This window comes from Streptomyces sp. NPDC127097 (assembly GCF_042724075.1).
GTDB lineage: Bacteria > Actinomycetota > Actinomycetes > Streptomycetales > Streptomycetaceae > Streptomyces.
Window position 1 is genome coordinate 1 of the sequence record NZ_JBHXFI010000031.1, and the last position, 98404, is coordinate 98404.

General features: G+C 72.4%; 83 protein-coding genes, 1 tRNA gene and 1 pseudogene. 47 read left to right on the plus strand and 38 right to left on the minus strand.

The features are described from left to right. Positions 1 to 200: 200 nt before the first annotated feature. Both ACFWJW_RS22820 and hmgA read right to left on the minus strand, forming a co-directional pair. Positions 201 to 947: a GntR family transcriptional regulator gene (locus ACFWJW_RS22820; protein WP_387244291.1), complete on the minus strand. Its 747-nt coding sequence runs from the start codon at positions 945 to 947 to the stop codon at positions 201 to 203. Between the two features lie 16 nt (positions 948 to 963). Further along, entirely contained in the window at positions 964 to 2289 is a 1326-nt protein-coding gene (gene hmgA, locus ACFWJW_RS22825; protein WP_387244294.1) for a homogentisate 1,2-dioxygenase, read from the minus strand. Positions 2290 to 2466: 177 nt separating this feature from the next. Between hmgA and ACFWJW_RS22830 the strand changes: the two genes are divergently transcribed. From ACFWJW_RS22830 to ACFWJW_RS22840, 3 genes are all read left to right on the plus strand, one after another. Then, positions 2467 to 3123 carry a TetR family transcriptional regulator gene (locus tag ACFWJW_RS22830; protein ID WP_387244297.1) on the plus strand — a complete coding sequence of 219 codons (657 nt, stop codon included), beginning with the start codon at positions 2467 to 2469 and terminating at the stop codon, positions 3121 to 3123. 193 nt (positions 3124 to 3316) lie between these two features. Then, a complete protein-coding gene (locus tag ACFWJW_RS22835) occupies positions 3317 to 4765 on the plus strand; it encodes a CitMHS family transporter (RefSeq protein WP_387244300.1) in 1449 nt (482 codons plus the stop codon). After that, a complete protein-coding gene (locus tag ACFWJW_RS22840; protein WP_387244303.1) occupies positions 4766 to 6103 on the plus strand; it encodes an MFS transporter in 1338 nt (445 codons plus the stop codon). A 43-nt stretch (positions 6104 to 6146) separates the two neighbouring features. Here the strand turns inward: ACFWJW_RS22840 and ACFWJW_RS22845 are convergent, their stop codons facing one another. Continuing rightward, positions 6147 to 6536, minus strand: coding sequence for a hypothetical protein (locus ACFWJW_RS22845; RefSeq protein ID WP_387244306.1), 390 nt, complete (start codon positions 6534 to 6536; stop codon positions 6147 to 6149). Positions 6537 to 6553: 17 nt separating this feature from the next. On the opposite strand from ACFWJW_RS22845, the gene ACFWJW_RS22850 reads away from it, so the two are divergent. From ACFWJW_RS22850 to ACFWJW_RS22865, 4 genes are all read left to right on the plus strand, one after another. Further along, on the plus strand, positions 6554 to 6937 hold the full coding sequence (locus ACFWJW_RS22850; RefSeq protein WP_387244309.1) for a hypothetical protein: 384 nt from the start codon (positions 6554 to 6556) through the stop codon (positions 6935 to 6937). 129 nt (positions 6938 to 7066) lie between these two features. Beyond that, a complete protein-coding gene (locus ACFWJW_RS22855; protein ID WP_387244312.1) occupies positions 7067 to 8464 on the plus strand; it encodes an aldehyde dehydrogenase family protein in 1398 nt (465 codons plus the stop codon). 88 nt (positions 8465 to 8552) lie between these two features. Then, positions 8553 to 9638: a Zn-dependent alcohol dehydrogenase gene (locus tag ACFWJW_RS22860; protein WP_387244315.1), complete on the plus strand. Its 1086-nt coding sequence runs from the start codon at positions 8553 to 8555 to the stop codon at positions 9636 to 9638. Positions 9639 to 9977: 339 nt separating this feature from the next. Then, positions 9978 to 11327 carry an MFS transporter gene (locus ACFWJW_RS22865; RefSeq protein WP_387244318.1) on the plus strand — a complete coding sequence of 450 codons (1350 nt, stop codon included), beginning with the start codon at positions 9978 to 9980 and terminating at the stop codon, positions 11325 to 11327. Between the two features lie 35 nt (positions 11328 to 11362). Here the strand turns inward: ACFWJW_RS22865 and ACFWJW_RS22870 are convergent, their stop codons facing one another. Continuing rightward, positions 11363 to 12010, minus strand: coding sequence for a TetR/AcrR family transcriptional regulator (locus ACFWJW_RS22870; RefSeq protein ID WP_387244321.1), 648 nt, complete (start codon positions 12008 to 12010; stop codon positions 11363 to 11365). Between the two features lie 74 nt (positions 12011 to 12084). On the opposite strand from ACFWJW_RS22870, the gene ACFWJW_RS22875 reads away from it, so the two are divergent. Both ACFWJW_RS22875 and ACFWJW_RS22880 read left to right on the plus strand, forming a co-directional pair. Next, positions 12085 to 13236: an acyl-CoA dehydrogenase family protein gene (locus tag ACFWJW_RS22875; RefSeq protein ID WP_387244324.1), complete on the plus strand. Its 1152-nt coding sequence runs from the start codon at positions 12085 to 12087 to the stop codon at positions 13234 to 13236. 129 nt (positions 13237 to 13365) lie between these two features. Continuing rightward, on the plus strand, positions 13366 to 13995 hold the full coding sequence (locus ACFWJW_RS22880; RefSeq protein WP_387244327.1) for a TetR/AcrR family transcriptional regulator: 630 nt from the start codon (positions 13366 to 13368) through the stop codon (positions 13993 to 13995). A gap of 58 nt (positions 13996 to 14053) precedes the next feature. On the opposite strand, the gene ACFWJW_RS22885 is transcribed toward ACFWJW_RS22880, so the two are convergent. After that, complete coding sequence (locus tag ACFWJW_RS22885) at positions 14054 to 14515, minus strand: MaoC family dehydratase (protein WP_387244330.1); 462 nt, start codon at positions 14513 to 14515, stop codon at positions 14054 to 14056. Between the two features lie 155 nt (positions 14516 to 14670). On the opposite strand from ACFWJW_RS22885, the gene soxR reads away from it, so the two are divergent. Beyond that, entirely contained in the window at positions 14671 to 15258 is a 588-nt protein-coding gene (soxR, locus tag ACFWJW_RS22890) for a redox-sensitive transcriptional activator SoxR (RefSeq protein WP_387244333.1), read from the plus strand. On the opposite strand, the gene ACFWJW_RS22895 is transcribed toward soxR, so the two are convergent. Both ACFWJW_RS22895 and ACFWJW_RS22900 read right to left on the minus strand, forming a co-directional pair. Further along, a complete protein-coding gene (locus tag ACFWJW_RS22895) occupies positions 15171 to 16610 on the minus strand; it encodes an amidase (RefSeq protein WP_387244336.1) in 1440 nt (479 codons plus the stop codon). The genes soxR and ACFWJW_RS22895 overlap by 88 nt on opposite strands. 303 nt (positions 16611 to 16913) lie before the next feature. After that, positions 16914 to 17528, minus strand: coding sequence for a hypothetical protein (locus ACFWJW_RS22900; RefSeq protein ID WP_387244339.1), 615 nt, complete (start codon positions 17526 to 17528; stop codon positions 16914 to 16916). A 239-nt stretch (positions 17529 to 17767) separates the two neighbouring features. Here ACFWJW_RS22900 and ACFWJW_RS22905 point away from each other — a divergent pair, with 239 nt between their 5' ends. Both ACFWJW_RS22905 and ACFWJW_RS22910 read left to right on the plus strand, forming a co-directional pair. Continuing rightward, a complete protein-coding gene (locus ACFWJW_RS22905) occupies positions 17768 to 20587 on the plus strand; it encodes a penicillin acylase family protein (RefSeq protein ID WP_387244342.1) in 2820 nt (939 codons plus the stop codon). 177 nt (positions 20588 to 20764) lie between these two features. Then, positions 20765 to 21787 carry a LysR family transcriptional regulator gene (locus ACFWJW_RS22910; RefSeq protein ID WP_387244345.1) on the plus strand — a complete coding sequence of 341 codons (1023 nt, stop codon included), beginning with the start codon at positions 20765 to 20767 and terminating at the stop codon, positions 21785 to 21787. A 7-nt stretch (positions 21788 to 21794) separates the two neighbouring features. Here ACFWJW_RS22910 and ACFWJW_RS22915 read toward each other — a convergent pair. Both ACFWJW_RS22915 and ACFWJW_RS22920 read right to left on the minus strand, forming a co-directional pair. Beyond that, positions 21795 to 22521, minus strand: a pseudogene (locus tag ACFWJW_RS22915) (MFS transporter). Between the two features lie 103 nt (positions 22522 to 22624). Then, a complete protein-coding gene (locus tag ACFWJW_RS22920; RefSeq protein ID WP_387244348.1) occupies positions 22625 to 23902 on the minus strand; it encodes an exo-beta-N-acetylmuramidase NamZ domain-containing protein in 1278 nt (425 codons plus the stop codon). Between the two features lie 183 nt (positions 23903 to 24085). Here ACFWJW_RS22920 and ACFWJW_RS22925 point away from each other — a divergent pair, with 183 nt between their 5' ends. The 4 genes from ACFWJW_RS22925 to ACFWJW_RS22940 all read left to right on the plus strand — a co-directional run bounded on the left by ACFWJW_RS22925 (position 24086) and on the right by ACFWJW_RS22940 (position 28143). Next, positions 24086 to 24856 (plus strand): SDR family oxidoreductase, encoded by a 771-nt coding sequence (locus ACFWJW_RS22925; protein WP_387244351.1) that lies wholly within the window; start codon positions 24086 to 24088, stop codon positions 24854 to 24856. Between the two features lie 144 nt (positions 24857 to 25000). After that, a complete protein-coding gene (locus ACFWJW_RS22930) occupies positions 25001 to 26662 on the plus strand; it encodes an AMP-binding protein (RefSeq protein ID WP_387244354.1) in 1662 nt (553 codons plus the stop codon). A gap of 26 nt (positions 26663 to 26688) precedes the next feature. Next, a complete protein-coding gene (locus ACFWJW_RS22935) occupies positions 26689 to 27294 on the plus strand; it encodes a TetR/AcrR family transcriptional regulator (RefSeq protein WP_387244522.1) in 606 nt (201 codons plus the stop codon). 228 nt (positions 27295 to 27522) lie between these two features. Further along, the gene (locus ACFWJW_RS22940; RefSeq protein WP_387244358.1) at positions 27523 to 28143 is read left to right on the plus strand and encodes a class I SAM-dependent methyltransferase; all 621 of its coding nucleotides are present in this window, start codon (positions 27523 to 27525) and stop codon (positions 28141 to 28143) included. Positions 28144 to 28301: 158 nt separating this feature from the next. Here the strand turns inward: ACFWJW_RS22940 and ACFWJW_RS22945 are convergent, their stop codons facing one another. The 7 genes from ACFWJW_RS22945 to ACFWJW_RS22975 all read right to left on the minus strand — a co-directional run bounded on the left by ACFWJW_RS22945 (position 28302) and on the right by ACFWJW_RS22975 (position 34426). After that, the gene (locus tag ACFWJW_RS22945; protein WP_387244361.1) at positions 28302 to 29516 is read right to left on the minus strand and encodes an acyl-CoA dehydrogenase family protein; all 1215 of its coding nucleotides are present in this window, start codon (positions 29514 to 29516) and stop codon (positions 28302 to 28304) included. Positions 29517 to 29523: 7 nt separating this feature from the next. Beyond that, positions 29524 to 30630 carry a phosphotransferase family protein gene (locus tag ACFWJW_RS22950; RefSeq protein WP_387244364.1) on the minus strand — a complete coding sequence of 369 codons (1107 nt, stop codon included), beginning with the start codon at positions 30628 to 30630 and terminating at the stop codon, positions 29524 to 29526. A gap of 181 nt (positions 30631 to 30811) precedes the next feature. Continuing rightward, the gene (locus ACFWJW_RS22955; protein ID WP_387244367.1) at positions 30812 to 31870 is read right to left on the minus strand and encodes an MBL fold metallo-hydrolase; all 1059 of its coding nucleotides are present in this window, start codon (positions 31868 to 31870) and stop codon (positions 30812 to 30814) included. A 122-nt stretch (positions 31871 to 31992) separates the two neighbouring features. Then, positions 31993 to 32355: a DUF202 domain-containing protein gene (locus tag ACFWJW_RS22960; protein WP_387244370.1), complete on the minus strand. Its 363-nt coding sequence runs from the start codon at positions 32353 to 32355 to the stop codon at positions 31993 to 31995. Between the two features lie 3 nt (positions 32356 to 32358). Next, a complete protein-coding gene (locus ACFWJW_RS22965) occupies positions 32359 to 32769 on the minus strand; it encodes a YidH family protein (RefSeq protein WP_387244373.1) in 411 nt (136 codons plus the stop codon). 43 nt (positions 32770 to 32812) lie between these two features. Further along, positions 32813 to 33346: an NUDIX hydrolase gene (locus ACFWJW_RS22970; protein WP_387244376.1), complete on the minus strand. Its 534-nt coding sequence runs from the start codon at positions 33344 to 33346 to the stop codon at positions 32813 to 32815. A 186-nt stretch (positions 33347 to 33532) separates the two neighbouring features. Beyond that, positions 33533 to 34426 (minus strand): DMT family transporter, encoded by an 894-nt coding sequence (locus ACFWJW_RS22975; protein ID WP_387244379.1) that lies wholly within the window; start codon positions 34424 to 34426, stop codon positions 33533 to 33535. Positions 34427 to 34635: 209 nt separating this feature from the next. Between ACFWJW_RS22975 and ACFWJW_RS22980 the strand changes: the two genes are divergently transcribed. From ACFWJW_RS22980 to ACFWJW_RS23005, 6 genes are all read left to right on the plus strand, one after another. After that, a complete protein-coding gene (locus tag ACFWJW_RS22980) occupies positions 34636 to 36291 on the plus strand; it encodes an FAD-binding dehydrogenase (protein ID WP_387244382.1) in 1656 nt (551 codons plus the stop codon). A 373-nt stretch (positions 36292 to 36664) separates the two neighbouring features. After that, a complete protein-coding gene (locus ACFWJW_RS22985) occupies positions 36665 to 37648 on the plus strand; it encodes a hypothetical protein (RefSeq protein WP_387244526.1) in 984 nt (327 codons plus the stop codon). A 63-nt stretch (positions 37649 to 37711) separates the two neighbouring features. Then, positions 37712 to 38464 (plus strand): molybdopterin-dependent oxidoreductase, encoded by a 753-nt coding sequence (locus tag ACFWJW_RS22990; RefSeq protein ID WP_387244385.1) that lies wholly within the window; start codon positions 37712 to 37714, stop codon positions 38462 to 38464. Then, the gene (locus ACFWJW_RS22995) at positions 38448 to 39089 is read left to right on the plus strand and encodes a cytochrome b/b6 domain-containing protein (protein ID WP_387244388.1); all 642 of its coding nucleotides are present in this window, start codon (positions 38448 to 38450) and stop codon (positions 39087 to 39089) included. The genes ACFWJW_RS22990 and ACFWJW_RS22995 overlap by 17 nt, the downstream gene beginning before the upstream one ends. Before the next feature lie 176 nt (positions 39090 to 39265). Beyond that, on the plus strand, positions 39266 to 39832 hold the full coding sequence (locus ACFWJW_RS23000; protein WP_387244529.1) for a helix-turn-helix domain-containing protein: 567 nt from the start codon (positions 39266 to 39268) through the stop codon (positions 39830 to 39832). Further along, positions 39829 to 41130: an MFS transporter gene (locus ACFWJW_RS23005; protein ID WP_387244391.1), complete on the plus strand. Its 1302-nt coding sequence runs from the start codon at positions 39829 to 39831 to the stop codon at positions 41128 to 41130. The genes ACFWJW_RS23000 and ACFWJW_RS23005 overlap by 4 nt, the downstream gene beginning before the upstream one ends. A gap of 22 nt (positions 41131 to 41152) precedes the next feature. On the opposite strand, the gene ACFWJW_RS23010 is transcribed toward ACFWJW_RS23005, so the two are convergent. The 4 genes from ACFWJW_RS23010 to ACFWJW_RS23025 all read right to left on the minus strand — a co-directional run bounded on the left by ACFWJW_RS23010 (position 41153) and on the right by ACFWJW_RS23025 (position 44188). Beyond that, entirely contained in the window at positions 41153 to 42298 is a 1146-nt protein-coding gene (locus ACFWJW_RS23010) for a sensor histidine kinase (RefSeq protein WP_387244394.1), read from the minus strand. Further along, positions 42295 to 43125, minus strand: coding sequence for a response regulator transcription factor (locus ACFWJW_RS23015; RefSeq protein ID WP_387244397.1), 831 nt, complete (start codon positions 43123 to 43125; stop codon positions 42295 to 42297). The genes ACFWJW_RS23010 and ACFWJW_RS23015 overlap by 4 nt, the downstream gene beginning before the upstream one ends. Beyond that, positions 43109 to 43636, minus strand: a complete 528-nt coding sequence (locus tag ACFWJW_RS23020; RefSeq protein ID WP_387244401.1) for a DM13 domain-containing protein — start codon at positions 43634 to 43636, stop codon at positions 43109 to 43111. Before ACFWJW_RS23020 ends, ACFWJW_RS23015 begins: the two co-directional genes overlap by 17 nt. 150 nt (positions 43637 to 43786) lie before the next feature. Continuing rightward, positions 43787 to 44188 (minus strand): (2Fe-2S) ferredoxin domain-containing protein, encoded by a 402-nt coding sequence (locus tag ACFWJW_RS23025; RefSeq protein WP_387244403.1) that lies wholly within the window; start codon positions 44186 to 44188, stop codon positions 43787 to 43789. Between the two features lie 143 nt (positions 44189 to 44331). Here ACFWJW_RS23025 and ACFWJW_RS23030 point away from each other — a divergent pair, with 143 nt between their 5' ends. From ACFWJW_RS23030 to ACFWJW_RS23040, 3 genes are all read left to right on the plus strand, one after another. Further along, positions 44332 to 45756: a cytochrome P450 gene (locus tag ACFWJW_RS23030; protein WP_387244406.1), complete on the plus strand. Its 1425-nt coding sequence runs from the start codon at positions 44332 to 44334 to the stop codon at positions 45754 to 45756. A gap of 321 nt (positions 45757 to 46077) precedes the next feature. Continuing rightward, on the plus strand, positions 46078 to 47703 hold the full coding sequence (locus ACFWJW_RS23035) for an ABC-F family ATP-binding cassette domain-containing protein (protein ID WP_387244532.1): 1626 nt from the start codon (positions 46078 to 46080) through the stop codon (positions 47701 to 47703). A 189-nt stretch (positions 47704 to 47892) separates the two neighbouring features. Then, positions 47893 to 49728 carry a hypothetical protein gene (locus ACFWJW_RS23040; protein ID WP_387244409.1) on the plus strand — a complete coding sequence of 612 codons (1836 nt, stop codon included), beginning with the start codon at positions 47893 to 47895 and terminating at the stop codon, positions 49726 to 49728. A 16-nt stretch (positions 49729 to 49744) separates the two neighbouring features. Here ACFWJW_RS23040 and ACFWJW_RS23045 read toward each other — a convergent pair whose 3' ends face one another. The 8 genes from ACFWJW_RS23045 to ACFWJW_RS23080 form a co-directional block, all read right to left on the minus strand. Continuing rightward, a complete protein-coding gene (locus ACFWJW_RS23045; protein WP_387244412.1) occupies positions 49745 to 50182 on the minus strand; it encodes an NUDIX hydrolase in 438 nt (145 codons plus the stop codon). 37 nt (positions 50183 to 50219) lie between these two features. Beyond that, positions 50220 to 50894, minus strand: coding sequence for an HAD family hydrolase (locus ACFWJW_RS23050; RefSeq protein WP_387244415.1), 675 nt, complete (start codon positions 50892 to 50894; stop codon positions 50220 to 50222). Positions 50895 to 51004: 110 nt separating this feature from the next. After that, positions 51005 to 51766, minus strand: coding sequence for a Bax inhibitor-1/YccA family protein (locus tag ACFWJW_RS23055; protein ID WP_387244419.1), 762 nt, complete (start codon positions 51764 to 51766; stop codon positions 51005 to 51007). 73 nt (positions 51767 to 51839) lie between these two features. Continuing rightward, positions 51840 to 53210, minus strand: coding sequence for a hypothetical protein (locus ACFWJW_RS23060; protein WP_387244422.1), 1371 nt, complete (start codon positions 53208 to 53210; stop codon positions 51840 to 51842). A 3-nt stretch (positions 53211 to 53213) separates the two neighbouring features. Further along, positions 53214 to 55748, minus strand: coding sequence for a hypothetical protein (locus ACFWJW_RS23065; protein WP_387244425.1), 2535 nt, complete (start codon positions 55746 to 55748; stop codon positions 53214 to 53216). 16 nt (positions 55749 to 55764) lie between these two features. After that, entirely contained in the window at positions 55765 to 57252 is a 1488-nt protein-coding gene (locus tag ACFWJW_RS23070) for an SUMF1/EgtB/PvdO family nonheme iron enzyme (protein WP_387244428.1), read from the minus strand. A gap of 184 nt (positions 57253 to 57436) precedes the next feature. Beyond that, positions 57437 to 58378 carry a pseudouridine synthase gene (locus ACFWJW_RS23075; protein ID WP_387244431.1) on the minus strand — a complete coding sequence of 314 codons (942 nt, stop codon included), beginning with the start codon at positions 58376 to 58378 and terminating at the stop codon, positions 57437 to 57439. Between the two features lie 158 nt (positions 58379 to 58536). Continuing rightward, a tRNA-Leu gene (locus ACFWJW_RS23080) sits at positions 58537 to 58621 on the minus strand. 318 nt (positions 58622 to 58939) lie between these two features. Between ACFWJW_RS23080 and ACFWJW_RS23085 the strand changes: the two genes are divergently transcribed. The 3 genes from ACFWJW_RS23085 (at position 58940) to ACFWJW_RS23095 (ending at position 61611) form a co-directional block, all read left to right on the plus strand. Next, entirely contained in the window at positions 58940 to 60265 is a 1326-nt protein-coding gene (locus ACFWJW_RS23085; RefSeq protein ID WP_387244434.1) for a M20/M25/M40 family metallo-hydrolase, read from the plus strand. A 142-nt stretch (positions 60266 to 60407) separates the two neighbouring features. Beyond that, the gene (locus ACFWJW_RS23090) at positions 60408 to 60641 is read left to right on the plus strand and encodes a chaplin (protein ID WP_387244437.1); all 234 of its coding nucleotides are present in this window, start codon (positions 60408 to 60410) and stop codon (positions 60639 to 60641) included. Positions 60642 to 60810: 169 nt separating this feature from the next. Continuing rightward, positions 60811 to 61611, plus strand: a complete 801-nt coding sequence (locus ACFWJW_RS23095; RefSeq protein WP_387244440.1) for a chaplin — start codon at positions 60811 to 60813, stop codon at positions 61609 to 61611. A gap of 86 nt (positions 61612 to 61697) precedes the next feature. Here ACFWJW_RS23095 and ACFWJW_RS23100 read toward each other — a convergent pair whose 3' ends face one another. Continuing rightward, entirely contained in the window at positions 61698 to 61886 is a 189-nt protein-coding gene (locus ACFWJW_RS23100; RefSeq protein ID WP_030416245.1) for a DUF5703 family protein, read from the minus strand. 47 nt (positions 61887 to 61933) lie between these two features. On the opposite strand from ACFWJW_RS23100, the gene ACFWJW_RS23105 reads away from it, so the two are divergent. Further along, positions 61934 to 62608: a hypothetical protein gene (locus ACFWJW_RS23105; protein ID WP_387244443.1), complete on the plus strand. Its 675-nt coding sequence runs from the start codon at positions 61934 to 61936 to the stop codon at positions 62606 to 62608. 160 nt (positions 62609 to 62768) lie between these two features. Here the strand turns inward: ACFWJW_RS23105 and ACFWJW_RS23110 are convergent, their stop codons facing one another. After that, the gene (locus ACFWJW_RS23110; RefSeq protein WP_387244446.1) at positions 62769 to 65462 is read right to left on the minus strand and encodes a helix-hairpin-helix domain-containing protein; all 2694 of its coding nucleotides are present in this window, start codon (positions 65460 to 65462) and stop codon (positions 62769 to 62771) included. Continuing rightward, positions 65459 to 66442, minus strand: a complete 984-nt coding sequence (locus tag ACFWJW_RS23115; protein ID WP_387244449.1) for an aldo/keto reductase — start codon at positions 66440 to 66442, stop codon at positions 65459 to 65461. The genes ACFWJW_RS23110 and ACFWJW_RS23115 overlap by 4 nt, the downstream gene beginning before the upstream one ends. 127 nt (positions 66443 to 66569) lie before the next feature. On the opposite strand from ACFWJW_RS23115, the gene ACFWJW_RS23120 reads away from it, so the two are divergent. Together ACFWJW_RS23120 and ACFWJW_RS23125 are read left to right on the plus strand one after the other, a co-directional pair. Beyond that, positions 66570 to 67625 (plus strand): LLM class F420-dependent oxidoreductase, encoded by a 1056-nt coding sequence (locus tag ACFWJW_RS23120; RefSeq protein ID WP_327227344.1) that lies wholly within the window; start codon positions 66570 to 66572, stop codon positions 67623 to 67625. Positions 67626 to 68161: 536 nt separating this feature from the next. Beyond that, on the plus strand, positions 68162 to 68950 hold the full coding sequence (locus tag ACFWJW_RS23125) for a ferritin-like domain-containing protein (protein WP_387244453.1): 789 nt from the start codon (positions 68162 to 68164) through the stop codon (positions 68948 to 68950). A gap of 27 nt (positions 68951 to 68977) precedes the next feature. Here ACFWJW_RS23125 and corA read toward each other — a convergent pair whose 3' ends face one another. Beyond that, complete coding sequence (corA, locus tag ACFWJW_RS23130) at positions 68978 to 69964, minus strand: magnesium/cobalt transporter CorA (RefSeq protein ID WP_387244457.1); 987 nt, start codon at positions 69962 to 69964, stop codon at positions 68978 to 68980. Positions 69965 to 70053: 89 nt separating this feature from the next. Between corA and ACFWJW_RS23135 the strand changes: the two genes are divergently transcribed. From ACFWJW_RS23135 to mshC, 4 genes are all read left to right on the plus strand, one after another. After that, the gene (locus tag ACFWJW_RS23135; RefSeq protein ID WP_387244460.1) at positions 70054 to 70752 is read left to right on the plus strand and encodes a histidine phosphatase family protein; all 699 of its coding nucleotides are present in this window, start codon (positions 70054 to 70056) and stop codon (positions 70750 to 70752) included. Positions 70753 to 70872: 120 nt separating this feature from the next. After that, complete coding sequence (locus tag ACFWJW_RS23140; RefSeq protein WP_129247423.1) at positions 70873 to 71463, plus strand: DUF3090 domain-containing protein; 591 nt, start codon at positions 70873 to 70875, stop codon at positions 71461 to 71463. 5 nt (positions 71464 to 71468) lie between these two features. Next, positions 71469 to 72353, plus strand: a complete 885-nt coding sequence (locus tag ACFWJW_RS23145; RefSeq protein ID WP_387244464.1) for an SCO1664 family protein — start codon at positions 71469 to 71471, stop codon at positions 72351 to 72353. A 126-nt stretch (positions 72354 to 72479) separates the two neighbouring features. Then, positions 72480 to 73709 carry a cysteine--1-D-myo-inosityl 2-amino-2-deoxy-alpha-D-glucopyranoside ligase gene (gene mshC, locus ACFWJW_RS23150; protein ID WP_387244467.1) on the plus strand — a complete coding sequence of 410 codons (1230 nt, stop codon included), beginning with the start codon at positions 72480 to 72482 and terminating at the stop codon, positions 73707 to 73709. A gap of 206 nt (positions 73710 to 73915) precedes the next feature. On the opposite strand, the gene ACFWJW_RS23155 is transcribed toward mshC, so the two are convergent. Further along, positions 73916 to 75034: a PAC2 family protein gene (locus ACFWJW_RS23155; RefSeq protein WP_387244471.1), complete on the minus strand. Its 1119-nt coding sequence runs from the start codon at positions 75032 to 75034 to the stop codon at positions 73916 to 73918. 261 nt (positions 75035 to 75295) lie between these two features. Here ACFWJW_RS23155 and ACFWJW_RS23160 point away from each other — a divergent pair, with 261 nt between their 5' ends. The 8 genes from ACFWJW_RS23160 (at position 75296) to ACFWJW_RS23195 (ending at position 84012) form a co-directional block, all read left to right on the plus strand. Continuing rightward, positions 75296 to 76636 carry an enolase C-terminal domain-like protein gene (locus ACFWJW_RS23160; RefSeq protein WP_387244535.1) on the plus strand — a complete coding sequence of 447 codons (1341 nt, stop codon included), beginning with the start codon at positions 75296 to 75298 and terminating at the stop codon, positions 76634 to 76636. After that, on the plus strand, positions 76633 to 77430 hold the full coding sequence (locus ACFWJW_RS23165; protein WP_387244474.1) for an SDR family NAD(P)-dependent oxidoreductase: 798 nt from the start codon (positions 76633 to 76635) through the stop codon (positions 77428 to 77430). Before ACFWJW_RS23160 ends, ACFWJW_RS23165 begins: the two co-directional genes overlap by 4 nt. A gap of 46 nt (positions 77431 to 77476) precedes the next feature. Then, positions 77477 to 78508 carry a sugar ABC transporter substrate-binding protein gene (locus tag ACFWJW_RS23170; protein WP_387244477.1) on the plus strand — a complete coding sequence of 344 codons (1032 nt, stop codon included), beginning with the start codon at positions 77477 to 77479 and terminating at the stop codon, positions 78506 to 78508. A gap of 4 nt (positions 78509 to 78512) precedes the next feature. After that, the gene (locus ACFWJW_RS23175) at positions 78513 to 80135 is read left to right on the plus strand and encodes a sugar ABC transporter ATP-binding protein (RefSeq protein ID WP_387244480.1); all 1623 of its coding nucleotides are present in this window, start codon (positions 78513 to 78515) and stop codon (positions 80133 to 80135) included. Next, positions 80132 to 81166, plus strand: a complete 1035-nt coding sequence (locus ACFWJW_RS23180) for an ABC transporter permease (protein WP_387244483.1) — start codon at positions 80132 to 80134, stop codon at positions 81164 to 81166. The genes ACFWJW_RS23175 and ACFWJW_RS23180 overlap by 4 nt, the downstream gene beginning before the upstream one ends. A gap of 9 nt (positions 81167 to 81175) precedes the next feature. Then, positions 81176 to 82177: an aldo/keto reductase gene (locus ACFWJW_RS23185; protein WP_387244486.1), complete on the plus strand. Its 1002-nt coding sequence runs from the start codon at positions 81176 to 81178 to the stop codon at positions 82175 to 82177. Between the two features lie 22 nt (positions 82178 to 82199). Continuing rightward, positions 82200 to 83069: an amidohydrolase family protein gene (locus ACFWJW_RS23190; RefSeq protein ID WP_387244489.1), complete on the plus strand. Its 870-nt coding sequence runs from the start codon at positions 82200 to 82202 to the stop codon at positions 83067 to 83069. 157 nt (positions 83070 to 83226) lie between these two features. Beyond that, positions 83227 to 84012 carry an SDR family NAD(P)-dependent oxidoreductase gene (locus ACFWJW_RS23195; RefSeq protein WP_387244492.1) on the plus strand — a complete coding sequence of 262 codons (786 nt, stop codon included), beginning with the start codon at positions 83227 to 83229 and terminating at the stop codon, positions 84010 to 84012. Positions 84013 to 84082: 70 nt separating this feature from the next. On the opposite strand, the gene ACFWJW_RS23200 is transcribed toward ACFWJW_RS23195, so the two are convergent. The 5 genes from ACFWJW_RS23200 to ACFWJW_RS23220 all read right to left on the minus strand — a co-directional run bounded on the left by ACFWJW_RS23200 (position 84083) and on the right by ACFWJW_RS23220 (position 89945). Next, positions 84083 to 84754, minus strand: coding sequence for a FadR/GntR family transcriptional regulator (locus ACFWJW_RS23200; protein WP_387244495.1), 672 nt, complete (start codon positions 84752 to 84754; stop codon positions 84083 to 84085). 210 nt (positions 84755 to 84964) lie between these two features. Next, a complete protein-coding gene (locus ACFWJW_RS23205) occupies positions 84965 to 86569 on the minus strand; it encodes an FAD-dependent oxidoreductase (protein ID WP_387244498.1) in 1605 nt (534 codons plus the stop codon). 2 nt (positions 86570 to 86571) lie between these two features. Then, positions 86572 to 88113: a glycerol kinase GlpK gene (gene glpK / locus ACFWJW_RS23210; protein ID WP_387244501.1), complete on the minus strand. Its 1542-nt coding sequence runs from the start codon at positions 88111 to 88113 to the stop codon at positions 86572 to 86574. Positions 88114 to 88162: 49 nt separating this feature from the next. Beyond that, positions 88163 to 88951 (minus strand): MIP/aquaporin family protein, encoded by a 789-nt coding sequence (locus ACFWJW_RS23215; protein ID WP_387244504.1) that lies wholly within the window; start codon positions 88949 to 88951, stop codon positions 88163 to 88165. A 229-nt stretch (positions 88952 to 89180) separates the two neighbouring features. Further along, positions 89181 to 89945: an IclR family transcriptional regulator gene (locus tag ACFWJW_RS23220; RefSeq protein ID WP_387244507.1), complete on the minus strand. Its 765-nt coding sequence runs from the start codon at positions 89943 to 89945 to the stop codon at positions 89181 to 89183. 260 nt (positions 89946 to 90205) lie between these two features. Between ACFWJW_RS23220 and metH the strand changes: the two genes are divergently transcribed. The 4 genes from metH (at position 90206) to ACFWJW_RS23240 (ending at position 98333) form a co-directional block, all read left to right on the plus strand. After that, positions 90206 to 93715, plus strand: a complete 3510-nt coding sequence (gene metH, locus ACFWJW_RS23225) for a methionine synthase (protein ID WP_387244510.1) — start codon at positions 90206 to 90208, stop codon at positions 93713 to 93715. Positions 93716 to 93961: 246 nt separating this feature from the next. Continuing rightward, complete coding sequence (locus ACFWJW_RS23230) at positions 93962 to 94675, plus strand: HAD family hydrolase (RefSeq protein WP_387244513.1); 714 nt, start codon at positions 93962 to 93964, stop codon at positions 94673 to 94675. 362 nt (positions 94676 to 95037) lie between these two features. Further along, complete coding sequence (locus ACFWJW_RS23235; protein ID WP_387244516.1) at positions 95038 to 96645, plus strand: ABC transporter substrate-binding protein; 1608 nt, start codon at positions 95038 to 95040, stop codon at positions 96643 to 96645. 89 nt (positions 96646 to 96734) lie between these two features. After that, positions 96735 to 98333, plus strand: coding sequence for an ABC transporter substrate-binding protein (locus tag ACFWJW_RS23240; RefSeq protein WP_387244519.1), 1599 nt, complete (start codon positions 96735 to 96737; stop codon positions 98331 to 98333). Positions 98334 to 98404 lie beyond the last annotated feature (71 nt).

Consider the following 98404-nt stretch of genomic DNA (forward strand, 5'->3'; position numbering starts at 1 on the left):
GGTGTGTGGGACGTAAAGCGAAGCAGTCCCACACACCGGCCCCGGAGGTCCGTCACCGCACCCGACAACCACCCGGCCCGCCGCAGGCGCAACGGCGAACAACCACCACGGCGGGACAGCCGAAAACGTGGGCCCGAAGGCAAAGCGCAGCGGACCGGCAACGGCGAGCAACCAAAACGGCCGGAAAGACGAAAACGTGGTCAAGAATCCATGGTCACCGTGAAGGAGAAGCGATCGCCCCGATAGTGGATCCGGGCCACATCGACCGCACGCCCGTCCTCGTCATAGCTCACGCCCGTGTAATGCAGGATCGGGCTGAGCAGCGGGACTTCGAGGAGCCGGGCGGTTTCCGGGTCGGCCAGCCGCGCCTCGACCGTGTCGGTGATCCGGCTGATGCGGACGCCCACCGCGTCCCTCAGCACCTTCGTCATCGGCCAGCGCAGCAGATCCGCCGGATCGATCGCCGCGGCGACGTCGGGGCGGACGTAGTTGCAGGCGTGGTTCGTCGGCTCGCCCGTCTCCTCGTCGCTGCGCAGCCGGCGGAAGCCGGCCACCTCCGCCAGATCCGGGAAGAACTCCGCCAGTTCGGACGGCACCGGGGTGGGGCCGTGCTCCAGCAGTTCGGTGCTCATCCCGGACTGCTGGGCCACGATCGCGTCCACGGAACCCAGCAGCCGCACCGGCGCACCACGCTGGGCGCTCGGCTCGATGAAGGTGCCGCGGCGCCGGTGCCGGGTGATCAGGCCCTCCGTCTCCAGTTCCTTGAGGGCCTGGCGCATGGTCAGCACGCTGACGCCGTAGTGCGCGGCGAGCGCGTCCTCGGTGGGCAGCCGCAGCGGCGCCTCCGGGGAGCGGCCGAGTATGGAGGCGCGCAACGACTGCGAGACCTGATACCAGAGCGGCAGCTTGCGGTTCAGGGCGAGCGAGTCGGGAGCGAAGGTGGTCACGAGGCGTTCCCCGGTGTCACGGGCGGAAGTGGCGCTGGAGACCCTGCCATACGTCGTCGTAGCCGCGCTGGAGATGGCCGGCGTCCCGGGCCTGTTCGGTGAGGGTCAGCGGCCAGCGGGTCTCGAACATGAAGGCCAGACCGTCGTCGATCTTCTGCGGCCGCAGCTCGGCGGCGCTGGCCCGGTCGAAGGTCTCCCGGTCGGGCCCGTGCGCCGACATCATGTTGTGCAGCGAGCCGCCGCCCGGGACGAAGCCCTCCGCTTTGGCGTCGTAGGCGCCCTCGATCAGGCCCATGTACTCGGTCATCACATTGCGGTGGAAGTAGGGCGGCCGGAAGGTGTCCTCGCCGACCAGCCAGCGCGGCGCGAAGACCACGAAGTCCACGCCGGCCAGCCCCGGGGTGTCGGAGGGGGAGGTGAGCACGGTGAAGATGGACGGGTCGGGGTGGTCGTAGCTGATCGAGCCGATGACATTGAAGCGGTGCAGGTCGTAGACGTACGGGACGTGGTTGCCGTGCCAGGCGACGACGTCCAGGGGGGAGTGGTCGTAGGTGGCCGTCCAGAGGTGGCCGCAGAACTTGTTGACGACCTCGACGGGGCCCTCGACGTCCTCGTAGGCGGCGACCGGGGCACGGAAGTCCCGGGCGTTGGCCAGGCCGTTGGCGCCGATCGGGCCGAGGTCGGGGAGCTGGAAGGGCCGGCCGTAGTTCTCGCAGACGTAGCCGCGGGCGGTGGCGTCCAGCAGCTCGACGCGGAAGCGGACGCCGCGCGGGATCAGCGCCACCTCGCCGGGTGCGGCGTGCAGCAGGCCGAGTTCGGTGCGCAGCAGCAGCCCGCCCCGTTCGGGCACGATCAGCAGCTCGCCGTCCGCGTTGCCGAACACCCGCCGGTCCATGGAGGTGTTGGCGTAGTAGAGGTGGACGGCCATACCGGTGCGCTGGGTGGCGTCGCCGTTGCCGCCCAGGGTCCACAGGCCGTCCAGGAAGTCGGTGGGACCGGTGGGTTCGGGCAGCGGGTTCCAGCGCAGCCGGTTGGGGTCGGGGGCGCAGTCGGTGAACGGCGCCGAGCGGAGCGCGTGCCGCTCGGCCCGGACGAACGGCGGATGCGCGGCCGACGGGCGGATGCGGTAGAGCCAGGAGCGGAGGTTGTGACCGCGCGGTTCGGTGAACGCCGAGCCGCTGAGCTGCTCGGCATACAGGCCGAGCGGTGCGCGCTGGGGGGAGTTGCGGCCCGCCGGCAGCGCGCCGGGGACGGCCTCCGAGCTGTGCTCGTTGCCGAAGCCGGTCTGGTACGCCAGCCCCTCGGCCGTCTTCCTCGCCTGCTCGTTGCCCGTACCTGCCATCGCATGCTCCCGCCGCTCAAGGAATCCTATGCATGACCTTAGGATTGCTGTCGGGGGCCGTCAACGATGGGGGTACCTCCCTGTTCGAGCGAAGCCGAGAACTTGGGGGATCTCCGCCGCTTCGGCCGGATCACGGCGCTCATGTACCGCCGCCCGTGAGGCGGGCAGGATGGTCGGGTGCCGCAGCCGAGTTCCCCTCCCGATCCGCCCGCCGCCGCCCTGCGCCGCGCCCCCGTCCAGCGGCGCAGCGCCCAGCGGCTGGCCAGAATCCTCGACGCCTGTGCCGAAGTGCTGGAGGAGACCGGGTACGAGGACCTGAGCACCCGGGCCGTGGCCGGCCGTGCCGGGGTCCCGATCGGCTCCGTCTACCGCTTCTTCCCCAACAAGCGCGCCATGGCCGAGGCCCTCGCCCGGCGCAATCTCGACGCCTACGCGGACCGCATCACCGCCCGGCTGACCGCCCCGGCGCACACCCCGCTCCCATGGCGCCATGCGATGGATGTGGTGGTCGACGAGTACCTCGCCATGAAGCGGACGGTGCCGGGCTTCGCCCTGGTGGAGTTCACCGTCCCCGCCCCGAGCGCCTCCCGGCAGGCCAACTACGAGGTCGCCGACCGGCTGCTGGCCCTCTTCGCCTGCCCGCTCGGTCTGGACCCCGACGACGAACGGCTGCGCACCGCCTTCCTGGTCGGCGTCGAGACGGCCGACGCACTGCTCCAGCTCGCCTTCCGTACGGATCCGGCCGGCGACCCGGCCCTCGTCAACGAGACCAAGCTGCTGCTGCGGGCCTATCTGGCGCGGTATCTGGACGGGGCGGGCGCGGGGGAGGAGTGAGTGCCGGTGGCGGGCGGCGCGGGTGCGGTGTGCCGGTTGTGCGCACGCACGTCCGGTGAGATCCCTATTGACCTGGGGTTTTGCTCTTATTGCTCGCGCGTCAAGACCTTGTTAACAAAACTTTGCGGGACCTAACGTCGCCTGAACCGCCACCCCCGGCAGATGTTCAAGGGCGAACGTGAGGTAACCCCTAATGCTGACAATCCTCGGATTTGTCATGATCGCCGCCTTCCTGGTGCTGATCATGATGAAGAAGATGTCACCGATGGCCGCGCTGGTGCTGATTCCCGCGCTGTTCTGCGTCCTGGTCGGACAGGGCGCGCACTTGGGCGACTATGTCCTCAAGGGCATCGGCGACCTGGCCCCCACTGCCGCGATGCTGATGTTCGCCATCATCTACTTCGGGGTGATGATCGACGTCGGGCTCTTCGACCCGATCGTCCGCGGCATCCTGAAGTTCTGCAAGGCCGATCCGGTGCGGGTGGTGGTCGGTACGGCCCTGCTCGCCGCGATCGTCTCGCTCGACGGCGACGGCTCCACCACTTTCATGATCACCGTCTCGGCGCTCTACCCGCTCTACAAGCGGCTGAAGATGAGCCTCGTGGTGATGACCGGTGTCGCCGCCACCGCCAACGGCGTGATGAACACCCTCCCCTGGGGCGGCCCGACCGCCCGCGCCGCCACCGCGCTCAAGCTCGACGCCGGTGACATCTTCGTCCCGATGATCCCCGCGCTGGCCGTCGGCCTGGTCGCGGTCTTCGCCCTCGCCTACGTCCTCGGCCGGCGCGAGCGCAAGCGGCTCGGCGTGCTGACCCTCGGCGACCCCGGGCTGGTGACCGAGACCGTGACGGCGAAGGAGTCCGAGCAGGTCCTGGTCGGCGCGGGCACCGGTGGCACGGGCGGCACCCCGGCCGAGGCACGGCGCACCACCGGCGGCGCGGGCACCGGCTCCGACGACGAGCCGGCCGCCGGCTCCGGAGAGCCGGCCGACGACGACGGCCTCCAGGTCCTGGACCCGCAGCGCGCCACCCTGCGCCCCAAGCTCTACTGGTTCAACGCCGCGCTCACCCTCGCGCTGCTCACCCTGCTGATCCTTCAGACGCTGCCGATCCCGGTGCTCTTCCTGCTCGGCGCCGCCCTCGCGCTCACCGTCAACTTCCCGCACATGAAGGACCAGAAGGCCCGGGTCGCCGCGCACGCCGAGAACGTGCTCAACGTCTCCGGCATGGTCTTCGCCGCCGCCGTCTTCACCGGTGTGCTCACCGGCACCGGCATGGTCGAGCACATGGCCCGCTGGCTGGTCAGCGGCATCCCCGACGCGCTCGGCCCGCACATGGGCATCGTCACCGGCATCCTCAGCATCCCGCTGACCTACTTCATGTCCAACGACGGCTTCTACTTCGGCATCGTGCCGATCCTCGCCGAGGCCGGCGCCGCCCACGGGGTCGCGCCCATCGAGATCGCCCGCGCCTCCCTCATCGGCCAGGCCCTGCACATGTCCAGCCCGCTCGTCCCCGCCGTCTACGTCCTCGTCGGGATGGCCAAGGTCGAGTTCGGCGACCACACCAAATTCACCGTCAAATGGGCCGCGCTGACCTCCCTGGTGGTCCTGTGCGCCGGTGTGCTCTTCGGCATCATCTAGATGACCGTCACCCCTACCGCGAGGCCCGGCAGGAGTTGGCTGCTGCGTCTGGTCCTCACCTTCTCCTTCGCGCAAGGAGCGGTGAGCATGGCCAGGCCGGCCGTCTCCTACCGGGCCCTCGCCCTGGGCGCCGACGGACGCGCCGTCGGCGTGATCACGGCCGTCTACGCCCTGCTGCCGCTGCTCGTCGCCGTACCGCTCGGCCGCCGCACCGACCACGGCCGCTGCGCCCCGCTGCTGGTCGTCGGGGTGGCGCTGATCAGCGGCGGCTGCGCGCGCAGCGGCCTGGCCGGAACACTGCCCGCGATGGCCGCCTGGAGCGGGGTGATGGGCCTGGGGCACCTCTGCTTCGTCATCGGCGCCCAGTCCATCGTCGCCCGCCGCAGCGCTGCCGAGGACCGCGACCGCAACTTCGGCCACTTCACCATCGGCGCCTCGCTCGGCCAGCTCATCGGGCCGGTCGCCGCCGGGCTCGTCATCTCCGAGCACGACGGGCGGATGGCCCCGACGAGCGCCACCGCCCTGCTGCTCTCCGGCGCCGTCGCCGCCGTCTCGTACGCCTCGCTCTGGCGGCTCGAACAGCGCGCCGGCACCGCCCCGTCCGGCGCCCCGGCCCCGGCGGGCGGACCGCCGGTCCCGGTCCGCGGCATCCTGCGGACCCGGGGTGTGCCGGCCGGCATCTTCATGAGCCTGGCCGTGCTGTCGGCGACCGACGTCCTCACCGCCTACCTCCCCGTCATCGGCGAGGACCGTGCCATCGCCCCCACCACCATCGGTCTGCTGCTCAGCCTGCGGGCCGCGGCCACCATCGCCTGCCGGCTGGTGATGACGCCGATGATCCGGTGGCTGGGGCGCACCGCGCTGATGGCCGTCAGCTGCGCGCTGGCCGGTGTGCTGTGCGGCGGTCTGCCGGTGCCGGTGCCGGTGTGGGCGCTGGCCGCGATGCTGCTCGCCCTCGGCTTCTGTCTGGGCGTCGGCCAGCCGCTGTCGATGACGACGGTCGTGCAGGCCGCCCCCGAACGGGCCCGCAGTACGGCGCTGGCGCTCCGCCTCACCGGCAACCGCCTCGGCCAGGTCGCCGCCCCGGCCGGCGCCGGACTGCTCGCCGGTGTCGCGGGCACCGCCGCACCCTTCGTCCTGCTCGGCGCGCTGCTGCTGTCCTCCGCCGCGATGGCCGCCCGTACGGGGCGGGCGCGGGGTGGCGGAACCGCAAGCGGCGGCGGGATGGCCACGCCGTCTGAGGAGAAGGAGGAGGAGGCCGGGCCGGGGCGGCTGGGCGAGGGGGCCGGTGCTCAACAGCGGGCCGGTGCTCAACGGGCCCGCTCCAAGGGCCCGTAGGCCCGGTCCACGTTACGTAGGCGACGCACGGGACGTGCGTCGTTCAGCCGCCGCAGCCTTTGATGTCGTCGTCGCAGCCGTCCACGTCCTCCCGGGCGACGGTGTTCAGCCGCCACAGCACGAGGCCGGTGCCGGTCCGCACCGCGTCGACGCGGGCCGTGAAGGGGGCGCCCGGGGGGATGTTGAACTGATCGGCCTCAGGGTCCCCGCAGCCGATTCCGTAGGACTGTTCCGCGCTGCCGCGGGTCAGTGTGAGGGTGACTTCCTGCACGCCGCTGGTGTCGCAGGTGAGGTCGAGGCGGTACCACCGCTTCCCGGGGGCCCGGAAGGTCCTGCGCACTCCGTCGCCAAGGTGCGCGGACCCGGAGTCGGCGCGCTGTGCTGCGCCGCCGTCCTCGTCATAGGCGTCCAAAGCCCGCTCCGCCCGTTGCATGGCGTCGTCGGGCTCCCATGGCTTGCCGCTGTCCGGTGCTCGGCTTCTTCTTCTCCGCGATCGCGGGCCTGGTGCACGCCTTCGCGCTGGCCGGCGCCGAGGGCGTGGCGGCCGGGAAGTTCGTGCCGTTCACGGACGCGATCGTCGGCATCCTGCCGCCGCTCGCCGCGGGCTGGGCACGGGATGCGGACCGCGGGGTCTTCCCCGGCGACCAGGACGACATCGTCATGGAGGCCGCGGGCATCGGCCACATCATCGAGGCGTCCGTGGACCGCGGCATCAACACCGAGGTGCTCGACGCCGTCAAGGGCCTCGCCGACCGGACCATCGCGGCGGGCCACGGCAAGGCGGGATTCCTCAGCATCATCGAGGAAATGCGCAAGCCGTCCGCCAAGAGGTGAGGGCGGGGGCATCTCCTAGGCTCGTGGCCACCGTCACCCCGCAGGGGGTGGCGGGAGCCCTGGCGGCGGAAAACTACCGGCGCTAGTTTGGGGACGGATGACCATTGGCCGCCGCGGGAGGACCACGACGTGAAGCAGCACGACGCGATGTACATCGACGGGAGCTGGCGGCCCGCCGAGGGCAGCGGGACGATCGAGGTCGTCAACCCGGCCGACGGGCGGATCATCGCCACCGTCCCGGCCGGGTCCGCGCAGGACGTGGACGCCGCTGTGCGGGCCGCCCGCGCCGCCCTGCCGGGCTGGGCCGCCACCCCGCCCGGGGAGCGGGCGGACCGGCTGGCGGCGCTGCGCGATCAACTCGTCGCCCGCACCGGGGAGATCGCCGAGACGGTCACCGCCGAGCTCGGCTCACCGCTCGCCTTCAGTACGGCGGTGCACGCCGGGGTGCCGGTCGCGGTCTGCGGCTCCTACGCCGAACTGGCCCGTACGTACTCCTTCGAGGAGACGATCGGCAACTCCACCGTGCTGCACGAACCGGTCGGCGTGGTCGGCGCGATCACGCCGTGGAACTACCCGCTCCACCAGATCGTCGCCAAGGTCGCCCCGGCGCTCGCGGCCGGCTGCACGGTGGTGCTGAAGCCCGCCGAGGACACCCCGCTGGTCGCCCAGCTGTTCGCGGAGTGCGTGGACGCGGCCGGGATACCCGCGGGGGTCTTCAACCTCGTCACCGGCCTCGGACCGGTCGCCGGGCAGGCGCTCGCCGAACACGACGGGGTCGATCTGGTCTCCTTCACCGGCTCGACGGCCGTCGGCAAGCGGATCGGTGCGCTGGCGGGCGCCGCGGTCAAGCGGGTGGCGCTAGAGCTCGGCGGCAAGTCCGCCAATGTCATCCTGCCCGGCGCCGATCTGCCGAAGGCGGTCGCGGTCGGCGTCGCCAACGTCATGGCCAACTCCGGCCAGACGTGCAGCGCCTGGACCCGGATGCTGGTCCACCGGGACCACTACGCCGAGGCGGTGGAGCTGGCGACGGCGGCCGCCGCGAAGTACGTCCCCGGCGAGCGGATCGGCCCGCTGGTCAGCGCCGCCCAGCGGGACCGGGTACGCGGCTATATCGAGCAGGGCATCGCCCAGGGGGCGCGGGTGGTGGCGGGCGGCCCGGAGGCCCCCGACGCCGGCCCCGGCTACTACGTCGCGCCGACCGTCTTCGCGGAGGTCACCCCGGAGATGACCATCGCCCGGGAGGAGATCTTCGGCCCGGTCCTGTCGATCCTGAAGTACGAGGACGAGGACGACGCCGCCCGGATCGCCAACGACACCGTCTACGGCCTGGCCGGCGCGGTCTGGGCGGCCGACGAGGCCGAGGCCGTCGCCTTCGCCCGCCGTCTGCACACCGGGCAGGTCGACATCAACGGCGGCCGCTTCAACCCCCTCGCCCCGTTCGGCGGTTACAAGCAGTCCGGCGTCGGCCGGGAACTGGGCCCGCACGGCCTGACCGAATATCTCCAGACCAAGTCCCTCCAGTTCTGATCCGCCCGGCAGGTGGGGGATGGCCGCTGCCGCCCCCCACCATGCCGCCGCACCGCCCCGCCCGCTGCCCTGCGCACGAGGAGTCCTTGTGGTCCGCGCCGCCGTACTGCCCGCCGTCAACGCCCCCCTCCAGATCACCGGGATCGAGCTGCCCGAGCCCGGCCCCGGCCAGGTCCGGATCCGGCTCGCCGCCGCCGGGGTCTGCCACTCCGATCTGTCGCTGTCCAACGGCACCCTGCGCCAGCCCGCCCCGGCCGTCCTCGGCCACGAGGGCGCGGGCACCGTCACCGCGGTCGGCCCGGACGTGACGACGGTGGCCCCCGGCGACCAGGTCGTCCTCAACTGGGCGCCGTCCTGCGGCGACTGCCACTTCTGCGGACTGTCCGAGCCCTGGCTGTGCGCCCACTCCGGCCTCGCCGCGAACGCCCCGTACGCCCGGCGCGCCGACGATGCCACCGAGCTCTACCCCGGCCTGGGCACCGCCGTGTTCGCCGAGGAGACCGTGGTCTCCGCACGGGCCGCGCTGCCGCTGCCGGCGGGGGTGCCGCTCGCCGATGCCGCGCTGCTCGGCTGCGCGGTGCTCACCGGCTGGGGCGCCGTGCACCACAGCGCCCAGGTGCGGGCGGGGGAGTCGGTCGTGGTCTTCGGCGTGGGCGGGGTGGGCCTGGCCACGCTTCAGGCGGCGCGGATCGCGGGCGCCGGCCCGATCGTGGCGGTGGATGTCTCGCCGGAGAAGGAGGAGCTGGCCCGCTCGGCCGGGGCCACCGAGTTCGTGGTGGCGGGCGAGGACACCGCCAAGCGCATCCGCAAGCTCACCGGCGGCCTGGGCGCCGATGTCGCCGTGGAGTGCGTGGGCCGCGCCGACACCATCCGTACGGCCTGGTCGGCGACCCGCCGCGGGGGCCGTACGACGGTCGTCGGCATCGGCGGCCAGGACCAGCAGGTGTCCTTCTCCGCCCTGGAACTCTTCTACTTCGGCCGCACCCTCTCCGGCTGCGTCTACGGCAACACCGACCCCGCCCGCGATCTCCCGCTGATCGCCACCCACATCCGCTCCGGAGCCCTGGACCTGTCCACGCTCGTCACCGACCGCATCACCCTCGACGACATCCCGGCCGCCTTCGACGCGATGCTGGCGGGGAAGGGCGGGCGGGCGCTGGTGGTGTTCCCGTGAATGTCCTGAGTCGTGATCAAGAAAGCGGCCCGGCAGCCACAATGGGGCGAGCCGCGCAGCGCACGGGGCGGCGCGGCACCGCGGCCGTGACGGAGCCGGCAGCGGGCACGTCCACATAACTGCACAACCGGCGCCCGCCACAGGGGAACGGTCTTTCGGGGCGGGGCAGGCGGGGGCAGGCGGTGGCGGCGCCGCCCCCTGCCCCCGCCCCCGCGTTCAGGCGGCGCGCCGGAAAGTCGTGCTGCGTGGTCCGTTGACGCCGTACCGGCCGGTCGGTACGGTCGCCCGACATCACGGCGCCGCCCCCCTCCCGCCCCGCACCCCTCGGAGTGTGCACGCATGGACACGGCCCCCTCCGCGCCCCACGACAACACCGGTAACCCGCCCTCCGCCCGCAGCCGCCGCAGGGTCGCCACCGCGGCCGCCCTCGCCTCCGCCGTCGAGTGGTACGACTACTTCGTCTTCGGCATCGCCGCCGCGCTCGTCCTCGGCCCGGCCTACTTCCCCTCGGACAGTCCGGCCGCCGGTGTCCTCGCCTCGTTCGCGACCTTCGCGGTGGGCTTCCTGGCCCGTCCCGTCGGCGGGGTGATCGCCGGTCAGCTCGGCGACCGGCACGGCCGTAAGCCCATGCTGGTGCTCGCGCTGACCGTCATGGGGCTGGCCACCACCGCCATCGGCCTGCTCCCCTCCTACGCCACCCTCGGGCTGGCCGCGCCCGTCCTGCTGGTCCTGCTGCGGCTGCTGCAAGGCATCGCGGTCGGCGCCCAGTGGGGCGGCGCGATGCTGATGGCCACCGAATACGCCCCCGAGGGGAAGCGCGGGCTGTACGGCTCGCTGGTGCAACTCGGCGTTCCGCTCGGCGTGATGACCGCCAACTCCGTCTTCCTGCTGGCCGGCGCGGTCACCGACGAGCGGGCCTTCAGCACCTGGGGCTGGCGGCTGCCGTTCCTCGTCGGCGTCCTGGTGCTGCTCCTCGCCCGCTATATCCACACCCATGTCGAGGAGACCCCCGCCTTCCGGGCCGCGGAGGCGCAGCTGGCGGCGACCGAGCGGGCCGCCGCGGCACGCCGTTCACCGCTGCGCGAGATCCTGCGCCACCATCTCCGCACCGTCCTGCTGGCCGGCGGCTCGTTCGCGGTCAACACCGCCACGTTCTACATCCTCATCACCGGCGTCCTGGACTACGCCACCCGCGAGCTGGAGATGCGGCGCACCTCCGTACTGGCCGTCTCGCTGCTGGTCAGCCTCACCCAGCTCGCGCTCATCCCGGCCGCCGCGGCGCTCTCCGACCGGATCGGCCGGCTGCGGGTCTACGCCGCGGGCGCCGTCGGGCTGCTGCTCTGGGCGGTGCCGATGTTCCTGCTGATCGACACCGCGTCGCTGGTGTGGCTGGCCGTCGGCACCTTCGTCGGCAGCTGCTTCCTGAGCATCATGTACGGCCCGCAGGCCGCGCTGTTCGCCGAGCTGTTCACCGCCGAGATGCGCTACACCGGTGCCTCGCTCGGCTACCAGATCAGCGCGATCCTGGGCGGCGGACTCGCGCCGTTCGTGATGGTCCTGCTCCTGGAGGCGACCGGCACCTCGATGGCGGTGGCCGGCTACATCATGGCGCTGTCCGTCATCGCGCTGGTGTCCATTTGGCTGCTGATCCGACGCGCCGGATCAGCGGGGAAGCCCGCCCAGGGGTGACGGCCGGCGGCACCCGGCCGCGCCCCGCCGTACGGTCAGCGGCCCTCCGGCGGCACGAGGTCCGGGTGCTGGAGCGCCAGGCCGTCCACCAGCGCCCGTAGTCCCGTCTCGAACGCGCCCTCGTCCACCTGGCGTTGATGCTCGGCCAGCAGATGTGCCTGGCCCAGGTGGGGGTAGTCGGCGGGGTCGTAGGCGCTCGGGTCGTCGACGAAGCCGCGGGCGAACGAGCCCAGGGCGGAGCCGGCCACGAAGTAGCGGACCATGGCACAGACCCTGGTGGCCTGGGCGGGCGGCCAGCCCGCCTCGACCATCCCGCCGAACGCCGCGTCGGCCATCTTCAGGCCGGCGGGGCGGCGGCCGGGGCCCTGGGCCAGGAACGGCACGATATGCGGATGGGCGGCGAGCGCCGCGCGGTAGGAGCGGGCCCAGTCGAGCAGCCCGGCGCGCCAGTCCGCGCCCGTCTCGAACGCCGACACATCGACCTTGGCGATGACCGTGTCGGCCACCGCGTCGAGGATCTCGTCCTTGGTCGTGAAGTGGTTGTAGAGCGACGGTCCGCTCACGCCGAGCTCCGCCGCCAGCCGCCGGGTGGAGAGCGCCGGGAGCCCCTCGGCGTCGATGAGCGCCAGCGCCGTGGAGACGATGCGCTCGCGGCTCAGAAGGGGCTTGCGGGGTCGGGCCATGCCGCACATAGTAGAGGCTGCCCAGCAAAAACTAGCAGTGCTAATTAACTGTTCTCGTCCACAAGGGGCCCGAGATGAACCTGGAGCTCAGCGCGGAGCAGACCGCGGTACGGCAGCTCGCCAAGGACTTCACCGACCGCGAGATCGCCCCGTACGTCACCGCCTGGGACCGCGCCGAACAGGTCGACCGCGGCATCGTGAAGAAGCTCGGCGGTCTCGGCTTCCTCGGGCTCACCGTCCCCGAGGAGTACGGCGGCTCGGGCGGCGACCACCTCTCCTACGTCCTGGTCACCGAGGAACTGGGCCGCGGGGACTCCTCGGTACGCGGCATCGTCTCGGTCTCCCTGGGGCTGGTGGCCAAGACCCTCGCGGCATGGGGCGACGAGGAGCAGAAGCGGGCGTGGCTGCCGCGGCTCACCTCCGGCGAGGCGGTCGGCTGCTTCGGCCTGACGGAGCCGGGCACCGGATCCGACGCCGCGCACCTCGCCACCCGGGCGGTCCGTGACGGGGACTCCTATGTCATCGACGGCAGCAAGATGTTCATCACCAACGGGACCTGGGCCGATGTGGTGCTGCTCTTCGCCCGCACCGGCGGCGCCCCCGGCCACCAGGGCATCAGCGCCTTCCTCGTACCGGCCGACAGCCCCGGTCTGGAGCGCCGGGAGATCCACGGGAAGCTGGGACTGCGCGGCCAGGCCACCGCGGAGCTGGTCCTGAACGGCGTACGGGTCCCGGCCGCCGCCATGCTCGGCCCCGAGGGCAAGGGGTTCTCGGTCGCGATGTCCGCGCTGGCCAAGGGCCGGATGTCGGTCGCGGCCGGCTGTGTGGGCATCGCCCAGGCCGCCCTGGACGCCGCGCTCGGCTACGCGGGCGAGCGTGAGCAGTTCGGCAAGCCGATCGCCCGGCACCAGCTGGTGCAGGAGCTGATCAGCGATATCTCCGTGGGCGTGGCTGCCGCGCGGCTGCTGACGTGGCAGGTCGCCGATCTGATCGACCGCGGCGAGCCGTTCGCCACCCAGGCGTCCCAGGCCAAGCTCTTCGCCTCCGAGGCCGCGGTGCGCGCCGCCAACAACGCCCTCCAGGTGTTCGGCGGCTATGGCTATATCGACGAATACCCGGTCGGCAAGCTGCTGCGGGACGCGCGGGTGATGACGCTGTACGAGGGCACCAGCCAGATACAGAAGCTGGTCATCGGACGGGCGCTGACGGGGGTTTCCGCCTTCTGAAGCCTTCCGGCCCGTATGCCGACGGGGCCGCCGCTCGCCCGCCGGGCCCTAAGCGCTTGCTCAGCGGCGCGATATGGTGTTCGATCCGTCAGAGGAGGGTCCCTGGCGGGTCGAGGAGCGGGGTGCGCGATGGGTGCGGCGGCGGAGCGGGCCAAAGAGGAGAACGAGGAATGGGCCGGGGTGACCCCGGATGCCGCGCGACGGCTGGTCAGCGCCGCCGTCGAGGCATTCGCCGAACGCGGCTACCACGCCACCACCACCCGTGACATCGCCGGCCGCGCCGGGATGAGCCCGGCCGCCCTCTACATCCACTACAAGACCAAGGAAGAGCTGCTCTACCGCATCAGCGGCATCGGCCACGAGAAGGCGCTGCGCATCATGGGCGCCGCCGCCGAGGCCCAGGGCAGCGCCGCCGACCGGCTCCGTGACGCCGTCCGCACCTTCGCCCGCTGGCACGCGGAGCACCACACCACCGCCCGGGTCATCCAGTACGAACTCCAGGCGCTGAGCCCCGAGCACTACACCGAGATCGCCGGACTGCGCCGCCGGACCGACCGGTTGCTGCGGCAGATCATCCAGGACGGCGCGGACAGCGGCGAGTTCCGGGCCGATGACGTGCCGGGCACCACTCTCGCGGTGCTGTCGCTGTGTGTGGACGTGGCCCGCTGGTTCACCGCGGACGGCCCGCGTACGCCCGACGAGGTCGGCACGCTGTACGCCGACCTCGTCCTGCGCATGGTGGGTGCGCCGGTCGCCTAGGGTGCGCCGCCGCCCGGCCCCGGCGCCGGCCGGGGTCGGCGCCCCGCTCACGGAGCGCTCACAGATAGAAGCGGCTGACCGTCTCCGCGACGCAGACCGGCTTGTCGCCGCCCTCGCGTTCGATCGTCACGACCGTGGCCAGCTGGACGCCGCCGGACACCTCGGTCACCTCCGCGATCCTGGCCGTCGCGCGCAGCCGCGAGCCGACCGGCACGGTGGCGGGGAAGCGGACCTTGTTGGTGCCGTAGTTGATGCCCATCTTCACGTTCTCGACCCGCATCAGCTGCGGGACGAGGGCGGGCAGCAGCGACAGCGTCAGATAGCCGTGCGCGATGGTGGTGCCGAACGGGCCGGCCGCGGCCTTCTCCGGGTCCACATGGATCCACTGGTGGTCGCCGGTGGCCTCCGCGAACTGATCGATCCGCTTCTGGTCGATCTCCAGCCAGTCGCTGGTGCCCAGCTCCTCGCCGACCGCGGCCCGCAGTTCGTCGAGCGATCCAAACACTCGGGGCTCTGCCATCTCTCGTCTGCCTCCTCGGGGTCCGTCCGCCGTTGGCGCGCATCGGCCGACGCTTACTAAGCGCTTGCTCAGAATGCGGAGTGCGAGCCCCCGCTGTCAATGGCCGGACACCGCAGCCCCACGGAGATCGGAGAGACACCGCATAGGGTTGAACCGTGCCCCAGCTTCCGTACAAGGTTCATGAGCTCTCCGTAGGCCAGCTCTCCGCGCGTAGTGGCGCCGCGGTGTCCGCGCTGCACTTCTACGAGTCCAAGGGGCTGATCAGCAGCACCCGGACGGCGGGCAATCAGCGCCGCTACAGCCGTGACGCACTGCGCCGGGTCGCCTTCGTACGGGCGGCGCAGCGGGTCGGCATCCCGCTCGCGGTGATCCGCGACGCGCTGGCGGAGCTGCCCGACGAGCGCACCCCCAACCGCGCCGACTGGGCCCGGCTCTCCGAGGTATGGCGCTCCGAACTGGACGAGCGGATCAGTCAACTCGTCGAGCTGCGCGACCGGTTGACCGACTGCATCGGCTGTGGCTGCCTCTCGCTGGAGAAGTGCGCGCTGTCCAATCCGTACGACAACCTCGGCGAGCAGGGGCCCGGCGCGCGGCGGCTGCGGGTCGACCGGAGCGCCAAGGACCCGGAGGGGGCACAGCGGCGCGCCGGCGTTCGTCACCACACGGACGGGGTCCGTCCCGCCCACGGGCGGGCCTGCTCCAGCTGCGCCGACAGCGCGATCAGGGTGGCCTCGTCGCCGTAGCGGCCGGCCAGCATCACCCCGATCGGCAGCCCTGCGGCGTTCCACTGCAACGGGACGTTCACCGCGGGCTGGCCGGTGGCGTTGTAGAGCGCGGTGAACGGGGTGAACGCGCCGAGGGCGTCGAACTCGGCCTGCGGATCGGCGTCGTTGCGCAGCGCACCGACCTCGGCCGGCGGCGCGGCCAGGGTTGGCGAGAGGATCACGTCATAGCCGCCCGCCGGCATCAGACCGTCGGCCAGGGACTGGGCGAGCATCCGGAAGGCGTACAGCGAGCGGGTGAAGTCCGTACCGGAGACCTCGGCGCCGCGGTCGCGCAGATAGCGGGTGAGCGGCATCAGCAGCTCCTCGCCGCCCGGCGGCACGGGGCGGCTCGCGGCCAGCACCGACCAGACGCGGGTGAAGGCGAGCAGCACGCCCTCGTCGGCGGGCAGCGTCAACTCCTCGACCTCATGGCCGAGTCCGGTCAGCAGGGCGGCGGTGTCGGTGGTGGCGGTACGGCAGTCGGGGTGGACCTCGATGCCGGGGACGGGCGCCTCGGTGAGGCAGGCGATCCGCAGCTGTCCCGGGTCGCGGAGGGCGTGATCGGCGAAGGTCTCCCCGGGCGGCAGCGACGGCGCCGCGAACGGGTCGCCGGGCATCGGTCCCGCCAGCACGTCCAGCAGGGTGGCCGCATCGGCGACCGTACGGGCCAGGGGGCCCGCGGTGGCCAGGCCCGAGACATCGTGCAGCAGCGGGCCACCGCTGATCCGGCCGCGGCTGGGCTTGATGCCGAAGAGCCCGCAGACCGAGGCCGGTATCCGGATCGAGCCGCCGCCGTCGCTGGCGTGTGCGACGGGCGCCAGGCCCCCCGCCACGGCCGCGGCGGCCCCGCCGCTGGAACCGCCCGCCGAGCGCGCCAGGTCCCACGGGGTGCGGGCGGGCGGGGCGAGGCCGTTCTCGGTGTAGCAGGGCAGTCCGAATTCGGGGGTGTTGGTCTTGCCGAGCAGCACCGTGCCGCCCGCCCGCAGCTTGCCGACCAGATGGTCGTCGATCGCCGGCACATGCTCGGCCAGCGCCCGGGAGCCCATCGTGCAGCGCACCCCCGCGACCTGGTTGAGGTCCTTCACCGGCACCGGAACGCCGTGCAGCGGCGGGAGTTCACGGCCCTCGCGGCGGGCCGTGACGGCCTCGCTCTCCGCGTCGGCGGCCTGTTTGCGGGCGATGTCGGGGGTACGGGTGAGGAAGGCGCCGAGTGTGTCGTCGAGCCGCTCGATCCGCGCGAGATAGTGCTCGGTGAGGTCCACCGGGGAGAGCTCCCCGGACCGTATTTCCCGGGCCTGCTCCAGCGCGGTCAGATCGTGCAGTTCGGCCATGGACGTCCACCCTCTCCTACCGACGCCCGCGCGACCCTGGTGCCGCCCGGGCAGGAGGACCGACGCCCCCCGGGCGCGCTGCCGGTGCGGGTGGTCGGCCCGTGGACAGTTGTTTCAGTTCGCGGGGCGGTTCGTAAAGGCCCCTATTTGAACGGGATGCCCAACGGTGGGCGGCCTGCGCCCGTTGCCCCGTGCGCCGTGGAGGCCGCGGGCGCGTGGGCTCCGGGGGCCGCCCCACTGTTGGGCGACCCGGCCGGGCGCCCCCGTCACGCGGAGGCGCCCGGGTGTCGTGCGAGGGGGCGGTCAGGCCGCCGCGAAGGCGCCTGCCCCGTGGATGCGGCCCGCGGCGGTGAGGGCCTCAGGGGTCAGTACGGAGACCGGGGCCAGGACGCCGCACTCGCGGCAGGCCGGGCCGGTGGCGGGGGAGTCCGCGGACTCCGGGGGCCAGGCGAAGCGGGTGCCGCCGCACACGGGGCAGTCGCGGCGGGGCCGGCCGGCCTCCATGGCCGCGATCATGCGGCGCAGCACCACCGAGAGACGGGCCGCGGGGTGCCGTTGCGGTGACTCGCACGGCACGATGTCGCAGCCGCCCCAGGTCCGCCGGTGCCACTCGTCGAGGGCGCCGGGCTGGCGGATGCCGTGGTGTTTCTCCTTGCGGCGCCGGGCGGCGCACTCCTCCTCGTACGCGAGCCAGAGCGCACGGGCCTCCTCCAGCTCGGCGAGCGCGGCCATCAGCCGCTCCGGATCGGGATCGCGGTCCTGGGTCGCGATACCGGCCCGGGTGCACAGATGGTGCCAGGTCGCCCGGTGCCCGTAAGGGGCGAAGCGTTCAAGGCACTTGCGCAGGGCGGTGCGTCGCTGTGTCGCGACGAGTCGTGGATTGCGGACCTGTTCTGCGAGGGCTCTGAAACCGGCCATTTCATCCCACCTCCGTGGGGAGGACCCGACTGGACGGGGATGGGACGTAACCGATCACCACCTGGATCCATCGAACTTTCGTGCGGTTTTGTTGGCGATGTTCCGAGGTGTCGCCGCGGCGCGGGTCCGATCTTCGGGCGGAAGAACAAAAGTTGACTGTTGTTCATCTTCCGGCCGGGGATAACCGCCGGTAACGTCCCGCCCGCCCTCCCCAAGGGGACCCCCATCGAGGAGCTGCAATGCGACGACGTACCGGAAGGTTCAGGACTGCCGCCGCGGCAGCCCTGTTCGCCTTGGGCGCCACGCTCTTGGCACCGCCCCCCACCGCGGCCGCCGCGCCGCCGGACGCCCAGGACTACTGCCAGGGCCGGTGCGGCGACATCCTGCCGCCCGGTGCCACCGGCAACGCCACCCTGGTGGAGATCCTCGGCAACAAGCTGTTCGGCACCCACCCCGAGCACTCCACCGACCAACTCGCCCCCTACGGCGCGCTGGCGAGCGGCTATCAGTCGCTCACCGACGACACCCTCGGCAACTTCTTCAACGACGCCTCCTTCGGCGTCCCCGCGGACCAGGTCGGCAAGGTCAGCACGCCCCGCAACGATGTGACCATCACCCGCGACAAGAAGACCGGCGTCCCGCACATCAAGGGCACCACCCGCTACGGCACCGAATTCGGCGCCGGCTACGCCGCGGGCCAGGACCGGCTCTGGCTGATGGACCTCTTCCGCCACATCGGCCGCGGCGAACTGACCTCGTTCGCCGGCGGCGCGCTCGCCAACCAGGGGCTGGAGCAGCAGTTCTGGCCGCAGGCGCCGTACACCGAGGACGATCTCCAGGCCCAGGTCGAGCGCATCCGGGACACCAACGGCGAGCGCGGCAAGCTGGCCATGCAGGACGCCCAGGCTTACGTCGACGGGATCAACGCCTACCGCGAACAGTCCAAGAACGGCCGCTACTTCCCCGGCGAGTACGTGCTCACCGGTCATGTCGACGCCATTACCAACGCCGGTGAGATCCAGCCCTTCAAGCTCACCGACCTGATAGCCCTGGCCTCCGTCGTGGGCGGTCTCTTCGGCAACGGCGGTGGCGGCGAGGTCCCCTCGGCCCTGGCGCTGCTCTCCGCCCAGCAGAAGTACGGCGTCGAGAAGGGCACCGAGGTCTGGGAGTCCTTCCGGGAGCGCAACGACCCCGAGGCCGCCAAGACCCTGCACGACGGCAGCAGTTTCCCGTACGCCGTGAAGCCCGCCAAGGCCAAGGGCACGGCGCTGCCGGACCGCGGCTCGGTCACCCCCGAGCCGCTGGTCTTCGACCGCGCCGGCGCGGCCACCACCAAGAGCGGGACGCCGCCCCGGGACCCGGTCAAGGCGCCCAGGAAGTACAAGAAGCTGGAGGGCCTCTTCAAGGACGGGGTGCTGCCCGACGGGAGCTTCGATCCCACCCAGCACCGCGGGATGTCCAACGCCCTGCTGGTGTCCGGCAAACACTCCGCGAGCGGCCACCCGGTCGCCGTGTTCGGGCCGCAGACCGGCTACTTCGCGCCCCAGCTGCTGATGCTCCAGGAGATCCAGGGGCCCGGCATCAGCGCCCGCGGCGCCTCCTTCGCGGGCGTCGGGATGTACGTCCAGCTCGGCCGCGGTCAGGACTATTCCTGGAGCGCCACCTCCGCCGGCCAGGACATCACCGACACCTTCGCGGTCGAGCTGTGCAACGCGGACGGTTCCGCGCCCACCAAGGACTCCACCTCCTACCGCTACCGCGGTGCGTGCGTCCCCATGGAGAAGCTGGAGCGCACCAACTCCTGGAAGCCCACCATCGCCGACCCCACGGCGGCCGGCTCCTACCGGATGCAGGTCTTCCGGACCAAGTACGGGACCGTCACCCACCGCGCCACCGTCGACGGCAAGCCCGTCGCCTACACGGCACAGCGCTCCACCTACCGCCACGAGGCCGACTCGATCATCGGCTTCCAGATGTTCAACGACCCGTCGTACGTGCGGGACGCCAAGACCTTCCAGAAGGCCGCCGAGCACATCGGCTACGCCTTCAACTGGTTCTACGCCGACTCCCGCGACATCGCGTACTACAACAGCGGCCTCAACCCGGTCCGCAACCCCGACGTCGATCCGGCCCTGCCCGTCAAGGCGGACGACGCCTACGAGTGGAAGGGCTACGACCCCGCGACCAACACCACCGAGTACACCCCGCCCGCCCAGCACCCGCAGTCCGTCAACCAGGACTACTACATCTCCTGGAACAACAAGCAGGCCAAGGACTACGACTCGGCGGGCTACGGCAACGGCTCGGTGCACCGCGGCAATCTGCTGGACGACCGGGTGCGCGCGCTGACGGAGGACGGCGGGGTGACCCGGGCGTCGCTGACCCGTGCCATGGGGGAGGCCGCCGTCACCGACCTGCGCGGTGAGGACGTGCTGCCGGAACTCCTGCGGGTCCTCAACAGCAAGCCCGTCACCGACCCGAAGCTGAGGACCGCGGTCCAGCAGTTGGAGGCATGGCGCAAGGACGGCGCCCAGCGGCGGGAGACCGCCGCGGGCTCGCACACCTACACCCACCCCGACGCGGTACGCCTGATGGACGCCTGGTGGCCGCTGATGACGGAGGCCGTCTTCAAGCCGGGCCTCGGCGGTGACCTCTACGACGCACTGCGCGCCAACCTCGGCATCGACGAATCACCGTCAGCCGGCCACGGCCCGACCGGGGCGCACGCCGGATCGGCCTTCCAGTACGGCTGGTGGAGCTACGCGGACAAGGATCTGCGGGCGGTGCTCGGCGACAAGGTGGCGGGGCCGCTCGGCCGGCCGTTCTGCGGCGGCGGTGAGCTGTCCGCCTGCCGCGACACCCTGCTGGCCACGCTCCAGCAGGCGAGCGGGAAGACGGCCGAGCAGGTCTACCCCGGCGATGACAGCTGCAAGGCCGGCGACCAGTGGTGCGCGGACGCGATCATCCACCGCACGGTCGGCGGCCTGACCCACGGCACCATCAGCTGGCAGAACCGGCCCACCTATCAGCAGGTGGTGGAGTTCCCCGCCCACCGGTAGACGGAAGGCGGCGCCGGCGAGGCCCCGGGGCGGGTGACCCCGGGGCCTTCGTGCGCGCCCCGCCGGGTGCGTTCGCGCGCCCAACTCCCGTGCCAGGAACGCCGACTGCCCTCGGGGCGGCTTTCCCTTGGGGTTATGCTTCAGGGTTCTGAACTTCAGGGGAGGGGAAAGCGAGGCATGGCCTTGTCAGGTCCGCAGCAGTACCCGACGGAGCTGCTGGATACCACCATGGACCAGCTGCGCACACTGATCGTCGTCCACGAGGCGGGTACCGCGCTGGGCGCCGCCCGCCGGCTGGGCCGCGAACAGTCCAGCGTGCAGAAGCAGCTGGACACCATGAACCGCACCTTCGCCGCCCTGTGCGGCGAGGAACTGGTCCTCAAGCAGGGGCGGGGCCGGGACGCCCTGTTCACCGCTACCGGGGAGGCGCTGGTCGGGCTGGCGCGCCGCACGCTGGGGGAGTGGACGGACGGGGTGCACGACGCCCGCCGCCGGCTCGGCCGGACGCTCTCCGTCGGCACCACCCGCTATACGCTCGGCTTTCTGCTGGACGCGGTGGAACGGGTCACCGAGGACTACGAGCGCGACGACGTCGATCTGAAGGTCACCCATGTCCGCACCGGCGACCTCTTCACCAAATTGCGCTCCAAGGAGCTCGATCTGGTCTGCGGCAGCGTCGTGGTCACCGAGCGGGACGAAGCGGAACTGCTGGCTCCGTACGAGGTGATGGAGTGGCGGCGCAGCGGGCTGTCGCTGCTGACGAACCTGCCGCCGGAGCGGCTCCCCGGCACCTCCTTCGGTGCGCGGGACCTGCCCCGGCTGCCGCTGGTCGTCTCGGCGGGCGGGCTGATCGGCCGCTTCCTGACCGCCTGGTACGGCCCCGACTACCGCCAGCGGCTCTCCATCGCGGCCGAGATCGAGGCCGCGCACTACGGCTTCGAGCTGCTGCGGTCCGGGGTGGTGAGCGGCGCGATGCTGGTCACCCGGGGCATCGGGGAGGCGGCGGCGGACGGCCGCCTCCCGGAGGCCGGCGGGCTGCGCACCCTGGAACTCGTCGGCGAGGTGGGCCCCAAAACGGAGGTGCTGGTCGGTGTGTTCACCCGCCGCGGCGAGCGGGACTCCTACGCCCCCGGCCACCCCCTCAACCTCCTGTGGGACGCGCTCTCCCGGGAGAGCGGCCGGTGGTGGCTGAGCTCGTGAGCCGGGCTCAGACGAGGTCCCGCTCCCGGGTCTCCGGCAGCGCCAGGACGCACAGCAGCGACACGGCCGCCATCGCGCTGACGTACCAGCCCACCGACGCCGAGCCGTACGCCGACTGGAGCCGGGTGGCGACCAGCGGAGCCACCGCGCCGCTCAGGACACCGCCCAGGTTGTAGGCCAGCGAGGCGCCCGAGTACCGCACCCGTGCGCTGAACAGCTCCGGCAGATAGGCGCCCATCGGGCCGTACACCACCCCCATGCAGAACAGCGCGCCACCGATGCCGAGGACGATCAGCACCGGCTGTCCGGTGTCCAGCAGCGGGAAGAGCACCGGCCCCCACACCGCCGCGAGGACGCTGCCGGCCAGGACCGGCCCGCGGCGGCCGGCGCCGTCGGAACGGGTGGCGGCGAGCCAGGTGTAGCACGGACTTACGGCCCACCCGGTCGCCGAAGTGGCCGAAAAGCACCGAGCCGAGCGGCCGCGCGGCGAACGCCACCGCATAGGTGGAGAACGAGGCCAGGGTGGCGTTGACCGGGTCGAGGGTCGGGAAGAACGCCTGGTTGAGGACGAGCGCGGCGGCCGTCCCGTAGATGTAGAAGTCGTAGAACTCGATGGCCGTCCCGATGAACGAGGCCACCGCCACCCGGCGCAGGCTCTCGCCGCCGGCGGCCGCCCCGTGCGTCGTCGCCGGAGCGTCGTCCGGTCGCTGCGCTGCTGTCGCGTCTTTGCTCACCAGCGCACTTTCCGGCCCGGTGGCGGAGCCGGTCAAGAGGCGAAAGGGCCGGCCCCGGTTCAGGGGACGGGGCCGGCCACGTGACGGCACCGGCCCAACGCCCTTACGGGTACCGCAGATACCGCCGCCGCACCGTACGGAACCGCTTCAGGTCCTCCTGCCAGGCGGCCACGATCTCGTCCGGTCCGGCGCCCGCGTCGGTCATCGTCCGGACCACCGCGGAGCCGGTCAGCCGGTCGATGCCGTGGTCCGGCCGCCAGGCGAAGCCGGGCCAGACCCGCCTGGCGGTCACCAGGAGGCCGATGCCGGTGCGCACCGGGTCGAAGGCCGCGCGGTCGTGGACGTGGAGCTGTACCCCGCCGATCGTCTTGCCCTGGAACTTGGAGAAGGTGGGGGCGAAGTATGCCTCCCTGAAGTGCACCCCGGGCAGGGCCAGTCCGGTGGCGGCCGCGGCCCAGTGCCGGTCGATGCCGTCGGCGCCCAGCAGCTCGAAGGGGCGGGTGGTGCCGCGTCCCTCGGAGAGGTTGGTGCCCTCGAAGAGACAGGTGCCGGAGTAGACCAGGGCGGTGTCGGGGGTGGGCATGTTGGGGCTCGGCGGGACCCAGGGCAGCCCGGTGGCGTCGAAGAAGTCGGTGCGCCGCCAGCCCGTCATCCGCACGGTCTCCAGCTCCACCGGGCGCCCGGCGGCCTGCGGCACGAACTCGCCGTTGAACAGCAGCGCCAGCTCCGCCACGGTCATCCCGTGCGCCTGCGCGATCGGCTCCCGGCCGACGAACGAGGCATACGCCTTGTCGAGCACCGGGCCGGTGGCCGAGCGGCCGGTGACCGGGTTCGGGCGGTCGAGGACCAGGAAGCGCTTGTCGGCCAGGACGGCCGCCACCATGCAGTCGTACAGCGTCCAGATGTAGGTGTAGAAGCGGGCGCCGACGTCCTGGATGTCGAAGACGACGGTGTCCACACCGGAGGCGGTGAAGATGTCGGCGAGGGCCCGGCCGCTCTTGTTGTAGGTGTCGTAGACCGGCAGGCCGGTGGCCGGATCGTCGTAGCGGCCCTCGGAGCCGCCGGCCTGTGCGGTGCCCCGGAAGCCGTGCTCGGGGCCGAAGACGGCGGTCAGCCGCACCCGGTCGTCGGCGTGCATCACATCCACGATGTGCCGCAGATCCGGGGTGACGCCGGTGGGGTTGGTGACGATGCCGACCCGGTGGCCGTCCAGGAGGCGGTAGCCGTCGGCGGCCAGCCGGTCGAAGCCGGTGCGCACCCGCCGCCCGCCGCCGTGCGCCGGCGGCGCGGCACCGGCGGGTCCGGCCCCCGCGGCCAGGGCCGCCCCGGCCGCACCGGTCGCCGCCAGCCGCCCGAGCAACAGTCGTCTCGACAGAGCCATCCGCACACCTCCGTGATCGGAAATCCACCGGGTACCTGTCGTGCGCACGCTGAGGCTGGACCCTAGCCCGGCCCGGGGCATCCCGGAACAGGGCGGGCCGAGGCGGAAAGGACTCTTCCGTCAGGACATACCGACTGGTTAGTCTGCCGTCAGCCGAACCGACGTGACCGAGGGAGATCCAGCGTGGCAGCCGTACGGGACAAGACCGTGGTCGTGACCGGGGCGGGCGGGGGGATCGGCGCCGCGCTGGCCCGCCGGTTCGCCGCCGAGGGCGCCCGGGTCGTGGTCAACGATCTGGACGAGGCCAAGGCGAAGCGGACCGCCGACGAGATCGGGGCGCTCGCGGTCGCCGGTGACGCCTCGGCCGTCGTCCCGGCCGCCCGCGAGGCGCTCGGCGGCGGTATCGACATCTTCTGCGCCAACGCCGGGGTCGGCACCGGCGGCGGGCCCGACGCGCCCGACGAGGACTGGGCGCTGGCCTGGGACGTCAATGTCATGGCGCATGTCCGGGCGGCCCGGGAGCTGGTGCCGGAGTGGCTGGCGCGCGGCAGCGGCCGCTTCATCTCCACGGTGTCCGCCGCCGGTCTGCTCACCATGGTCGCCGCCGCCCCGTACAGCGTCACCAAGCACGGTGCCTACGCCTTCGCCGAGTGGCTCTCGCTGACCTACCGGCACCGCGGTATCGACGTCCACGCCATCTGCCCCCAGGGCGTCCGCACCGACATGCTGGCCGCCACCGGGACCGCCGGGGACCTCGTGCTCACCCCGACCGCCGTGGAGCCCGAGGACGTGGCCGAGGCGCTCTTCGCGGCCATGGCGGAGGGCCGCTTCCTGGTCCTGCCGCACCCGGAGGTCGCGGACTACTACACCGCGCGCGCCGCCGAACCCGACCGCTGGCTCGGCGGGATGAACCACCTCCAGCGGAAGCTGGAGCAGGCCGAGGGCCGCTCCTAGGTCCTGTCGTCAAACTCGCGGCAGGCGGGAGTTTGACGACAGGACCTAGCAGGTGGGGTGGCGGCTTCGGCCGGCCCCCCCACCCCACCCAGCCGTTTCCCCGCAGGGATGATCGGGCGATCAGGAAGAAAGGGCCGCACCTCGATGACCTCCTACCAGGACAAGCCGTGGCTGGCACAGCTCACCGACGCCCAGCGCGCCCCCGTGCAGCCGCCTCCCTCGGCGCTGCACGCCTTCCGGGCCGCGGTGGGCAGCGTCCCCGACCGTACGGCGCTCGCCTACTTCGACGGCCGGCTGTCCTACGCCGAGACCGACGCGCTCTCCGACGGCATCGCCGCCCACCTCGCCGAGCGCGGCTTCCGGCGCGGCGACCGGGCCGCGGTGATGCTCCAGAACACCCCGCACTTCGTGCTCGCCCTGCTCGGCGTGTGGAAGGCGGGCGGGGTGGTGGTGCCCGTCAACCCCATGTACAAGTCCGCCGAGATGCGGCACATCCTGGACGACGCCGAGGTCACCGCCGTCATCTGCGCCGACCGCACCTGGGACGGCTTCCTGCGGGGCACCGCCGCCGGGGCGCCGTCCGTACGGATCGTGCTCACCGCCCACGAACGGGATCTCCAGACCCGCGACGACCGGCGAGTGCTGCACGGTGAGCGGCTCGGGCCGCAGCAGGACGCCGACGATCTGCTGACCGTGGCGCGCACCGCCGGCCCGATACGGGTGGCGCCCGCCGACCCGGAGCTCACCGCCGGCGACCTCGCGCTGATCAGCTACACCTCGGGCACCAGCGGCACCCCCAAGGGCGCGACCAACACCCACGGCAACATCACCTACAACGCCGAACGCCAGCGCACCGGCCTGGGCCTGCCCGACGGCGCCACCTACTTCGCCCTCGCCCCGCTCTTCCACATCACCGGCATGGTCTGCGAACTGGCGGCCTGTATCGCCAACCAGGGCACCCTGGTGCTCGCCCACCGCTTCGAGGCGGGCGTCGTCCTGGACGCCTTCCTGGAGCACCGCCCCGCCTATACGGTCGGCCCCTCGACCGCCTATATGGCGCTGATGGCCCACCCCGAGGTCACCCGCGACCACTTCGCGTCCTTCCGGACCATGTCCTCCGGCGGTGCGCCGCTGCCGCCCGCCCTCGTCGAGAAGTTCCGTACCGGTTTCGGGCCGTATGTCCACAACGGCTACGGCCTGACCGAGTGCACCGCGCCCTGCGCCAGCGTCCCGCCGGGCCGGGAGGCGCCGGTCGACAAGGTCTCCGGCACGCTCGCCGTCGGTGTGCCCGGCCCCGACACCGTCGTCCGGATCATCGGCGAGGACGGCCGGGACCTGCCGTTCGGCGAGCCCGGCGAGATCGCGGTGCGCGGCCCGCAGGTCGTCCCCGGCTACTGGCGCCGCCCGGACGCCACCGCCGAGGCCCTCCCGGACGGCGAGCTGCGCACCGGCGACATCGGCTTCATGGACCGCGACGGCTGGCTCTATGTCGTCGACCGCAAGAAGGACATGATCAACGCCTCCGGTTTCAAGGTGTGGCCGCGCGAGGTCGAGGACGTGCTCTACAGCCATCCCGCGGTGCGCGAGGCGGCGGTGGTCGGGGTGCCCGACGCCTACCGCGGCGAGTCGGTGAAGGCGTATGTCAGCCTGCGCCCCGGCACCGCGGCGGAACCCGCCGAGCTGGCCGCCTACTGCAAGGAACGGCTGGCCGCGTACAAATATCCCCGTGCGGTGGAGATCCTGGCCGAGCTTCCGAAGACCACGAGTGGCAAGATCCTCCGACGGGAGCTGCGCCACCGCGCATGACTAAGCACGAAGGACAGGTGAGGGCGATGGCCGGCACGAAGGACGGCAACGGCAACGGCGGTGCGAAGCCGGTGGCCCAGCGGCTGCTGGCCACCGCCACCCGGCTCTTCGCGGAGCAGGGCTACGACCGCACCTCCGTCCAGGAGATCGTCGATGCGGCGGGTGTGACCAAGGGCGCCCTCTACCACTACTTCGGCTCCAAGGACGATCTGCTGCACGAGGTCTACGGCCGGGTGCTGCGGCTCCAGCAGGAGCGGCTCGACCACTTCGCGGACGCCGACGCGCCGGTGGAGCAGCGACTGCGGGACGCCGCGGCCGATGTCGTCGTCACCACCATCGAGAACCTCGACGACACCAAGATCTTCTTCCGCTCGATGCACCAGCTGAGCCCGGAGAAGGACAAGCAGGTACGCGCCGAGCGGCGGCGCTACCACGAGCGGTTCCGGGCCCTGATCGAGGAGGGGCAGCGCACCGGCGTGTTCGCCGCCGACATCCCCGCCGACCTCGTCGTGGACTACCACTTCGGCTCGGTGCACCACCTGGGCACCTGGTACCGCGAGAACGGGCCGCTCAGCCCGCAGCAGGTCGCCGACCACCTCGCCGATCTGCTGCTGCGGGCCCTGCGGCCGTGAGTCACGGCGCCGGGGTGCGGCGCTGCTCACACAGGTGCGCCTGATCGCGCAGCGGGCCTTGACCACGTCTCCTGGAATTTGTTGGATTGCGCGCAAGACCAGTGGGCATGCGCCCCGGGGCCATGAGACTCAGGGGGCGGTCACGGTCAAGGGCTGTCCTCATCCCGCACCCGTAACCTAAGGTATGGATAGTACTGCTATCTATCGAGTGGGTGCCCTTTGCCTGAAGTGACACTTTTTCTCCGGGAGTACGCACGGACGAGCCGGGAGGTGGGGGCGATCGCTCCCAGCGGCCCCCGGCTCGGCAGGGCCCTCACCCGCTATGTGATCCCCAGCCCCGGCAGCGCCCGCGCGGTCCTCGAGGTGGGGCCCGGCACCGGGGCGGTGACCCGCCATATCGCCGGCTCGCTCGGCCGGCACGACACCCTCGACCTGGTCGAGGCCAACCCGCGCTTCGTCGATCTGCTGCAAGGTGCCTACGGCAACGACCCGCGGCTCCAGTTCCGCACCGGCCTGGTGCAGGACCACGAGCTGGGCAGTTACGACACCATCGTCTGCGGTCTGCCGTTCGCGAACTTCGACGCCCCGACGACCGCGGACATCTTCGACCGGCTGCTGGGCGCCCTGCGGCCCGGCGGCACGCTGTCCTTCTTCGGGTATGTGGGCGGGGCGCGCATGCGCCGCACCTTCACCGGGCGGGCGGGGCGCGAACACGTCCTCGACGGGCAGAACACCCTGCGCCGGATATTGGAGCGGCACACCTTCCGTACGGAACTGGTGCTGGGCAACCTGCCACCGGCCCGGGTGCACCACCTGGCACCGGTCAGCGCTCCCGTACAACCGGCGTGAGGCCGCGCCGGCACCCACCCGCAGACGTTCCCCCGGGCGATGCCGGACAGGCATCACGGCATCGCCCGGACGGCCCCGAGCGCCGGCACCCCTGATCCGGGGGCCGGCGCTCGGCTCCTTTCGGCGGCGGCCGGCCGGGGCCGTCACGCCCACTTTCGCTACAGGTAGCGCTTCAACTCCCGCCGCGCCAGCGACCGTTGGTGCACCTCGTCCGGGCCGTCGGCCAGCTGGAGCGTACGGGCCCCGGCCCACAGCTCGGCCAGCGGGAAGTCCTGGCTGACCCCGCCCGCGCCGTGCAGCTGCACCGCCTTGTCGAGGATGTCCACGACCGTGCGCGGGGTGGCGATCTTGATGGCCTGGATCTCGGTGTGCGCGCCCTTGTTGCCGACGGTGTCCATCAGCCAGGCGGTCTTCAGCACCAGCAGCCGCAGCTGCTCCACCGCCACCCGGGCGTCCGCGATCCACTCCTGGACCACGCCCTGCTGGGCCAGCGGCTTGCCGAAGGCCGTACGGCTCACCGCGCGGCGGCACATCAGCTCGATGGCGCGCTCGGCCATCCCGATCAGCCGCATGCAGTGGTGGATCCGGCCGGGGCCGAGCCGGGCCTGGGCGATGCCGAAACCGCCGCCCTCCTCGCCGATCAGATTGCCCGCCGGCACCCGTACGTCGTGGAAGACCACCTCGGCGTGGCCGCCGTGCCAGTGGTCCTCGAAGCCGTAGACCTGCATCGCCCGCTTGACCTCGACGCCGGGGGTGTCACGCGGCACCAGGATCATCGACTGCTGGCGGCGGATGTCCGGGCCGTCCGGGTCGGTCTTGCCCATCACGATGAAGATCTGGCACTGCGGGTTCATCGCGCCGGAGATGTACCACTTGCGGCCGTTGATGACGTAGTCGTCGCCCTCACGGTCGATCCGGGTCTCGATGTTGGTGGCGTCCGACGAGGCCACCTCCGGCTCGGTCATCGCGAACGCCGACCGGATCTCGCCGGCCAGCAGCGGCTCCAGCCACTGCTTCTTCTGCGCCTCGTTGCCGAACTGCGCCAGCACCTCCATGTTGCCGGTGTCCGGCGCCGCGCAGTTCAGCGCGGTGGGCGCCAGCTGCGGGCTGCGGCCGGTGATTTCGGCCAGCGGCGCGTACTGGAGGTTGGTCAGCCCGGCGCCGTACTCCTCGTCGGGAAGGAAGAGGTTCCACAACCCCTGCTTGCGGGCCTCGGCCTTGAGCTCCTCGACGACCGCCGGGGTCTCCCACGGGGAGGCCAGCGCGGCCCGCTGCTCGTGGGCGGTCTGCTCGGCCGGGTGGACATGCTCGTCCATGAAGGTCAGGAGCCTCTCGCGGAGCTCCTCCGTCCGGGCGTCGAATGCGAAGTCCATGGGTGCCTCAGCCTTCCTTGAGGGTGGTGAGTCCGCGGTCGATGAAGACGGGGACGAGCTCGCCGATCCGGTCGAACCCGGCGCCGACGGTCTGGCCGAGCGTGAAGCGGTAGTGGATGCCTTCGAGGATCACGGCGAGCTTGAACCAGGCGAACGCGGTGTACCAGGCGATCGCGGAGGTGTCCCGGCCGGACCGGGCGGCATAGCGCTCGATCAGCTCGGCCGGGGACGGGTGCCCGGGAGCGCCGCTGGTGGTGCTCACCGGCGACTCCGGCAGGCCCAGGTCCGAGCTGTACATCACCAGCAGCCCGAGGTCGGTCAGCGGGTCGCCCAACGTGGACATCTCCCAGTCCAGTACGGCCTTGAGGGTGTCGGCCTTTTTTGGCGCGTTCGGACTCTCGACACCGGCGCGCCCCTCCGGCTCACTCGCTGCACCGATCAGGACGTTGTCGAGGCGGTAGTCGCCGTGCACGACGGCCGGGGCGGGGGAGGCGGGCAGTGCCCGGCCCAGCGCCTCGTGCAGCTCGTCGATGCCCGGCAGCTCACGGTTCTTCGACGCGGTCAACTGCTTGCCCCAGCGCCGCAGTTGGCGCTCCAGGAAGCCGTCGGGGCGGCCGAAGTCACCGAGTCCGACCGCCTCCGGGTCCACCGCGTGCAGCTCCACGAGCGTGTCGACCAGGGACAGCACCACGGCGCGGGTGCGCTCCGGGCCGAGCGGGGCGAGCTGTGCGGCGGTGCGGTACGGGGTCCCCTCGACCAGCTCCATCACGTAGAAGGGCGCCCCGATGACCGACTCGTCCGTGCACAGCAGCAGCGTCTCGGGCACCGGCACCGGCGTCCGGTGCAGCGCGCTGATCACCCGGTGCTCGCGCTGCATGTCGTGGGCGGTGGCCAGCACATGGCCGAGCGGCGGCCGGCGGACGACCCAGGAGGCGGCGCCGTCGGTGACGCGGTAGGTGAGGTTGGACCGCCCGCCCTCGATCAGCCGCGCACGCAGCGGGCCGCCGGCCAGCCCCGGCCGCTCCCGGTCCAGATGCGCACGCAATCGTGTCAGGTCGAGGCCGGGAGGGTCTTCCCGGTCCCGGTCCTGCGGGGGAGGGGTGCCCTTGCTCATCGTGCTCCTCCGTACGGAGTGGACGGTCCATCGGTCGCTGGCACGATCATGCCGACTAGTCGGTATGGAGTCCAGTGCCGGAGCGTGGGGCGTCCGTCACGCGAGGGTTTTCCGCCGTATTTGCCGCCCCGTCCGTCCGCTGCCCCTCATGAGCACGGCCCGGGACAGCCGTCGGCCCGGCTCATGCGTGGCAGGCCATCGGGACCCCGCCGTTCAGCACCGCCATATCGCCGAATCCGGCGACCGGGTCGAGCGGGACGCCCGGTGCGGCACCGTCCAGTTCCACGTAGGCCCGGTGCAGATTCGCCACCAGCCGCTCGCTCTCGGCCAGCTCGGCGAACGGGCCGAGGTCCGCCTCCTGGGCGGTCTCCAGCGGGGTGCGCCCGGCCGCCCGGCCCTCCTCCGCGAGCCGGCCGACGAACCGCAGATAGTCCTCGATCCCGTCGTAGACCTCGGGACCGGTCACCGGACCGTGCCCGGGGACGACGGTGACCGCGTCCAGGGCCCGCAGCGTCCGCAGGGCGCGCAGCGAGCCGGCCAGCGACCCCATGAAGAGGAACGGGGTGCCCCCGTGGAAGACCAGATCGCCGGCGAAGACGATGCGCTCCCGGGGCAGCCAGACGATCGTGTCGCCGGTGGTGTGCGCGACGCCCGGGTGGATCAGCCGCACCTCGGTGTCGCCGACGTGCAGGGTCAGCTCGTCGGTGTAGGTGACCTCGGGCGGGGTGAGGCGGATGTCGCCGTACGCCACCTCCGGCCAGACGGCGTGCAGTTGATGTCCGGCGGCCAGCAGTTCGCGGCGGCAGGAGGCATGGCCGATGATCGTCGCCTCGGGTGCGAAGACGCCGTTGCCGTAGGTGTGGTCGCCGTGGTGGTGGGTGTTGACCACGGTGCGGGGGGCCGGTGCGCCGCTCTCGGCGATCCGCCGGCGCAGCAGGCGCGCCCGGCGCTCGGTGGCGGCGGTGTCCACGACCAGCGTGGCGTCCCCGTCGGTGACGAAGCCCGCGTTGTTCAGGCACCAGCCGCCGTCCGGCTGGATGAACGCATGGACCCCGGCGGCCAGTTCGGTGAGGTAGGGCTCGGGAACGGGGGGCTCGGCGGTCGGCGGCGGGCCCGCGGAGGTCCCGGTGCCGGGCGGCTCCGTGGCGTCCGGGCCGGCCACGCCGGCGCCGGTGGCCGGTGCCGCGGGCGGTGCTGCCGGCTTCTGTGCCGCCGTGCGCCGTTCCGTCGCGTCGTCCATGAGGGGGTGCCCTTCGTCCGATGGCCCGTCACTCCACGCTGCCGGGCCGGGGCCCGCCCGGTGCGTGCGAGGTCGTGTCACGGTACCGCCGCCCCGGCCGGCGGGCGTGCCGTACTCCGGCGTCAGTGCCCCGGCCGCACCAGGATCACCGCGCCGCACAGCGCCAGCGCCAGGGTGCAGCCGACCAAGAGCAGCGCGGTCCGCGGGGGCAGGCCCGGCGGGCGGCCGGTGGCCATCGCCCGCATCCGGCCGTGGGACAGGGCCATGAAGGCCAGCCACAGCAGGCCCATCAGCACCGCCAGCAGTACCTCGACCGCTCCCGGGGCGTCGCTCCGCAGCAGCTGGCGGCCGGCCAGGACCGCCATCGCGGTGGCCGAGAGCGTGGTGCGGCGCCACGCCAGCCGGGTCCGCTCCGGCTGGAGCCCGGGGTCCCGGTCGGGGGCCGGACGCGGCGATCCCGCGCCCGGCGGCTGTCCGCCCGCCATCGGCTAGCCGGTCCGGCCCAGCAGCACCAGCACGACCATCGCCACCGCAAGGAGACCGACGGCCAGGGCCAGCGCACTGGGGAAACGGCTGACCGGCAGATCCTCACCGCGCCGCATCGCGCGCTCACAGCGCACCCAGTGGTTGACCGCCCGCAGCGCACACAGCGCGCCGCCCGCCAGCAGCACGACGGTGAAGGTCACCCGCAGCGTCTCGTGCAGCCGGGGCAGGAACTGGTCCACCGCGAACCCGCCGCCGACCAGCGCCAGCCCGGTCCGCAGCCAGGCGAGAAAGGTGCGCTCATTGGCGAGCGAGAAGCGGTAGTCGGGGGTCGTCCCCTCCTCCTGGACCCGCGCGGGCGAGACCCACAGCCGTACGGCCGCGCGCAGCGACCGCGGTCCGTCCGTGCGGATCATGACCGGATCCCCGGCCCGCGGCCCGTCCCGTACAGCGGTGGCATCAGATCTCCCCCGCCTCCCGCCGGGCGAGCACCTGCCGGTACGCGGCCAGGCCGTCCGGCGTCCACGGCCACTCGTCGAGCCGCCGGCCCAGCTCCTCCTCGGTCAGGAACGCGGACCAGTCGATCTCCGACTCCTGCGGGGCGACCGGCAGGGTGCAGCGCACCTGGTAGACCGCGGACCACCAGGCGTGCTCGGCCGTCTCGTACAGGAACTTGAACAGCGGCTCGGGCGGCGCCAGCCCCTGCACGCCCAGCTCCTCCTCGGCCTCCCGCAGCGCCGCCTGGTCATAGGTCTCGCCGGCGCCGACCACCCCGCCCACGAACATGTCGTAGTGCGCGGGGAAGACGAGCTTCTGGGGAGTGCGGCGGTGCACGAAGATCCGGTCCTCGGCGTCCCGGACCAGGACGAAGGCGGAGCGGGTGCGCATCCTGCGGGCGTAGGTCTCACCGCGCGGGGCCTGTCCCACGACCTGATCGTTCTCATCGACGACATCGAGGATCTCGTCCGCGTTGAGCGGTTGCTGATCGGTCATGGAGCCATGCAATCACCACGGGCGGGGGCCGCACCCGCCGGGGCGGGGCGCGAACGGCGGGGCCCGGCCGGGGGAGCGGGACGCGAGGAAGGCCCGTACGAGGGAGCCGTACAGGGCCGGACGGGGGAGTGGCGGCGGGCGGGCGAGGCGACGGCGCCGGGCGGTGCGTCGCCGCCGAGGGGCCCGTCAGTGCGGCTGGAGCTCCCGGGCGTTCTCCCGCTGTCCGGCGCCCGGCGGCATCGCCGGATGGCTGCCGATCAGCACGATGCCCGCGACGACGGCCATGATCCCGATGACCTCCGTGGCCAGCGCCCCGGGCGTCACCCGCAGCTGGTCGCCGAGGAACCCCACCCCGCAGAGGATTCCGGCCAGCGGCTGGGCGGCGGTCAGCGCCGGCAGCGACAGCCGCAGCGGCGCCGACTCGAAGGCGCTCTGCACGAACACCAGGGCCAGCACCCCGAGCACCACGATGGCGTACGGCTGCCAGCTGGTGAGCAGCCCCGCCCAGCCGCCGGCCCCGAAGCGCTCACCACTGATCCGGGTCAGCGCGTCCTGGAGCCCGTAGAGCAGCCCCGCGGCGATGCCCAGGAGCGCGGCCTCCAGGCTCACATGCACCCGCTCCCGCTTGGCGATCGCCGCCAGCAGCAGGGCGGCGCCCAGCACCATGCCCATGATCAGCCACTGCCACATCGGGTCGGCGTTGCTGCGCCCGCCCTGGGGCTGCCCGGCCACGATGAAGGCCGTGACCCCGCCCGCCAGCAGCCACAGTCCGGCCCAGCCGGTCCGGCCGAGCCGCTGCCGGGTCAGCCGCCGGGACAGCGCCATCGCGAAGAGCAGATTGGTCGCGAGCAGTGGCTCCACGAGGGTGATGTCGCCCATCCCCAGTGCCACCGCCCCGAGCGCCATCCCGACCACCATCAGACCGATACCGGCCACCCACAGCGGCATCCGCACCAGGTCCAGCAGCAGCCGGACGGAGAGGAAGTCCTTCATCGGGGCGTGTTGCGCCGCGGCCTGCTGAAACACGAATCCGAGTCCCAGGCAGCAGGCCGCGCCAAGGGCGAGCAGTATCACCGTCACGTCGCACCTCGTATCGCGCGGGGTGGGGGGATGCGCCTGAGGATAGTCATCCGGCGTCGGGCGTGGGGTGGCCCTCGTCACCCCCATTCTCCCGCGCGCCCCGGTGTACCACCCGGTAACTCCATGGTTGACGCGGCAGTCGGGTGCGCTGAGGATCGTTCCACCGTTGCGGCCGGGGCGCCCGGCGTGCCCCGTTGAGGAGAGCAGAGATGGCGTACGACGCTGATGTGATCGTGATCGGAGCGGGGCTCGCGGGCCTGGCGGCCACCGCGGAACTGGTGGACGCGGGACGCAAGGTGATCCTGCTCGACCAGGAGCCCGAGCAGTCCTTCGGCGGACAGGCCCACTGGTCCTTCGGCGGTCTCTTCCTGGTCGACTCGCCCGAGCAGCGCCGGCTGCGGATCCGCGACAGCCACGCGCTGGCCTGGCAGGACTGGCTGGGCACGGCCGGTTTTGACCGGGCCGAGGATCATTGGCCGCGCAAATGGGCCGAGGCGTATGTCGACTTCGCGGCCGGCGAGAAACGCTCCTGGCTGCACCGGCAGGGCATACGGCTGTTCCCCGTCGTCGGCTGGGCCGAGCGCGGCGGCTATGACGCGACCGGGCACGGCAACTCCGTCCCCCGCTTCCACATCACCTGGGGTACCGGACCCGGTCTGGTCGCCCCGTTCGAGCGCCGGGTACGGGCCGGGGCGGCCCGTGGCCTGGTGGAGCTGCGCTTCCGCCACCGGGTGACCGGGCTGTCGCGCACTGCGGGGACCGTGGACACCGTCAGCGGCGAGATCCTGGAGCCGTCGGACGTGGCACGCGGCCGGCCCAGCAGCCGTGAGGTGGCCGGTGCCTTCGAGCTGCGGGCCCAGGCCGTGATCGTCACCTCGGGCGGTATCGGCGGCAATCACGAGCTGGTGCGCGCCAACTGGCCGAAGCGGCTCGGCCGGCCCCCGCGGCGGATGCTGTCCGGGGTCCCGGCGCATGTGGACGGCAAGATGCTGGGCATCGCCGAGGCGGCCGGCGGCCGGATCATCAACCGTGACCGGATGTGGCACTACACCGAAGGCATCGACAACTGGGACCCCATCTGGCCGCTGCACGGCATCCGGATCCTGTCCGGCCCGTCCCCGCTGTGGCTGGACGCCCGCGGCAAACGGCTGCCGGTACCGCTGTTCCCCGGCTTCGACACCCTCGGGACGCTGGAGCACATCATGCGGACCGGCCATGACCACACCTGGTTCGTGCTCACCCAGAAGATCATCGAGAAGGAGTTCACCCTCTCCGGCTCCGAGCAGAACCCGGATCTGACCGGAAAGAGCATCCGGGAGGTGCTGGGCCGGGCCAGGGCCGGTGCGCCGGGCCCGGTGCGGGCCTTCATGGACCACGGTGCGGACTTCATCGTCGAGCGTTCGCTGACGGACCTGGTGCGGCGGATGAACGAGCTGACCGGGAAGCCGCTGATCGCGGAGGACGCGCTGCGCGGCGAGATCGTCGCGCGCGACCGCGAGATCGCCCACCCCTTCACCAAGGACCTCCAGGTGACGGCAGTACGCGGGGCCCGGAAATACCTCGGCGACCGGCTGATCCGCACCGCCGCCCCGCACCGGCTGCTGGACCCCAAGGCGGGCCCGCTGATCGCCGTACGGCTGAACATCCTCACCCGCAAGACGCTCGGCGGCCTGGAGACCGACCTCTCCTCGCGGGTGCTGGCCGACGGCGGCGCACCCCTGCCCGGCGTGTACGCGGCGGGCGAGGCGGCCGGGTTCGGCGGCGGCGGGGTGCACGGCTACCGCTCGCTGGAGGGCACCTTCCTCGGCGGCTGCCTCTTCTCCGGACGGACGGCGGGGCGGGCGGCGGCGCGGGCGGTGTCCTGACGGGAGGCGGGAGGCGGGAGGCGGGAGGCGGGGGACGAGGGGGGACGAAGACGGGGGCGGGGGGGACGGGGACGGGGTATGCGGCGTCGGGCGGCGGGACCGGGGCCGGGGGCGGTGCGCGGTGCGTACGCGTTCCGTTGGCCGTCCGCTCAATACCGTGATACGGAAGGGGGGTTGGCGGATCCAGCCATTCCCCTTCCCGTCTTGACGCGGAGCTCTGCGTAGCGCTTTGCTTTGCGTGATGACTGGTGCGGACCAAGCCATCACCCTCTGTAGAGGCGCGTACGGATCCGGTCCCTCCCCACTGAGGACGACTCAGGGGGTTGTTCGGGGCCGGTGCGGCGCGTCATGGAGCCCCTGACCCGTGATTTCGATTTCCCCATCCCCACCGCCGCAGCTCGCACCCGCCCGCTGCCCGGGCGGCCCGGCCCTCGCCCCGGCCCTGGACGACGCCCAACTGTCCCTCGCCGCCGACGCCTTGGCGCTCGGCCAGTGGGCCCGGGTGCGCGGCCTGCTCGCCGAGACCGGCCAGGACTGGGATCTGCGCGGCCACCGATTAACGGTGCTGGCCACCGCACCCGGCAGCGCCGCCTGGGCCGGCGACTGGCGGCTCGCCGAACCGGACAGCGGTGACGCCGCCACCCTCCTGGCCCTCGCCACCGTCCGGCTCGCGCTGCACGGCGAGAGCAGCACCGAGGCCGCCGCCGACGCCTGTGCCACCGCCGCCCGGATGCTGCCCGACGACCCCACGCCCTGGCTCGGCGCGCTGATCCTCGCCCGCCGCACCGGCACCCCGGAGGCGCGGGCCCACGCCTTCCAGCAGATCCGTGCCCGGCACCGCGACCACCACCACGCCCATCACCTGATGACGGCCGCCCTGGCGGAGGAGCACCCCGGCGCCCGCGAGGACCCCCGGCACCCGGCCCATGCCTTCGCCGCCCGCGCCGCGGCCCGCGCCCCCGCCGACTCGCCGCTCGCCCTCCTCCCCCTCGTGGCCCACACCGAGCGCTACCGCGTCCTGGCCGCCGCGGGCCCGGCAACGCGCCCGGACCGGGGCCACTGGTCCACCCGGCGCGCCCACCAGATCCTGCGGGACGCCTTCGACTGGTGGCTGGAATGGGGCGGCGAGGACCACCCCCGCGGCAAGGTCGATCTCAACTTCCTCGCCCACGCCACCTTCCACGAGGGGTGGATGGCCGAGGCCGCCGCGCTCTTCCAGCGCATCGGCCCGCACCCCACCCGGGCCCCGTGGTCGTACGCGGGCCGCGACGCCGACGGCGCGTTCCGGGCCGCCCGGGACACCGCACTGCGCCGGGCCGGGGACATCACCGCACCGTGCCCCCGGGGGCGCCGGTGACGAAAGTCTGACGTCGGGGCCCGGACGCTGGACCCGGCGCCCGCCCGGTGTTCGAATCGACGCATGACCAGGGACGACACTCCGGACCGCGCGGCGGGCGGCGGCACGGACGGGCGGGGCGCCCCCGTGGGCCGTCGGGTGGTGCTCGGCATGCTCGCGGCCGGCGCCGCCGGAGTGGCCACCGCGCCCCTCCTCCAGCGCGCCTACGACAGCGCCCTCGGCGCCGCCGCACAGAAGGACCCCACCGGCCTGTCCGGTCTGCTCCCGGGCGGCGGCGGCTTCCGCTACTACTCGGTGACCGGCTCCGTACCGGAGAAGGACGCCCACACCTACCGGCTGACGGTGGACGGTCTGGTGCGCCATCGCGCGAGCTACCGCCTCGCCGACCTGCGCCGGCTGCCGCAGACCCGGCTCGTGCGCGATGTCCAGTGCGTCACCGGCTGGCGGGTGCCCGGCACCCCCTTCGAAGGGGTCCGCCTCTCGGCCCTGCTCGACGCCGCGGGGGTCCGCCCCGAGGCCGGGGCCGTCCGTTTCACCTGCTTCGACGGCGCCTACAGCGAGTCGCTCACCCTCGAACAGGCCCGCCGCGACGACGTCCTGGTCGCCCTGCGGATGCAGGACAAACCGCTCGCCCATGCGCACGGCGGTCCGGTGCGGCTCTATGTCGCGCCCATGTACTTCTACAAGTCGGCGAAGTGGCTCTCCGGGATCACCGTCACCGAGCGGGTCGAGCCCGGTTACTGGGAGGACCGTGGATATGACGTCGACGCCTGGGTCGGCCGGTCGAACGGACGCGACGATGCCCCCACGACCTGACCACCCCTCGGCGCCGGCCCCCGCGCGCCCCCGCGTCCCCCGCTTCACCCGCGCCGAGCACCACGTACACCGCGCCACCGCCGCCCTGATGGCCGTCTGTATCCTCACCGCCGGCTGTCTCTACCTCCCCTTCCTGGCCGAACTCGTCGGCCGCCGCGCCCTGATGGTCACCGTCCACGAGTGGTCCGGCATCCTGCTGCCCGTCCCCCTGCTGCTGGGCCTCGGCTCCCGTGCGCTGCGCGCCGACCTCACCCGGCTCAACCGCTACGGCCCGCACGACCGCCAGTGGTTGCGCGCCGCGCTCCGCCGCCGGGGCGGCCGGCTGGCCGGAAAGTTCAACGCCGGCCAGAAGCTCTACGCCGCCTGGATCGCCGGCGCGGTCCTCGTGATGCTCGGCACCGGCCTGCTGATGTGGTTCACCTCGCTCGCGCCCCTGGTCTGGCGGACCGGTGCCACCTTCGTCCATGACTGGCTCGCGCTCGCCGTGGTCCTGGTGATCGCCGGTCACGTGGGGAAGGCCGTCGGCGACCCCGAGTCCCGCCGCGGGCTGCGCACCGGATCGGTCGACGCGCAATGGGCCCGGCGCGAGCATCCGTTGTGGGAGCACGACGGCAACCCGCGGTAGAGGGCGGCCAGTTGCGCAGTCCCGTGCGAAACCCCTGCGCAGACCACTGTGCAGAGAACTCTTTGCAGAGAACCCTGTGCAGAGGAGTCTCTGCAACTCTAGGCTGTCGGCTCATGAGCGATGCCCCTGAGCCGAACCGGCCCGAGCCGCCGTCCACCGCCCCTCCGGTGCGCCGGATGGACGCCCGCAGTCTGCGCGGTCTGGCCCACCCCCTGCGGATGCGCATCCTGGACCTGCTGGCCCTCGACGGCCCGGACACCGCCACCGGGCTCGGCCGCCGCCTCGGCGAGAACACCGGCACGGTCAGCTGGCATCTGCGCCACCTCGCCGACCACGGCTTCATCGAGGAGGAGACCGGCCGGGGCACCCGTCGCGAGCGCTGGTGGCGGGCGGTGCGGGTGGCCCGCCGCCTCGACACCAACGACTTCCGCGACGACCCCGACAGCCGGGGCGCCCTGGCCGTCTATCTGCACGAAACCGTCCACCGGGACTTCGGCCAGGTCACCACCTACCTCGCCGAGGACTGGGCCGCAGAGTGGCGGGACGCCGGGACGCTCTCGCGCTGGCCGGACCTTCGCCTGACCCCGGACCAACTGGCGGCACTGAACGAGGAGTTGGAGTCCGTGGTCGTCCGGCACCGGGAGGCGGCGGCGCGGGAGGGGGCGGCGCCGGATGCCGAGGAGGCCCGGCCCGTGATCGTCCAGCTCCAGTCCTTCCCCCGGAAGGAGCGGGACCAGCGATGAGCGGACTGCTGCGCCGCCACCGTGACTTCCGGCTGCTGTGGTGCGGGGAGACGGCGGGCAAATTCGGAGCGGCGGTCAGCACGGTGTCGATGCCGCTGGTGGCCGTCTCCACCCTGCACGCCACCACCTTCGAGGTCGCACTGATCAGCGCCTGCGGCTGGCTGCCCTGGCTGCTGATCGGCCTCCCGGTCGGGGTGTGGGTGGACCGCCTGCGCCGCCGCCCGCTGATGCTGGCCGCCGCGGGGAGCTCGATGGTGCTCTTCGCCGCCGTACCGGTCCTGGCCCGGGCCGGCGGGCTCACGCTCGGACTGCTGATCGCCGTGGCCCTGCTGACCGGCGGCTCGGCGGTGCTGTTCCAGACCGCGTACAGCGCCTACCTCCCCACCCTGCTCGCCCCGGCCGACCAGGCCGAGGGCAACGCCAAGCTGCACGGCAGTGCCTCCGCGGCCCAGATCGCCGGGCAGGGGACGGGCGGCCTCATCGCCCAACTGGCGGGCGCCGTCAACGGGTTGTTCGCCCATGCCGCCACCTTCCTCGTCGCGCTGCTGTGCCTGCTCGGCATCCGGTACCGCGAACCCCGCCCGGCGGGCCGGGAGGACGCACCGCGGTCGCTGACCGGGGAGGTCGCCGAGGGGCTGCGGCTGGTCGTCGGCGACCGCTGGTTCCGTACGCTCACGCTCTTCGCCGCCGCCTCCAACCTCGCGCTGATGGGGTATCAGTCCCTCACGGCGGTCTTCCTGGTCCGCGAGGTCGGTCTGCCGCCCGGCGCGGTCGGCGGGCTGCTGGCGCTGGCGAGCACGGGCGGGATCGCGGGCGCCTTCGTGGTACGCCGCACCGCCGGCCGGCTCGGCACCGCCCGCGCCATGCTGCTGTGCGAACTCGGCGTCCCCAGCGCGGCGTTGCTCATCCCACTCACCTTCCCGGGCGCCGGGGCGCTGCTCTACGTGGCGGGCGGCTTCGGCGTCAGCGCGGGCGTGGTGGCCGGCAACATCCTCAAGGTGAGCTTCCAGCAGAGCTACTGCCCGCCGCCGCTGCTCGGCCGGCTGGTCGCCAGCAGCGCGTTCCTCAACTACGGCACCCTGCCGCTGGGTGCGTTGCTCGGCGGCGCGCTCGGCTCCGCACTGGGCGTCCGCACCGCGATGTGGATCATGACGGCCGGGGTGCCGCTGGCCGCCCTGATCCTGCTCTGCTCGCCGGTCCGGACGGTCCGCGACCTGCCGGTGCGCCCGGCGGAGCAGGAGCCCGGCGGGCCCGGCCCCGGGGCGGCGGAGCGGGACGGGGCGCCCGCACACCGCTGAGCCGACGCCGGGGCCCGTACGCTCAGGCCGCAGGCGGCTCCGCCGGTGCCTCCGCGGCCGGCAGTTCGACCTCGAAGCGGCAGCCCGCCCCGGTGTTCCGTACCGTCGCCCGGCCCTCATGGGCCGCCACGATGCCGCGGACGATCGCCAGGCCCAGCCCGGCGCCGCCCTTGCCGTCCGCCCGCGGGGTGCGCGCCGCACCGCCGCGCCAGCCGGTGTCGAAGACCCGTGGCAGATCCTCCGGCGGGATGCCGCCACAGCCGTCCTCGACCGCGAGCACCACCCGGCCCTCCTCGTGCCGGGCGCTGACCGCGACGGTGCCGTCGGCGGGGGTGGCGCGGATCGCGTTGACCAGCAGATTGCCCAGGACCCGGGTGATCTGCTGGGCGTCCACCCGCACCGGCAGCGGCACCACCCCGCCGTCCACCAGCCGCACCCCGCTCGCCCGCGCCAGCGGCCCGGCTCCGGCGAGGGCCTCGTCCACCAGGTCGTAGACCGACACCCGCGACAGCGTCAGGGCCAGCGCCCCGGCCTGGATACGGGACAGTTCGAAGAGGTCGTCGACCATCGCGGCGAGCCGGTCCACCTCGATCCGCATCCGTGCGTGATAGCGCGCGGTGTCCTCGGCGACCCCGTCCTCCAGGGCCTCCGCCATCGCCCGCAGCCCGGCGAGCGGAGTGCGCAGATCGTGCGAGATCCCGGCGATCAGCTCGCGCCGGGAGGCATCCAGCGCCCGTTCCCGCTCCCGCGCCTCGGCGAGCCGCCCGCTGGTCTCCTCCAGCGCCCGGGACAGCGCGGCGAGTTCGGCCGTGGGTGGTTCGGCGGGCGCCACGAAGCCGCCCTCGCTGCCGACCGTACGGGCCGAGCGCGCCAGCTCCCGGCTGCCCGCCGCGATCCGCCGCCCGAAGAGCAGCGCCGCCGCCAGCGACACCACCCCGGAGACGGCCACCACGGCCATCACCACGCCCAGGTCGTGCCCGGACAGGAACATCGCCTGGGCGACCGCCACCGTCCCCGCCGCCATCGCGGCCACCGCCAGTGCCGCCACCGCGAACAGCGACAGCGCGACCGAGCGCCGCCGCAACGCCCGTACCGCGGGCGCGGCGAGCAGCCCCGCCAGCGCCGCACCGAGCGCCGCCAGCGCCACGATGACCAGGAAGTCCGTCATGCGCGCAGTTCCCCTCCGGGCAGCGGCCCGTCCTCCGGCAGCGGGCCGTCCTCCGGCGGCGGCTCGTCCTCCACGGGGTCGAAGCGGTAACCGGCGCCCCAGACCGTGGTCACCAGCCGCGGCGCCGCCGGATCCGCCTCGATCTTCTCGCGCAGCCGCCGTACGTGCACGGTCACCGTCGACAGATCGCCGAACTCCCAGCCCCAGACCCGGTGCAGCAGCTCCTCCCGGGAGAAGACCCGCCCGGGGTGCCGCATGAAGTGCAGCAGCAGATCGAACTCCCGGGCCGTCAGGGTCAGTTCACGGCCCGCCCGGATCGCGCGCCGGCCGCCCGGGTCCGCGCTCAGGTCACCGGCCCGCAGAACCTGCGCCGGGGCGGCGGCCGGCGGCGGGGCCTCGGCCCTGCGCAGCACGGACCCGATGCGCAGCACCAGCTCACGCGGGCTGAAGGGCTTGGTGACATAGTCGTCGGCGCCCATCTCCAGCCCGGCGATACGGTCCGCCTCCTCACCGCGCGCGGTGAGCATCACCACCGGCACCGAAGACCCCTCCTCGTGGCGGCGCAGCCTGCGGCACACCTCCAGACCGTCCAGTCCCGGCAGCATCAGGTCCAGCACGATCAGATGCGGGCGGAAGGACGCGGCGCGGTCCAGGGCGGCGAAGCCGTCGGCGGCGTGGTCGGTCGCGTATCCGGCCCGGGAGAGATAGCCGGTGACGACCTCGGCGACGGTCGGATCGTCCTCGACGACCAGGACGCGGCGGGGCGTCGCGGACGGGGACGGCGGGTGGGGCGTGGTTCGGTGCACGGGATCAGCGTGCCATCGCATCGAGGTCCGCGGCACCGAAGGAGACGGAGAACCGCTTGCACCACACCACGGCGCTGTGGAACCGGGACAGATCGGTACCGGAGGCGACGGCGTAGTTCTGATTGCCCTGGTTGCCCTTGAGCTTGCCCAGCTCCACGGCCCCGTCCCCGAGCCCCTGCTCGGCCCCGGCGGCGCTGCGGGTCGACAGATAGACGCGTACGTCCGGGCCCTCGGAGGTCTTGAGGTCCTCCAGCCGCAGCACCCGCGAGCCGTCGGCGAGCCCCAGGGTGCGGGCCGTGCCGCTGGTGTCGTGCTCGTGGGAGACGAAGCGGCCACGGGCCAGCTCCTTGTCGCCCGTGCCCGTCTTGGCGGCGGGGGCCGAGGCGGCGGTCCCGGCCGCGGGCAGTGACTCGTTCACGGTGGTGGTGGTGAACGCCCGCCACGGCTGGAAGAGGTAGAGCGCGAACGCGGCGACCAGGGCGAGGACCAGAAGGGCCGGGATGACGGTGCGGCGGGTCAGCGAGATCTTCATGCCCCCAGAAAACCCCGGTGAGCGCCCGTCGCGCGCGCCGCGGACGGGTTCCGTAAGGCTCCGGTAATCAGTACCGGGGCGGGTGCCGGGAGGGGTGGGCCGGGGCGTGCTGCCGGTGCACCCGGCCCCTCAGTCCTCCAGCGCCTCGGGTCAGTCCTCCAGTGCCTCGCGCACCCGTCGCGACACCGTGAAGGCGTACAGGTCCAGCACCCCGGGCGGCTCGGCCAGCCCCGGTCCGCCGGCGCGGATCCACGCCGCGATGTCCGCCAGCGCCTCGTCGTCGTTGACCAGCCCCAGCCAGACCGGCCGTCCGCCGGCCGCCCGGCCCGCGGCCGACGGCTGGACCACGACCACATTCGCCTGGTCGCAGACGTCCAGGCACTCCGAGGCGCGCACCGGCGCCGCGCCGTCGAGCGCCGCGCGCAGGCGGGGGATCTGCCCGGTGTGGTCGACGCCCGGGATCTTGGCCGCGTCGCCACAGCAGCAGCCGCGGCATACGGTGACCCGGCACGGGGCTGCGGTGGCGGTCCGTCCGGCAGGCTTGTTGATCACCGATCCATGCTACGTGGGCCGTTGACGGCCCCCGACGCCGGGAGAGGAACCCGGCCCATCGGGAGGGAATCCCCGCCCATCGGGAGGGAAACCCGGCCGCCCCGCCGGGATAGACACCGGCCTCACCGGGATAGACATCCGGCATGCCCCTGACCGAATCCCCTCCCCCTCAGCCCGGTTCCGCCCCGGAGCGCGTGATACCCGGCCCGGCCGGACTTCCAGTGCTCGGCTCGATGCTCGACCTCCGGCGCGACTCGCTCAGCACGTTCTTACGAGCCCAGCGGGAGCACGGCGATGTGGTCCGGCTGGAGGCCGGGCCGCCCGGCCTGCGCAGCGTCTTCCACGCGGTCTTCGCGCCCGAGGGCGTACAGCGGATCCTCGCCGCTCAGGCCGCCAACTTCCGTAAGGACCACCCGCTTTACGAGGAGGTCCGGCAGGCATTCGGCAACGGCCTGCTGACCAGCCAGGACGCCGACTACCTCCGGCAGCGCCGGCTGGTGCAGCCGCTGTTCACCAAGCGCCGGGTCGACGGCTACGCCTCGGCGGTGACCACCGAGGCCGCCGGCCTCGCCGACCGCTGGCGGACCGCGGACGGCAGCACCGTCGACCTGGTCCCCGAGATGAACCGGCTGGCGCTGCGCACCGTCTCCCGGATCCTCTTCGGCCTGGACGCGGAGGCGGCGGTGGACGCCATCCACCGCTGCGCCCCGGTCATCAACGCCTATGTCGTACGGCGTGCTTACGTCCCCGTGAAGATCCCCCGCGAGTGGCCCACCCCCGGGAACCTGCGGGCCCGGGCCGCCACCGACGAGCTGAACGCGCTGTGCGACCGCATCGTGGCGGACCGGCGGTCGTCGCGGGAGACCGCCGGTGACACGGACGGCGCGGGCGAGGATCTGCTCTCCCTGCTCGCCGCGGCCGGCAATGACGAGGACGGCTCGCTGGACGCGACCGAGGTCCGCGAACAGGTCCTGATCTTCCTGCTGGCCGGGCACGAGACCACCGCGACCTCCCTCGCCTTCACCCTCCACCTCCTCGCCCGGCACCCGGAGGAACAGACCCGGGTCCGCGACGAGCTCGACCGCGTCCTGGGCGACCGCGCTCCCACGGCCGCCGACCTGGACCGTCTGCCGTATCTGACGCAGGCGCTCAAGGAGTCCATGCGGCTGTATCCGGCGGCGCCGGTGATCAGCCGCCGGGCCGTGGCGGCCACCGAGATCGGCGGATTCCGCATCCCGGCCGGTGCCGATGTGGTCGTCGCGCCCTGGGTCACCCACCGCGACCCGGAGCTGTGGGCGGACCCGGAGCGCTTTGACCCGCGGCGCTTCGAGCCGGAGCGGGAGGCGGCGCGGCACCGCTATGCCTGGTTCCCGTTCGGCGGCGGGCCGCGCGCCTGTATCGGACAGCACTTCTCGATGCTGGAGTCCGTGCTGGCACTGGCCGTGCTGCTGCGCGCGTATGAACTCGACGCCGTGGACGAGGAGGTGCCGGTCTCGGCCGGCATCACCCTCCAGGCGACCGGTCCGGCGCGGGTACGGCTGCGGCCGCGCGCCGGGGCGGGGGAGTAGCGCCGGGGACGCCGTCCGGGGAGAGCAAATAAACGCAACGAAAATAGCGTTTGCTTTTCGGCGGCGTCCCCCGTACCGTCAACATCGTTCCTGTTGCCGCCGATCGGAGAAGGCCGTTGCTCGTCTGAGGTCATGAGACACCGCGCCCGTGAGCGGTGATCCGCCCTGCGCTTCCGGTATCCGGAGCGGTGGATCATGCCTCACGCGGCCCGTCCGCGACCTCGGCGTACCCGCACGGCGTACCCCGGCGCACACCGGCGTTCCGACGCGGTGTCTCCCTGCGTAGTCCGCATGCACCCCACCCGCGCCCAGGAGACCTGTATGTCCATGTCCGCCACCTCCCCGTCCGCCGCCTCCATCGTCTGCACCGGCCTCGGCTTCACCTGGCCCGACGGCAGCCCCGTCCTGGAGGACTTCCCGCTGGTCGTCGGCCCCGGCCGCACGGGCCTGATCGGCCTCAACGGGGCCGGAAAATCCACCCTGTTGAAGCTGATCGCGGGCGAACTCACCCCGACCGCGGGAAGCGTCAAGGTCGCCGGCGAGATCGGCTACCTCCCGCAGCACGCCCCGCTCGACACCGCCCTGCGGGTCGACGAGGCGCTCGGCATCGCCACCGCGCGCGCCGCGCTGCACGCCATCGAAGGCGGCGACGCGAGCGAGGAGCACTTCACCGCCATCGGTGACGACTGGGACGTCGAGGAGCGCGCCCGCGCCACCCTCGACCAGCTCGGACTGCCCGGTATCGACCTCGACCGCACCATCGGCGAGGTCTCCGGCGGCGAGTCCGTCCTGCTGCGGCTGGCGGCCCTGCTGCTGCGCCGGCCGGACGTCCTGCTGCTCGACGAGCCGACCAACAACCTCGACCGGGCGGCCCGGGAGCGGCTCTACACCGCGGTCTCCGGCTGGTCCGGCGTGCTCGTCGTCGTCAGCCACGACCGCGAACTCCTCGAACGCGTCGACCGGATCGCCGACCTCCGCGACGGCGAGGTCCACTGGTACGGCGGCAACTTCAGCGCCTACGAACGGGCCCTCGCCGTCGAACAGGAGGCGGCCGAGCGGATGCTGCGGGTCGCCGAGGCCGACGTCCAGCGCCAGAAGCGCGAACTGGCCGGCGCACAGATCAAGCTGGCCCGCCGGGTCCGCTACGGCAACAAGATGAGTGCCCAGAAGCGTGAGCCGAAGATCGTCATGAACGAACGCAAGAGGGAGGCCCAGGTATCCGCGGGCAAACACCGCATCATGCACACCGAACGCCTCAAGGAGGCCAGGGACCGGCTCGACGAGGCCACCGAGGCGGTCCGGGACGACGACGAGATCCGCATCGACCTGCCACACACCGCCGTGCCGCCGGGCCGGACCGTGCTCACCCTGCGCGCGCTGCAAGCCCGTTACGGCGTATCCGCCGAGCTGGACGTGCGCGGCCCCGAACGGATCGCGCTGACCGGCCACAACGGCTCCGGCAAGACCACGCTGCTGCGGACCATTGCCGGTGTGATCCCGCCGGAGTCCGGCACGGTGGAGACCCATGTCCCCTACCGCTTCCTGCCTCAGCGGCTGGAGGTGCTCGACCCCGCGCTGACCGTCGCCGAGAACGTCGCCCGCTTCGCCCCGGACGCCACCAACAACCGCATCCGGGCCCGGCTCGCCCGCTTCCTGTTCAAGGGCGCCCGTGCCGACCAGCCCGCCGGCACGCTCTCCGGCGGCGAACGCTTCCGCGCCTCGCTCGCCGCGCTGATGCTGGCCGAACCGGCCCCGCAGCTGCTGCTGCTCGACGAGCCGACGAACAACCTCGACCTCGCCTCGGTCCGCCGGCTGGTCACCGCCCTGGAGTCCTACGAGGGCGCGCTCCTCGTCGTCAGCCACGATCTGACGTTCCTCCGGGACCTCGGCATCACCCGCTGGCTGTCGACGGAGGGCGGTGAACTGACCGACATCGCACCGCTGTAGGAGGGGCGGGGCGGGCCCACTGCCTGGCCCGCCGCCCGAAAACCGGTTGCCGCCCCCCTTCCCGTAGGCCACGATCCACCTCATGACCTACAGGAAGGGCGGCCACCGCCCCACCCGATGACCGCGCGGACCCCGGGCCAGGACCCGGTCCCCGCCCCGTCAGCCACCGGTCCCGACCGCCCTGCCGACGTGACTGCGGCGGTCCTCGACGGATCCGTCCTCACCCCCGGCGACACCGTCCGTACCACCGTCTTCGACGCGGTACGCGCCGAGCCGGACGGTCCGGTCACCCACGAGCTGACCGCACTCACCCGCCACCGGCGCCCCGCCGTACGCCGCACCGCGCTCACCCTGCTCACCGAGCTGTCCTTCAGCGGTCCCCAGCCCTGGCCGGGCCCGGTCGAGGCGGCCGCGGCCCGGCTCCACGACCCCGACCCGCACGCCCGCCGGACCGCCGCCCGCCTCCTCGTACGCGCCGGCGGCGACGACCGGGCCCGCACCGCCCTCGACAGCCACCCCGACCCCGCCACCCGTATCGCGCTGGCCGACGCACTGCTGCTGTACGCGCGCCACACCCCGTGCCCGCCCGGACCGCTGCGCACCGACCCGCTCCCCGAAATCCGCCTGCTCGCCTGTATCGAGGAGCTGCGCACGGCGCCGGAGGAGGAGTGGCCGGCCCTGGACGCGCAGACGGTGGCGGAGGTCGGCGCACTGTCCGCCCATGACGCGGACCGCGGTCGGCCGCTCGGTCTCCGCTGGGGCGACGCCCTGTTCCGGCAGGACCGGGAGCAGCACTGCTACACCACCGCCGCCCGGCTGCTGACCGGCGCCGCGGGCCCCTACGGCCAACGGACCGGGGTGCACCTCGCCCGGCGGGCCCTCCAGTCCTGGCGGGCCGCCCCCGCCACCCTGACCCCGCACCTCACCGCCCTGGTCCGCACCGCACCGGCCGCCCTGCGCGACCTCGCCGTGGACGCGCTCTGCGCCTCCCGCACCGCCACCCGCCTGGCCGCCGACGACCTGGCGGCCCTGCTGCCCACCACCGTCAACGCCCGCTCCGCCACGGCCTGGAAGATCACCTACGCCCTCGCCACGGTCGACGACCCGCGCGCCGCCCCCTCCGTCCACGCCCGTCTGGCGTCGGGGGCACCACCGGCCGGTGCGGTCGCCGCCGTCCGCGGTCTGCTGCGCTCCGGGACCGCCGACCCGGAGCATCTCGTCCCCGTCATCCGGAGGTTGCTCCGCTCCGACGATCCGCTCGCGGTGCCGACGGCCCTCGCGCTGAGCGAGGACCTGGGCCCCGCGGCGGCGGCCTGCGTCCCCGAGCTCATCGCGGCGCTCCGCGCCGAGTGCGCCCGGTGCGATGCCCAGGGCGCCGAGTGGGCCGGCCGGCGAGAACTGCGCCTGGTCACCGCGCTCGGCCGGATCGGCCCCGCCGCCGGCGCCGCGGTGCCACTGCTCGAAGGGCTCAGCCGCGCCTCCCGGCAGCGGGCCGGTCACCGGGAACTCGCCCTCTCCCGGATCACCGGCGAGCGCCACCACGTCGACTCCGCGCTGCGCGCCCCCTCCCGGCTGCGGCGCTATGTGTCCGACCGCTCCGCGCTCTTCGACTGGCTGCTCGACCACGGCGGCCTGGCCCCGGACCAGTCCCGTCAGCTGCGGGACCTCGTCCTCACCCGGCCCGGCGCCATGCAGGTCTTCGGATCACGCGCCCTGTGGCGCCACGAGGGCCCGGCGGCCGCCGGTGACCTGCTCGCCGTCCTCCCGCAGTATCTCGACGACGATCTCTTCGGCCCCGCCGCCATGGCCACCCTGGCAGCCATGGGGGAACACGCCCGCCCGGCCCTGCCACCCCTGCGGGCACTCATCGGCCGGCGCACCCGGCTCCCGCTCCACGCCGGTTCCGAGGACGCCGATATGCACGCCGACGAACAACTCCTGGAAGCGGCCCGGCGGACGGTCGGCGCCATCGCCGTCCAGGGCGTGTCCGGCGGATCTGACCACGATCCGCCGGACCGCCCCTAGCCGCCCTGAGGGGCTTTCACCGGCCCCCGTGCCCCCGGGCGCCCGCCGCGAACAGTCCCAGGGTCTCCCCGCATTGTGAATGCAGCGGCTCCGGCGGCGCGTCCGGGGCGAACCAGCCGAGCGCGTCGAACTTGTGCGGCTCGCCGATCGTCACCCCGTCCGGGGCCACCCGTACGGCGAAGACCACCGCGACCCAGTGCGAGTCGACCGGATCCCCGCGCAGCACATTGCGCACCCCGATCTGCTCGATGCCGAGCGGCCGCACCCCGTACTCCTCACGCACCTCCCGGGCCACGGCCGTCTCGAAGGACTCCCCGAACTCCAGCGCCCCCGCGCCGCAGTCCCAGGTCCCCGGCTCGTCCCGGGCCCCGGCGCTCCGCCGCGCCAGCAGCACCCGCCCGGCACCGTCATGGCACACGAAAACACAGGACACCTTGGGTCCCACCGCTGTCATCTCTCCTCCCACTCCCTGTCAACTCCCCTCGCTCCGCTCAGAAGTGGTGCAGCAGCTCGCCGAACGCCGGCAGCCGCAGCACCTTCTCGTCGGCCGGGTCGAGCTCACCGTGCTCCAGGACCCAGGTGTGGTCATGGGGGATGAAGACCGCGTTCAGGCCCGCCGAACGGGCCGGCAGGATGTCCGACTTCGGGGAGTTCCCGATCATCCATGTCGAGCCGGGCACCAGGTCGTAGGCCCGCACCAGCTCCTCGTAGGTGGCGACGTTCTTCTCCGCCACGATGTGCACGTCCCGGAAGTGCCGGGTCAGCCCGGAGGCCGTCACCTTCCGCTGCTGCTCCTCGGTGTCGCCCTTGGTCAGCAGCAGCAACTCGTGCCGCCGGGCCAGTTCGGCCAGGGTCTCGGCCACCCCGGGGATCAGCTCCACCCGGTCCCCGGCGAAGGCCGCCGCCCACCCGGCGATCCGCGCCGACTCCTCGGCCGTCGCGGCCCGTCCGCGCAGCCGCGCCACACACTCCCCGAGGCTGTGCAGAAAGACCTTGCTGCCGTATCCGAGCGTCAGCGCGTTCGCCGCCTCGATCCCGTCGAGCACGGCCCGCACCCCGTCCCGGTCGAGCTCGGGGTGCGTCATCCACTCCAGGAACTCGTCGATGACCCGCTCGAAGATCACGTTGTTCTCCCACAACGTGTCATCCGCATCGAAGATCAGCATCCGTCCGTCAGCCCTTCTCCCAGTTCACCGGCCTGCGCACCCTACGCAGGCCCGGCGGCCGCCCGCACCGGATATTCCGTGCGGGGGAGAGGGAGGTCCCGGCCGGTGTCTCACCACCACCGGAGGTACGACAGCAGCCGCAGCAGTTCCAAGTAGAGCCAGACCAGGGTCATCGTCAGCCCGAACGCGACGTACCAGGCCCACCGGTGGGAGGCGCCGGACCGCAGCAGGCGGTTGGCGGCCTCGAAGTCCAGCAGGAGGAAGAAGGACGCGGCGGCGACCGCCAGCACACTCACCCCGAGGGCCAGGACACCGCCGTCCCGCAGCCCCAGGTCCGCGCCGAACCCCCACCAGGCGACCAGCTCCACCAGCAGCAGCACCAGCAGCCCGAGCGCCGCCCCGACCGCCCAGCGCGTCGCCTTCGCACCGATCCGCACCCTCCGGGTGCGATACGCCGCCAGCATGCCGGCGAAGACACAGCCGGTGCCGAGGACGGCCTGGGTCCCGACCCCCGGATGCAGCGCGTCGAAGAACTGCGTCGCCTCGCCGAGCACGATCCCCTCGACCGCCGCGAACAGCAGGGCCGGTGCGGCACCGGGCCGGGGCCGGAGGGCGAGGAAGATCCCGAGGCCCATACCGGCGAACAGGGCGGGCAGGGCGAGGTACCCGAGCTCCAGGAAGACGGTGAGGAAGGCGCTCGCCACCAGGACGGCGAACACCGCCAGGGTCTTCACGACGATGTCGTCGAGCGTGATCGGCCGGTCCGCGGCGACCGCCGGGGACGCCTCACCCGGCCTGACCGGACCGGCCGGTGACACCGCACCGTCCAGCGTCAGCAGATTACGGATCGCAGGGTTGCTCGTCGTGGGCACCGGCCCTCCCGGAGGATCGAGAAGTGCACAACTCCGTGTTGTCACAGCATAGTTGGCGAAAACGGGGAATACCTCAGTCCACCTCTACGACCTGCCGCGGGCCCGGCACGCTCGCCCGCAACGCCCGCGTCACGTCCGCCACCGCGGGGAACACGGTGTCCGCGCCGGGCGGGGAGGCATACGGCAGCGCCGTGCCCAGATGATCGCGCCAGGGCGCGGGCACGGCGATCGGCCGGCGGATACCGGTCAGCACCACACACTGGACCGCCTCGGCACCGTGGTCACGCAGCGCGGACCGCAACCGGCCCGGCAGCCCCAGGCGTTGCGGCACCGCGGTGTTGAGCAGTCGCTCGCCCAGGCTCTCGCCCTGCCCGGCGAGCTCGGCGCCGTGCAGCTGATGGACGGTGTCACGGATGGCCGGGTACTGCTCCGGCAGCACCCCGCGGCAGCGCAGCACGACCACGGTGTGCGTTTTCCCCTCGGCCTCCACCTCACAGGCGATGTCGAACGACATCCGCCGCTTGAGGAAGCCGTAACGGACCTCATTGATCACCTGAAGATTCGCCTCGGGGTCCGGCCGGCCGGTCTCCGGGGGCGGCTGGCTGTACAGCCCGTGGAGCTGTTCGCCGACCGTCACCGTGCCGGTGAACAGCCGCCGCAGACCGACGGCCACGGCATCGCGCTCGTACAGCTCCAGCCAGGCGGGCAGCCGGCTGACGCTGCTGAGATCGGGCGCCAGCAGCCGCGCCGTCTCGGCGTGCTCCAGCGCGTCGTCGCGCATCTGCTCGGTGAGCAGACCGATCCGGCGGCGCAGCTCGATCAGCGCCAGCGCGTCGAACTGCGCCGCCTCGTCACCGTTCCGCTGCCCGCCGACGCCTTCGAGCACCCCCGCCAGCACCTGGGTCGGGGCGGCCTCGGCGGGCCACCCGCGCCGCCGGGCCAGCTCGGTGAGCCGGTCCTGCGCGTACGGGGTCAGCCAGCCCCGGCCCTCGACGAAGCCGCCCCAGTCACGGGACTCCAGACCGTGCCGGGCGGCGAGCCTCGGCAGCCGGGCCAGCAGCGCCAGCAGCAGCAACTCGGCGTCATCGATGCCGTCCTGGTGGTGCCCGGTCTCCCGCAGCGCCTGGGCCAGTTGATGCCCGTCGAAGAGGGTCGCGAACACCTCGGACTCCGGGCACCCCAGGAGCTCCGTGAGCAGCGGCTGCGCGGCCGGGCCGACCAGCAGATGCAGATGCCGCCCGGTGAACACGGCCGGCAGCTCGGGCGGGGTGAAGGCGGCCCGGACCCGGGCCGCCAGCTCCGCCAGCTTCCCCTCGGCCTCGCTGAACCGCCCGATCCGGTGCGGCAGATCATGCGCGGCGAAGTTGCCCAGCGCCTCCTCGGCAGCCGCCCTGGCACGGTCCGAGCTCCGCACCATCCATACGACATACAGCTCGTTGTCCATGTCCTACCTCCCCGCCACCCGGCCGTAGCGCGGGGGTTCCTGCCCGGTGAGCACCTCGAAGAGCTCCTCGGCGGCGCCCCGCGACCCCCCGGCGTACGGCCCCAGCAGAATCTCCTCCAGCGCCCGGCCGAGCTTCGCCAGCGCCGCGTCGACGGCCTCCTGATGCTCGGCGAGCTCCTCACCGGCCTCGTCCAGCTGCCGGGCCAGCCGGGCGTACTCCACCGCGTTCCGGAAGAGCCATACCGCGTACTCCCGCTCGGGGCTCACCTTGTTCAGCGCATCGCCCTTGCAGCTCGCCCGCGCCCGCGGCAGCCCCTGGAACAGCCGCCGGATGCCCTTGTCCAGCCCGGCCTCCGGCAGGCTCTCCAGCCAGTCCCCGGTGAACTCCTCGTCCGCGCTGCCCGCTTCGTCCAGGGCCCGCAGCGCGACGTCGGGAAGTCCGGGCATCTGATGCCCGAGCAGACCGGGGATCTCCCGGGACTCCAGCCGGGCGGCCCGGCACTCCACGATCGCCCGCAGCAGCCAGACCCGGGCCTGCCACCGCGTCTCCGTACGGATGTCGTCCAGGCACTCCCGCGCGGTGAGGAACGCCTCGTTGCGCATCGCCATCAGCGCCCGGTCCATCCCCTCACCGAGCGAGGTGTGCCGTTCCGCGGTCCGCAGCGCCGTCTCGATCCGGTCCTCCTCGGCGGCGTCGGGCCCGGCCGGCTGGAGCGCCTCGATCATCCGCCGGGCGATGCCGTCCGGCCGCGCCCGCAGCGCTTCGAGGAACCGGCGGCTGAACTCCTCCTCGGCCCCGGGCTGTTCGGCCAGAGCGGCGAGGTCGTCCCAGAGCGCCTGCGCGGACGGGCCGACGGCGTCGGCCGGGGCCGGCTCGGCGTGGTCCGTGGCGTCCCGCACCACCAGCACGGCGCGCCCGGCATCGGCGAGGACCGCGGACCGCTCGGTGTCCACCAGCGTGTACGGGTGGCTGAACAGCACCGCCGGGTCCTCGGCGGTCGGCGGCAGATAGCGGCTGATCAGCACGGTGTGCGGGGTGAACACATCCTCCGGGGCGATGCCGTGCCGGCGCAGCGCGCACCGCCACTCGAACCACAGCATCGGCGCCGCCTCCGTGCACCAGGCGCGAAAGGCCCGTTCGGTGGCGGGACTCTCGTCCGGGACGACGCCCCGTAACGCGGCATCGAGGAACCGCCCCGCGGCCACCTGCCGCGCCGGGGCGTGCGGCCGGTGCACCGCCGTCTCCAGCTGCTCGACCAGCTCCCGCATCCGCTTGGCCCAGGCCCTCCGGATCTTGATCAGATGCGGAACATTGACCTCGTAGTACTTCTCGGTGGGCACCTCCTCCGGCTCGGTGAGCCGGATGGTCCGCCCGGTCGCCTCGTCGAACCGCACCACCAGCAGCACCGTCGCCGGCCACAGCGTCCGCCGCTCCTCCTCGCTCGCCTGCTCATAGGCCCGCATATCGGCCGTCAGCTGCTCGATCTCGGTCTCCAGCTGGTCCAGGCGCAGCCGGGCGTCCATCGTCAGCCGCTGCGACAGCACCCGCTGATGGGCCTGCTCGACGCTCACATAGGCGTCCGTGGTGAACAGATCCGGGCTGAACTCCAGCCCCACGGACGCCCCCTGCCCCCTGACCGTACGGAGATACGGCTGAAGGGACACCAGACCGTCGCCCCCGGCGGCGCGCGGCGCACGCAGAAAGGCCCGGTCCGTCTCACCCGCCGCCCGGTCCGCGAGCGCCCGCATCCCCTGGGTGTACGTCACCAGGTCCGCGTACGCGAGGTCCGCGACCTCCACCAGGCCGGTCTCGTGGGCCAGCGACCGCAGCAGGCCGACGAAGTCGCGCAGCGCGCCCCGGGCCGTCGACGACGCGGCATCCGCCACCGTCACCGACCGGGCGCGGAACACCGACGGGATGTCCGGCGTGGCCTGGGTGCCGGACAGCCCGGCGGTGACCCGGATCAGCCCGACGCCGATGTGGTCGCCGACGAAGTCGCCGCTCTCCGGGCCGCCCAGCCCGTTGACCCGCAGACAGGTGGTCAGCGCCGCCTGCACCACCTGCTGGCGGATCTCGGGAAGGCCCGCGCCGGCCACCAGCACCTCCACCGGGCCCTGTTCGTCCCCCGCCACCCACGCCCGCACCAGCGACGACGGGAGCGCGGCCCGCACCTGCGGCGCGAGCGCGGCCCGCGGCCCCCAGGCGAGCGGCGCGGGGAACAGCGGCCCGCACTCCGCGGCCTCCCGGGCCCGCCGGGCCCACCGGGCGACCGGCCCGTCGTCGGTCAGCGGATCACCGGCGGGCACCCGCAGCCCCAGCGCCCTGGCGTGCAGCACCAGCGCGAGATCGTCCTCGGTGTCACCGAACAGCGCCGCGTCCGGGCACTGCTGGAGCCAGTACTGCCACAACCTGCTCACCAGGCGCTTCGGCACGGCCGGCCGGCTGTCCCGGAAGCGCTGTGCGATCCGCTCGGCCTCGTCCGCTGTCCAGGTGTGCGGCAACCTGCTCAGCACCTCGTCGACGGCGTCCCCCCGCATGGATCTCCTCTCGTCGTCACATGTCGCCGGCACACCGGAATCCGACGTTCCCGCGGCACTCGACCGGTGACCGGGGCGACAGTTGCTCCCGCAGCCGAGCCGCGGGGGTGTCATAGGCCCCGCCGCGCAACACCGGCGCCCCCCTGTCGTCCACGCAGATGTCCCAGACGTTACCGAGCAGATCGCCGATGTTGTACGGGTTCGAGGGGAATTCCCCGACCGGGGTCAGCGCGGCATGACTGCCCAGGAAGTTCACCCGGCCCGCCGCGATCTCCGCCCGCCACCACTCGCCGCTCCGCCCGGCCCGCGCCGCCAGCTCCCACTCCACCGCGGTCGGCAGCCGCAGCGGCAGGCCCAGCCGGCGGCCCGCCCAGGCCAGATACGCGCGGGCCGCGGGCGCGCTCACCGCGACCACCGGGTGGTCCGCGCGCCCCGCCGGGAAGTCCGCACCGTGCCAGCCCGCCAGGTAGTTGTCGTCCACGTCCGTGCCCGCCGCCCGCGCGGCCGCCGGGTGCCAGCGCGCGTTCGCCGGATCGCGGAGGAAGGCACCGAACTGCGCATGGGTCACCGGGTACCGGCCCAGCCACATCGACCGCGTCTCCGTGAGCGCCACCGGGACCAGCTGCGGCCGGGCGGGCACCGGCCCGCCGGCCGGCCCCCGCACCCGCGCCGGGGACACCACCCCACCGTCCGGCGGGGCCATCGCGCCGGCCGTCGCATCCGCCGGAACCCGCGGCGGCGCCTCCCCGGCCGCGGGCCGCGCGACCGTCACCCCGGCGCGGTTACGGAACAGACAGATCTCCCCGGCGGTCTGGCGGGTGCTCAGCTGGGGCAGCGGCCGGGACTTCGCGGTGAGCGCCGCCGTCAGCTCCGCGAACAGCGCCGCCATGCTCAGCAGGGCGGGCCGCCCCGGTACCCCGTCCGCCACGAGCCGGATCAGCTCCCCGGTGAACGCGGTGTACGTCTCTCCCGGCGGGGCCAGCGCCTGCCGTGTCGCGGCGGTGGCGGTGAGCACACACGCCCCCTCGACGGCCACCGCGGGCGCGACATCCGGGGCCTGCATCAGACCGTCCAGCGCCAGCCCGCTCCAGCAGCAGTCCAGGATCACCACTTTCCGCCGGGCGGTGGGCCGCCCGCCCGACGGGTGGAGCAGGACCGACCGCAGCTCCTCGTAACGCAGTGCCGTGTACGACGGGCCCGACTGCGACCCGGGCAGCGCGAGATGGAGCTCTCCCGAACGCGGATCCACCAGACCGTGCCCGGCGTAATACACCACCACGGTGTCGGTCGCCTCGGCGGTGGCGTCCTCCACCGCCTTCAGGATCGCCTCCCGCGGTGCCTGCCGCAGCACCCGGCACCGATCGTCGGCCAGCCCCCAGACCGCCGGATCACGGCACAGCTCCCGCAGCCGGCCGACATTGCGCGCCACCGCCGGAATATCGTCCAGCTGCGTATACGCATGGGTGCCGATCAGGACGGCGCACGAGCGGGACGGATCGGACAACGCCCCCGCCACCGCACTACTCCCGCCGCCCGGGCCGGCCCACCGGTGCCGCGCGACCCCCGTCGCCCCCGGCCCCCGAGCCCCGCCCGCCGTCGATCCGTACGCGCACCGCCGCCCCCGCCGCCGTCCGTGAACCCCGTCAGAGCGGTCAGCATAAGCGGCACCCCGCGCTCAGATCCCGGGATCAGGTGATCGGGCCGTCCGCCCACTCCGCCAGCCGCAGCCGGCTCTCGAACCGCCGTACGCGGCCGTCCACCGGATCGGTGAACTCCAGGACCTTCGCGAGCAGTTGGAGCGGCGCGCCGAAGTCGTCCGGGGCCGGGTCCGTGACGACCGGATAGACCGGGTCATGGCGGATCGGCAGCCCGAGGCCGTTCATATGGACCCGCAGCTGATGGGTCCGGCCGGTCGCGGGCAGCAGCCGGTACCGCCCGAGCCCGCCGCGCCGCTCCACCAGCTCGATCCGGCTCTCCGCGTTCGGCACCCCGGCCTCCTCGCGCGCGGCCATCACCCCGCGCTCCTTCACGATCCGGCTGCGCACGGTCACCGGCAGCGCCACCGCCCCGTCGTACGGCGCCACCGCCTCGTACTCCTTGCGCACCCGCCGCTCACCGAACAGATTCTGGTACGCGCCCCGGTCCCCGGGCCGTACGACGAACAGCGCCAGCCCCGCCGTCAGCCGGTCCAGCCGGTGCGCGGGCTGGAGCGCGGGCAGCCCGAGATCCCGCCGCAGCCGCGCCAGCGCGGTCTCGGTGATGTGTCGCCCGCGCGGCGTGGTGGCCAGAAAGTGTGGTTTGTCGGCGATCACGATCCGCTCGTCCCGGTGGACGATCCCCACCTCGAACGGCACCGGCACCTCCGGCGCGAAGTCCCGGTGGAACCACACATACCGCCCGGCCGCATACGCCTCGCCCCCGCTCAGCACCCCGTCCGCCCCGACGAACCGCCCCGCGCCCAGCATGGCGTCCACCCGCCCGGCCCCGATCGCCCCCTGGAACCGGTCGACGAGATGGTCCCGGACGGTGTCCCACACCCCGCCCGGATCGGCGGGCAGCCGCACCCGTACGGGATCGATCCCGTCACGCTGGGGGAGGGGGGCCGGAGGAACCGGGGATCTGCGTCTCACCCGGCAAGAGAACACCGGCCCGGCCGGTGGCTCAAGTCCGTACGGGCCGCGACCGGCCGCGGACCTGGTGTGAGCGGGCCCCGGCGCACGCGCGCCCGGGCGGAAACGGTCAAAGCCCGCCCCGGCCGAGCGGCCGGTGCGGGCTTCGATACTGCGAGTGTCCGAGGGGGGACTTGAACCCCCACGCCCGATAAAGGGCACTAGCACCTCAAGCTAGCGCGTCTGCCATTCCGCCACCCGGACAAGGTGTCTGTCGTTGCGGCCCCGGGCCGCTCCGACGTGGAAAACAATAGCAAACATTCGAGGGTGGTCGATCACCCGCACATGTGGCCGGATGCGGGCCTGTGACCAGGGCATGTCGGGAGTATTGCGGCCTTGGGCCCAGCGGGCGACGGGTGGAGGATGGCAGTGGACCCCCGCCGCGGGTCGCGCTCCTCAGGGCGTGCCATGCGGCCGTGAACCCAGAGGAGGCACTGTGAGGGAGCTCAGCGAGCTGCGCGAGCGAACCGTGGAGAGGTGCGCACCGCGCGCATGCGGGGCCGGGCGGAACGAGGTCTCGGCATGAGTGAGCCGCAGCCGCCGCGCACGGTCACCGGTGAGGACGAGGTGGTCGACCTGTGCCGGGACCTGATCAGGATGGACACCAGCAACTACGGCGACCACTCGGGCCCGGGTGAGCGGGCCGCCGCCGAGTACGTCGCGGAGAAGCTCGCCGAGGTCGGCCTGGAGCCGCAGATCTTCGAGTCCCACAAGGGCCGCGCCTCGACCGTCGCCCGCATCGAGGGCGAGGACCGCTCGCGGCCCGCACTGCTGATCCACGGCCACACCGACGTCGTCCCGGCCAACGCCGACGACTGGACCCACCACCCCTTCTCCGGCGAGATCGCCGACGGCTGCGTCTGGGGCCGCGGCGCGGTCGACATGAAGGACATGGACGCGATGACGCTGGCCGTCGTCCGCGACCGGCTGCGCACCGGCCGTAAGCCGCCGCGCGACATCGTGCTGGCGTTCCTCGCGGACGAGGAGGCGGGCGGCACCTACGGCGCGCGCTATCTCGTCGACCACCACCCGCACCTCTTCGAGGGCGTCACGGAGGCGATCAGCGAGGTCGGCGGCTTCTCCTTCACCGTCAACGAGCAGGTGCGGCTGTACCTCATCGAGACGGCCCAGAAGGGCATGCACTGGATGAAGCTGACCGTGGACGGCAGCGCCGGACACGGTTCGATGATCCACAAGGACAACGCCATCACCGAACTGTCCGAGGCCGTCGGGCGGTTGGGCCGGCACGAGTTCCCGGTGCGGGTGACGAAGACCCTGCGGTCCTTCCTCGACCAGCTCGGCGACGCGCTGGGCACCGAGCTCGACCCGGAGGACATGGACGCCACGCTGGCGAAGCTCGGCGGCATCGCCAAGCTGATCGGCGCCTCGCTCAAGAACACCGCCAACCCCACGCAGCTGGGCGCCGGTTACAAGGTCAATGTCATCCCCGGGCAGGCCACCGCGCATGTCGACGGCCGGTTCCTGCCGGGCTACGAGGAGGAGTTCCTGGCCGACGTGGACCGGCTCCTGGGCCCGCGCGTCAAGCGCGAGGACGTGCACGCGGACAAGGCGCTGGAGACCACCTTCGACGGTGCGCTGGTGCAGGCGATGCAGTCGGCGCTCCAGGCCGAGGACCCGATCGCGCGGGCGGTGCCGTACATGCTCTCCGCCGGCACGGACGCCAAGTCCTTCGACGATCTCGGGATCCGCGGATTCGGCTTCGCGCCGCTGAAGCTGCCGCCGGAGCTGGACTTCGCGGGGATGTTCCACGGTGTGGACGAGCGAGTGCCGGTGGACGGACTGAAGTTCGGGGTGCGGGTGCTCGACCGGTTCATCGACCAGAGCTGAATTCGGCGCGATTTTCCTGCCTTTCGCGCCGGCTTCGCTGAAAAGAGTGAACGCACCGATGTGTTCGTAGCTTGAACGGCATTTTCCTCGTTGCAGTCAGTACGGTCCGCGGCTGGGATCGTATTGCCTACAAGGAGGACTAATGATCAAGAAGGTCGTCGCAGCTACGGCAGTCGCCGGTGGTGTCGTACTCGCCGGTGCCGGCCTGGCCGTTGCCGACTCGGGGGCCCAGGGTGCGGCCCTGAACTCTCCGGGTGTGGTGTCCGGCAACACCATTCAGGTGCCGGTCCAGGTCCCGGTGAACGTCTGCGACAACACGATCTCCGTGGTGGGTCTGCTGAACCACGACTTCGGCGCCGGCTGCGTCAACAAGTGACCTTCTGACGTCCTTTGGCGTTGTATTTACACCCGTAAGGGGCTGACTCGGCTCCCCGGAGGCGTGCCACGCAATCCGGAGCGGCTGAGTATTTCGGCGGGCGGGGCGGTCTTTTCGAAGACCGCCACTCGTCCGTATTCCTGTAAGGCACTAGGCAGGGGAACAACCTATGAGACAGGTCGCACGAAAGGGCCTGATCACCGCGGCCGCCGCCAGTGGCGTACTCGCCATGGCCGCCGGCTACGCACAGGCCGACGCGGGAGCCGCCGGAGGGGCGGCGAATTCGCCGGGCGTGGGATCCGGCAACAACGTTCAGGTACCGGTCCATGTGCCGGTGAACGCCTGCGGGAACACCGTCAATGTGGTCGGGCTGCTGAACCCCGCGTTCGGCGACCGCTGCGCCAACGACGGCGGTGGCAGGCACCAGGGTGGGAACCACCAGGGTGGGAACCACCATCAGGGCGGGCACACGGGGGCCGGCGCCGCCGGTACCACCGCGAACTCGCCGGGTGTCGTGTCGGGCAACAATGTCCAGGCTCCGGTCGACGTACCGGTCAACGTCTGCGGCAACCATGTCTCGGGAGGCGGGCTGCTGAACCCCGCCTTCGGCAACCACTGCGCCAACGGGTCCTCGACGACCCCGGGCAGGCCGCACGAGCCGGGTAAGCCGCACCACCCCGGCAAGCCCCATCACCCGGGCAAGCCGCACGAGCCGGGTAAGCCGCACCACCCGAGCACGCCGCACCACCCCGGCAAGCCTCACCAGCCGGGTAACCCGAGCCAGCAGACCCCGCACAAGCCGGGTAAGCCGCAGACCGGGGGGCACAGCCAGCAGGCGACGCCCGCCAAGCCCGTCGGGCACCTCGCCCAGACCGGTGCCGGCTCGATCGGCTACGCGGTTCCGGCCAGCGCCGGAATGCTGCTCGGTGGCGTCCTGCTCTACCGCAAGACGCGCGCCGCCCGCCGGTGACCAGCAGCAGATAGCCCATCGGCAGCTCACCGAGCGGGCCCCGTCGTGACGGGGCCCGCTCTGCTGTTCTCAGCCCCCGGTGGCGCTCACCACGTCGCGCGGAGCTGGCGGATGATCCGGCGGCGCAGCCGTACCTTACGGCTCCCGTCCGGGTTCAGACGCAGTCGGTCCAACTCCCAGTGTCCGTACTCGGCATGGTCCGTCAGCAGGCGTGTGGTGGCCTTCCGGGAGACTCCCCGGGGCACATACACATCGCAGAATTCGTATTCCGGCATCGCATCTATTGTGCGGGACCGGCCCCGGTACGGATAGCGTCTGCACTATGTCTGATGCTGCGCAGCCTTCCGCTGCCGAGGTACGTGCCGCCGCCGAGGCGGTCAAAGCCGCACTGGACCGTCACCTCGACGCGGTCGAACGCCGCTCGGGGCAGGACGATCCGGCCGTGTACGCCGCGTTCGACGAGCTCGCCGCGGCGGCTGAGGTCTATGACGAGCTGCTCTACGACACCTACGACGAGGTCACCCCCTTCGAGATCCCCGGAAACGAGGCGCTGCCCGCATACGCGGGCCCGGAAGAGCCGAGCGCGCTGAGCGTGCTGATCCGCCGGGATTACACCGTCGCCGCACCGCAGCGACTGCTGCATCAGGCACAGCGCATCGCCGATCTTGATCCGGACGCCGCCGACGAGGCGGCCGGCAGCGCCGCGGATGCCGCCGCGGTCGTCGGCACCAGCGTGCATGCGGCGCTCGGTGTCCTCTTCGGGGAGTTCGAACCGGACGAGATCGCCACCCGGCACAAGGAGTTCGGCCTGGAGGAGGGTGACTCCACCCTCTGGGTGGCGGCCGCCGACGACCCGGCCGAGCCGGGGGAGTGGCTGTCCGCCCCGTTCGACCAGGCGGATCCCCAGCGGGTGGTGTGCCGCTTCGACGTCAGCGCCGTCTTCGACGAGGAACTGGGCGAAGACGACCTGATGGAGCCGCTCGACAACGAACGGTGAGGGAGGCGCCGGGCTGCCTTGTGCCGCACCGGCGCCGCCCGCTGATCCGCATACACCGCTGATCCGCATAGGCCGCTGCCCCGGCCCGACGGCTTGTTCCGCGACGGGCCGGGGCAGCGGCATGCAGGGGCTGAGCGGAGGGCGCCGAAGCCCCCGGGGCTCAGTCGGCCGCCGGCTCCTCGCCGGATTGCACGCTCTGCCGGAGCAGGCCGCGCAGCCGGGTCGTGCGCTCCTTCACGGGCACCTCGGCGACCGCGCGGGCCAGCGCCTGGTCGGCGCCCTGGACGACCGACAGATGCCGCTCACCGCGGCTGAAGGCGGTGTAGACCCAGGCGCGGGTCAGCCCGCCGGTGGCGTCACCGGGCAGCACGACCACCGCGGCCGGCCAGCGCGTGCCGGCCGCCTGGTGGGCGGTGAGCGCCCAGCCGTGCCGTACCGCTCCGGTGCCGACCTGCTCGCGCGGGACCACGACCGCGGAGCCGTCGCAGTCGAGATGCAGTCCGGCCGCGTCCGCGCCGGTGACCGTGCCGGGAACCGTGCGGCCGGGGGCCGGGGTGTAGGCCACGCGGTCGCCGGGGTCGAAGCCGCCGAACCGGCCGGGGCCGGGGTTGAGCCGCTCCTTGAGGGCGGCGTTGAGCGCGCGGGTGCCGGCCGCGCCGCCGTGGCCGACCGTGATGACCTGGGTGTGGTCCGCGGGGACCCCGAACGCCCGGGGCACGGAGTCGGCGACCAGCTGGACGGTGCGGTGCACCGCCTCACCGGCATCCCGCACCGGGACGATCACCACCTCCTTGCCGGGCGCCTCGACCTGGCTCAGCTCCCCGATGCCGATCCCCGACACCAGCTCGCCGACCGGGCCGAAGTCCGGGGTGCGGGAGGCGACCTGCGGACAGAAGCGGGCCGCGAGGAGATCGGCGAACAGCCGGCCGGGCCCGGCGGACCACAGCACGCCCGGGTCACCGCTGAGCACCAGCCGGGTCCCGTCGGTCAGCGACTCGACGAGCAGTGCGGCGGTCTCCAGATCCAGCTGCGGGGCGTCCAGCACGACCAGCAGATCGAGGGCGAGGGCGCCGTCCGCGTCCCGTCCCGGCCCCTCCCGGCCGGACAGCAGGCCGGAGACGGTCACCGCTGCGGTGGCGGGGTCCGGGGAGCCGGCGGCCGAGGCGTCGGGCGCGCTCCCGGTGAGGTGCGCGGCGAGGCGGCGGCGGCCGTTCTCGGTGTGGGTGGCGCCGAAGGCCCGCAGCCCCAGCGAACGGGCCGCGGCGATCAGCGCGGCCGGCTCGGCACGGGCCGCCTCCGCGCCCGTGTGGGCCACCAGGCCGCTGTGCGCGGCGGCACGGATGAGCTCGGCGGCCGACGGCGAGGGCGCGGCGGCCGCCACGGCCTCCCAGCGGGCAGCGGAGGGCCGGGCGGGCCGGGGGGCCGTGCCGTCGTCGGTGGGGGTGTTGGTGGGGGCGTCGGTGGCGGGAGCCGTGGTGGCGGGGCTGTCCCCGGCCGCGTTGCCGTCGGCTGCCTGCGGCTCTCCGTCGGCCGTGGCCCCGGCGGCCTCCGCCCCGGCGGCCCCCGCCCCGGCGGCCTCCGCCCCGTTGGCCTCCGCCTCGCCGGCCTCGGCCGGCTCCGTGTCCTGGGTGGGCTCCGCCACCGCTGCGAAGGTGTTGAGCAGCCGTGCCAGACCGTCGGCGACGCTCTCCTCGGCCATCGCGAACCGGTCCAGGCCGAGCAGGATCCGGACCGGCTGCTCCTCCTCGTCGTCGTCACCCGTGGCGGGACGTGGCCGGCCGCCCGGCTCGTCGATCGCGTCCTGGAAGACCAGCACGGCACTGTCCGCGATGGCCGCCTGAAGGGCGTCATCCGGGTCGGGCACCGCGCGCTGGGCCAGGGCCGCCCGCAGCGCGGCGGCCTCCAGGGCGGAGTGGCCCGCGAGCGCGGCCTGCTCCAGCAGCCAGCTGACCAGTGCCTGTGCGCGCCGTTCGTCGCCCGGCCCACAGGCGGGGCCGAGCAGCGCCCGCGCGAAACCGTCGGCCTGCTCGGGGCGGACCCCGGGCACTCCGAGCAGCAGCCAGGGGTCCTCGCCCAGCGCTTCGGCGGCCCGCTCACCCAGGACCTCCGCGGTCTGCTCGGCCAGCGTCTCGGGGGCACCGCCCGCCGCGAGCACCTGCCGTACGCCCTCGACCCCGGGGAGGGCCCGCACCGCGGGCCGGGGAGCGGGGGCGGGGCCGGTAGCTGCCGGTGCGGCGGCGGCCGGGCCGATGGCACCGCCCTCCGGCCCGCCCGGACGGGCCGGTCCGCCGTTCTCCTGCTCCTGCGCGGTGCGCTGCCGCGTCACCTCCGGGCCCGTGCCCGTGGGCCCGCCCTGCTGCCCGCCCTGCGGCGCGGCCTTGGCCGGCTGGGCGGCGGAGGCGGCCGGCCTGGCGGGGCGGGGGGCGTCATTGAAGAACGAAGCGGCCGAGCGCTCACCACTCTCCACGGCCCGCACGGCCGCAGCCAGCGCGTCGGCGGTGGCTTTGGCCGAGCCGGATGCCGGGGCCCTCTTCGCCACACCGGGGGTCGCAGCCTCGGCGCCGGACGCCGGGTCGGCGGACTCCGCCTCAGAAGACCGCGTGCCGGTCTCCGCCCCGGAAGCCGCAGCCTCGGCCTCCGATCCGGCAGTCTCAGCCTCCGCTCCGGCCGCCCCGGCGCCCTCCTTGTGCCCCGTCGCCTCCTGGCCCGTCGCCTCCTCGCCCGGCGCCGCCGCGCTCTCCGGCGCTTCCGCGCCTCCCGGCTCCGCCGCGGCATCGGGTGTCCGAGCCTCCGCGGTGCCGGGTGCGGCCTCCTGCCCGGGCGGGGTTTCGCCGGCGAGGCGGTCGGTGCTCACAGCGTGCTCCAGTCGTGATCGGGGTAGTGGTGCACCGGCGCCGAAACATCGTCCAGCGCCTGGCGGATCTCGTCAGGAAGACTAAGGGTCTCCACTGACAATGCGGCTCTGAGCTGCTGCGCTGTGCGGGCGCCCAGGATCGGCGCGGTCACGCCGGGGCGGTCGCGGACCCAGGAGAGCGCGACCTGGAGCGGGGTGACGGCCAGTCCGTCGGCGGCGGTGGTGACCGCTTCGACGACCCGGCTCGCGGTCTCGTCGAGATAGGGCGCGACGAACGCCGCCAGATGCTCCGAGGCACCACGGGAGTCGGTCGGCGTCCCATGGCGGTACTTGCCCGTCAGCACCCCCCGGCCGAGCGGCGACGACGGCAGCAGGCCGATGCCGAGGTCGAGGGCCGCGGGCAGCACCTCCCGCTCGATGCCGCGCTGGAGGAGGGAGTACTCCATCTGTGCGCTCGCGAGACGGTTGCGTACACCGGGCGCCGCGAGCTGCCAGGTGCCGGCCCGGGCTAGCTGCCAGCCGGAGAAGTTCGCCAGCCCCACATAGCGCGCCCGGCCGCTGGTGACGGCGAGGTCGAGGGCCTGGAGCGTCTCCTCCAGCGGGGTGTGCGGATCGAAGGCGTGCAGCTGCCACAGGTCGACGTAGTCGGTGCCCAGCCGCTCCAGGGAGGCGTCCAGGGCGGCGAGGAGATGGCGCCGGGAGCCGTCGACCCGGCGGTCCGCCTCCAGGACGCTGCCCGCCTTGGTGGCGATCACCAGATCCTCGCGCGGAATCAGCTCTTCCGTCAGCCGGCCGAGGAGGTATTCGGCGCCGCCGTCGGCGTAGATGTCGGCGGTGTCCACGAGGCTGCCGCCGGCCTCCCAGAACGCCTTGAGCTGGTCGGCGGCTTCCTGCTCGTCCGTGTCGCGCGCCCAGTTCAGGGTGCCGAGCCCGAGGCGGGTCACGCGCAGGCCCGTACGGCCGAGGTGCCTTTGCTCCATGAGCCTTGAGATTACTGGGCGGAAGCCGGCATCAGGGGACCTGTGGACAACCCGCCGATGACAGCCGGCGCGACCGGCGGCTACAGTCCCCGCAACAGCGACGTTACTGATGGGTAAGGGGAGCGGCATGAGGCTTGGCATCAACCTCGGCTACTGGGGCGCCGGGATGGACTCCGACAATCTCGCGGTGGCACAGGAGGCCGATCGCCTCGGCTACTCCGTCTGCTGGGCGGCGGAGGCGTACGGCTCCGACGCCGCCACCGTGCTCTCCTGGGTCGCGGCGCAGACCGAGCGGATCGACATCGGTTCGGCGATCTTCCAGATCCCGGCGCGTACGCCCGCGATGACCGCGATGACGGCCGCGACCCTGGACTCCCTCTCCGGGGGCCGGTTCCGCCTGGGCCTCGGTGTCTCCGGGCCGCAGGTCTCCGAGGGCTGGTACGGCGTCAAGTTCGACAAGCCGCTGGCCCGCACCCGTGAGTACGTGGACATCGTCCGTAAGGCGATGTCGCGCGAGCGGCTGTCCTACGAGGGCGAGCACTGGACGCTGCCGCTGCCGGGCGGCCCCGGCAAGCCGCTGAAGCTCACGGTGCACCCGCAGCGCGAGTACATCCCGCTCTACATCGCCGCGATCGGTCCCAAGAACCTCCAGCAGACCGGTGAGATCGCCGACGGCGCGCTGCTGATCTTCCCCTCGGCCGACCACCTGGAGGAGACCGCGATCGCGCACCTCCGGGCCGGCCGGGAGAAGGCGGGCAAGACGCTGGACGGCTTCGACGTCTGTCCGACGCTGCCGCTGGCCGTCGGCGCGGACAAGGACGTCAGCGCGCTGGCCGACATGTTCCGCCCGTACACCGCGCTCTACGTCGGCGGTATGGGCAGCCCCAAGCAGAACTTCTACAACCAGCTCGCGCAGCGCATGGGTTACGGGAAGGAAGCCGCCGAGATCCAGGAGAAGTACCTGTCCGGCGACAAGGAAGGCGCCGCCGCCGCGATCCCGGAGCGGCTGATCGACCAGACCACGCTGCTCGGCTCCGTCGAGCGGATCGCCGACCGGATGCAGGCATACGCGGCGGCCGGTGTGACCACCCTGACGCTCGCCCCCGCGGGCTTCTCGCTGGAGGACCGGCTGGCGTCGCTGCGGGCCGGTACCGAGGCCCTGGAGCGCGCCGGGCTGGCGTAACGCCCACCGGGGGGCCGGACCCCTCTGCCTCCCACCCGGGCCCGGCGCCCGGAGCGCCGGGCCGGCGAGGCCCCGCGGCCGTGGTGGGGGCTCGGGGGTCTTCCCCACCACGGCCGTCAGCAGCACAACGCGGCCACGGGCACGCTGGTTACGCCCGCGACGGGGGCACCCCTAGGGCCTGTCTTCAAAGTCCCGCCTGCCTCGCGACGCCTGGCACGCACTCCCCCACGCCTGAACGGCGCGGGGGGACCCCCGTGCCGCGTTGTCGGGATCATCCCGGTACACCCAGCACCGGGACGACCCTCCGCCTTGCGATCGCGCTCGGCATCCAGTGGCTCTTTCGAGGAGCCGAGACGAAGCGAGCGCAGCGAGTGAAGTGCACCAGACGCCGCGAGCCCCGCCCTACGGGCGAACGACGGCACTTTGAAGACAGGCCCTAGCCCGAACGGCCGAACGCGCCGCCGCTCCGGTTGCCGCCCATGGAGTACCCCCATTGACTCGTCCATTACGGGTGTGTCCGTTCGGAGGTGGCAAAGATGCTCTCGGCCCGAAGCCTGTTCCAGGAGATCGTCGACAACGACGACTCCTTCCGTTTGTTCTGTTCCATCGCGGCCAGCGGCGAGGCGCAGGGCGGCTGGGAGAACGGCCGGATCGCCGCGCTGCTCCCCGCGTCCATGCGGGAGCTGGCACCCAAGGTCGCCCGGCACGGCGCCGACGAGGACAAGCACGGCCGGATCTTTCAGGCCCTGATGCGCAAGCGCGGACTGACGCCGACCGCCGTCCCGGTGGAGACCGACTACACCGCGCTGCTGGAACGGCGGGGCATCGGCCTGACGCACGACAAGCTGCGCCGCGACCAGCCGCTCACCGAGCGGGACATCGTCATCTACCTCTCCCACAGCCGGGTCACCGAACAGCGCGCCGCCGGCCAGATGGTGATGCTCACCAAGCACTTCGGCGACCACCCCGAGCTGGGCAAAGCGGTCCGGATGATCTCCCAGGACGAGGACAACCATCTCGCGTACTGCCATGAGGAGCTGCTGCGGCTGGCCCGCGCCGGGCACGGCCGCGCCATCCAGCGGACCCTGCGGGAGTGCGCCCGTGCCGAGATCGTCGTCTACCGGGACGTCAGCCTGGCGGTGATGGCCCACATGGGCCGCATCCTGGAGTGGCCCAGGGCGAAGTCCGCCGCGCTCGCCGCCGGGATCTGGGCGGTGTACGGCTATGAGCGGCTGGCCGGCTGGCGGCGGATGGTCAGCCTCCGGATGCCCGAGCGGCGGAACGCGCTGGGCGGACCGGCCACCTCCGCACCGGAATTCGCCTGAGCGGACACCCCGCCCCCGGAACCGGCGTCAGAGCCAGCCGCGGCGCTTGAACAGCCGGTACAGCGACACCTCGATGATGACCATCACTCCCAGGATCACCGGGTACCCCAGATCCCACTTCAGCTCCGGCATGTTGTCGAAGTTCATGCCGTAGACGCCGGCGATCAGGGTGGGGACGGCCGCCAGCGCCGCCCAGGCCGAGATCTTGCGCATGTCGTCGTTCTGCCGTACGCCCATCTGCGCGAGGTGGGCGGAGAGAATGTCCGACAACAGCCGGTCCAGGCCCTCCACCGACTCGTTGGCGCGGGTGAGATGGTCGTCGACATCACGGAAGAACGGCCGGGCGTGCGTGTGCACGAAGGGCACCCCGGGGTTCTGGAGCCGGGTCATCGGCTCCGCCAACGGGCCGGTCGCCCGGCGGAATTCGAGCACCTCGCGCTTGAACGCATAGATCTCGGCGGCGGTGTTCCGGGTGTCCCGGCCGCGTACCGGAGCGAACACCTCCGCCTCCAACTCCTCCAGATCCAGCTGGAGTTCGGCGGCCACGTCGATGTAGTGGTCCACCACCGCGTCACTCACCGCGTACAGCACCGCCCCCGGGCCGTGCCGCAGGATCTCCGGATGCTCCTCCAGCCGGTGCCGCACCGCCGCCAGCGGGCTGGCCTCCCCGTGCCGGACGGTGACGACGAACGCGTCGCCCACGAACACCATCAGCTCCGACGCGGTCACCGTGTCCGCCTGGTCGTCGTAGGTGACCGGTTTCAGCACCATGAACAGCGAGTCGTCGTAGACCTCCAGCTTGGGCCGCTGATGCGCCTTGAGCGCGTCCTCGACGGCCAGCGGGTGCAGCGCGAATTCGGACCGGACGCGCGCGAACTCCTCCTCCGTCGGCTCGTACATCCCCAGCCACAGGAAGGAGTGCCCCTCGGCCCGCGCCTCCTCCAGGGCGTGCGAGAAGTCGGTCGTGCACTCGGTGCGACGGCCCTCACGGTAGATGGCGCTGTCGACGATCACACCGGCATTCTCGCGCGTCGCCCGGCCACCCGCCAGGAAGCGCACGGCCACCTGACGGGAAGGCCCACCGGGAACGTAGGGTGGCGGTCATGCCCACGCTGATCCTGGTGCGGCACGGCCGCTCCACCGCCAATACCGCCGGGGTGCTCGCCGGGCGGGCGCCCGGAGTCGCGCTCGACGAGCGCGGCGCGGCCCAGTCCGCCGCGCTGCCCGCACGGCTGGCGCAGGTGCCGCTGACCGCCGTCGTCTCCAGCCCGCTCCAGCGCTGCCGGGAGACCCTGGCGCCGCTGCTGGAGGCCCGGCCGTGGCTCACGCTGCACCTCGACGACCGGATCAGCGAATGCGACTACGGCGCGTGGTCGGGCCGGAAACTCGCCGAACTGAGCGACGAGCCGCTGATGGAGATCGTCCAGCAGCACCCGTCCGCGGCCGCCTTCCCCGGCGGAGAGTCGATGCGCGCGATGCAGGCCCGCGCGGTGGACGCCGTACGGGACTGGAACACCCGGATCGAGGAGGCGCACGGCCCCGAGGCGACCTACGCCATGTGCTCGCACGGCGACATCATCAAGTCCCTGGTCGCCGACGCGCTGGGCATGCATCTCGACCTCTTTCAGCGGATTTCCGTCGAGCCCTGTTCGGTCACCGCGATCCGCTACACCCGGCTGCGCCCCTACCTCGTCCGGCTCGGGGACACCGGAGACTTCGGATCGCTCGCGCCCCGGGAGGAAGGCGGCGCCGCGGCGGCCGAGCGGGACGCGGCAGTCGGCGGTGGTGCGGGAGCAGCGTGATCAGTCCGCGCAGTAGGGTGGTGCGACGGCGCTGCCCGCCACGCCCCTGCGATCCGCGCAGTGACCGCAGGACGTGCAGCGACCGCAGTGACCCCGCAGTCGAGCAATCGGAGCAGGACGTTGTCCCGTCAGGTGTTCTTCTACGACGCGCCGGACCGCTTCGTGGCCGGTACGGTCGGGCTGCCTGGCCGCCGTAGCTTCTACCTCCAGGCCACCGCGGCCGGCCGCACCACCAGCGTCGCCCTGGAGAAGACCCAGGTCGCCGCGCTCGCCGAGCGGATCGACGAGTTGCTGGACGAGGTCGTCCGGCGCAGCGGCGGCAACGCCCCGGTGCCCGCGGTCTCGCCCGCCGAGCTGTCCGACACCGCGCCGCTGGAATCGCCGGTCGAGGAGGAGTTCCGGGTCGGCACGATGGCGCTCGCCTGGGACGGCGAGGACGAGCGGATGATCGTCGAGGCACAGGCCCTGGTCGAGCTGGACGCGGACAGCGACGAGGACCTCGCCGACGCCGAGGAGCGGCTGCTCCAGGACGACGAGAACGGCCCCCCGATGCTGCGGGTGCGGCTCACCGGCACCATGGCCAGGGCGTTCGCCAAGCGGGCGCTGGAGGTCGTCAACGCCGGCCGCCCGCCGTGCCCGCTGTGCAGCCTGCCGCTCGACCCGGAGGGACACGTATGCCCGCGCCAGAACGGATACCGACGGGACGCCTGAGCGCCATGGAGTCCGCCGCAGAGCCCGCCACGCCGCTGCCCGGCCCCGCCCGGCCGCAGGACCCGCCGGCGGCCGCGCCGGAGCCCGCCGGGCACCCGTCGGCCGCGCTGCTCGCCGAAGGGGAGCTGACCGTCCGCGGCCGCATTCAGGAAGCGTCCAATGCGGTGCTGTACTGCACGGTCGCGTACGACGGCCGCAGCGCCGCCTGTGTCTACAAGCCGGTCGCCGGTGAGCGCCCGCTGTGGGACTTCCCCGACGGCACGCTCGCCCAGCGTGAGGTCGCCGCGTACGAGGTCTCCCGGGCCTGCGGCTGGGACCTGATCCCCCCGACGGTGCTGCGGGACGGCCCGTACGGCACCGGCATGGTCCAGGAGTGGATCGACCCGCCGGAGAGCAGCGACGAGGTGCCCGAGCTGCTGGCACTGGTGGAGGACGAGGAGCCGGGGCCCGGCTGGAAGGCCGTCGGGCTCGCCCAGATCGGCGAGGGCCGCACCGCGCTGCTGGTGCACGCCGACCACCCGCGGCTGCGGCGGCTCGCGGTGCTCGACGCGGTGATCAACAACGGTGACCGCAAGGGCGGCCATCTGCTGCCCGGCGCCGACGGGGAGTTCTTCGCCATCGATCACGGGGTGACGTTCAACGCCGAGGACAAGCTGCGCACGCTGCTGTGGGGGTGGGCGGGGGAGCCGCTGACCGACGAGACGCTGGAGGTCCTGCGGGGCCTGGAGCGGGCGCTGGAGGACGGCCGGCCGCTCGCCGCCCGACTGGCCGAACTGATCACGGACGCCGAGACCGAGGCGCTGCGGGCGCGGGTGGCGGGGCTGCTGAGCAGCGGCCGGCACCCGGAACCGAGCGGCGAATGGCCCGCGATCCCCTGGCCGCCCGTCTGAGCCGTCGGGAACCCGTGCCGCGGCGACGGGCACTTGCACATACGACCGTCGAACACAAGACCGCCTTTCCGGCCAGACCTCCGGTCCGGTTCGTATGCGGAACATCCGTCCGGTTACGCTCAAGGCATGCATGCATGGCCCGCTTCTGAGGTCCCCGCCCTGCCTGGCCAGGGCCGCGACCTGAGGATCCACGACACCGCGACCGGCGGACGGGTAACCCTCGACCCCGGTCCCGTCGCCCGTATCTACGTCTGCGGCATCACGCCCTACGACGCCACCCACATGGGGCACGCGGCGACCTACAACGCGTTCGACCTGGTTCAGCGCGTGTGGCTCGACACGAAGCGTCAGGTGCACTACGTACAGAACGTCACCGATGTCGACGACCCGCTGCTGGAGCGGGCCGTGGCCACCGGCGACGACTGGACGGCGCTCGCCGAGCGCGAGACCGCCCTCTTCCGCGAGGACATGACGGCCCTGCGGATGCTGCCGCCCCGCCACTACATAGGCGCCGTCGAGTCGATACCCGGCATCGTCCCGCTGGTGGAGCGGCTGCGCGACGCCGGCGCCGCCTACGAGCTGGACGGTGACATCTACTTCTCGGTCGCCTCCGACCCGCACTTCGGCGAGGTCTCCAGGCTGGACGCCGAGGCGATGCGGCTGCTGTCCGCCGAGCGCGGCGGCGACCCGGAGCGCGAGGGCAAGAAGAACCCGCTCGACCCGATGCTGTGGATGGCGGCCCGGGACGGCGAGCCGAGCTGGGACGGGGCCTCGCTCGGCCGCGGCCGGCCCGGCTGGCACATCGAGTGTGTCGCCATCGCGCTGGACCACCTCGGCATGGGCTTCGACGTCCAGGGCGGCGGCTCCGACCTCGCCTTCCCGCACCACGAGATGGGCGCCTCGCACGCCCAGGCGCTCACCGGTGAGCACCCGTTCGCCAAGGCGTATGTGCACGCCGGGATGGTGGCCCTGAACGGCGAGAAGATGTCCAAGTCCAAGGGCAATCTCGTCTTCGTCTCCACGGTGCGGCGTGACGGCACCGACCCGGCCGCGATCCGGCTGGCGCTGCTCGCGCACCACTACCGGGCCGACTGGGAGTGGACCGACGCGGTGCTGGCGGAGGCCGAGGAGCGGCTGGCGCGCTGGCGGGCCGCCGTCTCCCGTCCTGACGGCCCGTCCGCCGACGCCCTCCTGGAGGAGATGCGTACGGCGCTCGCCGACGACCTGGACTCCACGGCCGCCCTCGCGGCCGTGGACCGCTGGGCCGCCGCGCAGCAGGACGGGGGCGGCACCGACGAGGGTGCCCCCGGTCTCGTCTCCCGCGCGGTCGACGCGCTGCTCGGCGTGGCCCTGTAACGACCCGTCATATCCGGCCCTCAGGGGCGCTTCCGCCGGCCGGTGGAAGCGCCCCTTTCTCCTTACGGAGCCGGGGGCTTATGGCCAGGGAGGGCCGGGAAGCTCGGGAGGGCCGGGAGGTCCGGGAGCGGAAACGCCAGGGGCGCCGCACCGGCCCGCAGGCCGTCCGGCGCCCCTGGCGCAACCGGGAAGCGGCTCCCCGGCGTTCAGCTTCCGCTGCCCTCCGGGCCGTCCTCCGGCCCCGGGGAGTCAGCCGGGTCCGTGCCGCCGGACGCATCCGGGCTCTCCGGCGTGCCGTTGCCCTTGGCCGTGTCCTTCGGGCCCGTCGCCGGGTCGTCGCCGGTCTTCGGCTCGCGGGGCTCCTTGGAGACCGGGCGGGGCGGGCGGGTGCGGCCGCTGGTGGTGTCGCGGAGGTAGGAGCTGTCGCGGCCGTCGGCCAGCCCGCCCTCGGTCGCGACGCCCGGACCGGACTGCGGGTCGCGGCGGCGCAGATAGCGCTCGAACTCGCGGGCGATGGCCTCGCCGGACGCCTCCGGCAGATCCGCGGTGTCCCGCGCCTCCTCCAGCGACTGGACGTACTCGGCGACCTCACTGTCCTCGGCGGCGAGTTGGTCCACGCCCAGCTGCCAGGCGCGGGCGTCCTCGGTCAGCTCGCCCAGCGGGATACGGACGTCGAGGAGGTCCTCCAGGCGGTTGAGCAGCGCGAGGCTGGCCTTCGGGTTGGGCGGCTGGGAGACGTAGTGCGGCACCGCGGCCCACAGGCTCACCGCGGGGACACCGGCATGGGTGCACGCCTCCTGGAGGATGCCGACGATGCCCGTGGGGCCCTCGTAGCGGGACTCCTCCAGATCGAGCCGGGCGGCCAGGTCCGCGTCCGAGGTGACCCCGCTGACCGGCACCGGGCGGGTGTGCGGGGTGTCGCCGAGCAGCGAGCCCAGCACCACCAGCATCTCCACACCCAACTCATGGGCGAAGCCGAGGATTTCGTTGCAGAACGAGCGCCAGCGCATGCTGGGCTCGATCCCGCGGACCAGGACGAGGTCGCGCGTGCGCCCCTTGCCGTTCGTGTCGCCGACACGCACCACGGAGAGCCGGGTCGTCGGCCAGGTGATCTTGCGTACCCCGCCGTCCAGGAAGACGGTGGGACGGTTCACCTGGAAGTCGTAGTAGTCCTCCGCGTCCAGAGCGGCGAAGACCTCGCCCTTCCATTCCCGGTCGAGATGGGCGACCGCGGCGGAGGCTGCGTCGCCGGCGTCGTTCCAGCCTTCGAACGCGGCCACCATGACCGGGTCGATCAGCTCGGGTACCCCCTCGAGCTCGATCACCCAGCGCCTCCTTCCGACCGGTCCGGCCGCCTGGGGCGGCCGCCGGCAGCAGTTCCATTACGTGCGATCCCAAGACTACGGCGTCCGCGGTGCCGGTCCGTAGCCCCTTTGCAGGAAGGGGTAGCGATTCATCCGACCTGTCCCGAGGGACGTTGGCTCAACTTCCGTACGGGGTCTGGACGCGGTCTTACACGCGGGTCTATACATCGGATGTCCGGCAAAGGTCCGATGTTCTTCCGCAACATCCCAGGGGGCATGCGCATGGCAGGGACCGGCACCGTCACCGAGCTCGAGGTCCACGACGTCCGCTTCCCCACCTCGGAGCAGCTCGACGGCTCGGACGCCATGAACCCGGACCCCGACTACTCCGCCGCCTACGTCGTCCTGCACAACGACGGCGGACCGGACGGCCACGGCCTCTGCTTCACCATCGGACGCGGCAACGAGGTGATGGCCGCCGCGATCCGGTCCCTCGCGCCCTACGTCGTCGGCCGCCCCGCCCCCGCCACCGCCGCCGATCTCGCCGCCCTGCACCACGACCTCACCCACGACTCCCAGCTGCGCTGGCTCGGCCCCGAGAAGGGGGTGATGCAGATGGCGGCCGGGGCGCTGGTCAACGCCGCCTGGGACCTGGCCGCGCGCCGGGCGGGGCTGCCGGTGTGGGAGTTCCTCGCCGCGCTGACCCCCGAGGAACTGGTCTCGCTCGTCGACTTCCGCTACCTTTCCGATGCCCTGACCCCCGACGAGGCGCTGGCCCTCCTGCGCGCCGCCGCACCCGGCCGCACCGCCCGCGCCGCCCGCCTCAAGGCCGAGGGCTACCCCGCGTACACCACCTCGCCCGGCTGGCTCGGCTACGACGACGGCAAGCTGGTGCGGCTGGCCAAGGAAGCGGTGGCCGACGGTTTCGGCCAGATCAAGCTGAAAGTGGGCGCCGACCTCGACGCCGACAAGCGGCGGCTGCGGCTGGCCAGGGACGCGGTCGGCCCCGGCGTACGGATCGCCGTCGACGCCAACCAGCGCTGGGACGTGGCCGAGGCGGTCCGCTGGATGACCGCGCTGGCGCCCTGGACCCCGCACTGGATCGAGGAGCCGACCAGCCCCGACGACGTCCTCGGGCATGCCGCGGTGCGCTCCGGGCAGCCCGTGAAGGTCGCCACCGGGGAGCATGTCGCCAACCGGGTGGTCTTCAAACAGCTGCTCCAGGCCGGCGCCGTGGACTTCGTACAGATCGACGCGGCCCGGGTCGCCGGGGTCAACGAGAACCTCGCGATCCTGCTGCTGGCCGCGAAGTACGGGGTACCGGTGTGCCCGCACGCGGGCGGGGTGGGGCTGTGCGAGCTGGTGCAGCATCTGGCGATGTTCGACTACGTGGCGGTGTCCGGGAGTTGGGAGGACCGGGTCATCGAGTACGTCGACCATCTGCACGACCACTTCAGCGACCCCGTCGTCATCGACCGCGGCCGCTACCGCGTCCCCACCGCGCCCGGCTTCTCGGCCCGGATGAAGCCCGGGTCGCTCGCCGCCCACCGCTTCCCCGACGGACCCGTGTGGCGCGCCCGTCAGCCACGGCACCCCCACGGCGAACAGGAGGTCTCCGTATGAGCGACGGACCGCGCACCGGCCACCGGCCGGCCGACTTCGAGGGGATGGCCGCCCTCGTCACCGGCGGCGGCTCCGGCATCGGGGCGGCCACCGCCGCGCTGCTGCTGGCGCGCGGCGCGCGGGTCGCCGTCCTGGACCGGGACCCGGCCGGCGCGCCCGCCGGGGCGATCCCGGTCACCGCGGATGTGACCTCCGACGCCGCCGTACGGGCCGCCGTCGCCGAGGCGGTGGCCGAGCTGGGCGCCCTGCACACCCTCGTCGGCAACGCCGGGACCGGCGCCCTCGGCACCGTCGAGGACAACGACGATGAGGAGTGGAGCCGGGTCCTGGACGTCAATGTGCTGGGCCTGGTGCGCACCGCCCGCGCCGCGCTGCCGGCCCTGCGCCGCACCGCGGCCGGTGCCCCGGGCCGGGTCTCCATCACCCACACCTGCTCCATCGCCGCCACCGCGGGCCTGCCCCAGCGCGCGCTGTACAGCGCCAGCAAGGGCGCGGTGCTCTCGCTGACCCTCGCGATGGCCGCCGACCACCTCCGCGAGGGCATCCGCGTCAACTGCGTCAACCCGGGCACCGCCGACACCCCGTGGATCGGCCGCCTGCTGGACCACGCCGACGACCCGGCCGCCGAACGCGCCGCCCTCAACGCCCGCCAGCCGATGGGCCGGATGGTCACCGCCGACGAAGTCGCCGCCGCCATCGCCTCGCTGGCGTCCCCGTCCGCCTCCGGCATCACCGGCACGGCACTCGCGGTGGACGGCGGGATGCAGGGGCTGCGTCTGCGGAGTGACACGTGAACCGGGCTGTCGGGGAGAGCCGCACACCACGACCGAGGGACCAAGCATGAGATTGCGTACGACCGGCGCGGCGGCCTGTGCCGCGGTGCTCGCCATCGCCGCGCTCGCCGGCTGCAACCGTGGCGGCGACACCGCGGGCGGCAGGATCGGCATCGATCTGCCCCGTACGGACACCGACTTCTGGAACTCCTACCAGCAGTACCTGGAAAAGGACCTGGACCACGGCGGGCCGGGCGCGCTGCCGCTGTCCAACTCGCAGAACGACATCGCCAAGGTGGTCTCCAATGTGCAGGCACTGACCGACCAGGGCGCCAAAGCGATCGTCATGGCACCGCAGGACACCGGCGCCATCACCGCCGAGCTGCAACGCCTGGCGGAGAAGAAGATCCCGGTGGTCAGCGTGGACACCCGCCCCGACGAGGGCAAGGTCTACATGGTCGTACGCGCCGACAACCGCGCCTACGGCGAGAAGTCCTGCGACTACCTCGGCAGGAAGCTGGGCGGGAAGGGGCGGGTCGCCGAACTCCAGGGCGACCTCAGCTCGATCAACGGGCGGGACCGCTCCGAGGCGTTCGCCGCCTGTATGCAGCGGAAGTTCCCGAAGATCACCGTGCATGAGCTGGCCACGGACTGGAAGGGCGAGGTCGCCTCCGGCAAACTCCAGAGCCTGCTCGCCCAGCACCCGGACCTCGACGGCATCTACATGCAGGCCGGCGGCGCCTTCCTCCGGCCCACGCTCGCCCTCCTGGAGCAGAAGAAGCGGCTCGAACCGGCCGGTTCCCAGGGGCACATCACCATCATCTCCAACGACGGCATCCCGGACGAACTGGACGCGATCCGGGCCGGCACGATCGACGCCACCCTCTCCCAGCCCGCCGACCTCTACGCCAAGTACGCGCTCTACTACGCCAGGGCGAGCCTGGACGGCAAGACCTTCCGGCCGGGGCCGACCGGTCACGGCTCCATCATCGTGAAGATCAAGAACGGTCTGGAGGACCAGCTGCCGGCGCCCCTGGTCACCAAGGACACCGTCGACGACAAGAAGCTGTGGGCCAATCAGCCGGCGAAGAAGAAGTAGCGCCGTGGCGAGCCACGACCGGGCGGCGGCGGTGCACGCCGAGGGGATCGTCAAGCGCTACGGGCCCACCGTCGCCCTCGACGGCGCCCGGCTGACCGTACGGCCCGGCGAGGCGCACGCCCTCGTCGGCCGCAACGGCGCCGGCAAATCCACCCTGGTGTCCGTGCTGACCGGCATGGAACGGCCGGACGCCGGCCGGGTCACCTTCGGCGGGGCACCGGCGCCCGGCTGGGGCGACACCGCCGCCTGGCAGCGCAAGGTCGCCTGCGTCTACCAGAAGTCGATGACCGTTCCGGAGCTGACCGTCGCGGAGAACCTCTACCTGGGCCGCTTCCAGGGCACCCGGACCATCCGCTGGCGGGCGCTGCACACCCGCGCCCGCGAGCTGCTCGCCGAATACGGCGTCGAGGTCGACACCACCGCCCGGATCCGGGATCTCGGCGTCGAGCAGCGGCAGTTCGTGGAGATCGCCCGCGCGCTGTCCGGCGGCGCCCGGCTGATCATCCTCGACGAGCCCACCGCCCGGCTCGACGCGGGCGGCATCGACCGGCTCTTCGCCAAACTGCGCGGGCTGCGCGCCCAGGGCGTGGCCTTCCTGTTCATCTCGCACCACCTCCAGGAGGTCCACGAGCTCTGTGACACCGTCACCGTCCTCCGCGACGCCCGGCAGGTGCTGACCGCGCCGGTCCCCGGGCTGGCCAAGGAGGCACTGGTGGCGGCGATGACGGGGGAGGAGCCGGCCGCCGTACGGAAGCCCCGGACGGGCGCGCGTCCCACGGGCGAGCCGGTGCTGCGGACCGAAGCCCTGGCGCTCGACGGGCATTTCGCGCCGCTCGACCTGACCGTACGGGCCGGTGAAGTGGTGGGGCTCGCGGGCGCCACGGCCGGCGGGAGCACCGCGATCGGCGAGACCCTGGTGGGGCTGCGGACGCCGGACGCGGGGCGGATCACGGTGCGCGGCCGCCCGGTCCGTACGGGCAGCGTCCCGCACGCCCTCGACGCGGGCATCGGCTACGTCCCCGAGGACCGGCACCGCGAGGGGCTGATCCCGGGCCGCAGCGTCGCCGAGAACGCCACCCTCACCGTCACCGGCCGGCTCGGGCCGATGGGCACCGTACTGCCCTCCCGGACCCGGGCGTTCGCCCGGCGGATGATCGCGGCGCTCGACATCAGGACCACCGGGCCCGGCCAGCCGGTGTCCGGGCTCTCCGGCGGCAATCAGCAGAAGGTCGTGATCGCCCGCGCGCTGGCCCGTGAGCCCGCGGTGCTGGTCGCGATCCGGCCCACCAACGGCGTCGACGTCAAGTCCAAGGACGCGCTGCTGGGGGTCGTACGGGAGGTCGCGGACGGCGGCAGCGGCGCCGTGATCGTCTCCGACGAGCTGGACGACCTACGGGTCTGCGACCGGGTGCTGGCCGTCTTCCACGGCCGGGTGACCGCCGCATTCCCGGCCGGCTGGCGCGACCACGAACTGGTCGCCGCCATGGAGGGGGTGGCCGTCGCCGGCCGCGCTCCGGGCGAACCGCCCGGCGCGGGCGGCGGCCGGGACGCCGCACCGGGCCCACGGAACCGGGACGCCGCACCGGGCCCACGGACCACGGAAGGAACGGAAGGGACCGCGCCATGACCGAGACCGCAACGCCGCCGGCCGCCGACGCGGTGGACCGGCCGCCACCGCGCCGCCGGCCCTGGACCGGACCGTCCCGGTGGCGGGACTTCTCCCTGGTGCCGGTGATCTTCGTCCTGGGCGTCATCGGCTTCATCGTGTCGCCCGCGTTCCTCACCCAGGACAACCTCATCGGCGTCATCCAGCAGTCCACGGAACTGGGCCTGCTGGTGCTCGGCGAGGCGCTGATCCTCATCACCGGGCGGATGGATCTCTCGCTGGAGTCGACCATCGGTCTGGCGCCGGTGCTCGCCCTGTGGCTGGTGATGCCCGCCCACGGCACCCGCTTCGCCGGGCTGGAGCTCTTCCCCGCCTGGACGGCGGTCCCGCTCTGTCTGGCCGTGGGCGCGGCGGTCGGCGCCGTCAACGGCTTCCTGATGCTCACCCTGCGGGTCAACGGCTTCATCGCCACCCTCGGCATGCTCACCATGCTCCGCGGGCTGCACATGGGGATCTCCGAGGGCCGGTCCATCGGCGACGTTCCGGAGTCCTTCGCCTATCTGGGCAAGGCCGACTGGCTGGGCGTGCCGGCCGCCGTCTGGATCTGCCTCGCCCTCTTCGCGCTCGGCGGCGCGGCCCTGGGCTACCTCCGGCACGGGCGGGCGCTGTACGCCATCGGCGGCAACCCGGAGGCGGCCCGCGCGGCCGGCATCCGGGTGGACCGCCTCACCTGGATCGTGCTGGCCCTCGGCGGGGTGCTCGCCGCCTTCGCCGGGGTTCTCTACACCGGCCACTACGGCGCGGTCTCCGCGAGCCAGGGCAACGGCTGGATCTTCCAGGTCTTCGCCGCCGCGGTGATCGGCGGGATCGGACTCAAGGGCGGCCGGGGCACCCTCTTCGGCGCGCTCACCGGTGTCCTGACGCTCCAGCTGGTGATCAATGTGATGACGCTGGGCGGGGTGCCACCGCTGTGGACCCAGTTCCTCAACGGCATGATCATCATTGTTGCGCTGGTCATCTCCCGCTTCACCAGCGGCGAGAAGCAGGACTGAGCGGTCGCCATGCGCCATCCGCCGTACGGGCCACGGGAGTTGGGGCGCTCGGGCGTCACCGTCCCGCCGCTGGGGCTGGGCTGTGCGCCGCTCGGCAACCTCTACCGCGCCGTCCCGGAGGCACGGGCCGCCGAGGTCGTCCGCACCGCCCTCGCCACCGGCGCCGGCTACTTCGACACCGCGCCCCACTACGGCGTGGGCCTGTCCGAGGAGCGTCTCGGCCGGGCGTTGCGCGGCCACGACCGCACCACCTACACCCTCTCCACCAAGGTCGGCCGACGGCTGCGGCCGCTCGCCCCGGGGGAGCGGGCGGCGGGCGAGGGCTTCGTGGACACCCCCGCGCGGGCCCGGGTGTGGGACCTCTCCCGCGACGGCATCCGGGCCACGCTCGACGCGTCCCTGACCCGGCTCGGGATGGACGCCGTCGACATCGTCTATCTCCACGACGTCGAGGACCGGCTGCCCGAGGTGTACGAGACCGGCTTCCCCGCCCTGGCCGAGCTGCGCGCCCAGGGAGTGGTCCGGGCCATCGGGTTCGGCATGAACCACAGCGGTGTGCTGGCCCGTCTGGTCGCCGACCTCGATGTCGATGTGGTGCTGTGCGCCGGCCGCTGGACCCTGCTGGAGCGCACCGCCCTCGACGATCTGCTGCCGGTCTGCGCCCGCCGCGGCACCTCGGTGGTCGTCGGCGGCGTCTACAACTCCGGTCTGCTGGCCGACCCGTCACCCGGCGCGCCCTACAACTACGCACCGGCGCCCGGCCCGGTGCTCGACCGGACGCGTCAACTTGCGTCCGTCTGCGCGGAGTTCGATGTGCCGCTCAAAGCGGCGGCGCTCCGCTTCCCCTTCGGGCACCGTGCCGTCGCCGCGGCCGTGGTCGGAGCCGCCGCACCGGACGAAGTGGCCGAGAACGCACGGCTGTTCACCCATGACATCCCCGACCGGCTGTGGCATACGCTCGTCGCCCGCGGCCTGCTCGACCCCGATCTGCCGCTGCCCCTGAACGACTGAGCGAGCCCGGAGCGCGCCCCTGATGCGTATCGACGCCCATCACCACCTGTGGGACCTCAGCCGGCGCGAACAGCCCTGGATGGACGGGCCCTGGGCCGACCCGATCCGCCGCAGCTACCGCCTGTCCGACCTCACCCCGCAGCTGACCGAGCACGGCATCGACGGCACCCTCCTCGTCCAGTCGTCGTCCTCGTACGAGGAGACCGCCGAACTGCTCACCCTCGCCGCGGGGGAGGGCCCGGTCACCGGCGTCATCGGCTGGGCCGACCTGCGCGACCCGGCGCTCGCCGAGGTCCTCGCGGCGCTGCCCGCCGGTCTGGTCGGCATCCGGCACCAGGTGCAGGACGAACCGGACCCCGACTGGCTCACCCGCCCGGACGTGCTGCGCGGCCTGGCCGCCCTGGCCGACGCCGGGCTGGTCTACGACCTGCTGGTCACCCCGCGCGAACTGCCCGCCGCACACACCGCGGTACGCGCCCTGCCCCAGCTGGCCTTCGTCCTGGACCACGCCGCCAAACCGCGGGTCGTCACGGGGGAGTGGCAGCCGTGGGCGGACGCGGTCACCGCCCTCGCCGCGCTGCCGAACGTCAGCTGCAAACTGTCCGGTCTGGTCACCGAGGCCGACTGGGACGCCTGGCGGCCGCAGCAGATCCTGCCCTACGCCCGGCACGTCCTGGACGCCTTCAGCCCCGGCCGGGTGCTGTTCGGCTCCGACTGGCCGGTGTGCACCCTGGCCGCCGGCTACGAGGACGTGGTGGCACTCGCGGAGGCGGCCACCGGGCAGCTCTCGGCGGCGGAACGGTCGGACGTCTTCGGGGGGACGGCCGGGCGGGTCTACGGCGTCGGGGAGCCGTCGGAGCCGGAGCCGCAGCCGGAGCCGCCCGGCCGCTGACGTGGCGTCCGGATTCCGCCAGCCCCGGCTCCCGCCGCGCCGGAAGATCGAGTCGTACCGCGGAGCAACACCCGCGACATGGGCCGCCCCGTACGGAAGCCACGGCATTCCGCACGGCCGCGCCCGACCATGACGACTCGATACGAAGGTGATGACGATGACGGCGACGGTGCTGACGGAGACGACGGCGGCGGCGAACGGCCCCCGGCCGCTCGTCGGCAAGGCGGCCCTGGTGACCGGCGGCAGCCGGGGGATCGGCCGGGCGATCGCGCTGCGGCTGGCCGCCGACGGCGCGGCGGTGGCCCTGACCTACCGGAACGGGCAGGAGCAGGCCGGCCAGGTGGTCAAGGAGATCGAGCGGGCCGGCGGGCAGGGCTGGGCGGTACGGGCCGACAGCACCGACGCGGAAGAGATCCGGGCTTCGGTGGCCGGCGCCGTCGACCGGTTCGGGCGGCTGGACATCCTGGTGAACAACGCGGGCATCGGTGTGCTCGGACCCTTCGAGGGCATCTCCCTCGACGATGTCGACCGGGTGCTGTGGACCAATGTCCGGGCGCCGTTCCTGACGGCGCAGGCCGCGGCGGTGCATCTGACCGAGGGCGGACGGATCATCTCCATCGGCAGTTGCATGGCCGAGCGGGTCGCCTTCCCCGGCGGCACCCTCTACGCCACCAGCAAGGCGGCGCTCACCGGTCTGACCAAGACCCTCGCCAAGGAGCTGGGTCCGCGCGGCATCACCGCCAACCTCGTGCACCCGGGCCCGATCGACACCGATATGAACCCCGCCGACGGCGAGAGCGCGGCGATGCAGGCCGGGCTCACCGCGCTGGGTGCCTACGGCCGGGCCTCGGATGTCGCGGCGACCGTGGCCCATCTGGCGGGCCACGGCGGGCGGTACATCACGGGCGCCTCGATCGCGGTGGACGGCGGCTTCGCGGTCTGACGGGGGGCGCGGCGGCGGGCGGCGGCCGGAGGCGGTGCCGGCCGGGCCCGGCCCCGTATGCCGGCCGGCTTCACAACGAGGCGCGCAGCCACTGCTCCACGCTCGCGATGTGCACGGTCGCCCAGGCCCGCGCCGCCTCCGCGTCCCGGTCGCGCAGCGCACCGAGGATCGCCCGGTGCTCGGTCAGGGTGCGGGCCACCGCGTCCTTCTGCGTCAGCCCCCGCCAGACCCGGGCCCGGGTGGTCGGGCCGGACAGGCCGTCCAGCAGCGAGCAGAGCACGGAGTTGCCGGACGCCGCGACGATCCCCCGGTGGAACTCCAGATCGCAGGCGACCAGATCCTCGACCGAGGGGCTCGGCCCCAGCGCGTCCAACTGGGCCTCCAGGGCGTCCAGTTCCGCCGTCCCGATCCGGCCGGCCGCCATCGCCGTGGCGGCCGGCTCCAGGATGCGGCGGACGGCGAGGAACTCCAGCACCGTGTCGTCGCGGTGGAAGTCCACCACGAAACTCATGGCCTCCAGCAGGAGTTGCGGATCGAGGCTGGTGACGTAGGTGCCGTCGCCCTGGCGCACGTCCAGGATGCGGATGAGGGAGAGCGCCCGCACCGCCTCGCGCAGGGAGTTGCGGGACAGTCCGAGGTCGGCCGCCAGCTCGCTCTCCTTCGGCAGCCGGTCGCCCGGCCGCAGCGCCCCGGAGACGATCATGCCCTTGATCTTCTCGATGGCCTCGTCGGTGACCGCCATGCCGACCTCCCCGCTGGACCCGCCCGGATACCGCCAGACATCCGATGTCTGGCCGCCCATTATGACCGGTGACCCCGTCCCCGGCATACGGCGATGGGGCGGCCCCGTGGACCGCCCCATCGTCACTCACGCACACGCCGCGGCGTGCCGTCAGTCCCTCACAGCTGCTCCCGGCCGCTTTCAGCAGCTCTCGGCCGTGCTGTGCCGGCGTCAGCCCGCCAGCATGTCCTTCACCTTGGCCCGGACGTCCTCCGTGTCGAGGCCCCGGATCATCAGGGTCGTACGGCGGCGCAGCACATCGTCGACCGTCTCGGCCCACTCGTGGTCGCGGGCGTAGGCGACCTGCGCCCAGATCTCCGGGGCGTCGGGGTGGATGCGCTCGGCCAGCGCCGGGTTGTCATTCGCCAGCCGGGCGATGTCGAAGGACAGCGAGCCGTAGTGGGTGGCGAGGTGCCGGGCGGTCTCCGGGGCCATCCGCGGGCCGGGCGTACCGCCGTCGACCAGCAGCCGGTGCGCGACCGCGTTCGGGTTGGCGATACCGGGCAGCGGGAGCTTCTTCGGCAGATGCGCGATCGGCTCCATGTCCTCGGCCAGCGGGTGGCCGGGCAGCGCGGCGAGCTTGTTCATGACCGTACGGCCGATGTGCCGGAAGGTCGTCCACTTGCCGCCCGCCACCGACAGCATGCCGCCGCTGCCCTCGGTCACGACCGTCTCGCGCTTGGCCTTGGAGGTGTCGCCGGGGCCGCCGGGCAGCACCCGCAGACCCGCGAAGGAGTAGGTGATCAGATCGCGCGACAGCTGCTGGTCACGGACGGAGAAGGCCGCCTCGTCCAGGATCTGGGCGGTGTCCTTCTCGGTGACCGCGACATCCGCCGGGTCGCCCTCGAACTCCTCGTCCGTGGTGCCCAGCAGCAGCATGTCCTCCCAGGGGAGGGCGAAGGTGATGCGGTACTTGTCGATCGGGGTGGCCAGCGCCGCCTTCCAGGGCGCGGTCCGCTTGAGGACCAGGTGGGCGCCCTTCGACAGCCGGATGGAGGGGGCCGCGTTCGGGTCCTCCATCTTGCGCAGGTGGTCCACCCACGGGCCGGTGGCGTTGAGCACCAGGCGGGCGTTGACGCCGAACTCCTGGCCGTCCGTCCGGTCCTTGAGCTCCGCACCGGTGACCCGGCCCTGGGTGAAGCGCAGTCCGGTGACCTCGGCGTGGTTGAGGACCGTGGCGCCGGCCGCGGCCGCCGCACGGACGGTCATCAGGGCCATCCGGGAGTCGTTCATCTGGTCGTCGCCGTACACGGCCACGGCCTTGAGGTTGTCCGTCCGCAGCTCCGGGACGTCGCGCGCGGCCTTGGCCGGGGATATGACATGGCCGACGCCGTCGCCGAACGCGGACAGCGCCGAGTAGGCGAACACGCCCGCGCCCAGCTTGGCCGCGCCGTGCGGGCCGCCCTTGTAGACGGGCAGGTAGAAGGTCAGGGGGTTGGCGAGGTGCGGTGCCACCTGACGGGACACCGCACGCCGCTCGAAGTGGTTCTCCGCCACCAGCTTGACCGCGCCGGTCTGGAGGTAGCGCAGACCGCCGTGCAGCAGCTTGGAGGAGGCGGAGGAGGTGGCGCCGGCGAAGTCACCGGCGTCCACCAGGGCCACCCGCAGTCCGGCCTGTGCGGCGTGCCAGGCCGTGGAGATGCCCAGGATGCCGCCGCCGATCACCAGGAGGTCGTACGTCGCCTGGGAAAGCTGCTCCCGGGTCTCGGCACGGCTCGCGTGCGAACCACTGGCCGGGTGCGTCCCGAGTGCCGGGACGCTCTGCAGGGTGCTCATGTTTACTCCTCGTCCTCGATCCAGCCCATGGTCCGCTCGACGGCCTTGAGCCAGCTCTTGTACTCGCGGTCACGGGTGGCCGCATCCATCCGGGGGGTCCACTCGGCGGCCCGGCGCCAGTTGGCGCGCAGTTCGTCGGTGCTGGACCAGAAGCCGACGGCCAGTCCGGCCGCGTAGGCAGCGCCGAGGCAGGTGGTCTCGGCGACCATCGGGCGCACCACAGGGGCGTCCAGGAAGTCCGAGATGGTCTGCATCAGCAGGTTGTTGGAGGTCATTCCGCCGTCGACCTTGAGCGCGGTCAGCTCGACGCCGGAGTCCTTGGTCATGGCGTCGGTGATCTCGCGGGTCTGCCAGGCGGTGGCCTCGAGCACGGCACGCGCGATGTGCGCCTTGGTGACATAGCGGGTCAGGCCCGCGATGACGCCGCGCGCGTCCGAGCGCCAGTAGGGGGCGAACAGGCCGGAGAAGGCCGGCACGAAGTACGCGCCGCCGTTGTCCTCGACCGTGCTGGCCAGGGTCTCGATCTCGGCCGCGCTGTTGATGAGCCCCATCTGGTCGCGCATCCACTGGACGAGCGAGCCGGTGACGGCGATGGAGCCTTCCAGGGCGTAGACCGGCTGCTGGTCGCCGATGCGGTAGCCGACCGTGGTCAGCAGGCCGTTGTACGAGTTGACCGGCTCGTGGCCGGTGTTCATCAGCATGAAGGTGCCGGTGCCGTACGTGGACTTGGCCTCGCCCTGCTCGAAGCAGGTCTGGCCGAACAGCGCGGCCTGCTGGTCACCGAGCGCCGAGGCGACCGGGACGCCGGCCAGCACACCGCTGGTGCTGCGGCCGTAGACCTCGGAGGAGGACTTGATCTCCGGCAGGACCGCCGCCGGGATCTCCATCGACGCGAGGATCTTCTCGTCCCACTCCAGCCGGTGGAGGTTCATCAGCATGGTGCGCGAGGCGTTGGTGACGTCGGTGACGTGCACCCCGCCGTCGACCCCGCCGGTCAGGTTCCAGATGACCCAGGAGTCCATGGTGCCGAAGAGGATGTCGCCGCGCTCGGCGCGCTCGCGCAGGCCCTCGACGTTGTCGAGCAGCCAGCGGATCTTCGGGCCCGCGAAGTACGAGGCCAGCGGCAGACCGGTCTCCCGGCGGAAGCGGTCCTGGCCGACGTTGCGGCCGAGCTCCTTGCAGAGCGCGTCGGTGCGGGTGTCCTGCCAGACGATGGCGTTGTGGACCGGCTCACCGGTGGTCCGGTCCCACAGGACGGTGGTCTCGCGCTGGTTGGTGATACCGATCGCCTTGACGTCGGCGGCGGTCAGCCCGGCCTTGTGGACGGCGCTGTCGACGACCTGCTGGACGTTGGTCCAGATCTCGGTGGCGTCGTGCTCGACCCAGCCCGGCTTCGGGAAGATCTGCTCGTGCTCCTTCTGGTCGACCGAGACGATCCGGCCGTCCTTGTCGAAGACGATGCAGCGGCTGGACGTGGTGCCCTGGTCGATGGCCGCGATGAACGGGCCGTGGCCGTGCGAGGAGGTGCTGGGGGTGTCGCTCATGGCTTGCTCCAAGAAGTCTGTGCGGGCGGAGACGGGTCGGTCCGGCGGCTCAGGCGAACGCCAGCTGGTAGATGCCTCCGGCGAGGACACCGCCGATGAGCGGGCCGACGACCGGGATCCAGGCGTAGCCCCAGTCTGAACCGCCCTTGTTCCGCAGCGGCAGAAGTGCGTGCACGATGCGCGGACCGAGGTCACGGACCGGGTTGATGGCGTACCCGGTCGGACCGCCCAGCGACAGACCGATGCCGGTGACGACCAGCGCGACCAGGAGCGTGCCGATGACGCCGACGCCCTTGCCGTTGTCGCTCAGACCGAGCGTGAGGATCGACAGCACGAGCACGACGGTGGCGATGATCTCGGTGAGCAGGTTCTGCGCCGCGTTCCGGATCTCCGGCCCGGTGGAGAAGATGCCGAGCACCGGTCCGGCCTTGGGAGCGGCGGTCGGGTCGACCAGGCCCTCCTCGGTGGTGTGGTCGGCCAGGACCTCGGGGTCACTCAGATGGGCCTGGAACTGCCCCATGTAGGTGACCCACACCAGCACCGCGCCGATCATGGCGCCGAGCATCTCGCCGGCGAAGTAGACCGGCACCTGGCTCCACTCGACGCCGCCCTTGATGGCGAGGCCGATGGTGACCGCGGGGTTGAGGTGTGCGCCGGACTTCGCGGCGATGTAGGCACCCGTGAGGACGGCGAAGCCCCACCCGAAGGCGATGGCGACCCATCCGGCGTTGAACGCCTTGGAGCGCTTGAATGTGACGGCGGCGCAGACGCCACCGCCGAGCAAGATCAGAACAGCGGTACCGATGGTTTCGCTGATGAAGATGTCGGAGCTGGACACCCGCGACTCCTTTGTCCTTCGTCCAGGGGAAGGCGGACCCCGGGTCCCGTCCGGTGGTCCGCACCCTCCTAGAGGGCGGTGGTCGGCCCGCGGCAGTGCCCCACCATAGCGAATATTGCCGTTAGGTGTTCGACAATGCCGACCGACGAACGGCAGTTTTGTTCACCGGTAGAACCCCGTCAAGGGTTCCGTGGCGAAAAACTTAGGTGAACTTAAGGGGTGAATCCGGTCAGAATCGCCCTGCACCAAGATCCCGGGACACAGCCCGTGCGCAGTCCCTCACAGCAGCGATGATTTCCGGCCGCAGTTCGCCGTCGTCGCAGACCCGCTCCACCGCCCCCGTGATGCCCACCGCGCCCACCGGCATCCGCCGCCGGTCGTGGATCGGCGCGGCCACCGAGGCCACCCCCTCCCAGGTCTCCTCCACGTCCGCCGCCCAGCCACGCGCCCGGGTCAGGTCCAGCAGCCCCTCGAAGTCCGCCAGCCCGGTCACCGTGCGCGGGGTGAACGCCTGCCGGTCCGCCTCGACGACCTCGCTGTGCGCCACCGGGTCGTACGCCGAGAGCACCTTGCCCAGCGCCGTACTGTGCAGCGGCTGCATCGCGCCCACCTCCAGCACCTGCCGGCTGTCGTCCGGCCGGAAGACGTGGTGGACGATCAGCGCGCCCTGCTGGTGCAGCACGCCCAGGTAGACCGCCTCACCGCTGGAGCGGGCCAGGTCGTCGGTCCATACGAGGGCGCGGGCGCGCAGCTCGTGCACGTCCAGGTAGCTGTTGCCCAGCCGGAGCAGCTCCGCCCCCAGCTGGTAGCGGCCGGAGGCGGCGTCCTGCTCGACGAAGCCCTCCTGCTGGAGCGTGCGCAGGATTCCGTGCGCGGTGCCCTTCGCCAGCCCCAGCGAGGAGGAGATGTCGGAGAGCCCCAGCCGCCGTTCCCCTCCTGCGAGCAGCCGCAGCATCGCTGCGGCGCGCTCCAGCGACTGGATGGTGCGTGCCATCGGGCAACCTCCGAAGTGTGCGGTTCGACAATGCTGAACGATATCGGCCCATGCCGACTGAAGTCAGCGATCTGGAGTTTCTTGATAAACGCACCGGAGTCTGCCAACGATCACGGATGGTGCGGGCAGGGGGGTGGAGTGGTGCTGTCCACGGCGTGAAACGGGGAACACGTGTACCGGACCGGCAGCTACGCTGGCCGGGTGCGCCCTCTGAAGGAGGGTGCAAAGCCGACAGCCGTCGCAACCACGGGAGCATCTCCATGGCCTCGAACACGCCAACGTCCGGCAACACGTCCCGCGCCCAATCCCTCCGGGAGGCCCTGGCCTCGCGGGTGGTGGTCGCCGACGGTGCGATGGGCACCATGCTTCAGGCGCAGGACCCGTCCATGGAGGACTTCCAGCAGCTGGAGGGCTGCAACGAGATCCTCAATGTGACCCGGCCCGACATCGTGCGGTCCGTGCACGAGGAGTACTTCGCGGTCGGCGTCGACTGCGTGGAGACCAACACCTTCGGCGCGAACTTCGCCGCCCTGGCGGAGTACGACATCCCCGAGCGGGTCTTCGAGCTGTCCGAGTCCGGTGCCCGCATCGCCCGCGAGGTCGCCGACGAGTTCACCGCCTCGACCGGGCAGCAGCGCTATGTGCTCGGCTCGATGGGCCCCGGCACCAAGCTCCCGACGCTGGGCCACGCCCCGTACGTCACCTTGCGTGACGCCTACCAGCAGAACGCCGAGGGCATGATCGCCGGCGGTGCCGACGCGCTGCTCGTGGAGACCACCCAGGACCTGCTTCAGACCAAGGCCGCCATCCTCGGCGCCCGCCGCGCCCTGAAGGCCACCGGCAGCGACCTCCCGGTGATCTGCTCGGTCACCGTCGAGACGACCGGCACGATGCTGCTGGGCTCCGAGATCGGCGCGGCGCTGACGGCGCTGGAGCCGCTGGGCATCGACATGATCGGCCTGAACTGCGCCACCGGCCCGGCCGAGATGAGCGAGCATCTGCGCTACCTGGCCCGGCACTCCCGGGTCCCGATCGCCTGCATGCCCAACGCGGGCCTGCCGGTGCTGGGCAAGGACGGCGCGCACTACCCGCTGACCGCCGCCGAGCTGGCCGACGCCCAGGAGACCTTCGTCGGCGAGTACGGCCTGTCGCTGGTCGGCGGCTGCTGCGGCACCACCCCCGAGCATCTGCGCCAGGTCGTCGAGCGGGTCCGCGGGATCACCCCGCCGCCGCGCGAGCCGCGCCCCGAGCCGGGCGCCGCCTCGCTCTACCAGACCGTGCCCTTCCGCCAGGACACCTCCTACCTCGCGATCGGCGAGCGGACCAACGCCAACGGGTCGAAGAAGTTCCGCGAGGCGATGCTGGACGCGCGCTGGGACGACTGTGTGGAGATGGCCCGCGACCAGATCCGCGAGGGCGCCCACATGCTCGACCTGTGCGTCGACTACGTGGGCCGGGACGGCGTCGCGGACATGGAGGAGCTGGCCGGCCGATTCGCCACCGCCTCCACCCTGCCCGTGGTCCTGGACTCCACGGAGCTGAACGTCATCCAGGCCGGCCTGGAGAAGCTCGGCGGCCGCGCGGTGATCAACTCCGTCAACTATGAGGACGGGGACGGTCCCGAGTCGCGGTTCGCCAAGGTCACGGAGCTGGCGGCGGAGCACGGCGCGGCGCTGATCGCGCTGACCATCGACGAGGAGGGCCAGGCCCGCACCGTCGAGCACAAGGTCGCCATCGCCGAGCGGCTGATCGACGATCTGACCGGCAACTGGGGCATTCACGAGGGCGACATCCTCATCGACTGTCTGACCTTCACCATCTGCACCGGCCAGGAGGAGTCCCGCAAGGACGGCATCGCCACCATCGAGGCGATCCGGGAGCTGAAGAAGCGTCACCCGGACGTCCAGACGACCCTGGGCCTGTCGAACATCTCCTTCGGTCTGAACCCGGCCGCCCGGATCGTGCTGAACTCCGTGTTCCTCGACGAGTGCGTCAAGGCCGGTCTGGACTCGGCGATCGTGCACGCGAGCAAGATCCTGCCGATCGCGCGCCTGGAGGAGGAGCAGGTCAAGACCGCCCTCGACCTGATCTACGACCGGCGCAGCGAGGGCTATGACCCGCTCCAGAAGCTGATGGAGCTGTTCGAGGGCGCCACCGCCAAGTCGCTCAAGGCCGGCAAGGCCGAGGAACTGCTGGCCCTGCCCCTGGACGAGCGCCTCCAGCGGCGCATCATCGACGGTGAGAAGAACGGCCTGGAGGCGGACCTCGACGAGGCGCTGGGGGAGCGGCCCGCGCTCGAGATCGTCAACGAGACCCTCCTGGCGGGCATGAAGGTCGTCGGTGAGCTGTTCGGCTCCGGTCAGATGCAGCTGCCGTTCGTGCTCCAGTCCGCCGAGGTCATGAAGAGCGCGGTGGCCTACCTGGAGCCGCACATGGAGAAGTCCGACGACGAGGGCAAGGGCACCATCGTGCTGGCCACCGTCCGCGGCGACGTCCATGACATCGGCAAGAACCTCGTCGACATCATCCTGTCCAACAACGGCTACAACGTCGTCAACCTCGGCATCAAGCAGCCGGTTTCGGCGATCCTGGAAGCCGCCGAGGAGCACAAGGCCGATGTCATCGGGATGTCCGGACTGCTGGTCAAGTCCACGGTGATCATGAAGGAGAACCTGGAGGAGCTGAACCAGCGCAAGATGGCGGCCGACTTCCCCGTCATCCTGGGCGGCGCCGCCCTCACCCGCGCCTACGTCGAGCAGGACCTGCACGAGATCTACGAGGGCGAGGTCCGCTACGCCCGGGACGCCTTCGAGGGGCTGCGCCTGATGGACGCCCTGATCGCGGTCAAGCGCGGGGTGCCCGGCGCCAGCCTCCCCGAGCTCAAGCAGCGCCGGGTGCCCAAGCGGGACACCGCCGCGCTGGAGGTCGAGGAGCCCGAGGGTGCGGTCCGTTCCGACGTGGCCGTCGACAACCCCGTCCCGACGCCGCCGTTCTGGGGCACCCGGGTCGTCAAGGGCATCCAGCTGGCCGACTACGCCTCCTGGCTGGACGAGGGCGCGCTGTTCAAGGGCCAGTGGGGCCTCAAGCAGGCCCGCACCGGTGAGGGACCGTCGTACGAGGAGCTGGTGGAGACCGAGGGCCGCCCCCGGCTGCGCGGCTGGCTCGACAAGCTCCAGACCGAGAACCTGCTCGAAGCCGCCGTCGTGCACGGCTACTTCCCCTGTGTGTCCAAGGGCGAGGACCTGATCCTGCTGCACGAGGACGGCACCGAGCGCACCCGCTTCACCTTCCCCCGGCAGCGCCGCGGCCGGCGGCTGTGCCTGGCCGACTACTTCCGTCCGGAGGAGTCCGGCGAGACCGATGTCGTCGGCCTCCAGGTCGTCACCGTCGGCTCGCGGATCGGCGCCGCCACCGCCGAGCTCTTCGAGGCCAACTCCTACCGCGACTACCTCGAACTGCACGGTCTGTCCGTCCAGTTGGCCGAGGCGCTGGCCGAGTACTGGCACGCCCGGGTCCGTGCCGAACTGGGCTTCGCCGGCGAGGACCCCCAGGACGTCGAGGACATGTTCGCGCTCAAGTACCGGGGCGCGCGCTTCTCGCTGGGCTACGGCGCCTGCCCCGACCTGGAGGACCGCGCCAAGATCGCCGACCTGCTGGAGCCGGCGCGGATCGGTGTCGAGCTCTCCGAGGAGTTCCAGCTCCACCCGGAGCAGTCCACCGACGCCATCGTCATCCACCACCCGGAAGCCAAGTACTTCAACGCGCGGTAACGGGCGGGCGCCCTGACCGGAGCCCAGGCATGGACTCCGGTCACGGCAGCACCATGTGGTCACTCTGCGTGTGCAGGTCAGGGCCGTCCCGGGGAACTCCCCAGGACGGCCCTGACCTGTATCACCACGCATTCCGGCGCGTCCCGTCGTACACTTATCGGTCCGGTGGCGGCCGGTCGTTTCCCCAGCCGGGGATGGCGACCGGCCCTTTCGTCCCTTGGGGGACGTCGTAACGGAGGTGGATGGATGACCAGCAGCATCCCCGCAGTCGGCACCCGCACGGCCGAAGCCGCGACCCTCCAGGCCGTATTCCTCGATCTGGACGGCACCCTCGTCGACACCGAGGGCTTCTGGTGGGAGGCGGAGGCGGAGGTCTTCGCCGAGCTCGGGCACATCCTCGACGACGCGCACCGCGAGGTCGTGGTGGGCGGTCCGATGACCCGCAGCGCCGGCTATCTGATTCAGGCCACCGGCGTCGACATCAGCCTGACCGAGCTCAGCGTGCTGCTCAACGCCGCCTTCCTGGCGCGGATCCGGCGCGGTGTCCCGCTGATGCCGGGCGCCCGCAGGCTGCTGACCGAGCTGGCCGCACACGGGATCCCCACCGCCCTGGTCTCCGCCTCGCACCGCGCCATCGTCGACCAGATGCTGTACTCACTCGGCCCGGAGAACTTCCGGCTGACCCTCGCGGGCGATGACCTGGAGCGCACCAAACCGCACCCCGACCCGTATCTGACGGCCGCCGCACGGCTGGGGGCGGACCCGGAGTGCTGTGCGGTCATCGAGGACACCCTGACCGGGGTGACGGCGGGGGAGGCGGCGGGCTGCCCGGTCGTCGCGGTGCCCTCGGTGACGCCGATCCCGCCGTCCCTGGGGCGTACGGTCGTCGGTTCGCTGGAAGAAGTTGATCTCCCATTTCTCCGGACGCTCATCACGGAAAGCCGCGGCACCGTGCACTGAGCGTACTCCGGGAAAGGCGACGGGAACCGAGTGGAGCGGCCCGCTCATTTTCCGTGACGAATGCACTGACTGAATTGTTGCTTCGCCATGGATCCTTGAACGCGTGACGTTTCTCACGTGCCGGGCCGTCGACAGCGGGCCCCACAGGTGTTCCAGGGGGTCTCCGGGGTGCTTTACGCGGGGGTAAGTGTCCGGATTGGTGGAGCAACGTGTGAATCGTTCCACCGTCCGGATATCGAGCGGGTTGCCATCGTTATCCAGGTGCCATATCGATACAACTCCATTGAGTCCCAGCGCGGCTGGCCGTTCCTACTAATGTCGACGCGAGCAACACTGCTGCGCTGATAAGGAACCTGCCGACGATGAATCGCAAGACCCTGGTGCTGCCGGCGCTGGCCGGTCTCCTCGCTCCTGTTCTTGCTGCCTGCGGCAGCTCGGACGGTGCCGGCGAGGGCGTCGATCCGATCGTCGTGGGTGTCGCCACCCACATCGAGGCCACGAAGGCGGCCCCCGCGCCGCTCGACCCGTCGCAGGCTTACGACGTCGACGCGTGGAACGTCATGCGCAGCGCCTTCCAGACGCTGATGCGGCTGCCCCGGTCCGGGACCGCCCCGGTGCCCGAGGCCGCCCGGTCCTGCGGGTTCCGTGACACCCAGAACGAGCAGTACCGCTGCACGCTGCGCGACGGCCTGAAGTTCTCCAACGGTCATGCCCTGACGGCGCAGGACGTCAAGTTCTCCATCGACCGCATGAAGACCATCAACAACACCAATGGTCCGGTGTCGTTGCTCAACGGCATCGACAAGGTCGAGACGCCCAGTGACAGCGAGGTGGTCTTCCACCTCAAGAAGCCGGACGCCACCTTCCCGCAGAAGCTCACCACGCCCGCCGCCGCCATCGTCGACCCCGAGGTCTACCCCAAGGGCCGGCTCCACAGCGGCTTCGAGGTGGTCGGCTCCGGCCCGTACACGCTCAAGACCGAGCGCAGCGACAACCGCATCACCAAGGCCGTCTTCACCAAGAACCCCACCTACAAGGGCGGGGTGCAGGCGAAGAACGAGAAGGTCGAGATGCGCTTCTTCAACGACTCCGTGTCCACGGAGAAGGCGCTGCGCAAGGGCAGCGTCGACGTGATGAACCGCGGTCTGGCGCCCGACCAGGTCAAGGGCCTGGAGAACGCCCACGACCAGGGCATCAGGCTCCAGACGATGCCGGGCCAGGAGATCCGCTACCTGGCCTTCAACACCAAGGACCCGGCCGTCTCCAACAAGGCCGTGCGACGGGCGATGGCACACATCATCAACCGCTCGGACCTGGTGCGGAACGTCTACGCGTACACCGGCGACCCGCTGTTCTCGATGGTGCCCACCGGCCTCACCGGGCACATCAACTCGTTCTTCAACAAGTACGGGAACCCCAGCGCCGAGGCCGCCCGCAAGACGCTGCGCGAGGCGCACATCACCTCTCCGGTGAAGTTCACCCTCACGTACACCACGAACCACTACGGATCCAGCACCGTGAAGGAGGTCCGTGCGATACAGAGTCAGCTCAACCGCACCAAGCTGTTCGACGTCAGCATCAAGGGCATCGACAGCTGGCAGCAGTTCCGCACCGACGCCCTGGACGGCAAGTACTCCGTCTACAACATGGGCTGGTTCCCCGACATCCCGGACGCCGACAACTACATCGCGCCCTTCATCGGCAAGCAGAACTTCCTCGGCTCCCCTTACCGCAACGGAAAGATCGAGTCGCAGCTGATCCCGTCCAGCCGCCAGCAGTCGGACCGCACCGCCGCGGGGGCCGACTTCAAGCAGGCGCAGGACATCATCGCCGACGACGTACCGCTCCTCCCGCTCTGGCAGGGCAAGCAGTACGTCGCCGCCCGCGATGACATCACCGGCCTCGAGTGGGCCCTCAACTCCGCCTCAGGGCTCCAGATCTGGGAGCTCAGCCGCGGCGTCGCCGACTGATCCGGCGGATATCACCCATGCAGCACACCACCGCCGTGGCCTCCCCGCCACGGCCCGACAGGCACGACCCAGAACGTGAGGACCGTTTAGTGAGGAAGCGTGACCAGTGGCTGGCCGCCCCGATCGGGGCGGGGCTGACCACAGCTCTGCTCGCGGTCGCCGGGTGCGGCACCGACGACTCGGGAGCGGCCGGCAACGGCGAGGCCGTGGTCATGGGAATGACGGACAAGGTCGTGTCCACCGACCCCGCGTCCGGCTACGAGCCCGGCTCCTGGCTGTTGTTCAACAACGTCTTCCAGTCCCTGCTGAGCTTCCCCAAGGGAGGCACCACCCCCGAGCCGGAAGCCGCCGAACGCTGCGGCTTCACCGACCGGGAGAGCAAGGTCTACCGCTGCACCATGAAGGACGGTCTCACCTTCAGCAACGGTGACAAGCTGACGGCCAAGGACGTCAAGTACTCCTTCGACCGCACCCGGCGCATCAAGGACAAGAACGGCCCCGCCGTGATGTTCTCCGCGCTCGACAAGGTCGAGACCCCGGACTCCAAGACCGTGGTCTTCCGGCTGAAGACACCCGACGCGACCTTCCCGATGAAGATAGCCTCCGGCGCCGGCTCCATCGTCGACCACGCGGAGTACCCCGCCGACCGGCTGCGCACCGACGGCAAGGCCGTGGGCTCGGGCGTCTACACCCTCAAGGACTACAACTCCCAGAAGGCCGTCTTCGCCGTCAACGGCTCCTACAAGGGCCCGGCCAAGGTCAAGAACTCCGGCATGACCGTGAAGTTCTTCAACGCTCCCGACGCGCTCAAGAAGGCCGTCGAGAAGGGCGACGTCGATGTCGCCTACCGCGGTCTGGCCATGAAGGACATCGCCGCACTCGACAACGCCGCGCTGAAGGAACAGCACGGCACCCAGGTCGTCGAGGGCGCCAGCGCCGAGGTCATGCACCTGGTCTTCAACCTCAAGGACCCGGTCGCCGGCAAGCTCGGCGTCCGCAAGGCGATCGCCTACCTCCTGGACCGCTCGACCCTGGTCCGGGACGTCTACCAGCGCACCGCGGTGCCGCTGTACTCGATCGTCCCGGCCGGCATCACGGGTCACAGCACCTCCTTCTTCAACACCTACGGCGACCGCCCGAAGCCGGACAAGGCGAAGGACGCGCTGCGCTCCGCCGGCTACAACGGCAAGGTGCCGCTCACGCTGTGGGCCACCCCCGAGCGCTACGGCCCCGGCACCGTCCCGGCCTTCGAGGAGATCGCCCAACAGCTCAACGCCAGCGGCCTGTTCAACGCCAAGGTGCGGACCCTGCCCACCGAGGAGTACGAGAAGGGCATGGCCGACGGCAAGTTCGGCGCCTATGTCAAGGGCTGGATCCCCGACTATCCGGACCCCGACAACTTCACCGCGCCGTTCTTCGGCAAGGACAGCGTGGTGGCCAACAACTACAGCTCGCCCACCATCACCGGCCGGCTGCTGCCCAAGACGGCCGACCAGCCGAACCGCGGCGCCACCAAGGACCAGTTCCGGGAGCTCCAGGACATCGTCGCCGAGGACGTGCCGATGATCCCGATCTGGCAGGGCAAGCAGTACGCGGTGGCCCGCGACGGGGTCTCCGGTCTGGAATGGACCCTGGACCCGTCGACCGTCTTCCGCTTCTGGGAGATCAGCAAGCCGACCGAAGCCTGACCGGACGTCCGCACACCACGGCGGGGGCCGCCCCGGGCAACACCCCCCGCCCGCCCCCCCCCGGGCCCGCA

Coding starts and splice junctions, on each gene's coding strand:
- ACFWJW_RS23135 (WP_387244460.1), top strand. CDS start 70,054: ATGCCCACGCTGATCCTGGTGCGGCACGGCCGCTCCACCGCCAATACC.
- ACFWJW_RS22920 (WP_387244348.1), bottom strand. CDS start 23,902: ATGGCTCTGTCGAGACGACTGTTGCTCGGGCGGCTGGCGGCGACCGGT.
- mshC (WP_387244467.1), top strand. CDS start 72,480: ATGCATGCATGGCCCGCTTCTGAGGTCCCCGCCCTGCCTGGCCAGGGC.
- ACFWJW_RS22870 (WP_387244321.1), bottom strand. CDS start 12,010: ATGGCCCGACCCCGCAAGCCCCTTCTGAGCCGCGAGCGCATCGTCTCC.
- ACFWJW_RS23105 (WP_387244443.1), top strand. CDS start 61,934: ATGTCTGATGCTGCGCAGCCTTCCGCTGCCGAGGTACGTGCCGCCGCC.
- ACFWJW_RS23185 (WP_387244486.1), top strand. CDS start 81,176: ATGCGCCATCCGCCGTACGGGCCACGGGAGTTGGGGCGCTCGGGCGTC.
- ACFWJW_RS23145 (WP_387244464.1), top strand. CDS start 71,469: ATGGAGTCCGCCGCAGAGCCCGCCACGCCGCTGCCCGGCCCCGCCCGG.
- ACFWJW_RS23030 (WP_387244406.1), top strand. CDS start 44,332: ATGCCCCTGACCGAATCCCCTCCCCCTCAGCCCGGTTCCGCCCCGGAG.
- ACFWJW_RS22950 (WP_387244364.1), bottom strand. CDS start 30,630: ATGAGCAAGGGCACCCCTCCCCCGCAGGACCGGGACCGGGAAGACCCT.
- ACFWJW_RS22980 (WP_387244382.1), top strand. CDS start 34,636: ATGGCGTACGACGCTGATGTGATCGTGATCGGAGCGGGGCTCGCGGGC.
- ACFWJW_RS23160 (WP_387244535.1), top strand. CDS start 75,296: ATGGCAGGGACCGGCACCGTCACCGAGCTCGAGGTCCACGACGTCCGC.
- ACFWJW_RS23165 (WP_387244474.1), top strand. CDS start 76,633: ATGAGCGACGGACCGCGCACCGGCCACCGGCCGGCCGACTTCGAGGGG.
- ACFWJW_RS23005 (WP_387244391.1), top strand. CDS start 39,829: ATGAGCGGACTGCTGCGCCGCCACCGTGACTTCCGGCTGCTGTGGTGC.
- ACFWJW_RS23060 (WP_387244422.1), bottom strand. CDS start 53,210: ATGGACAACGAGCTGTATGTCGTATGGATGGTGCGGAGCTCGGACCGT.
- ACFWJW_RS23230 (WP_387244513.1), top strand. CDS start 93,962: ATGACCAGCAGCATCCCCGCAGTCGGCACCCGCACGGCCGAAGCCGCG.
- ACFWJW_RS23205 (WP_387244498.1), bottom strand. CDS start 86,569: ATGAGCACCCTGCAGAGCGTCCCGGCACTCGGGACGCACCCGGCCAGT.
- ACFWJW_RS23180 (WP_387244483.1), top strand. CDS start 80,132: ATGACCGAGACCGCAACGCCGCCGGCCGCCGACGCGGTGGACCGGCCG.
- ACFWJW_RS22935 (WP_387244522.1), top strand. CDS start 26,689: ATGGCCGGCACGAAGGACGGCAACGGCAACGGCGGTGCGAAGCCGGTG.
- ACFWJW_RS23020 (WP_387244401.1), bottom strand. CDS start 43,636: ATGAAGATCTCGCTGACCCGCCGCACCGTCATCCCGGCCCTTCTGGTC.
- ACFWJW_RS22835 (WP_387244300.1), top strand. CDS start 3,317: ATGCTGACAATCCTCGGATTTGTCATGATCGCCGCCTTCCTGGTGCTG.
- ACFWJW_RS22880 (WP_387244327.1), top strand. CDS start 13,366: ATGGGTGCGGCGGCGGAGCGGGCCAAAGAGGAGAACGAGGAATGGGCC.
- ACFWJW_RS23220 (WP_387244507.1), bottom strand. CDS start 89,945: ATGGCACGCACCATCCAGTCGCTGGAGCGCGCCGCAGCGATGCTGCGG.
- ACFWJW_RS22960 (WP_387244370.1), bottom strand. CDS start 32,355: ATGGCGGGCGGACAGCCGCCGGGCGCGGGATCGCCGCGTCCGGCCCCC.
- ACFWJW_RS23085 (WP_387244434.1), top strand. CDS start 58,940: ATGAGTGAGCCGCAGCCGCCGCGCACGGTCACCGGTGAGGACGAGGTG.
- ACFWJW_RS22900 (WP_387244339.1), bottom strand. CDS start 17,528: ATGGCCGGTTTCAGAGCCCTCGCAGAACAGGTCCGCAATCCACGACTC.
- ACFWJW_RS23010 (WP_387244394.1), bottom strand. CDS start 42,298: ATGACGGACTTCCTGGTCATCGTGGCGCTGGCGGCGCTCGGTGCGGCG.
- ACFWJW_RS23050 (WP_387244415.1), bottom strand. CDS start 50,894: ATGCTGATCTTCGATGCGGATGACACGTTGTGGGAGAACAACGTGATC.
- ACFWJW_RS23065 (WP_387244425.1), bottom strand. CDS start 55,748: ATGCGGGGGGACGCCGTCGACGAGGTGCTGAGCAGGTTGCCGCACACC.
- ACFWJW_RS22945 (WP_387244361.1), bottom strand. CDS start 29,516: ATGGACTTCGCATTCGACGCCCGGACGGAGGAGCTCCGCGAGAGGCTC.
- ACFWJW_RS22965 (WP_387244373.1), bottom strand. CDS start 32,769: ATGATCCGCACGGACGGACCGCGGTCGCTGCGCGCGGCCGTACGGCTG.
- ACFWJW_RS23235 (WP_387244516.1), top strand. CDS start 95,038: ATGAATCGCAAGACCCTGGTGCTGCCGGCGCTGGCCGGTCTCCTCGCT.
- ACFWJW_RS22850 (WP_387244309.1), top strand. CDS start 6,554: ATGGCTTGCCGCTGTCCGGTGCTCGGCTTCTTCTTCTCCGCGATCGCG.
- ACFWJW_RS23200 (WP_387244495.1), bottom strand. CDS start 84,754: ATGGCGGTCACCGACGAGGCCATCGAGAAGATCAAGGGCATGATCGTC.
- ACFWJW_RS22910 (WP_387244345.1), top strand. CDS start 20,765: ATGGCCTTGTCAGGTCCGCAGCAGTACCCGACGGAGCTGCTGGATACC.
- ACFWJW_RS22865 (WP_387244318.1), top strand. CDS start 9,978: ATGGACACGGCCCCCTCCGCGCCCCACGACAACACCGGTAACCCGCCC.
- ACFWJW_RS23045 (WP_387244412.1), bottom strand. CDS start 50,182: ATGACAGCGGTGGGACCCAAGGTGTCCTGTGTTTTCGTGTGCCATGAC.
- glpK (WP_387244501.1), bottom strand. CDS start 88,113: ATGAGCGACACCCCCAGCACCTCCTCGCACGGCCACGGCCCGTTCATC.
- ACFWJW_RS22875 (WP_387244324.1), top strand. CDS start 12,085: ATGAACCTGGAGCTCAGCGCGGAGCAGACCGCGGTACGGCAGCTCGCC.
- ACFWJW_RS23015 (WP_387244397.1), bottom strand. CDS start 43,125: ATGCGATGGCACGCTGATCCCGTGCACCGAACCACGCCCCACCCGCCG.
- ACFWJW_RS23100 (WP_030416245.1), bottom strand. CDS start 61,886: ATGCCGGAATACGAATTCTGCGATGTGTATGTGCCCCGGGGAGTCTCC.
- ACFWJW_RS22895 (WP_387244336.1), bottom strand. CDS start 16,610: ATGGCCGAACTGCACGATCTGACCGCGCTGGAGCAGGCCCGGGAAATA.
- ACFWJW_RS22955 (WP_387244367.1), bottom strand. CDS start 31,870: ATGGACGACGCGACGGAACGGCGCACGGCGGCACAGAAGCCGGCAGCA.
- ACFWJW_RS23195 (WP_387244492.1), top strand. CDS start 83,227: ATGACGGCGACGGTGCTGACGGAGACGACGGCGGCGGCGAACGGCCCC.
- ACFWJW_RS22930 (WP_387244354.1), top strand. CDS start 25,001: ATGACCTCCTACCAGGACAAGCCGTGGCTGGCACAGCTCACCGACGCC.
- ACFWJW_RS23000 (WP_387244529.1), top strand. CDS start 39,266: ATGGACGCCCGCAGTCTGCGCGGTCTGGCCCACCCCCTGCGGATGCGC.
- ACFWJW_RS23090 (WP_387244437.1), top strand. CDS start 60,408: ATGATCAAGAAGGTCGTCGCAGCTACGGCAGTCGCCGGTGGTGTCGTA.
- ACFWJW_RS22995 (WP_387244388.1), top strand. CDS start 38,448: ATGCCCCCACGACCTGACCACCCCTCGGCGCCGGCCCCCGCGCGCCCC.
- ACFWJW_RS22990 (WP_387244385.1), top strand. CDS start 37,712: ATGACCAGGGACGACACTCCGGACCGCGCGGCGGGCGGCGGCACGGAC.
- hmgA (WP_387244294.1), bottom strand. CDS start 2,289: ATGGCAGGTACGGGCAACGAGCAGGCGAGGAAGACGGCCGAGGGGCTG.
- ACFWJW_RS23120 (WP_327227344.1), top strand. CDS start 66,570: ATGAGGCTTGGCATCAACCTCGGCTACTGGGGCGCCGGGATGGACTCC.
- ACFWJW_RS22905 (WP_387244342.1), top strand. CDS start 17,768: ATGCGACGACGTACCGGAAGGTTCAGGACTGCCGCCGCGGCAGCCCTG.
- ACFWJW_RS22885 (WP_387244330.1), bottom strand. CDS start 14,515: ATGGCAGAGCCCCGAGTGTTTGGATCGCTCGACGAACTGCGGGCCGCG.
- ACFWJW_RS23035 (WP_387244532.1), top strand. CDS start 46,078: ATGTCCATGTCCGCCACCTCCCCGTCCGCCGCCTCCATCGTCTGCACC.
- ACFWJW_RS22970 (WP_387244376.1), bottom strand. CDS start 33,346: ATGACCGATCAGCAACCGCTCAACGCGGACGAGATCCTCGATGTCGTC.
- ACFWJW_RS23170 (WP_387244477.1), top strand. CDS start 77,477: ATGAGATTGCGTACGACCGGCGCGGCGGCCTGTGCCGCGGTGCTCGCC.
- ACFWJW_RS23095 (WP_387244440.1), top strand. CDS start 60,811: ATGAGACAGGTCGCACGAAAGGGCCTGATCACCGCGGCCGCCGCCAGT.
- ACFWJW_RS22845 (WP_387244306.1), bottom strand. CDS start 6,536: ATGCAACGGGCGGAGCGGGCTTTGGACGCCTATGACGAGGACGGCGGC.
- ACFWJW_RS23190 (WP_387244489.1), top strand. CDS start 82,200: ATGCGTATCGACGCCCATCACCACCTGTGGGACCTCAGCCGGCGCGAA.
- ACFWJW_RS23115 (WP_387244449.1), bottom strand. CDS start 66,442: ATGGAGCAAAGGCACCTCGGCCGTACGGGCCTGCGCGTGACCCGCCTC.
- ACFWJW_RS23125 (WP_387244453.1), top strand. CDS start 68,162: ATGCTCTCGGCCCGAAGCCTGTTCCAGGAGATCGTCGACAACGACGAC.
- ACFWJW_RS22840 (WP_387244303.1), top strand. CDS start 4,766: ATGACCGTCACCCCTACCGCGAGGCCCGGCAGGAGTTGGCTGCTGCGT.
- metH (WP_387244510.1), top strand. CDS start 90,206: ATGGCCTCGAACACGCCAACGTCCGGCAACACGTCCCGCGCCCAATCC.